The sequence below is a fragment of the Klebsiella sp. KE9456 genome (assembly GCF_043832615.1).
GTDB classification, from domain to species: domain Bacteria; phylum Pseudomonadota; class Gammaproteobacteria; order Enterobacterales; family Enterobacteriaceae; genus Klebsiella; species Klebsiella indica.
The window spans coordinates 115343-230685 of the sequence record NZ_JBDYQK010000006.1; the positions used below are offsets into that span (position 1 = coordinate 115343).

General features: G+C 51.3%; 92 protein-coding genes, 3 tRNA genes and 5 pseudogenes (2 of these 100 running past the window's edge). 63 read left to right on the forward strand and 37 right to left on the reverse strand.

All coding sequences use genetic code 11. From position 1 onward, the window contains the following. From rlmKL to rmf, 6 genes are all read left to right on the forward strand, one after another. Positions 1-666, forward strand: partial view of a bifunctional 23S rRNA (guanine(2069)-N(7))-methyltransferase RlmK/23S rRNA (guanine(2445)-N(2))-methyltransferase RlmL gene (gene rlmKL / locus ABK821_RS08005; RefSeq protein ID WP_343178265.1) — the 3' end only. 1440 nt of this gene lie to the left of the window's left edge; 666 of the gene's 2106 nt are visible here — the last part of the coding sequence; its start codon lies beyond the left edge, outside the window; the stop codon is at positions 664-666. Positions 667-677: 11 nt separating this feature from the next. Next, positions 678-2582 (forward strand): ABC transporter ATP-binding protein, encoded by a 1905-nt coding sequence (locus ABK821_RS08010; protein WP_138360494.1) that lies wholly within the window; start codon positions 678-680, stop codon positions 2580-2582. A gap of 14 nt (positions 2583-2596) precedes the next feature. Next, positions 2597-3865, forward strand: coding sequence for a membrane integrity-associated transporter subunit PqiA (gene pqiA, locus ABK821_RS08015; RefSeq protein WP_308564295.1), 1269 nt, complete (start codon positions 2597-2599; stop codon positions 3863-3865). Further along, positions 3855-5492, forward strand: coding sequence for an intermembrane transport protein PqiB (gene pqiB, locus ABK821_RS08020; protein WP_138360496.1), 1638 nt, complete (start codon positions 3855-3857; stop codon positions 5490-5492). Before pqiA ends, pqiB begins: the two co-directional genes overlap by 11 nt. Then, positions 5492-6055, forward strand: coding sequence for a membrane integrity-associated transporter subunit PqiC (gene pqiC / locus ABK821_RS08025; RefSeq protein WP_138360497.1), 564 nt, complete (start codon positions 5492-5494; stop codon positions 6053-6055). Before pqiB ends, pqiC begins: the two co-directional genes overlap by 1 nt. Positions 6056-6311: 256 nt before the next feature. Continuing rightward, on the forward strand, positions 6312-6479 hold the full coding sequence (gene rmf / locus ABK821_RS08030; RefSeq protein ID WP_138360498.1) for a ribosome modulation factor: 168 nt from the start codon (positions 6312-6314) through the stop codon (positions 6477-6479). A 67-nt stretch (positions 6480-6546) separates the two neighbouring features. On the opposite strand, the gene fabA is transcribed toward rmf, so the two are convergent. Beyond that, positions 6547-7065: a bifunctional 3-hydroxydecanoyl-ACP dehydratase/trans-2-decenoyl-ACP isomerase gene (gene fabA / locus ABK821_RS08035; RefSeq protein ID WP_138360499.1), complete on the reverse strand. Its 519-nt coding sequence runs from the start codon at positions 7063-7065 to the stop codon at positions 6547-6549. Positions 7066-7134: 69 nt separating this feature from the next. Next, positions 7135-8892, reverse strand: a complete 1758-nt coding sequence (locus ABK821_RS08040) for an AAA family ATPase (protein WP_395033913.1) — start codon at positions 8890-8892, stop codon at positions 7135-7137. 184 nt (positions 8893-9076) lie between these two features. On the opposite strand from ABK821_RS08040, the gene matP reads away from it, so the two are divergent. Further along, positions 9077-9529: a macrodomain Ter protein MatP gene (gene matP / locus ABK821_RS08045; RefSeq protein ID WP_138360501.1), complete on the forward strand. Its 453-nt coding sequence runs from the start codon at positions 9077-9079 to the stop codon at positions 9527-9529. Positions 9530-9627: 98 nt separating this feature from the next. Here the strand turns inward: matP and ompA are convergent, their stop codons facing one another. Together ompA and sulA are read right to left on the reverse strand one after the other, a co-directional pair. Beyond that, a complete protein-coding gene (gene ompA / locus ABK821_RS08050) occupies positions 9628-10698 on the reverse strand; it encodes a porin OmpA (RefSeq protein ID WP_138360502.1) in 1071 nt (356 codons plus the stop codon). 362 nt (positions 10699-11060) lie between these two features. After that, positions 11061-11570 (reverse strand): SOS-induced cell division inhibitor SulA, encoded by a 510-nt coding sequence (sulA, locus tag ABK821_RS08055; protein ID WP_138360503.1) that lies wholly within the window; start codon positions 11568-11570, stop codon positions 11061-11063. A 554-nt stretch (positions 11571-12124) separates the two neighbouring features. Here sulA and ABK821_RS08060 point away from each other — a divergent pair. Beyond that, a complete protein-coding gene (locus tag ABK821_RS08060; protein WP_138360504.1) occupies positions 12125-12760 on the forward strand; it encodes a TfoX/Sxy family DNA transformation protein in 636 nt (211 codons plus the stop codon). On the opposite strand, the gene yccS is transcribed toward ABK821_RS08060, so the two are convergent. Together yccS and ABK821_RS08070 are read right to left on the reverse strand one after the other, a co-directional pair. Continuing rightward, entirely contained in the window at positions 12736-14871 is a 2136-nt protein-coding gene (gene yccS / locus ABK821_RS08065; RefSeq protein ID WP_395033914.1) for a YccS family putative transporter, read from the reverse strand. The genes ABK821_RS08060 and yccS overlap by 25 nt on opposite strands. 17 nt (positions 14872-14888) lie before the next feature. After that, positions 14889-15335 carry a YccF domain-containing protein gene (locus ABK821_RS08070; RefSeq protein WP_138360506.1) on the reverse strand — a complete coding sequence of 149 codons (447 nt, stop codon included), beginning with the start codon at positions 15333-15335 and terminating at the stop codon, positions 14889-14891. Between the two features lie 122 nt (positions 15336-15457). Between ABK821_RS08070 and helD the strand changes: the two genes are divergently transcribed. Next, positions 15458-17512 (forward strand): DNA helicase IV, encoded by a 2055-nt coding sequence (helD, locus tag ABK821_RS08075; protein ID WP_138360507.1) that lies wholly within the window; start codon positions 15458-15460, stop codon positions 17510-17512. Positions 17513-17540: 28 nt separating this feature from the next. On the opposite strand, the gene mgsA is transcribed toward helD, so the two are convergent. Then, positions 17541-17999, reverse strand: a complete 459-nt coding sequence (gene mgsA, locus ABK821_RS08080) for a methylglyoxal synthase (RefSeq protein WP_138360508.1) — start codon at positions 17997-17999, stop codon at positions 17541-17543. 154 nt (positions 18000-18153) lie between these two features. On the opposite strand from mgsA, the gene ABK821_RS08085 reads away from it, so the two are divergent. After that, on the forward strand, positions 18154-18567 hold the full coding sequence (locus tag ABK821_RS08085) for a CoA-binding protein (protein ID WP_138360509.1): 414 nt from the start codon (positions 18154-18156) through the stop codon (positions 18565-18567). A gap of 293 nt (positions 18568-18860) precedes the next feature. Here the strand turns inward: ABK821_RS08085 and hspQ are convergent, their stop codons facing one another. Together hspQ and rlmI are read right to left on the reverse strand one after the other, a co-directional pair. Then, positions 18861-19178 (reverse strand): heat shock protein HspQ, encoded by a 318-nt coding sequence (hspQ, locus tag ABK821_RS08090; protein WP_138360510.1) that lies wholly within the window; start codon positions 19176-19178, stop codon positions 18861-18863. A 176-nt stretch (positions 19179-19354) separates the two neighbouring features. Beyond that, positions 19355-20557 (reverse strand): 23S rRNA (cytosine(1962)-C(5))-methyltransferase RlmI, encoded by a 1203-nt coding sequence (rlmI, locus tag ABK821_RS08095; RefSeq protein WP_138360511.1) that lies wholly within the window; start codon positions 20555-20557, stop codon positions 19355-19357. Positions 20558-20745: 188 nt separating this feature from the next. Here rlmI and ABK821_RS08100 point away from each other — a divergent pair, with 188 nt between their 5' ends. The 3 genes from ABK821_RS08100 to yccX are packed head-to-tail and all read left to right on the forward strand — an operon-like array spanning position 20746 to position 22439. After that, positions 20746-21300: a YbhB/YbcL family Raf kinase inhibitor-like protein gene (locus tag ABK821_RS08100; protein ID WP_138360532.1), complete on the forward strand. Its 555-nt coding sequence runs from the start codon at positions 20746-20748 to the stop codon at positions 21298-21300. A gap of 17 nt (positions 21301-21317) precedes the next feature. After that, a complete protein-coding gene (locus ABK821_RS08105; RefSeq protein WP_138360512.1) occupies positions 21318-22106 on the forward strand; it encodes a helix-turn-helix transcriptional regulator in 789 nt (262 codons plus the stop codon). 51 nt (positions 22107-22157) lie between these two features. Next, positions 22158-22439 carry an acylphosphatase gene (gene yccX / locus ABK821_RS08110; protein WP_138360513.1) on the forward strand — a complete coding sequence of 94 codons (282 nt, stop codon included), beginning with the start codon at positions 22158-22160 and terminating at the stop codon, positions 22437-22439. Here yccX and tusE read toward each other — a convergent pair. Next, positions 22436-22765 (reverse strand): sulfurtransferase TusE, encoded by a 330-nt coding sequence (gene tusE / locus ABK821_RS08115; RefSeq protein ID WP_343178276.1) that lies wholly within the window; start codon positions 22763-22765, stop codon positions 22436-22438. The genes yccX and tusE overlap by 4 nt on opposite strands. A gap of 90 nt (positions 22766-22855) precedes the next feature. Next, entirely contained in the window at positions 22856-23515 is a 660-nt protein-coding gene (gene yccA, locus ABK821_RS08120) for an FtsH protease modulator YccA (RefSeq protein WP_138360515.1), read from the reverse strand. A gap of 267 nt (positions 23516-23782) precedes the next feature. Here yccA and ABK821_RS08125 point away from each other — a divergent pair, with 267 nt between their 5' ends. Further along, the gene (locus ABK821_RS08125; RefSeq protein WP_138360516.1) at positions 23783-25411 is read left to right on the forward strand and encodes an ABC transporter substrate-binding protein; all 1629 of its coding nucleotides are present in this window, start codon (positions 23783-23785) and stop codon (positions 25409-25411) included. Between the two features lie 143 nt (positions 25412-25554). Then, a tRNA-Ser gene (locus ABK821_RS08130) sits at positions 25555-25642 on the forward strand. A 270-nt stretch (positions 25643-25912) separates the two neighbouring features. Here the strand turns inward: ABK821_RS08130 and ABK821_RS08135 are convergent. After that, positions 25913-27061: a Gfo/Idh/MocA family oxidoreductase gene (locus ABK821_RS08135; RefSeq protein ID WP_343178267.1), complete on the reverse strand. Its 1149-nt coding sequence runs from the start codon at positions 27059-27061 to the stop codon at positions 25913-25915. A 430-nt stretch (positions 27062-27491) separates the two neighbouring features. Here ABK821_RS08135 and ABK821_RS08140 point away from each other — a divergent pair, with 430 nt between their 5' ends. Together ABK821_RS08140 and ABK821_RS08145 are read left to right on the forward strand one after the other, a co-directional pair. Then, positions 27492-28361: a BadF/BadG/BcrA/BcrD ATPase family protein gene (locus ABK821_RS08140; RefSeq protein ID WP_142501556.1), complete on the forward strand. Its 870-nt coding sequence runs from the start codon at positions 27492-27494 to the stop codon at positions 28359-28361. Positions 28362-28420: 59 nt separating this feature from the next. Next, positions 28421-29551 (forward strand): ROK family transcriptional regulator, encoded by a 1131-nt coding sequence (locus ABK821_RS08145; protein WP_138360533.1) that lies wholly within the window; start codon positions 28421-28423, stop codon positions 29549-29551. Positions 29552-29596: 45 nt separating this feature from the next. Here the strand turns inward: ABK821_RS08145 and ABK821_RS08150 are convergent, their stop codons facing one another. Beyond that, a complete protein-coding gene (locus tag ABK821_RS08150) occupies positions 29597-30688 on the reverse strand; it encodes an ABC transporter ATP-binding protein (protein WP_138360519.1) in 1092 nt (363 codons plus the stop codon). Between the two features lie 16 nt (positions 30689-30704). Further along, positions 30705-31310 carry a GNAT family N-acetyltransferase gene (locus ABK821_RS08155; RefSeq protein ID WP_138360520.1) on the reverse strand — a complete coding sequence of 202 codons (606 nt, stop codon included), beginning with the start codon at positions 31308-31310 and terminating at the stop codon, positions 30705-30707. Between the two features lie 591 nt (positions 31311-31901). Between ABK821_RS08155 and ABK821_RS08160 the strand changes: the two genes are divergently transcribed. The 5 genes from ABK821_RS08160 to ABK821_RS08180 all read left to right on the forward strand — a co-directional run bounded on the left by ABK821_RS08160 (position 31902) and on the right by ABK821_RS08180 (position 37134). After that, on the forward strand, positions 31902-33200 hold the full coding sequence (locus ABK821_RS08160; RefSeq protein ID WP_241675622.1) for an extracellular solute-binding protein: 1299 nt from the start codon (positions 31902-31904) through the stop codon (positions 33198-33200). 24 nt (positions 33201-33224) lie between these two features. Beyond that, positions 33225-34097: a carbohydrate ABC transporter permease gene (locus tag ABK821_RS08165; protein WP_142501554.1), complete on the forward strand. Its 873-nt coding sequence runs from the start codon at positions 33225-33227 to the stop codon at positions 34095-34097. Continuing rightward, positions 34097-34915 carry a carbohydrate ABC transporter permease gene (locus ABK821_RS08170; RefSeq protein ID WP_138360523.1) on the forward strand — a complete coding sequence of 273 codons (819 nt, stop codon included), beginning with the start codon at positions 34097-34099 and terminating at the stop codon, positions 34913-34915. Before ABK821_RS08165 ends, ABK821_RS08170 begins: the two co-directional genes overlap by 1 nt. Before the next feature lies 1 nt (position 34916). Then, positions 34917-36287, forward strand: coding sequence for a glycosyl hydrolase family 28 protein (locus tag ABK821_RS08175; protein ID WP_343178268.1), 1371 nt, complete (start codon positions 34917-34919; stop codon positions 36285-36287). Between the two features lie 127 nt (positions 36288-36414). Continuing rightward, entirely contained in the window at positions 36415-37134 is a 720-nt protein-coding gene (locus ABK821_RS08180) for an alpha/beta hydrolase (RefSeq protein ID WP_343178269.1), read from the forward strand. Positions 37135-37232: 98 nt separating this feature from the next. On the opposite strand, the gene ABK821_RS08185 is transcribed toward ABK821_RS08180, so the two are convergent. Continuing rightward, the gene (locus tag ABK821_RS08185; RefSeq protein WP_343178270.1) at positions 37233-38096 is read right to left on the reverse strand and encodes a hypothetical protein; all 864 of its coding nucleotides are present in this window, start codon (positions 38094-38096) and stop codon (positions 37233-37235) included. 95 nt (positions 38097-38191) lie between these two features. On the opposite strand from ABK821_RS08185, the gene ABK821_RS08190 reads away from it, so the two are divergent. The 3 genes from ABK821_RS08190 to ABK821_RS08200 all read left to right on the forward strand — a co-directional run bounded on the left by ABK821_RS08190 (position 38192) and on the right by ABK821_RS08200 (position 42145). After that, on the forward strand, positions 38192-39988 hold the full coding sequence (locus ABK821_RS08190; protein ID WP_343178271.1) for a CocE/NonD family hydrolase: 1797 nt from the start codon (positions 38192-38194) through the stop codon (positions 39986-39988). Next, positions 39985-40302 (forward strand): NIPSNAP family protein, encoded by a 318-nt coding sequence (locus ABK821_RS08195; protein WP_343178272.1) that lies wholly within the window; start codon positions 39985-39987, stop codon positions 40300-40302. Before ABK821_RS08190 ends, ABK821_RS08195 begins: the two co-directional genes overlap by 4 nt. 676 nt (positions 40303-40978) lie before the next feature. Continuing rightward, on the forward strand, positions 40979-42145 hold the full coding sequence (locus ABK821_RS08200; RefSeq protein WP_138360534.1) for an iron-containing alcohol dehydrogenase: 1167 nt from the start codon (positions 40979-40981) through the stop codon (positions 42143-42145). Between the two features lie 405 nt (positions 42146-42550). On the opposite strand, the pseudogene ABK821_RS08205 reads toward ABK821_RS08200, so the two are convergent. Further along, a pseudogene (locus tag ABK821_RS08205) lies at positions 42551-42912 on the reverse strand (transposase); the annotation flags it as partial. A 432-nt stretch (positions 42913-43344) separates the two neighbouring features. On the opposite strand from ABK821_RS08205, the gene zigA reads away from it, so the two are divergent. Next, the gene (gene zigA, locus ABK821_RS08210) at positions 43345-44568 is read left to right on the forward strand and encodes a zinc metallochaperone GTPase ZigA (RefSeq protein ID WP_343178273.1); all 1224 of its coding nucleotides are present in this window, start codon (positions 43345-43347) and stop codon (positions 44566-44568) included. A 171-nt stretch (positions 44569-44739) separates the two neighbouring features. On the opposite strand, the pseudogene ABK821_RS08215 reads toward zigA, so the two are convergent. Together ABK821_RS08215 and ABK821_RS08220 are read right to left on the reverse strand one after the other, a co-directional pair. Further along, a pseudogene (locus ABK821_RS08215) lies at positions 44740-44982 on the reverse strand (Arm DNA-binding domain-containing protein); the annotation flags it as partial. 161 nt (positions 44983-45143) lie between these two features. Next, positions 45144-45219 (reverse strand) — tRNA-Asn (locus ABK821_RS08220). A 6-nt stretch (positions 45220-45225) separates the two neighbouring features. On the opposite strand from ABK821_RS08220, the gene ABK821_RS08225 reads away from it, so the two are divergent. From ABK821_RS08225 to ABK821_RS08240, 4 genes are all read left to right on the forward strand, one after another. Then, on the forward strand, positions 45226-45405 hold the full coding sequence (locus ABK821_RS08225; protein WP_395033915.1) for a DUF5951 family protein: 180 nt from the start codon (positions 45226-45228) through the stop codon (positions 45403-45405). Between the two features lie 8 nt (positions 45406-45413). Further along, entirely contained in the window at positions 45414-46856 is a 1443-nt protein-coding gene (locus tag ABK821_RS08230) for an EmmdR/YeeO family multidrug/toxin efflux MATE transporter (RefSeq protein ID WP_138363240.1), read from the forward strand. A 141-nt stretch (positions 46857-46997) separates the two neighbouring features. Continuing rightward, a tRNA-Asn gene (locus ABK821_RS08235) sits at positions 46998-47073 on the forward strand. 161 nt (positions 47074-47234) lie between these two features. Then, positions 47235-48497 (forward strand): integrase arm-type DNA-binding domain-containing protein, encoded by a 1263-nt coding sequence (locus ABK821_RS08240; protein WP_343178274.1) that lies wholly within the window; start codon positions 47235-47237, stop codon positions 48495-48497. A gap of 565 nt (positions 48498-49062) precedes the next feature. Here ABK821_RS08240 and ABK821_RS08245 read toward each other — a convergent pair. The 10 genes and pseudogenes from ABK821_RS08245 to ABK821_RS08290 all read right to left on the reverse strand — a co-directional run bounded on the left by ABK821_RS08245 (position 49063) and on the right by ABK821_RS08290 (position 61403). Further along, on the reverse strand, positions 49063-49944 hold the full coding sequence (locus tag ABK821_RS08245) for an integrase domain-containing protein (protein ID WP_343178275.1): 882 nt from the start codon (positions 49942-49944) through the stop codon (positions 49063-49065). A gap of 847 nt (positions 49945-50791) precedes the next feature. Continuing rightward, complete coding sequence (locus ABK821_RS08250) at positions 50792-51124, reverse strand: type II toxin-antitoxin system PemK/MazF family toxin (protein WP_098142490.1); 333 nt, start codon at positions 51122-51124, stop codon at positions 50792-50794. After that, complete coding sequence (locus ABK821_RS08255; RefSeq protein ID WP_138363237.1) at positions 51125-51382, reverse strand: AbrB/MazE/SpoVT family DNA-binding domain-containing protein; 258 nt, start codon at positions 51380-51382, stop codon at positions 51125-51127. Positions 51383-51730: 348 nt separating this feature from the next. Next, positions 51731-51937, reverse strand: a complete 207-nt coding sequence (locus ABK821_RS08260) for a helix-turn-helix transcriptional regulator (protein WP_138363236.1) — start codon at positions 51935-51937, stop codon at positions 51731-51733. Continuing rightward, a pseudogene (locus ABK821_RS08265) lies at positions 51934-52368 on the reverse strand (hypothetical protein); the annotation flags it as partial. The gene ABK821_RS08260 and the pseudogene ABK821_RS08265, both read right to left, overlap by 4 nt. A gap of 146 nt (positions 52369-52514) precedes the next feature. Beyond that, complete coding sequence (locus tag ABK821_RS08270) at positions 52515-53522, reverse strand: Wadjet anti-phage system protein JetD domain-containing protein (protein WP_138361576.1); 1008 nt, start codon at positions 53520-53522, stop codon at positions 52515-52517. Further along, positions 53522-58105 (reverse strand): chromosome partition protein MukB, encoded by a 4584-nt coding sequence (mukB, locus tag ABK821_RS08275; protein WP_138361575.1) that lies wholly within the window; start codon positions 58103-58105, stop codon positions 53522-53524. Before mukB ends, ABK821_RS08270 begins: the two co-directional genes overlap by 1 nt. Further along, positions 58102-58875: a chromosome partition protein MukE gene (locus ABK821_RS08280; protein ID WP_138361574.1), complete on the reverse strand. Its 774-nt coding sequence runs from the start codon at positions 58873-58875 to the stop codon at positions 58102-58104. Before ABK821_RS08280 ends, mukB begins: the two co-directional genes overlap by 4 nt. Then, the gene (locus tag ABK821_RS08285; protein WP_138361573.1) at positions 58868-60268 is read right to left on the reverse strand and encodes a hypothetical protein; all 1401 of its coding nucleotides are present in this window, start codon (positions 60266-60268) and stop codon (positions 58868-58870) included. Before ABK821_RS08285 ends, ABK821_RS08280 begins: the two co-directional genes overlap by 8 nt. 139 nt (positions 60269-60407) lie before the next feature. Next, positions 60408-61403: a hypothetical protein gene (locus ABK821_RS08290; RefSeq protein ID WP_142501871.1), complete on the reverse strand. Its 996-nt coding sequence runs from the start codon at positions 61401-61403 to the stop codon at positions 60408-60410. Positions 61404-62171: 768 nt separating this feature from the next. Between ABK821_RS08290 and ABK821_RS08295 the strand changes: the two genes are divergently transcribed. From ABK821_RS08295 to ABK821_RS08375, 17 genes are all read left to right on the forward strand, one after another. Then, positions 62172-63629, forward strand: coding sequence for an NAD-dependent succinate-semialdehyde dehydrogenase (locus ABK821_RS08295; RefSeq protein WP_138361572.1), 1458 nt, complete (start codon positions 62172-62174; stop codon positions 63627-63629). A gap of 631 nt (positions 63630-64260) precedes the next feature. Further along, on the forward strand, positions 64261-65730 hold the full coding sequence (locus tag ABK821_RS08300) for an aldehyde dehydrogenase (RefSeq protein WP_138361571.1): 1470 nt from the start codon (positions 64261-64263) through the stop codon (positions 65728-65730). Between the two features lie 31 nt (positions 65731-65761). After that, entirely contained in the window at positions 65762-66430 is a 669-nt protein-coding gene (locus tag ABK821_RS08305) for a haloacid dehalogenase type II (protein ID WP_142501546.1), read from the forward strand. 17 nt (positions 66431-66447) lie between these two features. Then, the gene (locus tag ABK821_RS08310; RefSeq protein WP_142501545.1) at positions 66448-67725 is read left to right on the forward strand and encodes an FAD-binding oxidoreductase; all 1278 of its coding nucleotides are present in this window, start codon (positions 66448-66450) and stop codon (positions 67723-67725) included. Between the two features lie 153 nt (positions 67726-67878). After that, on the forward strand, positions 67879-69483 hold the full coding sequence (locus ABK821_RS08315) for an ABC transporter substrate-binding protein (protein ID WP_138361568.1): 1605 nt from the start codon (positions 67879-67881) through the stop codon (positions 69481-69483). A gap of 28 nt (positions 69484-69511) precedes the next feature. After that, positions 69512-70465, forward strand: a complete 954-nt coding sequence (locus tag ABK821_RS08320; RefSeq protein ID WP_138361567.1) for an ABC transporter permease — start codon at positions 69512-69514, stop codon at positions 70463-70465. Then, on the forward strand, positions 70465-71316 hold the full coding sequence (locus ABK821_RS08325) for an ABC transporter permease (protein WP_138361566.1): 852 nt from the start codon (positions 70465-70467) through the stop codon (positions 71314-71316). The genes ABK821_RS08320 and ABK821_RS08325 overlap by 1 nt, the downstream gene beginning before the upstream one ends. Beyond that, positions 71313-72977: an ABC transporter ATP-binding protein gene (locus ABK821_RS08330; protein ID WP_343178781.1), complete on the forward strand. Its 1665-nt coding sequence runs from the start codon at positions 71313-71315 to the stop codon at positions 72975-72977. Before ABK821_RS08325 ends, ABK821_RS08330 begins: the two co-directional genes overlap by 4 nt. 72 nt (positions 72978-73049) lie before the next feature. Further along, complete coding sequence (locus ABK821_RS08335) at positions 73050-74381, forward strand: FAD-binding oxidoreductase (RefSeq protein WP_343178780.1); 1332 nt, start codon at positions 73050-73052, stop codon at positions 74379-74381. A gap of 9 nt (positions 74382-74390) precedes the next feature. Then, a complete protein-coding gene (locus ABK821_RS08340; protein WP_343178779.1) occupies positions 74391-75239 on the forward strand; it encodes a GNAT family N-acetyltransferase in 849 nt (282 codons plus the stop codon). Continuing rightward, positions 75239-76165, forward strand: coding sequence for a glyoxylate/hydroxypyruvate reductase A (locus tag ABK821_RS08345; protein WP_138361581.1), 927 nt, complete (start codon positions 75239-75241; stop codon positions 76163-76165). The genes ABK821_RS08340 and ABK821_RS08345 overlap by 1 nt, the downstream gene beginning before the upstream one ends. 1 nt (position 76166) lies before the next feature. Continuing rightward, the gene (locus tag ABK821_RS08350; RefSeq protein ID WP_138361562.1) at positions 76167-77306 is read left to right on the forward strand and encodes a M20 aminoacylase family protein; all 1140 of its coding nucleotides are present in this window, start codon (positions 76167-76169) and stop codon (positions 77304-77306) included. 112 nt (positions 77307-77418) lie between these two features. Further along, a complete protein-coding gene (gabT, locus tag ABK821_RS08355; RefSeq protein ID WP_138361561.1) occupies positions 77419-78735 on the forward strand; it encodes a 4-aminobutyrate--2-oxoglutarate transaminase in 1317 nt (438 codons plus the stop codon). Positions 78736-78877: 142 nt separating this feature from the next. Continuing rightward, positions 78878-79390 (forward strand): Lrp/AsnC family transcriptional regulator, encoded by a 513-nt coding sequence (locus ABK821_RS08360; RefSeq protein ID WP_138361560.1) that lies wholly within the window; start codon positions 78878-78880, stop codon positions 79388-79390. A gap of 274 nt (positions 79391-79664) precedes the next feature. Then, positions 79665-80111, forward strand: coding sequence for a GNAT family N-acetyltransferase (locus ABK821_RS08365; protein ID WP_343178778.1), 447 nt, complete (start codon positions 79665-79667; stop codon positions 80109-80111). 14 nt (positions 80112-80125) lie between these two features. Next, positions 80126-82171, forward strand: coding sequence for a hydantoinase/oxoprolinase family protein (locus ABK821_RS08370; RefSeq protein WP_343178777.1), 2046 nt, complete (start codon positions 80126-80128; stop codon positions 82169-82171). Position 82172: 1 nt separating this feature from the next. Continuing rightward, positions 82173-84146: a hydantoinase B/oxoprolinase family protein gene (locus ABK821_RS08375; RefSeq protein WP_343178776.1), complete on the forward strand. Its 1974-nt coding sequence runs from the start codon at positions 82173-82175 to the stop codon at positions 84144-84146. 113 nt (positions 84147-84259) lie between these two features. Here ABK821_RS08375 and ABK821_RS08380 read toward each other — a convergent pair whose 3' ends face one another. Then, the gene (locus tag ABK821_RS08380; RefSeq protein ID WP_138361580.1) at positions 84260-85048 is read right to left on the reverse strand and encodes a MipA/OmpV family protein; all 789 of its coding nucleotides are present in this window, start codon (positions 85046-85048) and stop codon (positions 84260-84262) included. A 128-nt stretch (positions 85049-85176) separates the two neighbouring features. Between ABK821_RS08380 and ABK821_RS08385 the strand changes: the two genes are divergently transcribed. From ABK821_RS08385 to ABK821_RS08400, 4 genes are all read left to right on the forward strand, one after another. After that, the gene (locus ABK821_RS08385) at positions 85177-85869 is read left to right on the forward strand and encodes a response regulator (protein WP_138361556.1); all 693 of its coding nucleotides are present in this window, start codon (positions 85177-85179) and stop codon (positions 85867-85869) included. Further along, entirely contained in the window at positions 85866-87047 is a 1182-nt protein-coding gene (locus ABK821_RS08390) for a cell wall metabolism sensor histidine kinase WalK (protein WP_138361555.1), read from the forward strand. Before ABK821_RS08385 ends, ABK821_RS08390 begins: the two co-directional genes overlap by 4 nt. A gap of 93 nt (positions 87048-87140) precedes the next feature. Then, complete coding sequence (locus tag ABK821_RS08395; RefSeq protein WP_343178775.1) at positions 87141-88289, forward strand: efflux RND transporter periplasmic adaptor subunit; 1149 nt, start codon at positions 87141-87143, stop codon at positions 88287-88289. Further along, positions 88286-91357 (forward strand): efflux RND transporter permease subunit, encoded by a 3072-nt coding sequence (locus ABK821_RS08400; protein ID WP_142501537.1) that lies wholly within the window; start codon positions 88286-88288, stop codon positions 91355-91357. Before ABK821_RS08395 ends, ABK821_RS08400 begins: the two co-directional genes overlap by 4 nt. Positions 91358-91457: 100 nt before the next feature. Here ABK821_RS08400 and ABK821_RS08405 read toward each other — a convergent pair whose 3' ends face one another. Beyond that, positions 91458-91844: a GFA family protein gene (locus ABK821_RS08405; RefSeq protein ID WP_138361552.1), complete on the reverse strand. Its 387-nt coding sequence runs from the start codon at positions 91842-91844 to the stop codon at positions 91458-91460. Positions 91845-91896: 52 nt separating this feature from the next. Beyond that, positions 91897-92985, reverse strand: coding sequence for a porin OmpC (gene ompC / locus ABK821_RS08410; RefSeq protein WP_138361551.1), 1089 nt, complete (start codon positions 92983-92985; stop codon positions 91897-91899). An 856-nt stretch (positions 92986-93841) separates the two neighbouring features. Here ompC and ABK821_RS08415 point away from each other — a divergent pair. The 7 genes and pseudogenes from ABK821_RS08415 (at position 93842) to ABK821_RS08445 (ending at position 102044) form a co-directional block, all read left to right on the forward strand. Then, positions 93842-94799 (forward strand): annotated as a pseudogene (locus ABK821_RS08415) (DDE-type integrase/transposase/recombinase). A gap of 253 nt (positions 94800-95052) precedes the next feature. Next, positions 95053-95991, forward strand: coding sequence for an ornithine carbamoyltransferase (gene argF / locus ABK821_RS08420; protein ID WP_343178774.1), 939 nt, complete (start codon positions 95053-95055; stop codon positions 95989-95991). 152 nt (positions 95992-96143) lie between these two features. Continuing rightward, the gene (locus ABK821_RS08425) at positions 96144-97652 is read left to right on the forward strand and encodes a YfcC family protein (protein WP_138361550.1); all 1509 of its coding nucleotides are present in this window, start codon (positions 96144-96146) and stop codon (positions 97650-97652) included. A 23-nt stretch (positions 97653-97675) separates the two neighbouring features. After that, positions 97676-98530 carry a dimethylarginine dimethylaminohydrolase family protein gene (locus ABK821_RS08430; RefSeq protein WP_171034893.1) on the forward strand — a complete coding sequence of 285 codons (855 nt, stop codon included), beginning with the start codon at positions 97676-97678 and terminating at the stop codon, positions 98528-98530. A gap of 2 nt (positions 98531-98532) precedes the next feature. Next, positions 98533-99519, forward strand: a complete 987-nt coding sequence (locus ABK821_RS08435) for an NAD(P)-dependent oxidoreductase (protein WP_343178773.1) — start codon at positions 98533-98535, stop codon at positions 99517-99519. 8 nt (positions 99520-99527) lie between these two features. Next, positions 99528-100478: a carbamate kinase gene (gene arcC, locus ABK821_RS08440; protein ID WP_343178772.1), complete on the forward strand. Its 951-nt coding sequence runs from the start codon at positions 99528-99530 to the stop codon at positions 100476-100478. A gap of 123 nt (positions 100479-100601) precedes the next feature. After that, positions 100602-102044 (forward strand): sodium:solute symporter, encoded by a 1443-nt coding sequence (locus ABK821_RS08445; protein WP_343178771.1) that lies wholly within the window; start codon positions 100602-100604, stop codon positions 102042-102044. Here the strand turns inward: ABK821_RS08445 and ABK821_RS08450 are convergent. Both ABK821_RS08450 and ABK821_RS08455 read right to left on the reverse strand, forming a co-directional pair. Further along, a complete protein-coding gene (locus ABK821_RS08450; protein ID WP_343178770.1) occupies positions 101974-103632 on the reverse strand; it encodes a PucR family transcriptional regulator in 1659 nt (552 codons plus the stop codon). The two genes, ABK821_RS08445 and ABK821_RS08450, sit on opposite strands and share 71 nt — an antisense overlap. A 296-nt stretch (positions 103633-103928) precedes the next feature. After that, entirely contained in the window at positions 103929-105383 is a 1455-nt protein-coding gene (locus ABK821_RS08455) for an AMP nucleosidase (RefSeq protein ID WP_343178769.1), read from the reverse strand. A 372-nt stretch (positions 105384-105755) separates the two neighbouring features. Between ABK821_RS08455 and ABK821_RS08460 the strand changes: the two genes are divergently transcribed. Then, complete coding sequence (locus ABK821_RS08460; protein ID WP_395033916.1) at positions 105756-107297, forward strand: alpha/beta hydrolase; 1542 nt, start codon at positions 105756-105758, stop codon at positions 107295-107297. Here ABK821_RS08460 and ABK821_RS08465 read toward each other — a convergent pair. Next, complete coding sequence (locus tag ABK821_RS08465) at positions 107289-108221, reverse strand: nucleoside recognition domain-containing protein (protein ID WP_138361542.1); 933 nt, start codon at positions 108219-108221, stop codon at positions 107289-107291. The genes ABK821_RS08460 and ABK821_RS08465 overlap by 9 nt on opposite strands. 265 nt (positions 108222-108486) lie before the next feature. Between ABK821_RS08465 and ABK821_RS08470 the strand changes: the two are divergent. Beyond that, positions 108487-108597: pseudogene (locus tag ABK821_RS08470) on the forward strand (hypothetical protein); the annotation flags it as partial. Positions 108598-108788: 191 nt separating this feature from the next. Here the strand turns inward: ABK821_RS08470 and ABK821_RS08475 are convergent. Beyond that, a complete protein-coding gene (locus ABK821_RS08475; protein WP_142501535.1) occupies positions 108789-109757 on the reverse strand; it encodes a threonine/serine dehydratase in 969 nt (322 codons plus the stop codon). Between the two features lie 111 nt (positions 109758-109868). Next, complete coding sequence (locus ABK821_RS08480) at positions 109869-110897, reverse strand: NAD(P)-dependent alcohol dehydrogenase (RefSeq protein ID WP_138361539.1); 1029 nt, start codon at positions 110895-110897, stop codon at positions 109869-109871. 102 nt (positions 110898-110999) lie between these two features. Here ABK821_RS08480 and ABK821_RS08485 point away from each other — a divergent pair, with 102 nt between their 5' ends. Then, positions 111000-111926 carry a LysR family transcriptional regulator gene (locus ABK821_RS08485; protein ID WP_138361538.1) on the forward strand — a complete coding sequence of 309 codons (927 nt, stop codon included), beginning with the start codon at positions 111000-111002 and terminating at the stop codon, positions 111924-111926. 656 nt (positions 111927-112582) lie between these two features. Continuing rightward, on the forward strand, positions 112583-112804 hold the full coding sequence (locus ABK821_RS08490) for an STN domain-containing protein (RefSeq protein ID WP_241675631.1): 222 nt from the start codon (positions 112583-112585) through the stop codon (positions 112802-112804). 404 nt (positions 112805-113208) lie between these two features. On the opposite strand, the gene ABK821_RS08495 is transcribed toward ABK821_RS08490, so the two are convergent. Then, positions 113209-114294 (reverse strand): porin, encoded by a 1086-nt coding sequence (locus ABK821_RS08495; RefSeq protein ID WP_142501533.1) that lies wholly within the window; start codon positions 114292-114294, stop codon positions 113209-113211. A gap of 422 nt (positions 114295-114716) precedes the next feature. Between ABK821_RS08495 and ABK821_RS08500 the strand changes: the two genes are divergently transcribed. Next, positions 114717-115343, forward strand: the 5' portion of a protein-coding gene (locus ABK821_RS08500; RefSeq protein WP_138361535.1) for a helix-turn-helix domain-containing protein. The gene runs 186 nt beyond the window's last position; only the first 627 of its 813 coding nucleotides appear in the window; the start codon lies at positions 114717-114719; its stop codon lies beyond the right edge, outside the window.

Sequence of the window (115343 nt, forward strand, 5' to 3'; positions counted from 1 at the left end):
CGCGAACGACAGAAAGGGAAAAACCAGTATCAGAAAATGGCTGAGAAGGGAGAATTCATTACCGTACGGGAGTACGACGCCCGCCTGTGGGTGAACCTGACAGACTATCTGGATACCGGACTGTTTCTCGATCACCGCATTGCCCGTCGTACGCTGGGACAGATGAGTAAAGGCAAAGACTTCCTCAATCTTTTCTCCTACACCGGCAGCGCCAGCGTTCACGCGGGTCTTGGCGGCGCACGTTCCACGACCACGGTTGATATGTCACGCACTTACCTTGAGTGGGCTGAGCGCAATCTGCGGCTTAACGGTTTAACCGGACGCGCGCATCGTTTGATGCAGGCTGATGTGCTGGGCTGGCTGCGGGAGACGACCGAGCAGTTTGATCTGATTTTTATCGATCCACCGACTTTTTCCAACTCCAAACGTATGGACGACGCGTTTGATGTGCAACGGGATCATTTGCGTCTGATGACCGATTTAAAACGTCTGCTGCGTAAAGGCGGCACGATTATGTTCTCGAATAACAAACGCGGTTTCCGTATGGATCATGACGGGCTGGCGCAACTGGGCCTGAAGGCGCAGGAGATCACGCAAAAAACCCTGTCTCTGGATTTTGCCCGCAATCGTCAGATCCACAACTGCTGGCTGATTACCGCAGCCTGAAGGAATAAATAATGTCATTAATTAGTATGCACGGCGCCTGGCTCTCTTTCAGCGATGCGCCGCTGCTGGATAATGCAGAACTGCATATCGAAGATAACGAACGGGTGTGCCTGGTCGGGCGTAACGGCGCGGGCAAATCAACCTTGATGAAGATCCTTAACCGTGAGCAGGGTCTTGATGATGGTCGCATCATCTATGAACAGGATCTGGTGGTTGCGCGTTTGCAGCAGGATCCGCCGCGTGATGTCACCGGAACCGTTTATGATTTTGTCGCGGAAGGTATTGCCGAACAGGCGGCCTTGCTCAAAGACTATCACGATGTTTCGCAACTGGTGATGACTGATCCGAGCGACAAAAACCTGAACGAACTGGCGCGTTTGCAAGAGCAACTCGACAATTTAGGACTGTGGCAACTGGATAGCCGAATTAATGAGGTGCTGGAGCAGCTAAGCCTGGATCCCAACGCCGAACTCTCCTCGCTTTCCGGCGGCTGGCTGCGTAAAGCGGCGCTTGGCCGCGCGTTGGTTAGCGGGCCGCGCGTGCTACTGCTTGATGAACCGACCAACCACCTTGATATTGAAACTATCGACTGGCTGGAAGGGTTCCTGAAGATGTTCAAAGGCACCATTATTTTCATCTCACATGACCGTTCCTTTATTCGCAATATGGCGACGCGGATTGTCGATCTCGATCGCGGTAAGCTGGTGACTTATCCGGGGAACTACGATCAGTATCTGCTGGATAAAGAAGAAGCGCTGCGCGTAGAAGAGTTACAGAATGCGGAGTTCGATCGCAAACTGGCGCAGGAGGAAGTGTGGATCCGTCAGGGGATCAAAGCCCGCCGTACCCGTAATGAAGGCCGTGTGCGCGCCCTTAAAGCGATGCGTCGCGAGCGCAACGAACGCCGTGAAGTGATGGGCAGCGCGAAGATGCAGGTCGAAGAGGCGGCGCGTTCGGGCAAAATTGTCTTCGAGCTGGAGAACGTTAACTACCAGGTTGATGGTAAGGTGCTGGTGAAAGATTTTACCGCTCAGATCCAGCGTGGCGACAAGATTGCGCTGATTGGCCCGAATGGCTGCGGTAAAACCACGCTGCTGAAGCTGATGCTTGGGCAACTAAAGGCGGATAGCGGGCGGATCCACGTGGGCACGAAGCTGGAAGTCGCCTATTTCGACCAGCACCGCGCGGAGCTTGACCCGGATAAAACGGTGATGGACAACCTTGCTGAAGGGAAGCAGGAAGTGATGGTGAACGGCAAGCCGCGCCACGTTCTGGGTTACCTGCAGGATTTTATGTTCCATCCGAAACGCGCGATGACGCCGGTACGGGCGCTCTCCGGCGGTGAACGTAACCGTCTGCTGCTGGCGCGTCTGTTCCTTAAACCCAGCAACCTGTTGATTCTCGATGAACCGACAAACGATCTGGATGTTGAAACCCTGGAACTGCTGGAAGAGCTCGTTGATGGTTATCAGGGTACAGTGATGCTGGTTAGCCACGACCGTCAGTTTGTTGATAACACCGTCACTGAATGCTGGATCTTCGAGGGCGCCGGGCAAATTGGCCAATATATCGGCGGCTATCATGATGCCCGCGGTCAGCAAGCGCAGTATCTGGCGCAAAAGCAGCCGGTTGCCAAAAAGGCCGTTGAAGCGCAACCGAAAGCAGAAAGTGTCAAGCGTACCGCTAACAAATTAAGCTATAACCTGCAGCGCGAACTGGAGCAGTTGCCGCAAAAGCTGGAAGCGCTGGAAGCCAGTTTGCAGAATTTGCAGGAACAGGTGGCCGATCCTTCTTTCTTTGGTCAGCCGCATGACCATACGCAACAGGTGCTGACTCAGTTAAGTGACGCGGAGCAGGCGCTGGAAGCCGCCTTCGAACGCTGGGAATACCTCGAAGGTTTAAAAAACGGCGCTTAAGCAGAGGAGTTTTCATGTGCGATCATCATCATGCTGCACGGCATATCCTGTGTCGACAATGTGATTTGCTGGTGGCCCTGCCGCTGCTGGAGCATCGCCAGAAAGCTGCATGTCCGCGCTGCGGAACAACATTAACGACTTCCTGGGATGCGCCCCGGCAGCGTCCCACGGCCTATGCGTTGGTTGCGTTGTTTATGCTGCTGCTGGCAAATCTGTTTCCCTTTATTTACATGAAGGTTGGCGGGATCAGTAGCGAAATAGAGATGCTGGAAATTCCCAATGTGTTGTTTTCCGAGGATTACGCCAGTCTGGGGACCTTCTTTTTACTCTTTGTGCAGTTGGTGCCGGCTTTTTGTCTGATCACCATACTGCTGCTGGTAAACCGGGTGCGCATGCATTCCGGGCTGAAAGCGTTTCTGGCGCGGATCCTGTTTCATCTTAAAACCTGGGGAATGGCGGAAATCTTTCTCGCCGGGGTGCTGGTCAGCTTCGTTAAACTGATGGCCTACGGCGATATCGGTATCGGCCTGAGTTTTGTTCCCTGGTGTATGTTCTGCATACTACAACTGAGAACATTTCAGTGTGTGGACCGCCGTTGGCTCTGGGATGACATTGCACCAATGCCGCCGATTAAGCAGCCGCTGAAAGTTGGCGTTTCTGGCTTACGACAGGGGTTACGTTCATGTTCGTGCTGTACGGCGGTGTTGCCCGTGGATGAAGCCGTATGCCCGCGTTGTCATACAAAGGGAACGGCCCGGCGTAAAAACAGCCTGCAGTGGACGCTGGCGCTGTTGGTGACTTCGCTGATCCTCTATATGCCCGCCAATATTCTGCCGATCATGATTACCGATCTGCTGGGCGATAAGATGCCTTCCACCATTATGGCTGGGGTGATCCTGCTGTGGAGTGAAGGATCGTATCCGGTGGCGATGGTGATATTTATCGCCAGTATTATGGTGCCAACGTTAAAAATGATCGCGATCGGCTGGCTGTGCTGGAACGCCAGCGGCAAAGGTGAGCGCGATTCAGAGCGCATGCATCTGATTTATGAAGTTGTCGAATTTGTTGGCCGGTGGTCAATGATTGATGTTTTTGTCATCGCAGTACTCTCAGCTCTGGTGCGGATAGGCGGTTTAATGAATATCTATCCGGCGATAGGGGCGGTGATGTTTGCGCTGGTCGTTGTTATGACAATGTTTTCGGCCATGACGTTTGACCCTCGTTTATTGTGGGATCGTGAGCCAGATTCAAGCCATGAGGAAAGACTACAGCATGGAAAATAAGAGCGGAGAAGCGAAAGTGCAAAAGGTGAAGAACTGGTCACCGGTGTGGATCTTCCCGATAGTCACTGCGCTTATTGGCGCATGGATCCTTTTTTATCACTACAGCCATCAGGGGCCGGAAGTGACCCTGATTACCACCAATGCTGAAGGTATTGAAGGGGGAAAAACCCGGATTAAGAGTCGCAGCGTTGACGTTGGTGTGATTGAAAGCGCCACGCTGACCGACGATCTGACCCACGTAGAAATAAAAGCCCGGCTGAATTCAGGCATGGAAAAATTGTTGCATCAGGATTCAGTATTTTGGGTGGTTAAGCCGCAGGTTGGCCGTGAAGGGATCAGCGGTCTGGGAACATTATTATCCGGTGCCTATATTGAACTGCAACCAGGAACGAAGGGAGCCGCGCCCGCGCAATATCCGCTGCTGGATTCGCCGCCGCTGGCTTCGCCGGATGCAAAAGGTATTCGTATCTTGCTGGAAAGCAGTAAAGCCGGTCAGCTGTCACCTGGCGATCCGGTGCTTTTCCGCGGTTATCGCGTAGGTTCCGTTGAAACCAGTACCTTTGATGCGCAAAAACGCAAAATTACCTATCAGCTGTTTATCAGCGCGCCAAACGATCGTCTGGTGACCAACAACGTGCGCTTCTGGAAAGACAGCGGCATCGCCGTGGATCTGACCGCTGCGGGAATGCGCGTTGAAATGGGGTCCTTGTCGACGCTATTTGGCGGTGGGGTCAGCTTTGATGTGCCGGAAGGATTACCTCTGGGTGAGCCGGTGGCCAATAAAACCGAATATCATCTGTTTGACGATCAGCGAAGTATCCAGGATTCTGTCTTTACTCAACACATTGATTATGTGATGTTCTTTAAAGATTCGATTCGTGGTCTGCAGCCCGGCGCGCCGGTTGAGTTTCGCGGCATTCGTCTCGGGACGGTAGGTAAAGTGCCATTCTTTATTCCGGGGCTGAAGCAGAGCTTAAATGATGATTACCGTATCCCGGTTGAAGTGCGTATTGAGCCACAGCGGCTGATCAATCAATTAGGCAGCGATCCGGATGTTCCAGGGCATATCGACGATCTGATCAATCGTGGTCTGCGTGGTTCCCTTAAAACCGGCAACCTGGTGACCGGTGCGCTGTATATCGATCTCGACTTCTACCAGAATGCGCCTCCACGTGGCAAGATTCAGAAGTTCGGCGACTATCCGATTATCCCGACCGTAAGTGGGGGGCTGGCACAGATCCAGCAGCGTCTGATGGAGGCGCTGGATAAGATTAACAACCTGCCCATTAACCCGCTGCTGGAGCAGGCGACCAGTACGCTGGCGCAAAGTGAAAAAACTATGCAACACGTGCAAACGACGCTGGATAGTCTGAACAAGATAACCTCAAGTCAGTCGATGCAGCAGTTGCCGGGCGACATGCAGAATACGTTGCGTGAACTTAACCGCAGTATGCAGGGCTTCCAGCCTGGTTCGGCGGCATACAATAAGATGGTTGCGGATATGCAGCGCCTCGATCAGGTTCTTCGTGAACTGCAGCCGGTATTGAAAACGCTTAATGATAAGAGCAATGCGCTGGTTTTCGAGGCCAGGGATAAAAAAGATCCACAGCCGAAGGGAGCGAAATAATGAAGAAGTGGTTAATAGCGGCGGCGGTGTGTGCGCTGACGGCATGCAGCAGCGGTGGTGAGAGCAAAACCTACTACCAGCTTCCGGTGGTGCAGGGGGGGGCGCAAAGCGCGGCTCACCAGAGTAAAAAATTGCTATGGGTTGAGCAGGTGAGCATTCCGGACTATCTGGCCGGCAACGGCGTGGTCTATCAAACCACCGATGTGCAGTACGTGATCGCGAATAACAACCTGTGGGCAAGCCCGCTCGATCAGCAACTGCTTACTACGCTAGTGGCGAATCTTAGCCAGCAGCTACCTGGCTGGGTCATTGCCTCGCAACCGCTGGGTAGCGAGCAGGATACGCTGAATGTATCCGTCAGCGGTTTTCATGGTCGTTACGATGGCCGGGTGATTGTCAGCGGTGAGTGGCTGCTGAAGCATCAGGGGCAACTGATTAAGCGTCCGTTCAATATTGAGCTTAAGCAGCAGCAGGATGGCTACGATGCGATGGTGAAGACCTTGGCTCAGGCCTGGCGCCAGGAAGCGATCGCAATCGCCAGCGAGCTGAATCGCCTGCCATAAGTAGAATTAATAATGCTCAATTGCCGCCGCGAGAACGAAAATCGCGGCGGCATTTTTGTTTGTACCGTCAGATTGTTACTTGTGCTGGTTCACATTTTTTGTACAAATGAACTTTCATGTAGCTCACAAATATGACAATGGCGTGAATTTTGCGCATTGACGCTCTCTCTGATTCGCGGTATTCGTTAATCGTGGTTGCGCATTTAGTGACCATTGTTTTCTTTTCCACCAGATCAAAGAATGAGGGAAACGAGGCATGAAGAGACAAAAACGAGATCGCCTGGTACGGGCACATCAACGTGGATATCAAGCCGGTATTGCCGGAAGGTCGAAAGAAATGTGTCCTTATCAGACCTTGAACCAAAGGTCCTGGTGGCTAGGAGGCTGGCGAGAAGCCATGGAGGACAGGGTACAGATTGCCTGACTGTCTCTTTAAAAATGAAGCCTCCGCCAGGCGGGGGCTTCGCCTTTTATAACGCATTGCTGCTTAATCAGAACGCAGAAGTATCCTGGAACAGACCCACTTTCAGATCGGTTGCCGTGTAGATCAGACGATCGTCAACCAGCACTTCACCATCCGCCAGACCCATAATCAGACGGCGGTTTACCACCCGTTTGAAGTGAATACGATAGGTCACTTTTTTCGCGGTCGGCAGTACCTGGCCGGTAAATTTCACTTCTCCCACGCCTAATGCGCGCCCTTTACCTTCGCCGCCTAACCAGCCAAGGTAGAAGCCAACCAGTTGCCACATGGCATCCAGACCCAGACAACCAGGCATTACCGGGTCGCCAATGAAGTGGCAACCGAAGAACCACAGATCCGGGTTAATATCGAGTTCTGCTTCGACATAACCTTTGTTGTAGTTGCCGCCGGTTTCGGTCATTTTGATGACGCGGTCCATCATCAGCATATTTGGCGCTGGCAACTGCGGGCCTTTTGCCCCAAACAGTTCGCCACGACCAGAGGCAAGAAGGTCTTCTTTTGTATAGGATTCGCGTTTATCTACCATGTTTTGAGTAAGCCTTATTTTGAGTTCGGGACGCAGGATAGCTAACACGTGTACGCTGAACAAGTCCGATCAGTTCGAACCTGAACCGCATAACCAGCGTAGCGGCCACGGAAAGCGATGACGATTCTCTTGCTGGGTCGCCTGCGCAATACGTTCCTGAATGGTTTGCCGTAAAGTTTGTCCTTCACCGTCCCAGAGCAACTGGGTCAGGATGGGTAATGCTTCAGTCACATCATCAACTGCCCAGATGAAGAATTGTTCATCTTCTACGGCTTGCTGCAGCTCCTGCGCCAGGCTGAGATGACGCACATTGGCAGAAGGAATAATGACGCCCTGTTTACCTGTCAGCCCACGTTGCTGGCAAATAGCAAAGAAGCCTTCAATTTTTTCATTGAGCCCGCCCACTGGCTGTACGCGACCAAACTGGTCGACTGAGCCGGTAATGGCGATACTCTGGTTAATCGGCACACTGGCCAGGGCGCTGATTAATGCACACAGTTCCGCCATGGAGGCGCTATCGCCGTCCACCTCGCTGTAGGATTGCTCGAAGGTCAATGAGGCGGTGAACGGAATCTGTTGCTCCAGTTCCAGTTCGGACATCAGAAACGCCTGCATGATCATCATACCTTTAGCGTGGATGTTGCCGCCCAGCTCGGCCTTACGCTCAACGTCAATAAATTCGCCGTCACCGATATGCACGACGCAGCTAATACGCGAAGGCTCGCCAAATGCACGTGGATGGCCAGGGAATTCAATAACGGACAGCGCGTTGATTTGTCCTATGCGTTCACCTTCGGTCTCGATCAATATTTGCTCTTGCAGGATCTCGTCCAGGATCCGCTGTGCGAGATAGCCTTCGCGCCACAAACGACGTTCCAGCATGGTTTGCATCTCTTCGGCGGTGATCGTTTTACCTTCACAGAAGGCGGCTGCCTCCCGAAGCTGGCGAGCCACCCAGAGCAGACACAGGGGCAGGCTTTCCTGATCCCCTGTATAGCGGGCGCCTTCCTGAATCAGTAACGGCCAGGCGTCGGCCTCAAGGCCCGGGAGTTCGAGATGTCGGGCGTTTTGCCAGACCCATTGGCACCACTGCTTCAGGATCGCTTCATCGTCGATTTGCAGGTTGTCTTCATACTCGCTGTAGATAGCCTGGGCAGAAAGTTCGGGTTCCATCTCCTGGAAGTCAGCAAGTGATTCCCGCTCGCCAACCAGAATAACTTTCAGATTAAGCGGCATGGAGGGAATGCTCGCCGGAAGGGGGCGGGATTCATTGTTTGACAGCCAGTCAAAGCGTTGACGGGCAATCATATTTTTTAGCCGCATCCATAACAGCGGCTGTGCCAGCAGTGCACGCAGGGAGAGAATCAATACACCGCCATTGGCACGATGAACCAGACCGGGTTGTAGCGTGATTTCACCGTTAAACTGGCGTACGCAGCCAAAGAGCTGCTCCGATTCAATCCAGTCTGCGGATTCGACCGTTCCGCTGCTTGCAAAGTTATCTTCCGCCGTTTGCGGCGGAGTAAGTGTTATTCTGCCGCCGTCAACCTGATAGCGCACACCATAAAGTGCGTCTGACGGATGATGTAAAGTTCGGGTTTCGTCCACTAACCACTGCAGATATTCTGGCTCTTCCGGGGCTTTAACCAACATAAACGATGAAATGGCTGGAGTGACCAGAAGTTGCTCCAGGGCATAGAATAAACGAGGTTGCAGTTCACCGCTGAGGGATGTCTCCGCTTGCGCCAGGTCGGTTTGTGCAAACAGCGCCTGATAACTTTCCGTATCAGGTGCAAGGTCTTTTCGGGTAAGTTTCGTAATGGTCAAAATCGCTGTTTTTAGTCAGATGTAAAACCGGCGATTATACATTATGCAGCGCCTGAGCACACGGGGGATCGCGATTGTCACGGTGATAACGAACCTACCCACTTCACGAAAGATGATTTATTCTCAGCACATCAAGAAAAAGCTGATATCCTGAAACGAGTTACACGGTCACATTGAGATCGCAATGAAATATCAACAACTGGAAAATCTTGAAAGCGGCTGGAAATGGGCATATCTGGTAAAAAAACACCGGGAAGGTGAACTTATTACCCGTTACATTGAAGCCAGCGCTGCACAAGCTGCGGTCGATGTATTACTGACGCTCGAAAATGAACCCGTGCAGGTGAATACCTGGATTGAGCAGCATATGAGTCCTGCGTTAGTCAACCGCATGAAGCAGACCATTCGCGCCCGACGCAAGCGTCATTTTAATGCGGAGCATCAGCATACGCGTAAAAAATCTATAGACCTGGAGTTTATGGTCTGGCAGCGTCTTGCTGGCCTTGCGCAAAGGCGGGGTAAGACTTTGTCGGAAACAATTGTGCAACTGATTGAAGATGCTGAACATAAAGAGAAGTATGCCAGCACAATGTCCAGTCTGAAGCATGATCTGCAACGGCTGTTAGGCAAAGAGTGATGTTATAGAGCGGGCGCCGGGCTCATTGTTCTTTGGCGCTGATACTTGTATTAACGTAAAAAAAACCCCGCATCAGCGGGGTTTTTTGACAGTATAACTTAAGCCTGCGGCTGAGTTACGACTTCTTTATAACCTTTAACTTCGATCTCTACACGACGATCCGGAGCCAGGCAGTCAATCAGCGCTGCACGTGCTTTCACGTTGTCACAGGTGTTGCCAGTAACTGGATTGGCTTCACCCATACCGCGGGCGGAGATTTTGCTAGCCGGGATACCTTTAGAAACCAGGTAATCAACAACGGACTGAGCACGTTTCTCAGACAGTTTCTGGTTGTAGGCATCAGAACCGATACGGTCGGTATAACCCAGAACCACTGCAGCACCGTCTTTCGGATCCATGTTGCTCAGCTGGGTGTACAGCTGATCCAGAGCCTGCTGGCCTTCTGGTTTCAGCGTTGCTTTGTTGAAGTTGAACAGTACGTCAGACTTCAGGGTGAAGTGCTTGGTGGTTACTTCAGGCGCTGGAGCCGGAGCCGGAGCTACGACCGGAGCAACATCATCCTGACCGAAGCGGTAGGAAACGCCAAGGCTCAGCATGCCGTTATCAGGACGGGCACCAACGGTACCAGCGTCGCCGATGTTGTTAACCCACTGGTATTCCAGACGCGTTGCGATATCACGGGTAACGGCCCACTCTAAGCCGCCAGCGAATACCGGGGAAACGCCAGTATCATGTTCGTTACGAGAAACACCGGTAGACGCGTAGTTGCCTTTGGCGTCAGCGCGCCAGACCATACCACCCAGACGGGTGTAGATATCCAGATCGTCAGTGATCGGGTAACCCAGTTTAGCGGTCAGTTGAACGCCCTGAGCTTTGAAAGCACCGTTATCAACGCTGCCTTTGTATTCCATGCGGCCCAGCCAGTCATAACCCATTTCGAAACCGAGGTACGGGTTAACCTGGTAACCACCAAACGCACCAGCACCCAGCTGGCTGTTATGGGTCGGGCCGTTATTGCCCTGGAAACCGTTACCGTAAAAACCGGTGTCGTGATACTGGGACCAGCCCAGCTTAGCACCTGCATACCAGGTGTTATCTTTCGGAGCGGCCTGCGCTACGGTAGCGAAGCCAGCCAGTGCCACTGCAATCGCGATAGCTGTCTTTTTCATTTTTTGCGCCTCATTATCATCCAAAATTCGCCATGAAAGTACAAAAGACCTCACGGTTAAATCCTTCACCCGGGGCATGACTTGTTGTTAACTATGCTGATACATGCCAATACATGCAGCGTCAGCCGATCACCCCTGGCGATGTAAAGTCTACAACTTAGTTAGAAACTTACAAGTGTGAACTCCGTCAGGCATATGAAAAAAAAGGGTTGTGTAGGTAATGTTTAATAAATAAGGTTGAATTTAATCAAACAAAAAGTGTCGCGAGACCGCATCAGACAGGCATTTTAACAAAAACGTAAATCAAAAAAGCAAGCCTCGTGCCAGGATAAAAAAAGTTCCAGGATTAATCCTAAATTAACTTAATGATATAGATTTGAGTGAATTTTTAACCCAGAAAATTGTCTCTCCGGCTGGCTGTTATTACTGACTGGACGCATGATGAACCCCATGGCGTGCCCTTCTTCTGCAGCGGCAACCAGTTGCTCGTGCTCTTCAATGCTAAGTTCGTCTGACAGCCAGCCAATGACCACACTGTAATTCCCGGTACGCAGTGCCCGAATCATGGATTCAAGTGCGTTATGAGGCGATAGTTGGCTGATCTGCATAACCTTTGATAGCGGCAAACCGGAGGACTGTACCCATTCACGGCTTAGCTTTTGCCGGGGCGTTAGCCAGAGTTGCCAGCGCGATTGTTGCCCAAGCTGCTGTAATAAAGGAAGCAAGAGTAGTTGCGTCATCATGGGTTGATCTTCGCGATAGACTATTTCACTGATCAGCCCGTTAGCGGGTTGTTCGACAGCGTCATGAGAACGACGACATACGGTAGTAGAAGTCAGTGGTAAACGATTTGCGTGCGCTGAAGTAAACATAGTCTATCCCGCCTGTGGGTTACTGTATGCATATACAGTATATGCGGATGGTGAAAAGATCAACCTTATTTTTGTTCTGCTGTGCAAAATTTGCGCTTCATGTCGTGACGACTGAGTGCCCGTTACAATGTGATGTCCACAGTTGTTGAATGTGAATTCATCGTTGCTAATATTGTACGTTGAGTGATGTTATTCTCGATTCTGCTGCTGAATATCCTGCTCATTTTTGTTATTTATATTAATAAAAGAGCGACGTTTGCCTGAGAGAGGCATCATCAGCAGGAAATTTCCTGAAAGCATCTCGCAAAAAAGTAATCTGGTTAAGATGAATACAGGATTCCTGTTGCTGCACAGAGAAAAGTCACTTATTTTCTTGATTAATGGATTCGTTAATCAAATTTTACTGCTATACGCAGAATCATTCGGGATGCATCGTGACCGCGAGCAACACACTCTTCGGAAGCACAGATAAGGATGTGATCGGGTAACGTGCAAACAACAAAGAAACGATTTGAAGGGATATATATATTTACATGATTAATAAGGGAATAATCATGAAGAAAACTTCGTCTCAAAGGATACATCAGTTCAGGGAGTGCTTATCCCCTCTTGGGATAATAAGTTGTCGGCCTTTATTTGGCGGCTATAGTTTGTCGATAGATAATACGGTTTTTGCCATGATGACGGAGGGCGAAATCTATCTTCGGGTCTGTGAGCAGAGCGTTGAGTACCGTGTTGAACATAAGAGCCCGCTTTTGGTCATCCGGAAGAATGGTCGGCTAACTGCGCTAAAATATTATCATATAAACGAAGCGCTTTGGGATGATAAAGAAATGCTGTACCAACTGTCGGCTTTTTCATTGCAGACAGCGCGGAATGAAAAGCAACAATTGCGCAATTCAGGAAGATTAAAAAACTTGCCAAATATTAGTTTCCATATGGAACTACAGTTGATTAATGTCGGTATAACGGATGAGCAAACGCTACGTGAGATTGGCGCGAAAGAAGCCTGGCTGAAACTGCTAAAAACGAATAAAGCGCTGACGGTTAAAGTGCTTTATTCGTTAGAAGGCGCGGTTGCGGGCGTGCATGTCGCCGCACTCCCTGTACAGCGTCGACAGGAGCTTAAGGAGTGGGCGACCAAACATCAGCGCAAGCGGGATATTTACTCAGTTTGTACTTTGACCTGATGCCGTAGCCGACAGATTTCAGGCAGTAATGCCAGAAGTAAACCGATCTGCTGAAGTACTAAAGATTCTTTGCTGTCGGCGCGAGGTTCGATATGTTGGATCCGAGTCTGCAGGTTTGCCAAAGCTTGCTGGACTCGGTACTCATCGGCGGGAGTGTGATGCAAAGCATCATCAACATAACAAACGGCATCATCCAGTAGCGCCAGCATATCTGGCGTTGTCAGTTTTTCTCGATGGGCGCCGAGAGCCGAAATATAACTGGTAAATGTATGATTCAGGCACAATAAACGAAAGGCGATTTCTCGCATTGCGGCGTCCGCTCTCGGTTCGGTGGATAAATTTGATATTACCGATGCCAGCTCACCATCCCGGTTGTGCGCAGCTCGTCGCGCGATACGATAGGCAAGGCGATTATCCCGTCCCTGGTGATATTGCTCAAGAATAGCATCCAGATACCGGCAGTTGGCGTTAATTGCCTGCTCAAGCACGCGTGGCAAATTGCGGAATTTCCAGTCGGGCCAAATGAAGCTGACGGCCGCCCAGGCGATGGCGCAGCCGATAAGCGTGTCCACTATACGCGGTAGGGCAACTTCAAAGCCTTCCCCCAGTAGGTTAAAGCACAGCAGGACCAGCAGCGTGATGAACATTGTCGCGTGGGCGTATTGTACATTACGGAAAGCAAAGAACAGCACGCCGGTCAAAACAATCAACAGCAACTGGCCTTCAATGGACGGGACAAGCAGAAGTACTGGCAGGCCTATCGCCACGCCAATCAGGGTACCGATTATCCTGAGCGCCAGCCGGTGGCGAGTGGCGTTATAGTTTGGCTGGCAAACAAACAAACTGGTCAATAATATCCAGTAGCCATGGTTCAGGCCGGTAAGCTGGATAAAAGCGTAACCCGTGCACAGCACGAATGACATCCGAACCGCATGACGAAACAGGGCAGACTCCGGGGACATATTACTGCGTAACCGCAGCCAGATATCACTAAACCCATTAGGTTGATCGTCTGCCAGCAGATTTTCTGTACTGGCGCCGGGCTGAACGATCGTTTGGGAGGACTCAATGGTTGCCAGTTGTGCATCAATAGCCCGCAGATTATTGAGCAAAAAGCCCAGAGCCTTGACTTGTTCTTCTGGTGCTCCGCTAGCCCGGACGCGATCGAGAGCGGCATCAAGATGCATAAATGCGCGTTCAAAGTGAGCATCATGCTGATAAGGTTCACGTAAGAGAATAGCGCGTGATAGCTTCTGGCACGCCTGCGCTTGCATGGATAACATCCGCTGGAAACGGAACATGACATCGCTATAGCGGAAGTGATCGCGCAGGGTCTGGTATTGAATATGCGATGAGCTGGCACGCTCATGAATATCCTGCGCCACGAAGTAGTACTGTAAGGTACGGCGAGTTCCTCGTTGACCGCGATCGCCGCGCAGGCGCGTCAGTAGCGAGGTTTTCGTCATATTTAGCGTGGTGACTAACTGCCCGTTGGCTATCGCCAGATCATATAGCGGAGCCTGGCTTTCATCTTCAATATCGGGATCGAACAGGCGTGACTTGAGTTCCAGATAGTGGGCCAGTTGCTCATAACTACGGGCGAGGTTGTCCTGCAAGGGACGGATGGGGAAGATAAGATGTCCGGCGAGTGTGAGTAAATTATACCAGACTGCGCCCGCCAGCAAAAACAACGGCTGAAGGTACCACTGACTGTAGAGGGTCACTCCCAACATGGTATAGATGGCGATTAACAAAGCGCCAAAGGCGATCGTTGCGTAGCGCTGCCCCAGTCCGCCAAGCAAAATAAAGCCGATCGTTGAAGCCGTTAACCCTGGTGCAAATAGCCAGGGCCAGGGAAAGAGAAGCTCCACGGACGCTGAAGCAATAAAGAAGCACACGAGGGTAATAGCCAGATTCCGCAGGCGTCCTGTCAGTCGGTCATCAAGGTCGGTCAGCGCAGCAGCAACCACGCCGAGGGTTAAAGGGATGGTCAGTTTTACTTCGCCAAGCCACCATGGGAATGCGGTCGTACCGCAGAGTGCAATAAAGATCCTGATGTTATATAACCAGGCGCTGTTCCAGGTGTAGCGGCGTAGCAGGGGGCTAAGCATTTCGGAGTTCCATTCAATTACTTAAATCGACGACGGGCATTGGCTTCACGTGCGGCACGGGCGGTTTCAACAGAGACCACGCGGCGACCCACAGGCCACAGAGCAATCGCTGCGATTTTAAAATTCGCGATCCCGACAGGGATACCGATGATCGTCAGGCACTGCGTGATGCCACAGAAAATATGCATCAGGCATAGCCACCAGCCAAAGAAAATAAACCATACAATATTCAGCAGCGTCCCTCCCGCGTTTAGCAGGTTATTTTTCCCCTGGGGATCAAGTTCATCAACATGAATGGCTTCATTCCCGTAAGGAATCAGGGAAAGTTTGGTTATTTCCCAGCATGAGCGAGTGAGCGGCAGCGTAAAGATGAGCACGATGCTGACCAGCGTTGCCAGTAGCCAGCCGAGGGTGGTGGCGAAACCGCCAAGGATAAAGTTTAAAATATTCAGAACGGTACGCATAAACCCTCTGTTTCATTCCGTGGATAATAAGACCCGACCATTGTAGCGTTTTTTGCGCTGGAGCACCCGGTCGCTGGCGGTTAAACTTAAAAACATCCAATCTGATTGAAATTCGACATTATATGGAACTTAAAGCGACAACATTGGGCAAACGCATGGCGCAGCATCCTTATGACCGGGTGCAACTGCTTAATGCCGGGGTAAAGATTTCCGGTGATAACCATGAGTATCTTATACCTTTCAATCAGTTATTGTCTGTCAATTGTAAACGCGGGCTGGTATGGGGCGAGCTGGAATTTGTCCTTCCCGACGATAAAGTTGTGCGTTTGCATGGCACCGAATGGAACGAAACCCAACGATTTTATCACCACATGAATACGCTCTGGCAGCAGTGGAGCAAGGAAATGAGCGAAATTGCCGCTGATGTACTTCGCCAGCAACTGGCGGAGGTGGCGCGTTCCAGCGCTGATGGTAAATGGCTGACGCGTGAGCAGGTTTCAGGTATTCAGAGTAAAATACGCCATGCTATCAGTGGATTACCGGTGCCGACACGCCGCCTTGATACTTTTGATAACTGTCGGGAGCTGTGGCGGCAATGCCAGAGTTGGTTGAGCGATACGGAAAAGGCCAGACTCATTCATAACCAGTCATTTACCGAATCAATGCTGGAACAATATCGAGGTTTTTTTGCCGGTGTGGAGTCATCGCCGCTGAATCCTGCTCAGGCGCGTGCAGTAGTGAATGGCGAACCTTCAGTGTTAGTCCTTGCCGGTGCCGGAAGTGGTAAAACCTCGGTTTTAGTTGCGCGCGCGGGCTGGCTATTGATGCGGGGAGAAGCGGCTCCTGAGCAGATCATGCTACTGGCATTTGGTCGCCAGGCGGCGCAGGAGATGGATGAACGTATCCGCGAACGCCTGGGGACAGACGAAATTTCCGCGCGGACGTTTCATGCTCTGGCTCTGCAGATTATTCAGCAAGGGAGTAAAAAGGTTCCGACAATTAGCAAGCTGGAGAGCGACAGCGGCGCGCGACAGAAACTGTTAGTACAGAGCTGGCAGCAGCAATGCCAGGAGAAGAAAGCACAGGCTAAAGGGTGGCGTCTGTGGCTGGAAGAAGAAATGAACTGGCAAATCCCGGAAGGCGCTTTCTGGCAGGATCAAAAGCTACAGCGCAGGATCGCCAGTCGTCTTGATCGTTGGGTTAGCCTGATGCGTATGCATGGCGGCTCGCAGGCGGAGATGATCGCGGGCGCCCCGGAGGAGGTGCGCGACCTTTTTAGCAAGCGCGTGAAGCTGATGGCGCCATTGCTTAAAACGTGGAAAACGGCGTTAAAGGATGAAAATGCCGTCGATTTTTCCGGCCTGATTCATCAGGCGATTAATATTCTTGATAAAGGGCGGTTTGTCAGTCCGTGGAAGCATATTCTGGTTGACGAGTTCCAGGACATCTCTCCCCTGCGGGCCGCCTTACTTGCTGCGTTACGCCGACAAAATAGTCAGACCACGTTATTTGCCGTTGGCGATGACTGGCAGGCTATCTATCGTTTTAGTGGGGCTCAGCTCTCCCTGACTACTGCTTTTAATCACTATTTTGGCGAAGGGGATTGCTGTGCGCTGGATACCACCTACCGATTTAACCGTCGGATAGGCGAGGTAGCGAACGGATTTATCCAGCAAAATCCCCATCAGTTGACGAAACCGCTAAACAGTCTGGTTGCCGGGGATAAAAAAGCGGTAACGCTGCTGGCGGAAAACAAGCTTGATGACCTGCTTGATAAGATGAGTGGTTATGTAAAACAGGAACAGAGGATTTTACTGCTGGCTCGTTACCATCATTTGAAACCGGCGGCGTTGGATAAAGCCGCCACGCGCTGGCCGCACCTGCAGCTCGATTTTATGACGATCCATGCCAGTAAAGGGCAGCAGGCAGATTACGTCATCATTTTGGGGCTTCAGGATGGGGATGATGGGTTTCCGGCACCGGCACGGGAGTCAATTATGGAGCAGGCATTATTACCGCAACCAGAGGATTTTCCCGATGCTGAAGAGCGACGTTTGTTATATGTTGCTCTCACTCGTGCTCGCTTACGCGTGTGGCTATTGTTTAACAAAGAACAACCGTCACCGTTTGTTGACATGTTAGCGGCGCTCGATGTGCCTGTGGCGAGAAAACCATAATGACTGGCGGCTTTGCCGCCAGCGTGGGTTATTTCAGACGCTCGGCGAGGTAGCGCTGATAATCAGGGATCAAAATATCAACAGAATCGTTGAAGCCCGGAGACTGGATAATAAAGTCGGCTGTAGAAGCATTCGTGGCAACCGGAATATTCCATACCGTTGCCAGACGCAATAGAGCTTTAACATCCGGGTCGTGAGGGACCGCATTTAACGGATCCCAGAAGAAAATCAATACATCGATCTTTCCTTCTGATATCAGCGCGCCTACCTGCTGGTCGCCGCCCATTGGGCCGCTCAGCATGGCGCGAACTTCCAGCCCGGTAGCACGTGAAACCAGATTACCAGTCGTTCCCGTTGCTGATAGGGTATGTTGAGCCAGCAGTTGCTGGTGGCGCTCAACCCATTTCATCAGCATCTCTTTGCAGTGATCGTGAGCAACCAGCGCAATATGTTTGCGCGCTGGCAAGGTACGTGTTGTGAGTTCCATTATTTCTTTCCACATTTTAGCCTGTAGACAGATTACTGGAAGTGACTGCTGCTGCAAGTGTCGGGATGAAAAAATTTGACGCATCTGCCGGGCAGGACCCATGCTGGTTTATCCGGATTAGCATACACTTGGGCTAAATAGCTGGAGGATGAAGATGAAAGAGAACGATATTGCAGGCATTCTGACCTCAACGAAAACTATCGCCCTGGTCGGAGCGAGTGACAAACCCGATCGCCCAAGCTATCGGGTGATGAAGTATCTTCTGGAACAAGGATATCACGTTATTCCCGTCTCCCCGAAGGTGGCGGGAACCTCGTTGCTGGGGCAAAAGGGTTACGCCACGCTGGCAGAGGTGGAGGAAAAAGTCGACATGGTGGATGTTTTTCGTCATTCAGAAGCCGCATGGGGCGTCGCGCAGGAGGCGGTGGCTATCGGCGCGAAAACGCTATGGTTACAACTGGGGGTGATCAATGAACAGGCTGCTGTCCTGGCCCGGGATGCGGGACTTAACGTGGTAATGGATCGTTGTCCGGCAATTGAGATCCCGCGTTTGGGGCTGGCTAAATAGACTAAATCCCGTCATATAGGGCGGTTCAGGAACCGTTGATCGCATCTTAAACTGCGGCGCTATAACTTTATGGCGTCGTCTGCTTGTTCAGAGAAAATCAGCCCGGGCCTGGGGGCAACGCTTTTACCCAGAACCGATATGTCTGGAGACTGTCGCGGAGTCGACCAATAAAACTCCGTCGGGCAAGCTAATATGTCGAAGGTCGGTTGTTTCATCCGGCATTATTTCATCATGGATGCAGGGTTGGGAGATTTTTTTATCAGCCAGATATGGCTATTCGCGCGGTGTTAAAATTAATTACGCAGCGCTGGCGCCAGAAGCTGCTGGCGAATCGTTCTTGCCAGTTCATCCATTGAGGGTTGTTCCGGATGTTCATCGCGGGATTCGCTGCTTAGCTGTGCTTCCGCGAGGTATGTGTGAACCGGCCGACCGAGATCATCTTCCATCACCACATGATACCAGGGTGCCATGCGCAGTTTATCATTAGCGGCGATTTCATCTTCTTCCGGCTCCGTGAGCGAGTACTCTGGATCAACATCAACTACCACGCCCAGGTAGCCCAGAAGCGTGTGGCGAACTTGTTGGCCGATACCGAATTTGCTGGCTATCATAAGCGCCTCCCGGGAGATATTATTCCCTGCTATACCTGTCATACTTCAAGCAGTACGTGTATTGGTCAGGATTACCTGGCTCATCCCTGAGCGCTCCCCTTCAGGGCCAACAACGTTTTGTCCTGCGGCTTGAATCAGTTGGGGTATATATGCGGGCCGATTCTCCACTTTTCAAGTTACATGATGCGACAGGCAAATCCTTTCAGATACAGCCCTTCCGGGTAGGTTGCAATCACCGGATGATCGGCGGCCTGGCGGAACTGTTCTATAAATTGTACATCACGTCCGGCATCAATTGCGGCATCGGCAATGATTTTCTGAAATAAATCACTGGTCATCAGGCCGGAGCAGGAAAACGTCAGCAACACGCCGCCAGGGTTCAAAAGCTGGATCGCCAGCATATTGATATCTTTATAGCCGCGACAGGCCCCCATCAGTTGGCTTTTGTTTTCAACGAATTTTGGTGGGTCCATCACAATAACGTCGAATTTCTCGCCGGAATCGCGATATTTACGCAGTAGCTTGAATACATCGTCGCGGACGAACTCTGCTTTTGCCAGATCGAGTTTATTCAGCATAACATTCTGTTTTGCGACGTCCAGGGCTTCCTGAGACGTATCGACACTCACAACCTGGCGGCAGCCGCCCATCAGTGCGGAGATGGCAAAACCGCCGGTATAGGAGAAGCAGTTCAGCACGCGTTTATCCGCAACGTAGCGGCGAGTTGCCAGGCGGCTGTCCCGCTGGTCGAGGTAGTAGCCGGTTTTGTGCCCGCCCTGAATATCTACCAGCAGTTGCATTCCGTGTTCGGTAATCGGCAGCAAAGCTGGCGGCAGTTCGCCGACTATCGGTCCCTGCGTCAGCGCCAGCCCCTCTTTTTTACGCACGGCGACATCGCTGCGATCGTAGATTGAGCCGTTCGGGAACAGCTTTTGTAGTGCGCTGATAATCGGCGCACGCTGGTATTCCGCACCGGCGCTCAGTAACTGCAAAACAAAAAAGTCACCAAAACGGTCGATGGTGACGCCTGGAAGACCATCGGATTCACCGGCGATCAGACGATAGCTGTCAAGGCCGTCACGGGTCGCCAGCCACTGGCGCCAGATTTGCGCCTGCTGCAGGCGTCGCTCAAAAAAGGCGTTATCAATGTCTTCGCTGCGGTCAAAACTCCAGACGCGGGCGCGGATCTGCGAGGAAGGGGAGTACGCGCCGCGGGCCAGCCATTTCCCTTGAGAATCAACGATATCGATAGTTTCTCCGGCATGGGCTTTGCCTTCCATCCGCGCGACGGCGCCGGAGAAAATCCACGGATGGCGACGCAGCAGGGATTTCTCGCGTCCTTTAGTTAACACTAAGCGGGGGAATATGGAATCTGTCATGGAGCTACCTTTAAGTAACGGATGTCGGCACCGAAAAAATGGCGCGTAGGTTAGCACAAGTGGCTGAGGCAAGCACTATTCCATCGGCATTGACAGGTGAGCGTTTCGGCACAAAATGCAGGCGCTTTGGCATAATAAAAATCACGCCGGGATCTTACCGTATTTTCTCACCCAACGGAGGAAATATGATGAAAACAGGATTGAAATTAGCTGTCGCGATGATGGCGATCATAAGCAGTACGGCGACTGCTGCGCCATTTAGCATCAGCAGCACGGATATGCGCGATGGCGAGCCTCTGGCCCTGACGCACTGGTTTAGCGGATTCGGCTGTAGCGGTGGTAATATTTCACCGCAAATTGCATGGAAAAATGCGCCCGCTGATACTCGCAGCTTTGCGGTAACCGTTTATGATCCGGACGCGCCGACCGGCAGCGGCTGGTGGCACTGGACGGTGGTGAATATTGCCAGGCAGGTAACCCGTTTAGCCGCTGGCGCCGGGGACAAAGATAACGCTAAACTGCCTGCCGGGGCGGTACAAGGGCGTAATGACTTTGGCTATGCGGGTTTTGGCGGCCCTTGTCCGCCTGCTGGAGATAAACCTCATCGTTACCGCTTTACAGTGTGGGCGCTTGATACGGCAACATTGCCCATTGATACCGGGTCCGGCGGGGCGTTAGTCGGTTTTATGTTGCATAGCCATGCAATCGCCAGCGCGCAGTTAACCGCCATTGCTGGACGATAAATTAACAAGGCGGTCTGATGCGGAACATTCATTTTCACCATAAGGCTTTAACGGCGACGGAAATTACCTCCCGGCGTTTATATAAGCTGCACCGTGTTACGCTTTTTTCTCCTGCGCTATGTCGGGTAACTCGCGGCAGTAAGGTGATTGTGCAGGGAGTCAGTCAGATGCTGGCTACGCCGCAGCAGCTAATAATTTTGCCGTCAGGGGTTGAACTTGACGTTATTAACCAGCCGGAGAATGGACTATTTTGCTCCGAGCTGTTGTTATTAACCCCGGAATTGTTAGCTGATTTTAAGGCTCGCTATATGAACGAGCCGCAGGGCGGGCGTCTGACCTCGCTCTGCGCACCACTGGCTTCTGAACTGGCGTTTATGTGGCAGAGTGTTTTGCAGGCCGTGCGTGAAGAGGTTTCCGCAGAGTTACAGCATCATCAGGCGATGGGATTGCTATTGGCGCTGTACCAGGCGGGTTACGCATGGCCGCTTCTCAAAGAACGGCATGAAGATTTAACCGGTCAGGTAAGGCAAATTATTATGCTGTCACCCGGCGAGTCGTGGAGTGTTGCGAAAGTGGCTAAGATGCTGTTTGTTGGCGAATCAACCCTTCGCCGCCGTTTACGGCAGGAATCCCGCAGTTTCCGCCAGATAGTGGAAGAGGTGCGTATGGCCTATGCTTTGGGACAACTGCAGTCGACGTCAAGGCCGATCGGCGAAATTGCGCAAAACAGCGGCTATCTCTCCGGATCGCGCTTTAGTGCACGTTTTCGTCAGCATTATGGATTATTGCCAAAACATGTACGCTGAAAGTATTTGCTATCCTCAGCATTATGTCATTAGCCGGAAAGGAGAGTGAGAATGACGACTGTCTGTACTATGGCGTGGGTATACGGTTCTGTTCAGGGCGTCGGGTTTCGTTACTCAACTCAGCGTGAGGCGCTACAGCTCGGGCTAACGGGGTACGCGCGCAATCTTGACGACGGTGGTGTGGAGGTTCTTGCCTGTGGCGAGGCGGAGAAAGTGGCACAGCTGATTGCCTGGTTGAAAGCAGGCGGGCCCCGTAGCGCGCGGGTTGACAAGGTTCTCACTGAACCCCATCAGCCCACCAGAGAGTGGCAAAAATTCGCCATTCTGTATTAGATGCACTTGACCGGTTTAGGCAGGCCGGCGATTTTTGTCGCCTGCTTAGCCGGGCCTTTCGGGAACAGGCGGTAGAGATAACGGCTGTTGCCTTTCTCTTCGCCGAACGTGTTCGCCATGGCCTTCACCAGCATGCGAATGGCCGGCGACGTATTGAATTCCAGATAAAAGTTACGCACAAAGCGCACCACTTCCCAGTGCTCAACGGACAGAGTGATGCCCTCCTGTTCAGCGATAACTGCCGCCATCGCTTCACTCCACTGGGTCGTATCCTTCAGATAACCTTCGTTATCGGTCTCGATTTCATTGCCTTCAAAGATAAACATAATTTTCATATACCGCTGAAACTACTCGCGGCAGTGTAGCAAAAAATAAGGCCCTGCATAAGCAGGGCCTCGGAACAGTCGGGAAGTACGTTAATCTCTGCTGGCGAAGCCAAGAATGCTCAGCAAGCTGACGAAGATGTTGTACAGCGAGACGTACAGGCTAACGGTCGCGCGGATGTAGTTAGTTTCACCGCCGTGGATGATGTTGCTGGTTTCAAACAGGATCGCGCCTGAAGAAATCAGGATAAATACCGCGCTGATTGCCAGGTGCAGAGCCGGGAGCTGCAGGAAAATGTTCGCCACCATCCCGATCAGCACTACCACTACGCCCGCCATCAGCATACCGCCGAGGAAGGACATATCTTTACGGGTGGTCAGCACGTAGGCTGAGCAGCAGAAGAACACCAGCGCGGTGCCACCCAGCGCCAGGCCGATCACATCGCCCATGCCTGCAGACAGGTAGGCATTCAGCATCGGCCCCAGGATATAGCCCAGAAAACCGGTAAAGGCGAACGCAGAAATGATACCCGTTGGTTTATCCGCCGTTTTATAGGTCAGGAACATCAGGCCGTACATACCGACCAGCGTCAGAATCAGACCCGGAGAGGGCAGCATCAGCACCGTGCTGGCTGTGGCAGTAATAGCGGAAAATGCCAGCGTCAGGCTAAGCAGGAAATAGGTGTTACGCAGAACTTTGTGCGTGCTGAGCAGCGATGAACGGTCACGCGACGATGTAATTATACGATCCATGAGTCACTCTCTTATGACAGATGTAATTAATAATGAAGCATAAAAAAAACATGGCTGCCGCCATAGTGCTTTTACCCATCTTTACTCAAAACCTGGCGATTGTATTCAGCATATTATTTCAGATTATATGGCGTAAGTAGCATGCTTATACATTCATCTTCTTAAATTCAGATCTAAATCTGATAACTTACTGAAAAATATTGCTTTATATCCATTGTATGATTAAGTCTGGATAGGGTACAAACGAAACATAATCAAGGCAAGGACATGAAATCACAAAAATATAATCACATCACACGCGTATTGCTGGCAGTCGGCCTGTTCTCAATGGCCACGCCGGCACTAACCGCTCAGGTGCCACCGGGAACGGTACTGGCAGAGAAGCAGGAGTTAGTCAGAAATAACGGTAGCGAGCCATCGTCGCTGGATCCGCAGAAAGTGGAAAGCGATGTTGAATTCAATATTGTCAGCGATCTCTTCGAAGGACTGGTCAGCGTTTCACCGACTGGGGAGATTCAGCCCCGGCTGGCGGAGAAGTGGGAGAATAAAGATAACACCGTCTGGACGTTCCATCTGCGCCCTGGGATAACCTGGTCAGATGGCACGGCGATTACGGCGCAGGATATTGTCTGGAGCTGGCAGCGTCTGGTATCGCCGCTTACGGCGTCTCCTTATGCAAGCTATCCCGGCAATATGCATATTGTTAACGCGGCAGATATCGCGCAGGGTAAAAAAGCGCCTGAGACACTGGGGGTAAAAGCAATTGACGACGCGACCCTTGAAGTGACGTTAAACCAGCCAAATGCGGCGTTTCTCTCGATGCTGGCGCACCCGTCTTTGGTTCCGCTCGATAAAGTGTTGATATCCCGTTACGGCGATAAGTGGACCAAACCGGAGCATATGGTGACCAGCGGGCCTTATAAGCTGTCTCAGTGGGTGGTGAATGAACGCATTGTCGCTGAGCGTAATCCGCGTTACTGGGACAATGCACATACCGTGATCAACAAGGTGACATATCTGCCGATAAGCTCTGAATCCGCTGACGTCAACCGCTATAAAGCCGGGGAGATCGACATAGTTTATACCGTGCCGATTAATCAGTTCGCTCAGTTAAAAAAAACCATGGGCGATCAACTGAATGTTTCACCGCAACTGGCGACCTATTATTACGAATTTAATACCACCAGGCCGCCGTTTAACGATCCGCGCGTACGGCAGGCGCTGAATATGGCCCTCGATAAAGACATTATCGCCGATAAGGTGCTGGGGCAGGGGCAGCGCCCGGCCTGGCTTATCAGTCAGCCTGATATCGGCGGCGTGAAACTGCACAATCCGGATTATGCCAGTTGGCCGCGCGATAAACGTATCGCCGAGGCGAAAAAACTGCTGAACGCGGCGGGATATAACGATACTCATCCGTTGGTGTTTAATCTGCTTTATAACACTTCGGAATCGCACCAGCGGATTGCCATAGCCGCCAGTTCGATGTGGAAAAAGAACCTTGGCGTTGAGGCAAAGCTGCAAAATCAGGAGTGGAAGACCATGCTGGACACGATGCATACGCATAATTTTGATGCCGTGCGCTACGCGTGGATTGCCGATTATGATGATGCTTCTACCTTCCTGAATAACTTCCGTACCGGTGATAGCGAGAACACCAGTCAGTACAGCAACCCTGCCTATGATGACGCGTTGCGTAATGCGGCGAAAGCGCCTGATACGGCGACGCGCGGCAAGTTTTATCAGCAGGCGGAGGATATATTGGGCAAAGATGTGCCAGCCATTCCAGTTTATCACTATGTGCGTACGCACCTGGTGAAGCCGTGGGTCGGGGGATTCACGCCTGACAGGCTGGGGTATTACTACACCAAAGATATGTACATCAAAAAACACTAATGCGGAGAGGACGGTTTGCGTCGAAATTTTGCGCGAACCGCATGAATTTCAGACGAATAGCGCATTTTTGTTTATTTTTAAGGCGGTTGAACAAAATCGTACTTTACAGGCTGAACAGAGGTGTTTATAGTGCGCCCCATACCGGAAGCGTGGCCGAGCGGTTGAAGGCACCGGTCTTGAAAACCGGCGACCCGAAAGGGTTCTAGAGTTCGAATCTCTACGCTTCCGCCAAATAAAACAAGGGGTTACCGAAAGGTAGCCCCTTGTTGCTTTTGTCGTTTAACCCATAAGTTGATATGGTCTACATTTGTTGTAAAGTAAAACCTCTACATATAGAGAGGATTAGCAAGAGAACACGAAAAGGGGTTCATTTGCCGCTCCTTCAGCAAAATGTGGCAATCCGGCTTATCACTGGTGGCTATTTGCAGCGGTTCTTTATATGTGGCGATAGATAATCACCACATCAGAAATGTTACTGGCTCCCTCAGATCGAACAAATAACTATCGTCCGAGTGCTTTATCGAACTCTGCCCAGCAGTTGCTCATATCGATAACGCTATGGGTTTTCCGGGCTTCATCGATTTTAATCGCGGTCAGACCGGCCTCCAGCGCATCAATGACGGAAACCTTCAGCGGAGTGCCCTGCTTCAGATGTTTGACGATCTCTTCCGCCATCAAAGCATCCGCGCCATAGTGGCCATCGTAGGCATTTCCGGCATAGGTTTTATCTTCAAGCCGGGCACGCGTACGCGCGTCGTGAACCCGGAAGTAGTTACGCACAAAATCCCCTTCTGCCTGGCCATTGGTGCCGATCACGCAAAAGCGGCGAAATTCGTCAGGTACGTTGAGATTGGCATGAAACGCCATCGTTCCGCCGTTGGCATATTCCACGATGGCCGTCTGATAATCGACAATATCCGCATCGCTGTCAAAGACGTGGTCGGTACTGGACCAGCCGCTGGGCTTTTCATGATAAACCGGCGATTGCGCCGTGATCTCACCGTCAGGCGTGTGGCCCGGGGTGAATGACTTCTTGCCGCCGAAGCTGGCGACACGGCGTGGACGCTCGCCGACCAGCCCCTGATAGAGATCGATATCATGGCAACATTTTTCCAGAATATAAGGCCCGGCGTAACGCTCCAGGCGCCGCCAGTCGCGCATGAAAAACGCGCCATGATAAGGGGGGATATGTTCAGTCGCTTCAATAGACGTGATTTCTCCCAACTGGCCGCTGGATTTTGCGGCGACCAGATCCTGATAGAGCGGTGAATAGCGCAACACCAGGCCGACAATCACTTTATCTTCGCCGTAGCGCGCGATCAACCGTGCCAGCGCCATGCTCTGGGCTTCATCAATCACCACCGGTTTTTCGGTGAAGATGGTGTAACCCGCCTGCAGGCCGGCCTCAATATGTTGTAGATGCATAAAATTCGGCGAACCGATCATCAGCAAATCAAAGCCGCCGCTTGCCAGCATCTGTTCCAGTGAAGAAAAGGCTTTGCCCGGCTTAATACCAAATGTGCTTAGGTTCGGCAAACCTGCCGGCGCAGGATCGACATACCCCACAATAGTGAAATCCGGATCGGCTTTCTTAAACTCTTTCACGACGTGGGACATACGGAACCCTAACCCAACAATGCCTACTTTCATGTTCAACCCTGCCTGCTTAGAAATATGCCCGATGAAAAAGCGAGTGGGTTAACGATATCCCACGGCGCATTGTTCAATTTAACACCATCAACTTATTACGCCAAAAAAACTAAAGTCAATATTAAAAGTTGGTAAAAAAATTAATAACTTTTAATTTATTGATTTTATTGGTTTTAAGTTTTAAATCTTTTCCATATTTATTTGTTATTGCGATTTAAGTTTTTTTACCCTATCTTTTCGCTCAGAATTAGAGCGGGATTTGACGGTAACACCCCAATCATTCGAGTTGCAGGGCAACAGCCCCCGGGGCGTGATTGAACAGCGCTTGCGCCAGCCCCGGGGTAAGGCCGCATGCCGGCTCATACAGCTAACGCACCTGCAATTTGAAGTATGACGACGGGTATGATGACCCACGACCGGGAGGACAGCCTTGCGTTCTGAGTACTTCATCAGCGTTGACGGCGGCGGCACGCAATGCCGTACGCAATTAATCAATAAAGAGGGCCAGACCCTGGCAAGTCTGACCGGCGGTTCCGCGAACATCTGGAGTGATTTTACCGGCGCGATGACGCAGGCGACGCAACTGATCGCCGAGACTCTGCGGCTGGCGGGGCTGGGGAAAGAGCACTATTCCGCCATCACGGCGATCCTCGGGCTCGCTGGCGCGAATGTGCTTTCCGCGCGGCAGCGGGCGCAGTTATGGCCCCACGATTTTGGCGGCTGGCACGTTTTCTCCGACGTGGAAACCGCCTGTCTGGGGGCCCATTCCGGCCAGCCTGGCGCGGTGTTGATCATCGGTACCGGGAGCCAGGGGGCGGTCTGGGATGGCTCAGGGTTTCACTGCGTCGGGGGATGGGGGCTGCTGCTGTCTGACCACGGTTCCGGCTCGCTGCTGGGCCACCAGGCGTTGCGTCTGGCGCTGCAGGCGCATGAAGGGCTACAACCCATGACGCCGCTTACCCACGCACTGATGGCGCAGTTTGACCATTCTCCGCAATCATTGCTGAGCTGGTCGGCGAGTGCGTCGCCGGCGCAGTGGGGGCAGTTCTCGCCGCTAATCTTCGCCCACGCTGCTGAAAACGACTCCAATGGTGTCGCACTGGTCAAAGCGCGTGCCGATGAGACGACACTGTTGATTAACCATCTGACTCATCAGGGGGATTATCCTGTGGCATTGATGGGCGGCCTGGCGGAACCGTTATTACCCTGGCTTGCGCCAGAGGTGCAGCGGCAGATTGTCCCGCCGGCGCAAAATGCGCTGGCGGGAGCGTTGCAATGGGCCCTGGCCCGTAATTATTAGTCATTCTGTCCGGTGGAGCATGGGGCTGCGTCGGTCTTTTTTTGGTTAAAACTGTCATGATAAATGCGCCTTCCATAACCACCCGCATCCTCCGGCTGATTGTTGAATTATCGCCAGTGAGCCAGTCAGACCTGAAAGTTCGCAGCGGATTAAGTATGTCTACGGTATCCCAGGCAACTAACAGGCTGTTAACGAAAGGGATTATTCAGGAACTTGGGTTGCGTCGCGAATCGATGGGGCGGCCGAAAACGCTGCTCGGGCTGAATCCCGATTATGCCAATGTGATTGGCGTGCAACTGAATGCGGAACGCAACCTGATCGTAATGACCGATCTGGCGGGCAACCTGGTGGGCGAGCAGCAAATGCCGGCCGGAGAATTGACGCCACAGCAGCTGGTGCAGTCGCTGGCCAAATTCCTGAAAACGCCGGGCGACCGTCATGTCGGGGCGATTGGCCTCGCGCTGTCCGGCCTGGTGGATCCGCAAAGCGGCTACTGCATTCGTTCTACCGTGCTGAACTGGGATAATGTACCTGTCGTACAGCAGTTAGCCGCGCGTTTTCAAATTCCCGTGTTTATCGAAAATGACGCTAACGCGCTGGCGCTGGCGACACAGGTTTTCGGTCAACTGGGGCAGGCGAAATCGGCGGTCGTGGCCACCTATGGTAAAGGCATCGGTGCAGGTATTATCCTCGATCGGCAGCTGTATAGAGGGCGCCACGGTACTGCCGGAGAGATTGGCAACGTATTGCTGAGCGACGGTTCCGGAGAGACCCTGGAAAGCGTGGCCTCGTCGAAAGCTATCTTACGCGCGCTGAAAGGCCAGACTGCTGCGAAGACGCTGCTGGCACTGGATGAGCGTCCATCGCCAGAAACGCTCGCGGTGCTGAAAAATGCCGCGCAGCATCTTGGCGTTTCCCTCGCTAATCTGGCCGCCGCCTTTGATCCCGATGTCGTTTATCTGGCGATGGAGCCGCATATGGCGTCGCGTATACTGCTGGATGAAGTTACACAGGTTTTTCAGACCTACCGACTTAAACTCTCCCCCCAACTGACGCCGCTGCAGTTTTTAACCGATTCCAGCCGTATGTGGGCGCAGGGCGCAGCGGGGCTGGCCGTCGATCGTCTGATTGATTTGCTGTCAATGGAAGAGGAAAATGATAACGAACAGAACAGCCGAAAACGGGGCTGATTAATTGATATAAAATAGATGCGCCCGTTACGGGCGCATTTTGCGTTAGCGAATACGGATGCCCTGCTGATCAAAAATACGGACCTGCGCTGGCGGGATCCCTAGCTCCACCGTCTGGCTGGTTTCGATATTTTCGCCATGGCGCTGTTCGACGACCAACATCTCCTCGCGGCCAATATCCAGATAAATATAGTTAGTGTGGCCCAGTTTCTCGATAAAAGAGACCCGTGCGTGAAAACGGTTCTGTGGCTCCAGTAGATGGCCTGGCAGAACGTGTTCAGGGCGAATACCTACCCATAGCGTACTTCCTTCCGCTGGCTGAGAGCCAAGTGGGCAGACTAATGCCGCCATATTCAGTGCCGGAATTTCCAGTTGCACTTCGCCTTCGCGGGCCGCTCTCACCGTCGCCGGTAGAAAGTTCATTTTAGGCGAGCCGATAAAGCCGGCGACAAACATGTTATCCGGATCGTGATAAATCGCCAGCGGCGAGCCGGTCTGTTCAATACGCCCCTGACGTAACACCACAATTTTATCCGCCAGCGTCATCGCTTCCAACTGATCGTGGGTGACATAAATCATTGTGCTGCCGAGTGTTTCATGTAAACGGGCAATCTCAATGCGCATCTTAAGACGCAGCTCGGCATCAAGGTTGGAAAGCGGTTCGTCGAACAGAAATATATTAGGCTGACGGATGATAGCGCGCCCGATAGCCACACGTTGACGCTGGCCACCGGAAAGCGCGCGCGGCAGACGGGAGAGATATTCCTTCAGGTGTAATTTTTGTGCGATGTCATCCACTTTTTGGTTGATTTCCTCCCTGGGCCGCCTGGCCATCATCAGCGGGTAGGCCAGGTTATCGCGCACGCTCATATTGGGATACAGAGCGTATGACTGGAAGACCATCGCGATACCGCGTTCAGATGCCGGCTGTCTGGTCATGTCGGCACCGGCGATGAGCAATTGCCCCTCACTAATCTCTTCCAGACCGGCAATCATGCGTAAAAGGGTTGATTTACCGCACCCTGAAGGCCCAACGAAGACCACAAATTCACCGCTATTGATGGTCAGATCAAGACCGTGGATCACGGTCAACTGATCCCAGCGTTTTTTTACATTACTCAGAACCAGATTGGTCATTTCGCTTCCCCCTCAACTACAGCAACTGCCCCATATAGATGGCATTGCGGCGGAAAATATGCCGGAAGCCCATTTTTTCGTAAAACGCGCACACCGTCTCATTTTGCAAACTCACGCCGAGGTGAACGCCGCTAACTCCTCGCGCGCGCAGCGCGGCGAGCTGATGCGCAATCAGCCGCCGTCCCCATCCGCCAGACTGGGCGACGGGCAGCAGGTTTATATGCAGATGCGCGGGCCAGGATTGCGAAAGTTCCTCGCTTGCGCGGGCAGGATGACGAATCTGTCCGAGGACTTTCATATCCAGATCCGCCAGAGGTTCCCGCTGAGCATATTTTTTTTGCAGCACCGGCCACCATTCGCTGGCCAGCTTGTTTTCGAACGCCTCCGTATCCGGTGCTGCCACGACATATCCCACCACCGCGCCGTCCAGTTCGAGGACAAACGCAAAATCAGGCTCGTATAAGGCGTAGGGCACAACATATAGCAGGCCGGGATAGTCTGGGTCGCTGTATAAACCGGTGGCATTTTTACCCGCATTGGCCGTTTCCAGGCAAATAAGGCTCAGGGCTTCGCGATCTTCGGGTCGCACCGGGCGAATAACGCCACGCAGATCTGGCTTCATGGATGCTCGCTCATTGTTGAACAGATTTACGCCAACTTAATTAAAGCGCACTTTTTTTTCAAGAAATAATAATTAGGCATTTGACGTTAAATGACCGTAGAACATTTTTTCCGTTTCACCAGCGAGAAGTCGCACTTATGACGCGAATTGTGATCGGGGTAAAATCTGTCTGAATTTATTGCTTTTCCCACTGCCGCTGCCGTTTGCAGGAACATTATCCGAGAGTGAGTATACGATTTTCATATGCCATCTATTTGAGATTAATGAATATTATTTTGTGTAGCATGAAAAACCACTATTCAATCAACTATGATTATCAGGAATGGTAAGACGTAATTTTAACCAGTTTATTATTCTGATTATCAGCGGATAAGGTACGGCTTCACCAGATTATGACCGCGATCTAACCGTGGCAAATGGAGTTTGACTTTGTTTTTTATATAAAGTAAGTGTATTCGTGATGTTGAATTGTGCATCGCCAGTTGCCGAGTGCGGGAAGTACTCAAGGCAGATTCGCAGGGAGGTTTGTCCTGTTTGTGTCCATGAGAGTCCAGTCCTATGTGTGATTCATATAAGGTTTGCCGTTCCCGTATGACAGGTATTACCGCGCTCGCGACGCTGGTTTTCGCTGCGCTCTCGTCCCCGGCTATCGCCGCGACGGTGACGCTCTCTGCGTGGGATATTTATAACTATCCTGAACAGAGCGCGGTCATTGATAATGCGATTAAAACGTTCACCGCTGCCCATCCCGGTATTCAGATCGATCGTTCCGTACATGCGTTTGAAGATACCCGCATCCCGCTAAAACTGGCGCTCTCCTCCGGCGACGGGCCGCAGGTGGCGCAAGTCAATCAGGGCGGTGGCGATATGGGCGCGCTGGTGAAAGAGCACCTGCTGGCTCCGCTTGATGAGTATGCGACCAAGTACCAGTGGACCACGCGTTTTCCTGATTCCATTCTCAAACGTAACCGCTGGTCGGAGAAACAGGACTTTGGCAGCGGCCATCTTTACGGCGTCGCGAGTCTGGGGGAGATGGTGGGGCTGTATTACAACAAAGCCTTGCTGGATAAAGCTGGGATCCCGGTGCCGAAGACCATGGCTGAATTTAATCAGGCGCTGGAAAAACTGAAGCAGGCCGGCACGCCTGGGCTGATGCTGGGATTACTCGATGGTAACGCCGGGCAGCAGATGCTCAGCACCTTATGGGAGGTGCAGATCGATAGCAGTAAACGTCAGGCTCTGGATAAGCTTATCTATGATGTCGGTGGTAGCTTTAAAGATCCGGCGCTGGCTAAGGCGGCGGGAATGATGCAGGAGTGGAACCATAAGGGGTATTTCTTCCAGGGGTTCCAGGGGATTGGTCATGACGATGCGGCGACGCTGTTCCAGAGTGGCCAGGCCGCCTTCTTTATCAGCGGGACCTGGTATATGGGGCAATTTAAGGCCAATAAAGATATCCATTTTGCCGCGCTGCCGACGGTGCCGGGGGTCAATAAACCGCTGATGGTCGGCGGGACCGACCTGCCATTCTCCATCACCAGTACGGCAAAAACCGCGGAGCAAAAAGCGGCTGCTGCACAATACATTGATTATATTGTTTCCGATAGCGTCGCCAATGAGTGGCTGAAAGCCGGTTTCCTGCCAGCAACCTCCTCAGCCAGCGCTACGCTGCCGAAGGACAATCCGCTGCTTGCCGATGTCTACCAGACGTGGGTGACCGTCAACAAAAACGATGCGCTAGGGCATTATCTGGACTGGGCGACCCCGACGATGTTAACCACCCTGAACCAGAACGTACAGTTGCTGATGGCTGACAAAATCACGCCAAAACAGCTGACTGAAAATGCCGATCAGGACTACCAAAAATATCTGGCTTCATTAAAACACTAATTACGGTGAGGTGAAAACTGCGCCATGCTCAATCGCTCACGTTTGAGTAATACGGTCTATATTCTGCCGGCATTACTGGTTTATACCATTTTTCTGCTTTTCCCACTGCTCGCCTCGCTGGCGATTGCTTTTACCGACTGGGATGGCAGTACCCGACCGCTGTTTATCGGGTTGAGTAATTTCGTGCAGATTTTCAAAGACGGTCAATTCTGGACGGCGGTTGGCAACAACGTCATCTTCATGTTGTTCTACACGTTGTTGCCCGTGAGCCTGGGCCTGGCACTGTGCAGTTTTCTGAGCCAGTTACGCAACAATAAAGAGCTTACCGTACTCCGCGTACTCTTTTTCCTTCCCTATATCATGCCGATGGCAGTGCTTGGGGTGGTGTGGCGCTGGTTGTATAACCCCGCGATGGGGCCAATTAACCAGTTTTTGCGTGCTGTCGGTTTACCCCATCTGGCTCTCGCCTGGCTGGGGGATTTCGACTGGGCTCTGCCGGCCACCGGGATGGTGGCGGTCTGGTACTTCTTTGGCTTTTGTCTGATCTTATTCATGGCAGGCATTCAACGTATGGATCCCTCGATTCATGAAGCGGCGGAGCTGGACGGCTCATCGCACTGGCAGAAATTCCGCCGCATTACCTTGCCTGCGCTGTTGCCTGAGATTCGTATCGCGCTGATTATTACGATTATCGCCAGCCTGAAAGCGTTCGATCTGGTTTATGTCATGACCCAGGGTGGTCCAGGAACCTCCACACTGGTGACAAATATGTATATGTATCAACAAGGGTTCGATTTACGCCATTTTGGCTATGCGTCGGCGGTGGCTATCGTCAGCCTGATCATTGTGCTCGGTATTAACGGCATATTGCATATCGTTATGCGGGAGAAAAAATAATGCCTCAGCGATCGCCCATTTTCTCGCGTGCCTTTCTCTGGCTGCTGGCGTTACTGACTATCGCCCCTTTCCTGATGGCGCTGCTGACCTCTTTTAAAACCCAGATGGAGCTGTTTCAGGGGGTCTTTAGCCTTCCTCAGTCGTTTAGTTTTAAAAATTATGTATCCGCCTGGGAAGATGGTCACTTCCGCATTTATTTTGTTAACTCGGTGCTGGTGGTGTTCCCGGTTGTGATAATGAGTATCCTGCTCGGCGTGCTTTCGGGCTTTGGCTTTGCATTTCTACGCATCCCCGGGAAAACGCTCTTTGCCTTACTCATGGCGCTGGGAATGATCCTGCCCTCCGAGTCGTTCATTATCCCGCTGTATCATGAATTGCGCTGGATGGGGCTGACCAATACCTACCTTGCGTTAATTTTACCGCAGGTCGCGCTGTCGATCCCGTTTACCACCCTGATGGTGGCGACGGCGCTGCAGCAGGTGCCGAAGGAGCTGATTGAAGCGGCGATTATGGATAACACCCCGCGTAAGCGTATTTTGTGGAAAATTTTGCTGCCGGCTATCTGGCCGACCCTGTCAACGCTGGCGCTGCTGCTGTTTATCTGGACGTGGAACGAATTTCTTATTCCACTGATTCTGGTCAATCAGGAAGAGCTGCGGACGCTGCCGATTGGTATGATGTTCTTTCAAAATAAAAACACCATTAACATTCCTGTGCTGATGGCGGGCGCGATGATCGTTATTTTACCGCTGGTGGTCATTTTCCTGATTTTTCAGCGTAAATTTATCAGCGGCGTTACTGAAGGGGCGGTGAAATAATATGCATATTACGCTCAGCGAGCGGCCGGATGTTCCCGATGACGCGCCGGTCACGGCATGGATTCAGCAGGCGATAGATCATATTGCCGCAGCAGGAGGCGGGATGCTGACCCTTCCCGCAGGCCGCTATGTGACGGGGGCGCTGGTTCTGCCCTCGCATTTTCATCTGTACCTGCAGCGCGGGGCCGAACTGATCGCCAGCCCGAATTATGCCGATTATCAGGCCGGGGAAACGCTGACTGTAGCGGAGCAGTCGCAACGGGGGCTGATTTATGCTTACGATCAGTGCAATATCACGCTTAGCGGCGCCGGTTCGATCAACGGTAACGCTGATTTCTGGTTCTCTCCGGTGCGCGACGAGCAGGGGTACCGGATGCCGGCCAGGGAGCGCCCGAGGATGATCGTGCTGGAGTCCTGCCAGCATGTTTGTCTGCGCGGGATACGCCTGTTTAACGCCCCGATGTGGACTGTGCATCTGGTCAGTTGCCAGCATGTTGTAGTCAGCCAGTTGACTATTGACAATGATATGACCATGGCTAACACCGATGCGCTGGATATTGACAGCTGTCAGTTTGTGCACATTAGCGATTCGCTGTTTAGCGCCGCTGATGATGGCATTTGCCTGAAAACCACCAACAAACCTGGCAACCTGCGCGGCCCGACCCGCCATGTCACCATAACGAACTGCACGCTGCGCTCTTACAGCTCGGCGTTTAAAATTGGTACTGAGACCGTTGACGATATTGAAGATATCACCCTGCGCGATTGCACGATTATCGACAGCAACCGGGCGATTGGCATTATCAGCCGCGATGGCGGGCGGTTCCGGCGCCTGCATTTTCACAATATCTCTTTTGTCTGCCGCTACGTTAACGCCTGTCACTGGGGACGCGCCGACCCTGTTTTTATCTCCAGCCGACGTCGCGACCCCGTTGTGGCGCCGGGCGCGATAAGCCAGGTGCGTTTCAGCGCGTTGCGCGGACATGCCCAGGGGGCGATTAACCTGCATGCAGAAACGGCAGGGGAAATCGACGATATTCATTTCAGCGAGATCCAACTGCAGCAGCGATTTAGTGAAAACGCGCAACAGGGCAGTTACGATATCCGGCCTCCCTGTAACCCGGCACAACCGACGGGTAGCGGTCTGGATAACGCCTTTTTACTCAATCCGCTAACGGGTGAGCCTTACGGCGTCGAACGCTACCCTGGCGGTATGCCGGCGCTGTTTGCCAGCGGCGTGACCGGGCTGCGGCTGGACAACTGCCTGTTTGAGCGTCCGACACCGATTCCTGAAGGCTGGAATCATGAGGCTGTAGTGGTGGAACGGATAAGCGCCGTCGAAGACTTGTCGCGCAACGGTAACGGGAGTTAACGCCCTTAAAAGGCGAGGGTCACGACTTCGCAGTTCCGCTAGCTTGTATGCCTTGGGTTCCTGGCATTGCATGGGGCTACCTGGTCTGTCAGAACAAAGAAACTATTAATTCAAAGATGCTACTCTTATGATTTTAATCCAGTCTTTTCAGGTGCCTTTTAATGGTGAAACTATCTATGCTGAAAGTACATTTGGCCGCAATGGACATATCTTGATGCTTCATGGCGGCGGTAAAGATCGAAAGGTTTTCTACAAGTACCGCGTTCTTATGGATGAGTTAGGCGTTGGAACGACTGTGTTTGATTTTTTAGGTCATGGTGAGACTGGTGGTGACATGCATGAGTCCTCTCTTTTTAGTCGTACGATGCAAGCAAAGGCGGTGATTGCTTATCAGGGGCTGGCGCTGACAGGCTGTATGGGCGTAAGTATGGGGGCGTATAATGCACTTCAACTGAGTAAAGAGGTTCGACTACAATCTCTAATCCTCATGGTGCCCGGTGTCTATTCAATGCCTGCTTATAAGGTTAAGTTTGGTCCTGATTTTTCTGCAATCATACGCCAGTTCCGAAATTGGGAAGAGACGGATGCCTGGGATATAGCCGCTGAATTCACGGGGAATTTACTTGTTATTGCCGCCGAAAATGACACAATAATTCCATCTGAAATACCGAAAAGACTAGTTTCTTCAGCGTCCCGCACCTCACAGAAAAAACTTCTGACTATTCCTGATGCTGGCCATAATAATATATGGCAGAATTTAATGTTCTCACCAGACTTATATGAAAAGGTATGCTCTGCTTTTGATGAATGCCTGGTAAATCAAATTGACAGGCTCCCAGTTGATTAATGAGTTTTAACGCTGCATTAAAGCTGACAGAATGACAATGATCGCGTCATGGTGAATATCAACCGCTATTTTTTCTGTAACGATAGTTCCTTTATTGATTAACCGTCATGCTGGCCAGGCGTGCTTATCACCGACTCAACCCTGCATTCGGAGGCAAGTGCTGCAAACTGCCGGTCCGCCACTGGGCGAAGCAGGGAATAACATTGCCAGAATATTATTCTGGAACGGTCTGAGTCCCGGTCCGGCCCTGCAGGGTACGCAGGCAGACCTGGATCGTTTCGCAGCAGCAGCGTCCAGTCATTGACCAGTTCAATCAGCCGAAATAGTGCCGTATCGCTTTGCTGCGGTGCCTTATCCCAGCGTGTCTGGAAATCCAGATGTGCTGCCCGGATACTTTCAATGTCCCATGTCTGCCGGACCAGCGCGAAAAAGCGGCCGGCATCAGGCGCTTTGCCATGAAAGAACTGAATATCGTCCAGTATTTCCACAGGAAGTATATCGGTCAGCAAACGAACGGCGTCAATCCGTCCCGGCGCCAGCCATAAACGAGGATCAATCTTACTAAACCCGGCCCAGTCAAGTCGTGTGTGAAACTGATAGCGGGACGTCTCCTTGTAGGATGCGTCCATGAAGAACAAAAAGGTCCAGATGTCTTCGCCACAACCGAAGGGAGTGGTCGAGAAGATCCGATCCCGTCCCTGGGTCAACTGCATTCTGCACATGTCGGTTAGGGAATAATGGGCAGTGCGGCCATGTTTAACACGGTTTAACAGCCCGCGTTCGACCATGCGGGTCAGCGTCATGCGCACGGTGATTTCCGGTAGCTTGGCTGGAGACAGTGCGTCAAGAAAAAAGCGGGTCGGAAGAAAAATCGGCGCCGGTTGTTCGAGCAAATAAAGTCCCAGCAGGCCGAGGATGAGACTTTGAGTCGATCCCGAAATAGAGGTGGTTATGGTTGTCATCGATCCCCTTAAACTTTACATTTTTTTCTTAAAGTCTATTATCAGTATAATATTAAATGGCCCTTGATGAAAACCAGACACTTCAGGATGGTTCTATGAGCACAATATTGCCCGATCATCGTTTTGGTCTTGATGTTATCTACCGCCCGGCAAATCCGCCGGAAACGCCCGATTCTCATGCTGAACCGTTGCATCGGGATTCGCGAATCCTGCCGCAAGGGTATGTTCATCAACCGGATGCTATGCCGTTGCCATGCGCCATTCGTCAGGATCGGGATGCGGTGGTCAAACTGACAAGCGGCGCTGATATTTATGTCGACATCTATCGACCTGTTGATAGCAGACCGGTTCCCGCTATTCTGGTGTGGTCTCCGTATGGTAAGACAGGAGGCTGGTGGACGGTTAATCTGCCCCCAGCCAAATTTGGCGTACCTGCGAACGCGGTGTCAGGATTGCAGTGTTTTGAAGCGCCCGATCCCGCTTTCTGGGTAAACCGTGGATATGCGGTCGTTATTGCTGATGCGCCAGGCTCCATGCAATCGGGCGGTGATATGTTGTGGTGGGGCGCAGCCGGTGCGGCCGACTCTCAAGATATGGTTGAATGGATTGCCGTACAGGACTGGTGCACGGGCAAAGTTGGTATGTCGGGTAATTCGCAACTGGCGATTATGCAATGGTTTACGGCCGCTGTCCGGCCACCACATCTGACTGCGATTGCCCCGTGGGAAGGATTGATTGACATGTACAGGGATAATCTCGCGCAAGGCGGCATTCCTGATCCGCTGTTTCAGCGTGATGAAATCTACCCCCGGCTTTACGGACTCAATCGTATGGAAGACCCCTCGGCGATGATCGAACGCTATCCGCTGATGAATGATTACTGGGCAGACAAACGCGTGCAGCTTAGCGCTATCGATATACCCGCCTATGTTGTCGCGAGCTACACTAATCCCCTGCATGCGCGCGGTACGCTGGAGGCCTTCAACGGCATTGCCTCTCAGGAAAAATGGTTACGTATTCATAACAGTATGGAATGGCCCGATCTCTACGACCCACGCAATGTTGAGGATCTGGCACATTTTTTCGATCATTTCCTTAAAGGCGAAGAGAACGGCTGGGAAGAAACGCCGAAAGTGCGGATGTCGGTTCTCGATCCGGGCGGTACAGATGAAATCGGGCGGATCGAAACCGCCTGGCCACCGGAAAGGGCAGTCGCGCAAACTTTCTTCCTCGATGCTGCGCAAAGAACATTTACCACTACACCTGCGGCAGAATCGGCAAGTGCCGACTACCTCAGCAGCGATATTCAGCAGTCGCTGGTTTTTGAATTTTCGGTCGATGAGGAGATGGAGTTACTGGGATCTTCCCGACTCCGTCTCTGGGTTGAGTCGGACGGGGCTGATGATATGGATCTCTTTGTTCAGCTTTACAAAACCAGCGCTGATGGACATAAGCGCTATCATATCTGCGTCCCTGGCGAAGAAGCGCAGACCGGCATTCGACATCTGGAACGGGATGGGCGTTTGCCAGCCATGCTGAGCTATGCCGGGCCAGAGGGGCGTCTGCGTGTTTCCCATCGCGCACTCGATGAGACGATTTCCGGGCCATTACAACCCCATCACCGCCATGATCGTGAGGAACGCCTTGTTCCCGGTGACATTGTGCCTGTGGATATCGCGATTTGGCCGACGGCACTGAAGATCCATTGTGGAGAAACGTTACGGCTGGAGATCGCCGGACTGCCGCTTGGTGGTTACGCGCTGCCCGGTATGCCTGGGGGTTTTAACATTCCGACCCGTAATACAGGGCGGCATATTATCCATACAGGTGGGCAATATCCGAGTTGCCTTGTGATGGCACTTGTTCCTGCCAATAGAGGAGCCGATGCATGAGCACATTCGAAATACGTACTTATACCTTGAAGTCTGCTGCCGCAGCGATGGCTTATCAGACGATCTGGCTCAAACATATAGAAAGTCTTCACCACTTTGGCGTTACCACTCATGGCGTCTTCTCTGCGCCCGACGATCCGCGACGGGTTATTGCCCTGGTGAGCTATGAGGAAGGGGCGTCACCGGGTGACGTTACCGAGCGCTATATGGCAAGTGAACTCTTTCAGGCCGACATGGCCGGTTTTGACTTTTCAGATTTCGTTTCTGTAGAGGCAACGGCATTGCTTCCCGCACCGTTTTCACCCCTGAAATAGCGTTTCCCATCGCTCAATACGGCGGTATGGCGCTCTTCTCTGCTGGAAAGGGGCGTGTCAAGCATTCCGCCGCGTTATTCTGCTGCAGGCGCTACAGGTCTGGAATAAATTCTACCTGTATATTGCGTCAGTTATTCGTAACTATGACCAACATTCGGAAAGGAAATTAACCGGGAATTATCATGATGATTAATAATTTGGAAATGAAATATTCATTGAACGGTATTATTACACGTTGCGTGTGATCCAGTAAACGTCAACAATAGCTGGAGCGTGGTTAACGTGTTACTGCCTGTAACAAGCTGTTTTTTTGGTTCTTTTTGCCACTGTTGATCTGATTTGTAAAAAAATAGGATGTATAGCAAAAAAAATGTGATGTAAAACGCAAATATTTTTCTATATGTTCGATAATATTTAACACGAATTCAGCAATCCTGTGGCTGTTCCATACTCATAATATTTAACACCTGCCGCTTATCGCCTCTCGTAGCATAAGAGACGTCTTGCGATTACATAAAAAGTATCGGAAAGCGTACAGAATTATCCATTCCACATCATCCAAATTGCGGGTGTCTGCAAGCGCGCAAGTCAGCAGAGGCATAACTGGTGCTTGCTTACTGCTGGCAAGAGGATGATCTGGCGCAGCAGGTCGTTACTTAAATCAGGTGAGGGGAAAATGCCTACATATTATTTTTTACCCACGAGAAACGTTTTCGGTGAAGGCAGCGTAAAAGAAGCTGGCCAATTGGCAGCGACGTTAAATGTTAAAAAGATATTGATTGTGACCGATAAATTCCTCGCGCAAAACGGTATGGCGGAAAGGGTTGCGGGGATCTACCATGACGCTGGTATAGAGACCCATATTTTTGGTGAGGCAGAACCCAACCCCACGGACAGAAACGTTGAGGCCGGTATCATTTCTTATCGGGAGAACGGCTGTAATGCCATTGTTTCACTTGGTGGCGGATCTTCTCACGACTGTGCCAAAGGTATCGGTCTGGTGGCCGCTAACGGCGGCAATATCAAAGACTATGAAGGTGTTGATAAATCCAGCAATGATATGATCCCGCTAATGGCGATCAATACCACCGCCGGGACGGCTTCTGAAATTACGCGTTTTTGTATTATCACCGACACTGAGCGCAAAGTGAAAATGGCCATTGTTGACTGGCGCGTGACACCGCAGATTTCCATTAACGACCCGGAACTGATGGTAGGAATGCCGCCTTCGCTGACCGCCGCAACCGGTATGGATGCGCTGACGCATGCTATTGAAGCTTATGTGTCGACTATGGCTAATCCGCTTACCGATGCGGCGGCATTAAAAGCCATCAGGATGATCACGCAATATCTCCCTAAAGCGGTGGCCAACGGCGAGTATATGAAAGCAAGGGACAACATGGCCTACGCGCAATATCTGGCCGGCATTGCGTTTAATAATGCCTCTCTGGGGTATGTTCACGCGATGGCGCACCAGCTCGGTGGTTTCTATAATCTTCCTCATGGCGTTTGTAATGCCATATTGCTTCCCTATGTACAGTCGTTCAATTTAATGAGTAATCTCAATCGGTTCAGGGATATTGCCGAAGCAATGGGGGAACATGTCAACGGCATTTCCACGGATGAGGCCGCGGTTAAAGCTATTGTGGCTATCCAACGATTAAGCAAACAAGTGGGTATTCCGCGTGATTTGAAGAGCCTTGGTGTGCGGCCGGAAGATTTCGCCATCATGGCCGATAACGCTAAAAAGGATGTTTGCCAGTTGACTAATCCCCGTAAAGCCTCCAAAGAGGAAGTCATTGAATTGTATCGGCGGGCATATGAAGGTGAACCCGCTCTGTAACGCTTGCCATGAGGTGCGATACGACACCAGCCGAGGTGTTTGTCCACATCCCGCTGCAGGGATTGTCCGGCGAGGCGGAACTTCTTTCCTGAGCGGCGGCGATTAAAACACCGTCATTTCACTGTTTTTGACAAGAATAAAGGCGCCGGATATGTTGCTGGCGCCTTGTGTTGGTCATTCAGTGTGCGCTTTTCCCGTTTCAGCCACTCAGACTTATTGGAATACACTCGCTGCTGTTATCCGTCTGAATCCGTGCCGGCACGCGGTTATCCAGCACCTGAGAGCTTCCATTATGCTGACCACATCCTTGCCTTTCAGCGATTTTCCGTTATGTGAGAGGCTGGATTTGACCCTATATATCCAGATGTCTTTTCTCTCTTACGGTTTCGTTTTCTGCTGACGTTAAGCAAGGCGCTGCTCCATAAGCATTTCTCTTACATTCGCCTCAATGGTGTACAGTCCGCCGCTCCATTCCCGTACTTCTTCTGTCAGGGGGGACTGGCCGCGAATGTGCGCATCATGTATCTCACGGCGGGCATGTGCCCGGCAGGCCGCCTCTGTTATCTGGCCACTGCGGCATAGCTCATTAACCCCGGCATATGCATCCATCTGTAGCCCAGCGGTGAAACCGGTAGATGGGGCTGCCGGGGATACCTCTTCTGTCTGGTGGGAGAGTCGGGGAACCACATTGCCGCTGGCAGTGCTGGCCCGGCGTCACGAACATACGTCCATAGCCGCCTGGCCCTCATTTTCTTATTGCCTGGCAGTTAGACCCGTATCTTCTCTCGTCCTGAAACGAGGAAAATTTACTGATGTTTTGAGCGTACCGCGTAAGAAAGAAGAACTGGCAAATCAGTGTTGTTATGTTATAACATAACAATAAAAATGAAGGGTCATGTTTTCGTACTGGAAAAGCATATGCAGGTGCAGTGTTTAAACTTGAAGATATCCTGGCATCAATCTACGGGGATTCTCATGGATTGATCGCTGCAATTTCACAGCAATATGACAGACATTAGAGAAGTGTGAATGCTTGCCTGGATGGATCAACAGACCCTTGATGAAACCTTATTGACTGCAGAGAGTGGCGCACCAGTCAGCAGAGTTGTTTTGATAACGCCATTAAAGAAGAAGAACTCATCGTGCGCAACGATTCAGGTTAATCCGGACACAACGAATATTTGAGGAGATGTAAGGTAATGTCTGAAGTCAGTGCAAGTTTTCATGGAGATAAACGCCTGCCGGTTACTGTACTTTCGGGATTTTTGGGAGCAGGGAAAACGACCCTGCTTAACCATATTCTGAACAACCGGGAGGGCCGTCGCGTTGCCGTCATTGTGAATGATATGTCTGAGGTAAATATTGATGCAGCCCTGGTGAGGGAAGGTGGTGCGGAACTCTCCCGTACGGATGAAAAATTAGTGGAAATGAGCAACGGTTGCATTTGTTGCACATTGCGTGAAGATCTTCTTCTCGAAGTTAATCGTCTGGCAAAAGAAGGGCGTTTTGATCAGCTAGTCATTGAGTCTACAGGTATTTCTGAGCCCCTTCCTGTTGCTGAAACGTTTACCTTTGCGGGGGATGACGGTGAGAGTCTTTCGACGGTGGCTCGCCTTGATACCATGGTTACCGTGGTGGATGCGTACAATTTTCTGAAAGACTACGGTTCGAAAGACAGCATTCAGTCACGCGGGGAATCGTTAGGTGAAGGTGATGGAAGGCGCGTTGTTGACCTGCTGATCGATCAGATTGAATTCTGTGATGTGCTGGTCCTTAATAAAGTTGATCTTATCAGTGAAGCGCAAAAAGAAAAACTGATGGCGGTTTTACGTTCGCTTAATCCACGGTCAAGAATCGTTGTTTCACAGTTTGGACAGGTTCCGCTGGGCAATATACTTAATACCGGGCTATTTGATTTCGAGCAAGCCGCTCAGGCGCCTGGCTGGCTTAAAGAACTCCGGGGCGAACATACGCCGGAGACAGAAGAATATGGGATTACCAGCTTTGTCTTTCGCGCCCGCCGACCTTTTCATCCAGCCCGTTTCTGCCGGGTGATGGAAAATAAGCTGGATGGAGTTATCAGGTCAAAAGGTTACTTCTGGCTGGCCAGTCGTCCGGAATTCGCTGGTTCATGGTCGCAGGCTGGCGGCATCGCTCGGCAGGGACTGGGGGGAATGTGGTGGGCAAGTGTGCCGAAAGAACGTTGGCCAGAGGACGCTGAGTCATTGAAGTTTATCATGTCTAACTGGATAGATGGCATTGGTGATGCCCGTCAGGAACTCGTTTTTATTGGGATGGATATGAATGAATCAGAACTGCGCAACAAACTGGCTTCCGCCCTGTTAACGGATGCTGAAATGGCGGAAGGGCCTCAAAAGTGGCAGCATTATCCCGACCCTATGGAACCCTGGTTCGAGGAATGAATCGAAGACCCCGCTTTTTAGCTCATATCTGATATTAGCGACAATGTCCTTCGACACTTTTTAAAATGAACGGTGTTGAGCACCGTTTTTAATCACCTCACCAGAACCTACCGAAATATGGTGCAGGTTTATTAGCGCTGATTTATGGGGATCCCGCAGCGCTGTTGCGGGGGGATTAATATTCAGCGCCAGCATTTTACAGATACCTTCACGCTGCTGGCGGGCGTCAGAAAGGGAGACGGCAGGCCAGGCACCCAGCGCAATACGGGTCTTTTTGCCGTTTATACGGTACTTGAGATCCCAGAGACGGGAACCACCAGGCTTGACCAGCAGATACAGACCGTGGGAATCGGAGACTTTAAAAGGTTTTGCGGATGGTTTTAAGTTGCGGATTCTCGCGTCGGACAGGGACATATGGTGGTCACTCCATTATCGAACTAACCTGACCCCAGATTTGACCACCAATTTTTCCCGATGCGGAGGGTAAAATCAAAATGCATCGGGAAGATTTTTCACGCTAACTTATTGAATCTAAATCACATAAGGATTCGCAAAGCGGCATGAAAACAAGAATTTGGCTCCTCTGACTGGACTCGAACCAGTGACATACGGATTAACAGTCCGCCGTTCTACCGACTGAACTACAGAGGAATCGTTGTGGAGTCGTATCTTAGCGGCGAAAAAACTTTTGTCAAACATCAATTCACTGTCCGGTGTTTGACTGGCGTATCCATCAACAATTTGTCGTTATTACCAACAATTTATCGGGAAAAACGCTTTGCAGGATTGCCTGTTCTCTATCATCATTTGAAATGTAGTTTCAACTTTTCTCACTAAGGTCTCCCTTGAACGTCACTTCCACATTACGCCAGTCCGTCGAACGTACGTCCTGGTTCAAAAAACGTAAGAGCTACAGCGTCCTCTACTGGCGTGAAATCAGCCCTCTTGCGGTCCCTATTTTGCTGGAAAACGCCTGTGTGTTGCTGATGGGCGTATTGAGTACATTTTTGGTCAGTTGGTTGGGGAAGGAGGCAATGGCGGGGGCAGGTCTGGCCGATAGCTTCAACATGGTGATCATGTCCTTTTTTGCTGCCATCGATCTTGGAACCACGGTGGTGGTGGCCTTTAGCCTCGGTAAACGAGACCGCCGTCGGGCAAGGGCGGCAGCCCGACAGTCGCTGGCAATAATGACGCTGTTTTCTGTTGTTCTGACGGCAATAATTCACGCTTTTGGTGAAGAGATCATTGATTTTGTTGCCGGAGATGCCACCACACAAGTAAAAGATCTGGCATTAACCTATCTGGAACTGACGGCTCTAAGTTACCCGGCTGCGGCAATCGCCCTTATTGGTAGCGGTGCGTTGCGTGGGGCAGGAACCACTAAAATTCCGTTGTTGATTAATGGTGGAATGAACATTCTGAATATCATTATCAGCAGTATTCTTATTTATGGCATTTTTTCCTGGCCTGGATTGGGATTTGTCGGGGCAGGACTTGGCTTAACGATTGCCCGCTATATTGGCGCACTGGCAACCATCTGGGTGTTAATGATCGGTTTTAACCCGGCGTTGCGGATTTCGCTAAAGAGCTATTTCAGGCCGTTTAATTTCGCCATTATCTGGGAAGTCATGGGGATTGGTATTCCCGCCAGTATTGAATCTGTCTTGTTCAATGGCGGTAAATTGTTGACGCAGATGTTTGTTGCCGGAATGGGGACGAACGTGATTGCGGGTAACTTTATTGCCTTCTCAGTGGCGGCGCTGATCAACCTGCCGGGGAACGCGCTCGGATCGGCGTCGACAATTATTACCGGCAAACGACTGGGTAAAGGGCAAATTGGTCAGGCGGAACGTCAGGCATGGCACGTTTTCTGGCTATCAACAATCGTTTTGACGATCATTGCCTGGGGAACCGCACCATTTGCCGGCCTGATAGCCTCGTTCTATACCAGCGAAAATGATGTCAAAGTCGTGGTGAAGGAACTGTTATGGCTAAATGCCTTTTTTATGCCAATTTGGGCGATGGCCTGGACACTGCCTTGCGCTTTTAAAGGCGCGCGTGATGTGCGTTATACCATGTGGGTGTCGATGCTGGGCATGTGGGGCTGTCGCGTGGTCGCGGGCTACACTCTGGGGATTGTGCTCGGTATGGGGGTAATTGGCGTCTGGCTGGGGATGGTACTCGACTGGGCTGTGCGTGGTGTACTGTTTTATTGTCGGATGGTCAGCGGGCGCTGGTTGTGGAAGTATCCGCGAAACAAGATACGCACAGAGGATGCTGCGACCTAAAGCAGTAAAACCAGGTTCTGACGGGTGGCGAATGCGACTTTTTGTCCAATATGGAGAAAAAGTCGGCAAACGGTTTGAAATGTGAAATCAGCCTTTGACAAGGTGGGGCGTCATCGTTAATATGCGCCCCGTTCACACGATTCCTCTGTAGTTCAGTCGGTAGAACGGCGGACTGTTAATCCGTATGTCACTGGTTCGAGTCCAGTCAGAGGAGCCATATTCCTGTTTTCATGCGTGCTTATAAGTCCCTATTCGATTAGGTTTCAATAAGTTAGCGTGAAAATTTTTCCCGATGCGTATCTGGTTCTCCCTGCGCATCCGGCGAAATTGGTGGTCTGATTTGGGGTCATTTCAGTTCGATAATGGAGTGACCACCATATGTCCCTGTCCGACGCGAAAATCCGTAGTATCAAGCCTTCTGATAAACCCTTTAAACTGACCGATTCTCATGGTCTGTATCTGCTTGTCAATCCGGGCGGTTCACGCCTCTGGTATCTTAAATATCGCTTCAACCGAAAAGAATCCCGCATTGCCTTAGGTGCCTATCCGCAGGTTTCACTTTCCGACGCCCGCCGGCAGCGCGACGGTATCCGTAAACTGCTGGCGCAGAATATCAATCCTGCACAACAACGCATAACTGAAACAGCCGCCGCGTCACCGGAAAAATGCTTTGAGGCCGTTGCGGTGGCATGGCACAAAACCAACAAGAAATGGTCGGCTGACTATGCAGAGCGCATCCTCGCCAGTATGAAAAATCATATCTTCCCGGCAATTGGTCATGTGCCTGCCACAATGCTGAAAACGCAGCATTTCACGGCGTTACTGAAAGTTATCGAGGATAAAGGCTTTCTGGAAGTCGCGTCCCGAACCCGGCAACAGCTTTGCAACATCATGCGTTACGCCGTACAGCAGGGACTGACTGAAAACAATCCGGCGATGCATCTGGAAGGCGTCACCGCGCCGCCGGTTAAAAATCACTATCCCGCCCTGCCGCTGGAGCGGTTGCCCGAGCTGCTGGAACGTATCGGTGACTATCAGCAGGGACGGCAGTTAACAAGGCTGGCGGTAGCGCTGACCCTGCATCTGTTTATCCGTTCCAGCGAACTGCGCTTTGCCCGCTGGAGCGAGATTGATTTCAGAAACAAAATCTGGACCATTCCCGCCACTCGCGAGACCATAGAGAAAGTCCGTTTCTCTGGTCGTGGCGCAAAAATGCGTACCCCGCATATTGTGCCGCTTTCTCATCAAGCTATCGCCATTCTGAAGAAGATAAATGAAATCTCCGGTCATCTGGAACTGGTGTTCCCCGGTGATCACAATCCTTACAAACCGATGAGTGAAAACACCATCAACCGGGCGTTACGTCTGATGGGCTACGATACCAAAACCGACATCTGCGGGCATGGCGTCCGGGCAATGGCCTGTAGCGCACTGGTGGAATCTGAACTCTGGTCGCGGGATGCGGTGGAGCGTCAGATGAGCCATCAGGAGCGTAACAGCGTGCGGGCGGCATATATTCACCGCGCCGAACACCTCGACGCCCGCAAGGCTATGATGCAATGGTGGTCGGATTATCTGGATGTCAGCCGCGAGGGATACGTTGCGCCCTATATTTATGCCCGGCGGCATGAGGCAGCCTGAGCCAGTAGCAGTATGATTTGTTAAAAATGAAAAAGCAGATCCTGATTGAATCCGGATCTGCTTTTTGCATCGAGAGGATTTGACTTCAATTTTATAGTTACTAATCAGAAAGCGTACAAAATTATTCCACGTCGAATAATTTCAGGCGATAACTGCCAGATAATCTGTACCAGAAACCGATTTACCGATACGCCATAACTGCACCAGTTCAATGTCACCGTTTACCTGCACCAGTCTACCGTAGCCTGTTAATATCAGGACTGCACCAGTTAAAGCCCTTTCAGTCCCTGGCCCTTTCCGGTCTGGCGCTGTTACCCTTCGTCACCCTTTACCGGGCCTTTTCCTTTTGCTGGCGCAATCATCAGCAAGAGTACTGTGATGCTGCACCAGAGACGAATAATAGGCTATACCGTTCAGAATCATCGTTATTGAGAGGAAAACGTACAAAAAATTTCTGGGTGGAAATTTTTTGTACGAAAACCGATTAATCACCCAATTTTTTAAGACAACGACTATCAATCGCTCTTGTCTGCATATTTTACAAGTTAAAAACTATTATTGTTTGTCAGTCAACTTCCCGCCCGTAAACCTGCGCCACATACCGCCCACGTCCGTCGCCGTGACCCAAATCCATCGCCGTCATTGCCAGCGCTTCCTTCTCACAAAATCCCTGCGCCAGATAATGACGAATGGCATCCTGCGCCCACGCATAGCGCAGTGAATGTGGGGAATATGCGCCCGTTAACCCGAGACGTGACGCCTGACTGTGCCAGTATTTCATAGCGCTTTTCAGGTCCGGCTTATCGATCAGCCTGCCGTGACGATCTTCTGCCACGGTCAGCGCATTATCCAGCGCTTTTCTGACAGCATCAGCATCAAGAATAATCGTCTCGCGGGGTCGTCCGCCTTTGGTGCCGAACACCACGGTTAACCGGGTATCACAGCGCTCCAGCGCCTGCCGCCACGTTTTCAGCGACTGTACGCTCTGCACCGCCTCCTGCGAACGCAGCCCCATCAGTCTTGAAAGTTCCAGCGCTGCCGCCATCCCCGGATCTTTTACGCGGGCGTTTTCCAGTGCATACCGGTAATGATCCGGCGTGATCGCCAGCTTCGTGCCGTTACGGGATGCGCCGGACAATCCCAGAGAGCGGTTGTTCAGCCGCTCACTCTGCGCCAGCCTGTCGCGCCCGGCCTGTTTCAGAATGCAGCGCACCGCCGCCATCTCGTTTTGCAGGGAACGCTTCGTGATGCCCTGCGCCAGTCGCTCGCGGACATAGCCTTCAATATGCCGCGCCTTAAGCTGCTCCACCCGGCGAATCTGCACATTCTGCGCCAGCACCAGACGCTCACAAAACCGCTGCGCCAGCTTAATGCGGTCGTGAACGGTTTTATGGCTGCCGCCAGCCTGCTGTGCAAGACGCTTCATTTCCTGCTCCAGAATCCCCATATTTTCCCCTTTTCATGATTGCCGCAAACTCATCCCAAAAACCCAACACTGATACAGCTTTCCCCGGTGCGTAGGCCAATAGCCCCTGTTTTTTGTCGGGGCTGCGAACGATACCTGAGCGCCGGGGCGGCAGCCGTTGAGGTGTGGTGGGGCTTCGGTTGTGCTCTCTGAGCAGCCGCCCGCCTTAGCGGGTTATCCCCCGGATCGTCCTGATCCCCCTCCGGTATCGGTTCATGTTCTCCTTATTGGTTAAATGGCCTGAAAAGGCAGTGTCAGAATCCAGCGATAAGCTGGCGCAGTTGAGTTTTCTGGTGCAGGTAAAAAGGGTTCGTGCGTCACTTTCCCGCTCTGCGCGGTTAAAGTGACGCACTGGCACTGGTGTAGTGTCTGAAAATTTATCGTCTGGTGCAGTTTTGCGGTCACGCGGCAGCAAAGCCTTCCGGCAATGCAGGCCACAGCCCGTAAGGTAAAAGGCGCTGAGGGTGTCAGCAGATACAGGTTAGTCGGGAGAATTCCGGCGCGGTGCAGATTCAGACCAGCAGGCTGGCGCAGTAAAAGGACGTATCGTGTTAAAACTCGGGCCTCCGTTGCGATGCTCTGCGACCCGGTGTTTGCAGAGGTCTGCACCGGTAAACGGATCAACCTTCCTGATAACAGGCGCTTCTTTCAGGTTGTGAAGCGTGGCGCTGTCAACGACAGCATAGAGCAAGGGGGAGGCTACGCCAGTACCGCTGGCGCGGAAAGGAGAAACTGTTTTTACCTGCAAAAAATTTTTTAATCACTTGTCGTTATAAAAAATGAGGGCGCGGTATGTGACAGCGCCCTCGTTCAGGTTACATAAAAAGCATCAGCTCAGAATGGCTTCCAGTCGGGCCAGTACTTCATTCACGACAGCATCGGGTATACGTTCCAGCCGCTTACCGTTACGGGCTCCCATATCAATGGTTCTGGGCTGGTCGCAGCGAATAACGCCCGTTGTTTTTGTTCCCGCGCCGTCCAGTGAGACGGTAAAACCGGCTGCGCGGGCGAAGTTTCCACCGCTGGTGACGGGAACAACAACGGGCAGCCGGGTCAGCTTGTTAAACGATGCCTTCGATACGATAAGCACCGGACGTTTTCCGCTTTGCTCGTGACCAGCAATCGGATCCAGTGAAACGAGCCAGATTTCCCCTCTGTCCATTTACAGGATCTCCTTGCCCACCGCAGGCGCATCAATCCATTCCCGATCCTCTTCACTCATTTCGGCGTGCGGATCGCACTGCGCCAGCAGTTCTTCGAGCGAATAGCGGGGACGTTTTTGAGGTTCAATAATCAAGCAGCCATTATCAATGATCATGCCCACTTCGCTGTCCGTCGACAGCCCCAGCGTTTTTAGCACGGCGGGAGGAACCGCCAGCATGACGGATCCGCCAACCTTTTTCAGACGAGTGGTATACATAGCGCACCTCCGGATATTATATTTTAATATAACATCTACGGCAGGCGATGCACAATTATTCATCAGATTCATTGTGATTTCCTTAGCGTAATAAAGCGTGAAGAAAGCCTTAATCCATCAGAGGACAGATCCGGCAGTTTTCAAAGGCGACATTGCCGGTAAAAGGGCAACCATCCTGATACCTCAGGCGCTTCTTTCAGGTCATGAAGCATTTCGTGCAGGCGGGAGCTTAGTGGGTAACAAAGAAGGCTGATAATAGGAAACTGTTTTTGCGATTCAAAGGATTATGACGGATCGGATAAACAAAATGCGGCGCAGCTTCCGTATCCGGGCTGCGCCGGGGGGATATCAGCGGTAGCGCGAAAGCCAGTTTTGTTCCGGCGTGACACCCAGCGCGTCGGCAATCAGTTTTTCACCTTTGGGCCAGTGGCGGTAGAGTGCATTTTCCAGCGTGGAAGAGGCCAGACCCGCCTGACGAGAAAGTGCCGCCAGTGAGGTTCCCTTTTTTCTTACGGCCGCGATAATGTCGGCAGGATGCCAGTCAGACTGCATCATGCTTTGGCCTCCACCCCGTCAATAAACTTCACGCCGTCGGCGGTACGTAACCAGCGTGGAGCAGTGATTTCATCAGAGAAATAGTGGATCAGGTCGTACAGCAGGCAGCCAAGGTAATTTCGGGTTTCCGGTAATAGCCCCTGTCCCGTCAGCACCTGCGTCAGGGCAAGGCAGTAGTGGCAAAGTTCGGTACATTCGGGATCGAAACGCGGTGAGCTGGCAGGGAGTGTATCAACGGTCAGACTGTCCATCATGTGATCCGGGATCGGATCGAGCAGCGAGGGCTGGAGCAGCCTCAGACAGGCGTTAAGCCTGCCGCAGAGCGCCATTTTCAGCGTGGGATCGTCGTGTTCGATCAGGATTTCGGCGAACTGTTTGCAGTGTTCTGCCAGTACGGTGAAATCCGTGGCAGCGTTGAAGGGAACGGAAAGTTGCTCAGAGTTTCGTTATTTGTGATTTGTCTCTCCTCATTATCGAGAGGAATTTTAAGGTCATAGAACTGGACATTTTTTGTAAGCTCTAATCTGTCAATCATTAAATTATCCCTTATGAATTTTACAAGTCTAATTTCTTTTTTCTACACATCTTGTTCAATTGAGCTTTCCGTCGATTCGATAAGTACTATTTCATCACCAGAATGATTAACCAACCTCTGCATCGCTGCATTAAAACGATAGTCCACAACCAGCACCTCCTGTTCAATCCAGCGCTGTTCCTGCCTTAATTGCGTAAGTTGAGGACAATCCGGCGCGGTATCCCAGGCATGTTTTCCGGCCCCAATCACCTCATTAACCTGGTGTGCTGACGGCCAAAAGTCCGGTAACCAGATCCGGCAGGCTCGGGCCAATGAGTGGGATAGTTGTCGGGCAATCGTCAATCCATTCGGATCGAGATCGGGAAAATGTACCCAAGGTATATCCTGCCCGTATTGCGAAATCCACCGGCAGGCGGGTTGATAATTCAGACCGGGAGCAAAAATCAGTATCAAACCATCAACAAGCGGCATATCAACATAAGCACCTAAATTTTCAACGGTCATGATCAGTTGTGCCGATGACATGTCCACAGAGAGTAAATCAAGTAGCATTCGTTCTGGCAAACAACACTCCGAACGCCATCGACTTTCATCATCGGCAAACAAAACGTTTTCCCTATTATTGCCGGTAAACGTTAGCCGCAGCGCCGTCCCCTGGCTACGAAGTCGTAAGATATCATCATAGGTAACGGTCTGCCCTTTGACTAAGGGTTGGCTCAGACTTGCTTTACTGTTACCTCGCCATGCCGACGCTGATTTATGATGGATCCTCTGCATTCGCCGTGGGATAGCCGGACGATGCTCTTTTCTGCCAATGATCTGTTGTTGTATCTGTTGCTGCACCTGCACCAGCAGGATTTCCAGGCGTTCACTTTCCACCAGCCGCCAGCGATTGCGCGTGAAAGGGATGATAATACCCAGTTCAGCCAGATAATTTCGTAGCAACTTTTCCTTATCATTTTCGAACATCATTTGCCGTTCTTTCAGTTGCTGAAGAATATCGCCAAGTTCACTGACCGGGAAACCTAACTGAAACAGTTGCTTATGCATTAAATTGCTTTCACCTCGTCACTTTCAGCATTCTCTGCTGTAGCCAGATAGCTATCAACGTCAAATGGCAACTGCTGGGCGTCGCGGACACCGGTAATTTTCACCTGATGGTGCGTAACACTTTGCCCGTTGGCTCCCGTGTCCTCTGTCCTGACTATGCGCACCAACTGGTAGCCGGTTCCGGTAATTTTTCCTAACGTTTCCGGGGCCGCAACCAACATCTGGCACCCGGTTCTTACCGCCAGTTCATGGACTGTCGCCTGAGAGGCGGCATCCAGACGGGAAACCTCGTCCATCACCAGCGGCAAAGTGAAAGGCTCTTTGTTACCGTGAGAGCTACGTCCCCAGTGCCTGAGCACGGCAATCAGCACCGCCAGCCCGGAGCCGATTCGTTCCCCGGTTGACAGGCTGGAAGCGTTCAGTGGTTCAAACTGCTCTGCGCCACGACGCTGTATTAGCGTTTTTACATCCAGATAATTACGGTGATCCAGCAAATGTGAACCATCAATTTCATGTTGATTGATTTTTTTATACAGGCCAGCCAGCGCTTCGGTAACGGTTCCTGCCGTGGAAAAGAGATCGTCCATACCATATCCGCCTGATTTCAGGGCGTTCAGGGTATCCTGAAAATGCTTAACCGTCCTGGCTTCCAGACGCACACTGGCAACCTGCCCAAAGCCAATTCCGGTAAGTTCAGCGCTTAACCGGCTTATCGCCCTTTTTTCATCGTTAATCCGGCGCGATAGAGCGTCGGCCAGTTCATCCCGGCGCATCTGGAACGCAGCCTCGGTTTCAACCAACATGATCTGTGCGTCTTTCGCCGCCTTAGATAACGCCTGCAACATTTCTCTTGGCTGTGTAGTGCGCTGGATATCCTGCCGTGCACGGCGGCGAAACAGCGCCACTGCGCGGCTGTAAAGCGTGGCACAGACTTCAGCGATGTCAGATGTATCCTGACCGCAGGACGCTAATTGCCGCATAAAGGGGTCGGCTGAAGAAATAGAATATTCAATAGTTAACCGGGTCAGTTGAGTCAGCAATGATTGATCAACTAGCAAAAGCGCTCCCGGTGATGGTACTTTGCCATTGATCAGCATTTCGCGCATTACAGGTTCCAGCTCACCATAAGAGCCATCGGCTTTTAATGCACTTATAATTCCGTTGCGCTGCTTAGTTATCTGTTCAATTTTTTCTGTCAGGGCAGTAAGTTTGTTATTTTGATTTGTCAGGTTTAATTCTTCTTTTGAGCGTTGCTGATGCAACGCAGCCGTTTTTGTATAGCACTCTCTTAAATTGTTATTCAGTTTTTCAAGTTGGCTCTGTAAATGCGCGAGCTGTGAGGCAAGTTTAATTTCCAGACCGAATGTGTAGGGAAATGGCAAATTATCCAGATCATTTTTAGCCTCATCACGATTCTGGCGGTAGCGAGTAATCGCGGATATCATATCTGAATAAAACTTATTTTTTTCAGCTAACTCATTTTTTGCATTTCTGAGTTCCTGTTTAATCCGTTCGCCATCCTGTTCCAGTCGTTTTTGATCGTCTGATAAGAGGATTTGCGCTTGGGCTTCATCTTCCAGTATTTTCTGAGCATTAGCATATTCCTGGTTAAGGTGAGCACGAACACTGTCTAACTCTTTCACCAGTCGAACTCGCATTGCAGAGGTTTGCCAGACTTTCTCGTTCTGCTCAACCTGCTGACGTACTTGCGCTATATTCTCCGGGTATTCTTCCCGTAGTAACGGATACTCTTTTTCTATCTGATTAATTAACGGCTGATAGCGTTTAATATCACGCCCGGCAGCTTCAGCCCGCTTTATCTGATCACCAATCTCGGTCAGTTCCTGTGGAAAATCCCGAAACAGGATTTTACTCTCTGGTTCACATTCCTGTAGCGCCAGTAAGAGATTCCGGCTTTTTTTCCACTGACTGGACACGCTTCTCTGTTTTTCTTCAATATCTGTCAGAGCGGTATGACGATGACTTCGCTGTCGGCGAGTATCCTCCAGCGGTGGTTCGTCATCCCAGATAAATGGGGGGGCCGCGCTAACGGCCTTGAGATGTTCGTTGTGGCGTTCAACGTCTTCAATCTCACGTTCCAGCGTCTCGCTCTTTTCTTCCGCCAGTTGAATCTGTTGGTCCAACTGAAGGATAAGCGCCTCGCGGGCTTTATCACCTAATACGGGCTCTGAACGTATCTGACTGATACGGCGGTAACGCGATTCATCTATAACACACCAGGGCGGGAGGATACTCTCCTCCGTGTTATATTGGTCGGTGATATCTTTAAAAAGTAATTCCGACTCGAACGGTTCGTTGCGCAAAACGTCTATAGGCTGGGTGACACTGATCAACAAAATATCGGGAAGCGGCCATTGCTCATCGTATTGTGTAAGCAATTGTCTGGCGGCATCATCGACATCACCATTGACAAGTATAGCGAACATTAACGGCCCTAATGCCGCCTCAAAATACCCGGCGTCCTGTACTTCGATATCTGCGTACAGTTCAGCAACCGATATTCCCGATACGTCAGCGGCAAGAGTCCGTAAATACTCAAGACTCCCAGCTTCTCTTCCACTCAGTTTGTCACGACGCCCCTGGCATTGTTTTATTTCCGTTTCGTAGCCAATGACTATCTGCCGAAGTGATTTAATGCGTAACGCATGGTCAAGAATAAGTTGTTCGCAGCGTTGCGGTGTCAAATCATCATCAGGAAAAATAGTACGTAAATAGCTAACTGATGGCTGATATTGGTGCCACTGCTGACTCTGTTGCTCATAGCGTGCAATATCGATATCAAGCTGCTTAATTTGTTCCTGTACTTCGGTCTGACGTTGCGCTAATTGTTCCTTTTGTTCATTTAAGCGCAATTCGTGCTCTTGTTGCATCACCAGTTGCTGCGCAAAATCCTCATCGCTCAATGGCAGCGATAGCATGCCTGCATCGCGAAGCCGCTGCTGGAGACGCCGCTGTTTTTGATGATCGCTCAATAACGTTTTATGATGCTGTTGTCGCCCACTAAGTTGAGCGTCTTCGATACGCCATTTTTCCAGTTGAGCACATTTTTCCCTAAACCAGCGCTGAGCGTCTGGAGGAGAGATATTATCCCCCAATTTTCGCGCGCTGTTTGCGGCGAAAGTATAAGCATTCAGGATTTCCTGATGAGATCGTAATTGGCGCTCTGCATGGTTGAGGGCATTCCCCGCCTCTTTTTCCTGATTCGCTAACTGTTCAATGAATGTGGTTAATTCAGACAGCGTAAAAGCCATATTCCATTGGTTAATCTCATCATAGAGCTGTTTTGCGTGGTTATATTGCGATGCCATTTTCTGAGCAACGTCATAACGCGACACGACATTAGACAGCTGTTTGGCTGTGCGTAGCTGGCTTTCTTCATTCTCACTTTTTTTTCTTTCCAGCTCATCAACAATGCCTTGCTGGAGTTTGCTTGTTTCTTCCGCACTCTCTAACTGAGGTTCAAGTTTATTCAGTTCACCAATTGCTCTTTGCTCGTGATCAAAGTAAATCCTACCATCACGAGCACATAACAGCCGGGGCTCAATATCACTCATCTGTTGTTGCGCTATTGACTGTTCCGATTTTATGGCGTCTTCCTTACGCCTTAGGGAACTCAGGCTTTCCTCAATTTTTTCCAGCTCACGTTCAATCCGATATTTTTCTTTCTGAATAATAGTGCGCTCTTCATCATTCATCGCCAGCGTTTTCTCAATAACTGACCACGTATTGGCTGAAAATGATAAGCTCAACGTAAGTAATGAATTAAAAAATTGATAATCCTTTTGATAACTTTGCAGGTCTTGCTGCGTAAGCCTGACTTTGATCATGGACTCATGCACCATATTCACTACGGAATGTATATTCCCGCGAGTATGAGCCATTAAATAAGCGCTGAGATGTTTTTCTATCGATTTATCCAGACGCCCGGCCATTGCCGAATGAAGGATCTGGGCCAGACGGTATTTATCATCGGGTGACTGACAGGCTCGGGGTAAAATGCCATGCTGAAACAGTGCCAACATGTAGGCATTTGGGTCTTTAAATGACTGAATAGCGCATCCTAATAGTGCTGCTTTATCGCGTAACTGATCTGTTGTTACCGGGTGAGCCACTTGTCCCTTACGATCAAGTAAACAATCCAGTGGGTTAACGCTATCGGGAAGTTTCAAACAAAATAGCTGGGTTTCTAGTGTTGTTCCTGTCTTTTTTTCAGCCCTAACGACGTACAGATGCCGGTGGCCTGTCCCTCGGGCCTCAATCTCCAGAGCAACAATACTGGGCTGCCCTAAGCGTGGAAACATTTCGCTGTCTTTTATTGATGTTGAAACTTTGAAATCATCCTTAGTCCCTAAACTAATGTAGCGAATATCAGGGATCTGGCTGAACATAAACGCGCCCAACAAAGACGTTTTTCCCGCACCATTATTGCCCAACAATGAAACGGTGCCACCATACTGTCGCGATGTACGCAGTGCGTGAGGATTCACCAGATTTAACGTTCGGGCCATAATGCCATTAATGTTGACAATACTAAGGCTACGTATCAGAGGGTAATGGTTCACAATTGTTCCCCTTCATGAGTCCCGGAAGCAAATAAATCACCCGTTGCATCCATTTCTTCTTCGGCAGAGAAACGATCGCTCTCTGCCAAATCTTCATCTACACTATCCCGCGCTGCCTCATCAATATTGACCAGATAACCCTCTTGAATCAGTTCAGCCAGGCGTTGTGGAATTTCTGACTCTTGCTGTAATCCTCGCAGCGGTTCAATAAAACGATAAATAGCGGGTGTTGTCTGGAAGGATTGCCGATCCTTAGAGAGTTGAATAAAAGCATAGCGATCGAATACTATAAGCGCCTTTCTGATTTCATCCTGGATTTTAGATAAATCGTATTGGGTCTGTTGCCCAGGACGACGGCGGAATAACTCCAGCATTCTGGTTTCAGATAATTGATTACTCATTCGCTCCAGTAGTTGATTCGTTGTGAACCACTCTTTTTGGCTAAGCTGTTTTTCGAGTTCCATTGCAACAATAATCAAACCAGTGACCATCTGCAACTCATTAAATCGCTCTAATGGTATTTTCCCACGGCGCTGAGGCAGTAAGTAATAAACAGATTCATTGGAAAAGCATAGAGATAAAGACAAGCAGTCGTAATATTCACAAAGCGGATTAAATGCCTGATTAACAAATGAATACAGCATATAATCCGCAGGTAATATATTAACCCCTCTACGTAATTTATAATCTACAACGGGGAATAGAGGTGATTTCATCACATCCAGAAATGTATTAAATTGATCACCCTGTGTGGATTCAAGCTCAGTCATTGAGATCACCTTGTGAAATTAGCCATTGCTCTTCGATTTCGTAATTTGCTGACTCATCCATTAAAACCCATTCCGGGGAAATATCATCCTGGATATTGTCACTCTGTTTCATCAGTTCTTTTATTGTACACTGTGCCAAGCGAAAGCGAACCGTTTCATTGAATGGGAATTTACTTAAAATATTTCTGATAACAGAAACGTTACTCACCGGTTTATTATCACTTAATGCCTTTTCAACAAACTCCCTTGCGAAACTCTCTAACTGAAACGCAGGCATCTCCCGCACCAATTCTTCATCATCATTATCATCGAGGAACAACGCATTATCCGCCGGAGGCGGCGGTGTGTCCCATTCACGTAATTGCATTAGCTTAACGGTCGAAGGTAATGCTAACGACCATGATGACCGACCAAACAACTCGATAGTACGATCGATTAAATACCCCAGATTAGCATTGGGATCTAACGCGATACGGATGCGTATACGGTCCAGTACGCTGCTAAAGAATCCGGATAAATCCCTTAAGGAATGATTAGCGAATTCTCGGACATCCATTAATGAACCAAACAAAGAGGATAATGTATTTTTTAATCGCTGAGCCCCACCTTTTTTTACGACTGTATTTTGCAAAATTTCCAGTTGTATTAATACCGCATCGGCACGGTTCATTACTAACATTCTCAAATCGTTGATCTGACCAGCCAGCGTACGTATTATTTCCAGAAGTTGCTGAATTTCCATTTCCAGAGAAACACCAATTTCATTTTGTATCTCGGAGCGCATTGAATGAAATTTAGAGATAAGGAATTCCTGATTTTTAAAAACGCCCGTCAGCAGATCCTTCAAGCTCGGTAAAAAAAGGTCTACCTTCACCAACCATTCACTATCAGTAATTTTTTCTCCATCGCTGGCAGCATTTAAACTGGACAGTTCCTGATCAATTCTCAGATAACGTTGGCTTAATGTTTCTTTATCCTCTAATTCATCAGATTGTTGGAAAGGTTTTAACAAATCATGCGCTAACTGAGTCAGACGATATGTTCCACCCACATCAGCGACAGACATTCCGGCCAGTGACAACAATCCCTGCTCCAGCGCTCGTTTCAGAAAGTTATTAACCCGAACATCGGAGGTATTAGGATCCTCATTTATTCTTTCATCAACGTAACGGATGATGCTGTGACATGTGGCCTCATCGTAGCCGGATTGTACAAAGTAATGCTCACTATTTGATTCGACACCTGACTCCTCCATACCCCACATCGCCATCGCCGCCAGATAACTAAACTCATTAGGGGTAAGATGCAAATTCGGCTGGTATTTACTGATTTTTAACAATATGCAGCTTAGTGGGCTAGTAAACTGCTGCGGTGTAGGTGTGACATTGTCCATGATAAAGCTCACCTCGGCTTTTCTCGTTCAGTATCCATGCTGTTATATCAGATTAATAGCTGGAGATCCTTTTTTCTCGCTGAAACAGTGACATAAATTCAACCTCTGCCTCAAGATCATTACAGAAATCGATAACAACTTAAACGCCGCTGCTATCCCGGCAAATCACTCCACATAAGCGCAACTCCGGCGGCTCTGCCAGTGTAATAACCCCAATCCTGAGTGGCAAAGAACTCTCATTTTGGCATCGTTTTTTGATAAGTTGCCAGTTTTCGGTTTCAGACTCCATGTGGGTAATCAGGGAATCAAAGGCCCCATCGGCAACTTCTATTTTTAGCTGTTTATCTTCTCCACCGTCAGTGAGATTAGATTCAGTCTCCTTCGATACCTCGCTTTCCAGTCCATTGAGACTATTTTTTAATCCGTCAAAGCAGCTCGTAGCAGCACTTGGGGTATAGAAGAACAAACCGCTAATGAAAATGGCTTCCATCACTTCATAGAAGGAAAAAGAGGTATCCCCATAAACGAAACGGCTACGATCGGTACTATTCACCCCAGAGACACTTTCTCTTAGCAACTCATCCTTCTGCAAGGTCATCAGCGTTTGCTTGTTGTAGAGGATTACAGGTAGGTTTTTAATTTCGTGGACATTTTCGCTAAGGCTCCAGCGTTCTTTATCACCTTTGATAAAACCGGAAGCATCGCAGCTACTTTCTATATCAAACTCGTCGGTGGGGATCCGCTCACGATTGAACCAAGCTGTAAAATCCTCACCGTCTCCCATATCCTGATGCTGATATGCGCGGTAAACAGAGCTTCGGCGATCAATGCCAATCCACTCCAGATTCCATGTGGTGGGTTTGGATGGTTTTCTTACTTCGTCAATATAGGCCCCAACATCCCGATCCAAATAAGCAGTTAGCAGTTCCTTCCAAGGCTCAATGGCAAAAAAGATATTCGCCAGTGTTGTTCCTTCTTCAATCATCACGGTATGACGAAAGAACCTGAGAAGAAAAAAGGGATCGGTATCTGAAATAGTTTTCTGGATTGATAGCAACGGAAGTGCTGTTGTTTCATCATAGTCAGAGCGAAAGCGCAGGATCGAATCCGAACAGAAAATTAGTTGACCTTCCATCATTTATCTGGCTCCTGATGTTATGTAGCAATCCTTGGCTTATCTACCGCAGCTTTTTTGCGCTTTATCTGAGTTTGAAGGAAAGCATAGATAAGGTGGTGTACAAACCATAGTACTCGACTTAAATACAGAAAGGAAAAACCAGAAAAAATAGGTGGTCATTCTGGTGGTCTTGACAACCCATAATTTTTACTTTAGCTTACTAAACAGCCAGTTACTGGCAAAGGCGATCCCAGTCAGAGGAGCCAATTTAAAGAAACCAGATGTCTACTGACGTCTGGTTTTTTGCCTTTTATTAAAGGGTTATTCCCTTTCCCACGCTTACTCACATCTGTTAAACAGCCTCATGACTCTTTCAGTGACCGGCAATCTCCAGTGTGGACTGAAAATAAATCAGGCGGGTATTTGCATTGTTCGCTGTTTCCAGCCGGTGATTATTCGGTTTAATCAAACTGGACTGCTGGCGGAGCAGTGACGGTGTAAATTGTCATTTACCTGATCTTCCATTCCGATACTGTAAGTTCGGCCCTCAGTACAGCATACAGATTGATGTGCAGATCCCGCGTCCGCCTCCCTGACTCATCGACATGAGAACCTTCTCGTGTAAATCCTGTTCTGGCGTCTGTTTGATGCCAGCATATCTCCCCACAGCATAAAATTTCTTTTCCTGCCGCAAAACACCTGGCTATGTTATTTCGTTATCGCAGAAAAACATCCTGCGCTGTGTCATCGCGTTAAAGTAAAGTGACACAGATACAGGGGCAGAGCATGTCACGAATTCAACTGAAAGATCCGGAGTTATTGCGCCAACAGGCGCTATTTGGTGGCCGTTGGCAGGATGCACGAGATGGCTCGACGTTAACGGTAATTGATCCTGCAACTAAAGAGATGCTGGCGTCCATTCCGGCATTGGGCACTGATGAAACGGAACAGGCGATAGAGTATGCCGAATCGGTACGTATCCGTTGGGGTAAAACCCCGAATGCCACCCGCGCCGCGCTGCTGGAGAAATGGCATCAGTTGATCCTCGATAATGCAGATGACCTGTCGATCATTATGACCGCCGAGCAGGGTAAGCCACTCCAGGAGGCCAAAGGCGAAGTGCTGTACGGGGCCAGTTTTGTGAAATGGTTTGCCGAAGAAGCTCGCCGTATCTATGGCGACACCATTCCGGCACCAGCTGAAGGCAGCCGTATTATCGTACTGAAGCAACCTGTGGGGGTGTCAGCGGCGATAACGCCATGGAATTTCCCGATTGCCATGATCACCCGCAAAGTGGCTCCGGCGCTGGCTGCGGGTTGTCCGATTATTGTTAAGCCCTCTGAGCTGACACCGCTCTCTGCACTGGCGCTGGCGGTGCTGGCGGAACGGGCGGGATTCCCGAGTGGTGTGCTGCAGATATTGACCGGACTGCCTACCGAGATTGGTAAGACATTGACGGCTAGCCGCACGGTGCGCAAAATTTCCTTTACGGGGTCTACGCGGGTCGGACAATTACTGATGCAACAAAGTGCCGACAGCGTAAAGCGTTTGAGCCTGGAACTGGGCGGCAACGCGCCGTTAATCATCTTTGACGACGCTGATTTAGATATTGCCGTCGCCGGCGTCATGGCGAGTAAATTCCGTAATGCCGGTCAGACCTGTGTCTGCGCCAACCGCATTCTGGTGCAGCGTGGTATTTATGAACGTTTCAGCCAGCGTTTGCTGGAGGCGGTGGATGCCCTGAAAGTGGGGGACGGCTTTGAGGCGCAAACCACCATCGGGCCACTGATCAATGACCGCGCGGTCGAAAAAGTCAATAGCCATATTGACGATGCGTTGAGTCAGGGCGCAATTTTGCTGAAAGGGGGTATCAGCCAGTCAAATGGCACTTTCGTCCAGCCAACTGTGCTTGGTAATGTCACCAGTAAAATGCGTATCGCCCATGAAGAAACTTTTGGCCCTGTGGCGCCGCTATTTATTTTTGATGAAGAAGACGAGGCGCTGGCAATGGCCAATGATACACCTTACGGTCTTGGCGCTTATTTCTTCACCGAAAATATTCGTCGGGCCTGGCGTGTAGCTGAAGCGCTGGAATTTGGTATGGTTGGATTTAATACTGGCGCCATTTCATTGGATGCCGCGCCATTTGGAGGGATTAAATTATCCGGATTAGGACGTGAGGGATCACGTTATGGAATTGAAGAGTACCTGGAGCAAAAAACTTTCCATATTGGCAATCTCTGATTAAATTCTCAACAGCCATCCGAACGCCTGTTACTTTTAGTAACAGGCGTTTTTATATCTGCATAAATATCTCCTGTCGAGCTGGCCAGTAACAGTGCTTTATTTTTGCGGATTTAGATCTTTAAAAACAGGCGGAGACCTATTGTCAGGGCATTTAGTACGCACCAGTGAGGCGGACTCAATACCACCTGTAACCCCGATTTTTTACTTTGTACTTAACCTTAAACATTTTTGCTAATTCTCCATTCTGGTGCAAAATTCCGGTAAATCGCACCAAAGTAATGCGTCATGTTTGTTAATAAAATCATCTATTTAATTGCTCGGCAATTCCGTGAGATTTCCCTTGTCAATTCGGCAGAAAATTTTTTTTGCGCTGTTTTTATGCATTAATATTTTTTTCTGTGCTGGCATGCTTTCTGCATTAGAACACTAGCAGCATACATCCTGCGTAATCATACCCAAATAATTCGCTTTACAGGACGATAGTAAGAAAGTGAATCCCGGAAGCCCGGAGAGTTATATGAAGGGAGTGAGAAAAGAGTGCGGCTAATACTTATGCAACTTGAAGTGTGACGGTTATGAGCATTTTAATTAACACACTAATGATGGGTGTGAAAAATAAGGATTTTTCATGTTAAGTTTCGACCCTGAAAAAGTTTCTTTACCCGCCGGGCATTATATCGATGGTCAACACCAGTATAGCCAGGGCGTACAGTTTGCGGTTAAGCGTCCGTCGGATGGCAAAGTCTACGCCACGCTGAGCGAAGCCTCTGCGGCAGATGTCGATCGTGCCGTCAGTATCGCTCATCGTGCGCTCACCGTCAGTGGCTGGCGCAGTTGTCCACCGCGTGAGCGCGGCAAGGTATTGCGTCGCTGGGCAGATTTGATTGAGAGCGATCGGCAACTGGCGCAACTCGAAGCACTCGGTTCAACCCGCCCCATCAGCGACGTGGTGCAGCATGAAATTCCGTTCACTGCAGAGGCTATTCGTTTCTACGCCGAGTGTGCGGATAAATACAGTGGTGATCTGTTCCCCACCCAGCAGAGCAGTCTTGGCATGCTGATCTCCGAGCCCTATGGCGTGATTGGCGCTATTACGCCGTGGAATTTCCCGTTGTCGATGGCGTCGTGGAAATGTGGCCCGGCGCTGGCGGCAGGTAATGCGGTGGTGCTGAAACCCTCTGAGCTGACACCTTTCTCCACCGTGCGTATGGCGGAACTGGCGGTACAGGCCGGTTTACCCGCAGGCATTCTGAATATTGTACAGGGTAGTGGTGCCGTCACCGGTAGCGCGCTGGTGAAGCACCCGCTGGTGCGTAAAGTCTCGTTCACGGGTTCTACTGTCACGGGTTCGCGCATTATGAGCGACGCGGCACAACATGGTATGAAACCGGTGACTCTTGAGCTGGGCGGTAAAAGTCCGCAGGTCGTGTTTGATGATGCAGGGGATGTCGAGGTGGTGGCGCAACGCATTCTGCGTGGTTTTACCGCTAACGGCGGCCAGGCCTGCGTGGCCGGGACGCGCCTGATCGTACAGCGTGGCATCGCCCGACCATTACTCGACAGACTGGTGGCGCTGTGCCAGCAGCCGCGGCCAGGCCTCACCTGGCGGGCTGACAGCCGCTATTCACCACTGATCGATGAGCGTCAGGGTCATAAAGTGGCGTCCGTGGTTGCCGCGGCGCAAGCCGAGGGCGCGGAGGTGCTGGTGGGCGGCGAGCGTTTTGCCGACACCGACGAAGGCTGGTTCTGGCAGCCAACGCTGTTATGCCGTGTTGCGCCGGACAACCCGGCAGTGCAGCAGGAGATCTTTGGTCCAGTGCTCACCGTGCAGGAGTTCGATGATGAAGATGAAGGGCTCCACCTTGCCGCACATGAAACTTATGGCCTGTGCGCCGGGGTGCACACCCTGAGTCTTCCACGAGCGATGCGCGCCATGCGGGCCATTGAATCGGGCACCGTCTGGATCAACCGCTATGGTCGCTCCGGCGATTTTATCATCCCTACCGGCGGTTTTCTCGGTTCCGGTGTCGGCAAAGACCTGGGGCGCCAGGCATTTCAGGCCTGCCAGCGCCAGAAAAGCGTATTAATCGATTTTTAATTTACGTATCAGACAACGACGAGGTCGAGTCATGGCATTGTGTAAACCAAAATACATCACCTTTGATTGCTACGGCACCTTAATCAACTTTGACATGGCGGGTGCAGCTGAGCGTTGCTTCAAAGAGCGTGTGACGCCGGATGTTATGCCGTCTTTTATCATCGATTTTGCCCGCTACCGCCTCGATGAAGTGCTGGGCGCATGGAAGCCATATTACGAGGTGGTGAGCAATGCGCTACAGCGTACCTGCAAAAAGTGGGGAGTCCACTGGGACAAGGCAGACAGCGATTTTATCTACACCGACTGCGCCACCTGGGGCCCCCACCCGGATGTGCCCGCAGGGCTGGCAAAGGTGGCGCAGGCGTTTCCTTTGGTACTGCTTTCCAACTCAATGACTGACCTGCTGTCGCATCACATTCCTCGTCTGGGCGCGCCGATCCATATGGCGATCACCGCCGAAGAAGTTGGGGCATACAAACCGCAAATGAAGGGCTTCGAGTACATGCTGGAAAAACTCGACTGCGGCCCGGAAGAGATCCTGCATGTCTCATCCAGTCTGCGTTACGACTTGATGACCTGTCATGACATGGGGATTACCCACAAAGTGTGGGTTAATCGCGGTCACGATCCGGCCAACCCCGCTTACGGTTACACCGAGATTAAAGATATTGGCGGATTGCCCGCAGTGGTTGGTCTCTGAGCCGGGAGGGCAGCCCAATGAAACTCGAATCCTTCTGGCAGGCAACTGCACCGCAATTTCACGGTGCGGCAAGAGAGACGCTGCCCGGAACCGCCTCCGTGGTGGTCATTGGTGGCGGTTTTACTGGCATCTCGGCTGCGCTTAATCTGGCGCGTGCTGGCATTGATGTGGTGCTGCTGGAGAGTGGCGACATAATGAGTCAGGCGTCGGCACGCAACGGTGGCCACTGCAACACCGGCGTGGCGCAAAACTTCGCCTCGCTGGTCGCCAGCCAGGGGCTGGAGCAGGCCAGCCGCTTTTATCGCGCGTACGATGATGCGGTGAGCTACGTTGAGCAACTGGTCCGTGAAGAACAGATCGATTGTGATTTTCGTCTGTGCGGCAAGCTGAAGCTCGCCAGCAAAGCCACGCATTTTTCTGGGCTACGCAGCGCCTGGCAATTGATGCGCGACACCGTCGATCCGGAGATCGAGCTTATCAGCAAAGACGAGATTCGTCGTGAAGTCGGTAGCGATGCTTTTCACGGCGGCCTGCTGCAAAAACGTGGTGGTCAGATGCATATGGGAAAATTTGGCATCGGTCTGGCGGAGGCTGCCGCGCGTAGTGGCGCAAAGATCTTCCCCCACCATAAAGTCAGCGATATGACTCGCCTTGATGGATATCGTCATCGTATCACCACCCGCAAAGGCGAGATTATTGCTGACAAAGTATTGATGGCGACAGGCGTCTCTAACGAAGGGCCATTCCGGTGGTTTCAGCGTCGTATTGTGCCGGTGGGCAGCTTCATTGTAGTGACCGAACCGTTGGACGATGGCCTGCTGAATCAGATACTGCCTCGGGATCGCACCTATGTCACCTCGCTGAATATCGGCAACTATTTCCGCACGACCGCCGATCGTCGCCTGGTATTTGGCGGACGTGCCCGTTTTGCTGTGAGCAATCCAACCTCAGATACCCGTAGCGGCCAGGTGTTACGGGCCGCGATGACGGCACTGTTTCCACAACTGGGCAATGTGGACATTGATTACTGCTGGGGAGGCATGGTGGATATGACTGCCGATCGACTGCCGCATGCCGGTGAGCACGACGGCGTGTTCTATTCCCTTGGCTACAGCGGGCATGGCACGCAGATGTCAACATGGATGGGCAGGGTAATGGCCGATGTGATAGCAGAAAAACGAAATGAAAATCCCTGGCTGCGCGAGGCATGGCCCGCGTTGCCCGGTTACCACGGGAAACCCTGGTTTTTACCTCTCGCGGGTTTGTACTACAAAGCGAAGGATCGGATCTCCTGATTATTTCTGCGCTCTGGTTACGCGATAAATCGTGTCGTGACAAACCGTTACGCGACATTGTCGCAAGGCGATTGATTGAACCATGATGATGGCCGCGCCAGGGCGTCAGTAACGACTATCTAAATAGCAGCAGTTCATATTGAGGGTGTGCAGATGAGTAAATTCAAGAAACAATCTGACGCTGTAAATCCGGCTCTGACGCAAGTGCTGACCGAAGGTTCGCTGTCCCGTCGTAGCCTGATGAAGTTGTTGTGCGCTGGAGCAGTAATGAGTACCGGAGTAATCGGTTTCCCGGAAATGGGCTTTGCGGCCGAAACGCCGGTTAAGGGAGGTAAGTTGCGTGCGGCGATGTCCAATGCCTCGGCAACCGATACTCTCGATCCCGCCAAAGGCAACAACAGTGCCGATTACACTCGTCAGTTTATGTTTTACAGTGGCCTGACTGAACTGGATAAAAACATGCAGGTACATCCGGCGCTGGCCGAATCCGTTGAATCAAATGACGGTATCACCTGGCAGATTAAGCTGCGTAAAGACGTCACTTTCCACGATGGTAAACCGCTCAGCGCGAAAGATGTGATTTATTCTCTGAGCCGTCACAAAGATCCGGCGGTAGCCTCCAATGCGTTTAAACTGGCGGAACAGTTCTCCAACTTAAGTGCAATCAATGATAACGAAGTACAACTGGTGCTGAGCCAGGCTAACTTCGACATCCCCTATATGCTGGCGACAGCGCCTTTCCTGATCGTGCAGGATAACACCAAAGATTTCAGTAAAGGTATCGGCACCGGGCCATTTAAACTGAAAGAATTCACGCCGGGTGTGCGTTCCGTGGGGGTGAAGAACCCTGGCTACTTCAAACCCGGATTACCGCACCTCGACGAAGTGGAACTGCTGGGCGTGACCGATCAGGCCGCGCGCGTCAATGCACTGATGTCGGGCGATCTGCACATGGTCTCCACGCTGGGCGCGGCTGATTGCAAACGTATCAAAGCCACCTCTGATTTTGGCGTTCTGGAGAGCAAGTCCGGAATGTACACCAATCTGATAGTGCGTACCGACATGAAACCGGGCAGCAGCGAAGATTTCGTCCTGGGTATGAAATATCTGCAACCGCGAGAGATGCTGGTGAAAACCGTGCTCCAGGGCTATGGAGACGTAGCGAACGATACTCCAGTTCCGCCATGGCATCCGCTGTACAACGCCGATCTGAAACCACGTCCGCTGGATGTGGAAAAAGCCAAATTTCACTTCAAGAAAGCGGGGATGGTCGGCGCTAACGTCGAAATTATCACCACGCCGAATATCGAAGGCGCGGTGGAGGGCGGTCAATTGATTCAGCAGGTCGCGCGCAATACTGGCGTCAATTTTAAGGTACGCCGTGTCCCTTACGATGGCTACTGGTCAACTCACTGGACCAAAGATCCGGTTGGTTACGGCTCTATCAACCCGCGTCCTACTCTGGATATGTTGTTCTCGCAGTTCTATCTCTCCAATGGCGCCAATAACGAGTCGGGTTGGAAGAATAAACAGTTTGACCAACTGGTGGTGGCAGCCCGGGGCGAACGCGATCAGGCGAAACGTAAGCAGATGTACGGCGATATGCAGACTCTGATTTACGACCACTGTGGCACCATTATCCCGACATTCATCAGCTCAACCGATGGTTACAGTAAGAAGGTCAAAGGAGTGGAAGCCTGGCCGACAGGCATGATGATGGGATACCGCTTCCATGAATTTGCCTGGCTTTCCGCCTGATATCTGAACCTCATAGAGGAGTACGCCGATGAACCGATACATGATGTTTCTGATTGCCCGTCGCGTCGGCGCGGGCATTCTAACTTTGCTTATCGTCTCGGCGGTGGTGTTTTTTATCACCAGCCTGCTGCCCGGAGATGCGGCGCAAATGATTTTGGGGCAAAACGCCACAGCGGAAACGGTGGCGGCGTTACGTCAGCAGCTCGGCCTCGATCAGTCGCTGCCGGTGCGATATTTCAGTTGGCTTAGCGGAATGTTGCATGGCGATTTTGGGATATCGTTTGCCAGCCATTTACCGGTCGTGCAGTTGGTCGCCCGACGCATTCCGGCCACATTCGAACTTGCGGCGATAACCACGCTGATCTGCGTACCGCTGGCGCTGGTGAGCGGTATTGCGGCCGCCATGAACCGGGGCTCGCTGATCGACAGATTTCTGGTGGTTAGCACTATGGCGACGGTGGCTGTTCCGGAATTTCTTGTCGCGACGGTGGCGGTGCTGATTTTTGCCGTGAAGCTGCATTGGGTATCGGCCATGTCGTTCGGTAGCTCGGATATGGATTTGCTTAGCTATCTGAAATCTTACGCCTTGCCGGTGCTGACGTTATGCTGCGTGCTGGCTGCGCAGATGGCGCGCATGACGCGCGCTGCCATCATCAATCAGCTCGATAGCCCGTACCTGGAAATGGCGCGGTTGAAAGGCGTGTCGCCATTGCGTGCGGTACTGCGTCACGCGCTGCCGAATGCCGTCGGGCCGATTGCTAACTCCATTTCACTTAGCCTCTCGTATCTGTTTGGCGGCGTGATCATCATCGAAACGATTTTCAGTTATCCCGGCCTCGCCAGTGCCATGGTGGATGCGGTGAGCAACCGTGACCTGCCCGTGGTGCAGTTCTGCGTGATGCTGTTTGCCGCAAGCTATCTGCTGTTGCTGTTGGCGGCCGACATTCTCACCATCGCTTTTAACCCGAAATGGAGGAACTGATGAATAGCTTGCTTCTTCCCTGGCGCTTTTTCCAGGCGCTATCGGTCTCAGGACGCATCGGCCTGCTGATCTCGCTGTTCTGGATTGCGATGGCGCTATTCGGTACGCAACTGGCACCGCACCGCATCGATGATATTGGCGGTGGTCCGATGCTCGGCGGCATGACTGCGGATAACATCCTCGGTACCGACTATCTCGGGCGCGATATCCTCAGCCGAATTCTGTACGGCGCCAGGTTCTCCATCGGCCTGGCGTTAACCGCCGCACTAGGAGCCAGCCTGATTGGCACCGTGCTGGCTCTGCTGGCAGCCGTTGCCGGCCGTTGGCTGGAGGAAGTGCTGGGGCGTGTTAACGATGCGCTGCTGGTGCTGCCGGGCAAAGTGTTGTCGCTGATGATCGTAGCGGTATTTGGTTCTTCGTTGCCGATTCTGATCCTCACCGCGGTTTTCACCTACTGGCCGGGGGCATTTCGAATCGCCTTTGCTATGGCCAGCAGCTTGCGAAATATGGATTACGTGCGGGCATCGAAATTACGTGGCGAGAGCCGTTGGTATATCGCGGTCCACGATATCCTGCCGAACATGGTGCATCCGATGCTGACTGACTTTGGTCTGCGTTTTGTCTATATCGTGCTGCTGCTCAGTGGCCTGAGTTTTCTCGGCCTGGGTGTGCAGCCACCTTATGCTGACTGGGGAACGCTGGTGCGAGAAAACATTCAGGGGTTGTTTGATGGCTCGCCAGCGGTACTGATGCCTGCGGTGGCAATTGCCAGCCTGACCGTTGGTGCCAATCTGTTTATTGATAGCCTGCAGATGATGCGACCGCTGACCCTTGCGAAGGAGGGGGCATGAACGTGACTCTACACACCGCGTTGCCAGTGATCGCCGTCGAGAATCTGCGCGTTACGGCGCATACGGACAAAGGCGAAGAGATCGATCTGGTTTCCGATATACGTTTTACCGTGCAAAAAGGGGAAGTGTTGGCGCTGATTGGCGAATCCGGCTCTGGCAAAACCACCATCGCGATGGCACTGATGGGCTATGCTCGCCATGGCTGTCGTATCGCTGATGGCATTATCCATGTTGCCGGCACCGATGTGCACCGTCTCTCTCCGGGCCAATTGCGCGAATTTCGCGGTAATAAGGTGGCTTATATCGCGCAGAGCGCAGCGGCTTCGTTTAACCCTGGCATGCGTATTCTCGATCAGGTTATTGAGCCTGCGGTGATCCACGGCACCATGAGGCGTAAGGAAGCGAAAAAGAAAGCGATAGCCCTGTTTCGTGAACTGGCGTTGCCTGATCCGGAAAGCATCGGCGACCGTTTCCCGCATCAGGTGTCCGGAGGACAACTGCAACGTTTGATGACGGCGATGGCATTGATTGGCGATCCTGACGTTGTGATCCTCGACGAACCAACTACCGCACTGGATGTGACCACGCAGGTGGAAGTGTTGAAAGCTTTCCGGCGGGTGGTGGCGCAGCGTGGGGTAACCGCCATTTACGTCAGCCACGATTTGGCTGTGGTGGCGCAAATGGCCGATCGCATTCTGGTACTGCTACGTGGCCAAATAGCTGAATACGGCACGACTGAACGGTTGATTGGTTCGCCGCAGGCGGAATACACCCGGTTGTTGATGGATGCCGCGCGCCAGAGTGAACGCCTGAGTAACTGGTGCCCCGCCACAGCTGAGCGGCAGCCGCTGCTGGAAGTGCGCGATATGTGTGCCGGTTATGGTCCACGTGACAGAGAAGGACAACCGAAAATCCGCATCCTTGAAGACATCAACCTGAAGCTGTGGAAAGGGCAGGCGATTGGCATTATCGGAGAATCCGGTTCCGGAAAAACGACGCTTGCACATGCCATTGCCGGGCTGAACGCGCCGAGTCAGGGCCATATATTGTTTAACGGTCACTACATTGACGGTGATATGCATAAGCGGCCTGACGATGAGCTGCGTCGTATTCAGTATGTTTTCCAGATGGCAGACACCGCGCTTAACCCGGCACACAGCATTGAGCGCATTCTGTCTCGTCCACTGGCACTGTTCCACGGGGTGCAGGGGGCGGCGCTCACGCAGCGCCTGCACCGGTTGCTCGATCTGGTCAAACTGCCGCACAGCGTATTGTGGCGGCGTCCTGGGGCGCTGTCTGGTGGTCAGAAACAACGCGTCAATCTGGCTCGCGCGCTGGCCGCAGAACCGGATTTGATATTGTGTGATGAGGTCACTTCCGCGCTCGATACCGTGGTGGCGGCGGCGGTTTTGGATCTGATAAGCGAACTACGTCGTGAACTTGGCCTGTCGGTGTTGTTTATCAGCCATGACATGCATGCGGTGCGTTCGGTATGTGATGATATCGTGGTGATGAAGAACGGTCGCATCATGACGCAAATCGCGCGTGCGGACTATGACAAACCCGGCAGCGATCTCTATTTTGAGCGGCTGAAGCGTGCGGTGCCAGAGCTACGCCAGGGCTGGCTTGATGAGCATGAAGAAATCCTGAAAGCAGAATAAAAATTGTACACGCCGCTGCGGTGCGATTTGCCGCGCGGTATTTAATGTTTACAACATCGAGGTAGTAACGTTATGCCTGCACCGATTCGTTATGTACAGGACAGTGCTGATTTCCCGGCGTCTGCTGATGTGGTGGTGATTGGCGCCGGTATTGCCGGTTCCGCCGCCATCTGGGAACTGGCGAAACAGGGGTTAAAGGTGGTGCTGGTAGAGAAAGGGTTAGTGGGTGCCGAACAGTCCAGCCGCAACTGGGGGTGGTGCCGTCAACAAAACCGTGACGAACGCGAGTTGCCGCTGATCATTCATGCCCTGCAACGCTGGGGCGAACTTAACGCTGAAACCGGTGAAGAGCTGGGATTTCGTCGTAGCGGGCTGGTGTACGCCACACGCAATCTGGACGATCTCGCCGCCTGGGAGGCGTGGGGGAAGATGGCGAAAAACTATGGCGTGCGCAGCGATATGCTCAGTGCTGAACAGGCAAAAGCGATGACGCCGGGCAGCACGACTCAGTGGCTGGGGGGCGTCTCATCGCCCACCGACGGTCATGCCGAGCCGCGGCTGGCGTCTGCCGGTCTGGTGATCGGAGCACAACGTCTGGGCGCGCTGGTGTTCCAGCAGTGCGCTGTACGTGGTCTGGATATCGCCGCCGGGCGGGTCAGCGGCGTCTGGACGGAACGCGGCTTAATCAAAACCAGCCGGGTAATTTGCGCCGCAGGCGCCTGGACGTCGATGTTCTGCCGCCGCCACGGCATCGATCTGCCGCTCGGCAATGTAATTGGTACAGCCTTCCGTACTCAGCCAATTGAGCAGGCGATTGCAATACCCTTATACACCCCTGGCTTTGCCTGTCGGCCGCAGCTTGACGGTAGCTATACCGTCTCGGTTTCAGGCCGTGGCCGTCTGGAGCCTGGGGCACAGGGCCTTCGTTATGCGCGCCAGTTCTATCCGACTTTCAAAAGTCGACGTAAGAACCTGAAACTCAATATTGGTATCAAGCCTTTCCTGTCTGGCCCGGAGGCGCTGGGAAGCTGGGAGTTTGATCGCCAGTCGCCGTTTGAGCGGGTGCGCATTCTCGATCCCGTAGCGGATCGCAGCACCATCGAAGATGGCCTGGCAGCGATGCGTAAAGAGTATCCGGCGTTGGCGAATCTGAAACTGGCGCAGGCGTGGGGAGGGATGATTGACAGTACGCCGGATGCGATCCCGGTGATATCAACGGTGGAAAAAATGCCGGGACTGGTGTTGTCCGCAGGCTTTAGCGCGCACGGCTTTGGTATCGGACCGGGCGCCGGTCGCCTGGCGGCGGATCTTGCCACCGACAGTACGCCAGTTGTGGATCCCACACCTTATCGCTATTCCCGTCTGGTTGATGGCAGCGGCCTTGACGCGCCAGGCATGATGTGAGGAGCACGCATGAGCATTACATTACGCGCGATGACCGCGGATGATATCGAACCGGCGTTTGCCATGACACAGCATCTGAAATGGCCACATCGCCGTGAAGACTGGGCCCAGGCGCTATCTTTAGGAGAAGGCGTGGTGGCGGAAGAAGAGGGCGCTTTCCTCGGGTGCGCTATTGGCTGGCGTTGGGGTGAGCAGGCTGCCACTATTGGGCTGGTGATGGTTAACGACCAGTATCAGGGGCGTGGCATCGGTAGACAACTGATGTTGGCGCAACTGGAAAAATTTCCCGGCTACAACGTGCGGCTGCATGCTACGGAAATGGGGAAAGGTCTGTATGCCAAATTGGGGTTTAACGTGACCGGGCATATCCAGCAGCACCAGACCCGCGCGCTGGCGACCGTGCCCGCTGTGACTCTGCCAACCGAATTGACGCTGGGTAAAGCCGACGTCAGCGATGCCAGCCTGCTGACCGAGCTCGATCATCAGGCACATGGGATGTGGCGTCCACACTTGATAAATCAACTAATTAGCGAGCATCAGACCGTGATAGCGCGAGATGCGCAGCAGCGCATCCACGGTTTCGCGAGTTTGCGTCGTTTCGGTCACGGTTGGGCGATTGGACCGTTGATTGCCGAAACCTTGTCGGTGGCGCAACCTCTGGTTGCGGTGCTGATGCAAGGGTTGGGCGGCGAGTTTGTGCGTATTGATACCGATGGCGCATTGCCGCTGGCGGAATGGCTGGAAACGTTGGGAATGGCGCAGGTTGACGCACCGGTAACGATGATTCGGGGAACGGTCTGGTCGCCGCTGGACGGTGGTATGCAGGCGTTTGGGTTAATGACCCAGGCGATGGCGTGATGCATATTGTTTATAAATCTGATCCGCTACGCGGCGCACACTGGCAACGCTGGCTGGCCGAGCATGCGCCGGATATCCAGTTGCATATCTGGCCGGAAACCGGCCCGACAGAACAGGTGGAGATGCTGATTGCCTGGCAACTGCCGGAAAATCTGCTGGCAACCTTTCCCAACCTGAAAGCATTGATGTCGGTTGGCGCGGGTGCCGATCAGTTCGATCTCAGCGAGATACCGCCGGACTTGCCGGTGGTGCGCATGATTGAGCCGGGTCTGACGCAGGGTATGGTGGAATACGTCACCTTCGCGGTGCTTGGCTTGCATCGTGATATACCGCGTTACTTGCGTCAACAGCGTGAGCAGCAGTGGCACCCCCACAAAATTCATACCGCCGGGGAGCGTCGTATTGGGGTAATGGGCCTCGGTGAACTGGGGCAAGCCTGTCTGAAACAACTGGTGGCGCTTGGTTTTGATTGTGCGGGCTGGAGCCGAACGCAACATAAGATCGACGGCGTACGTTGCTGGCATGGTGACGAACAACTGGCGGTATTTCTCGCTCGCAGCGATATCCTGGTGTGTCTGCTGCCGCTGACCGACGATACGCGTGGATTGTTGAATGCCGAACTTTTTGCTCAACTGCCTTCTGGCGCTGCGCTGGTACAGGTTGGACGCGGGCCACAGCTTAATGACGATCATCTCCTGGCGGCGCTGGATAGCGGGCAGCTCAGTGCCGCAGTAATCGATGTCACCGCTCCCGAACCGCTGCCAGTCGGGCATCCGTTCTGGCGCCATCCGGCCATCTGGCTGACACCCCATATCGCCAGTGAAACACACACCGGCAGCGCTGTGGTTGCGCTGCTTGATAACCTGCGCCGCTATCAGCGTGGTGAACCGATGATCGGTATGATCGATCGTAACCGGGGATACTGAAATGCAACTGGAACAATTAGTCGCTCTGCGACGGGATCTGCATGCCCATCCTGAGCTGGGGTATAAGGAAACACGCACCAGCGACATCGTGGCGCGCGTGTTGGAGGAACAGGGCATTGAGGTGCACCGCGGTCTGGGAGGAACGGGGGTGGTCGGTGTACTGAAACGCGGAAGCAGCACCCGGATGATAGGGCTGCGCGCTGATATGGATGCGCTGCCAATGGCAGATAACGGTACACAGGCATGGAAAAGCACCATAAAGGGCATTTGCCACGGCTGTGGGCATGACGGGCACACGGTAATGCTGCTTGGGGCGGCGATGACGCTGGCACAGCAGGGTGATTTTGATGGCACGCTGGTGTTTATCTTTCAGCCTGCGGAAGAAGGTCTGGCGGGAGCAAAAGCGATGATCGATGACGGCCTGTTTGTTCGCTTTCCCTGTGATGCCGTTTACGCGTTGCATAACTGGCCGGATCTGCCATTGGGCGAAGTACAGACGCGCCCTGGGGCCATTATGGCAGCGGCAGATCGTTTCGATATCACTATTCGCGGCGGCGGTGGTCATGCCGCGCAGCCGCATTTGACGCGCGACACCTTACTGGCAACCAGCGAGCTGGTGGTGGCGCTCAACGCTCTGGTGGCACGAGCGCTTGATCCTTGCGAACCCGCGTTACTCAGCGTCACCCGTATGCAGGGAGGCTTCTCGCACAATATGATCCCGGCGGAAGCCAGCATTACCGGCACGGTACGCACCTTCAGCCCGGCGGCGCAGGATATTATCGAATCACGGATGCGTGAAATGGCGCAACACATCAGCGCTGCGCACGGTCTGCATGCCGAGGTCAACTACCTGCGTTATTACCCGGCGACGATCAACAGCGGCCCGGAAGCCTTGCTGGCGCTGGAGGCGTTACAACAGGCGGGGATGACAGCGAATCAGGCCGGACAACCGGCGCTGACCTCGGAAGACTTCGCCTTTATGTTACAGGCAAAACCGGGGGCGTATTTGTGGATTGGGTCGGCGCCTGGCCAGCCGCTGCACCATTCAGCGTATGACTTTAATGATGCCGTGATCCCATATGGTATCCAGGCGTTGACGGCCATCGCTCGTCATACTCTGCGTACAGAATTTCCCCGCTGAAAGACAGCCGATTTTAACAGGAAATGCTGCTGTCCCGGCAATTACGGCAGCGTGAGAAACCAACAGGTTGCGATACTTTAGTCAACCTAACGTTATGTGGATGAGGGCAAAAATGCAGAATGCCATGGTAGGACAGTACACATTTTCCGATAACAGTATGTTACTGGATGCGCGCGAGCAGCAGGTGCCTCGTGGCGTGGTCACTGCGCATCCGCTGGTGATCGAACGGGCTAAAGGCAGCGAGGTGTGGGATGTTGAGGGCAATCGCTACCTCGATTTTGTCGGCGGAATTGGTGTACTTAATGTCGGCCATAATCACCCGGCGGTGGTTAATGCCGTCACGCAGCAGCTTGGTCTGGTGTCGCATGCCTGCTTCCAGGTCGTGGCCTATCCGGGCTACATTGAACTGGCGCAGCGCCTGAATAAACTGGTGGGTAACGGCCAGCCGTTTAAGAGTGTATTTTTCACCAGCGGTGCGGAAGCGGTAGAAAATGCGGTGAAAATTGCCCGTGCGCATACCCAGCGATCCGGCATCATTGCGTTTGACGGGGCATTTCATGGCCGCACCTTACTCGGCTGCGCTCTGACCGGGATGAGCCAGCCTTATAAACAGAATTTCGGCCCCTTCCCCGGGGAAATCTATCGCCTGCCGTTTCCGAATACCTTTTATGGCATCAGCGATAATGACTGTCTGCAAGCCCTGGAACAACTGTTTGCGGTACAAATTGTGCCGGAACGCGTCGCGGCGATTATCATCGAACCGGTTCAGGGCGATGGTGGTTTCCTGCCTGCGAGCGCTGACTTTTTGCAGGCGTTGCGCCGTATCACGGAGGAACACGGGATTCTGCTGATTTGTGATGAAGTACAAACCGGGTTTGGTCGTACCGGGAAAATGTTTGGTTTCCAACATGCGGACATTACTCCGGATCTGATCACCGTGGCAAAAAGTCTCGGCGGCGGATTGCCGATTTCCGGTGTCGTGGGGAAAGCGGACATTATGGATACGCCATTACCGGGTGGGCTTGGCGGGACCTATGGCGGTAATGCGCTGGGGTGTGCGGCAGCACTGGCCGTGCTCGACCTGTTTGAAAACGAAAATCTGCTGATACGCAGTAACCAGTTAGGTGAGAAACTTAATGCCCATCTGCATCAACTGGCGGACAAGTACGCGTGTATCGGCGATGTGCGCGGCATCGGCTTTATGCAGGCGGTGGAGATCATTGATTTTGAGACCAGGCGTTCTGATGCGGCGATGACGCAGAAAATTCTCGACTGCGCCTGCCAGGAAGGGTTATTGCTGATTAAATGTGGTTTGCACCGCAGTACAATCCGCTTCCTGGCGCCGCTGATCACCACTGACGCGCAGCTGGAAGAAGCATTGCATATCTTTGATATTGCGCTGGCTCGTGCAAGCGGTCGTCTCGAATAATCACAGCTTCCTCATTGATATTGCAGCAAATTATTTTCAGGTATTCCGAAAAATGTGGCCTGCGTCAGGACTGGCGCTGTCACATTAAAGCGTGCTATACCATCGGGATAACCTGCACACCTGGTCAATAATGAGGGGGGCCATGAACGGCTTAATGAAACTAGATCGCATCGATATCAATATTCTGGTGCAACTACAAAAAGATGGCCGTATCAGCAACGTTAACCTGGCCGATGCCGTCGGACTTTCTCCCAGCCCTTGCCTGCAACGGGTAAAACGCCTGGAGCAGGCGGGTTTTATCTCCGGGTATGAAGCCCATATCAATTTGACCAAAATCACCAACTCTGTGACGGTTTTCACCGAAGTCACGCTTTCCGGCCACCGGCGAGAAGATTTTATGAAATTCGAAAACGCGATGCGCGATGTGGATGAGTTGATGGAGTGTCATTTGATTACCGGGGGCTACGACTATTTGCTGCGCTTTATTACCCGTAGCATTGAGCATTACCAGGATGTGATCGAGACGTTGCTGGATGCGCAAATCGGTATTGATAAGTATTTCAGTTATATCGTGATCAAGTCGCCGATCATGAAAAGTAGCGTGCCGTTGAGATCGCTGATCATGAAGCAGAATTCGGCTGATTTTGGCGGGTGATTCTGCGTTAATCGGGTTGCCAGCCCGGATCTCATTTCGTTCATAAAGGCAGATGGATATATTCCGGTGCGGCATTCGCGCAAAAAGAGCGAGGTCGCCGCCTTCTGCCTACGCGGATAAACCGTGCCACCCCGATCTGTCCCTCCATCTGGACAGCATAAAATTTCTCCGTCGTCCAAAATTCCCTTTATCTTCGCTGTTCAGACCGTGGATTCAACGGCGACGTTTGTGCTGAAGCCGTTACACTCATTCTATTACTTTACAAGGAGTTGCTATGACAGCCTTCACCATTCCCGACCAGCTGTGGCAGCGCAATGGCTTCATTGTCTCCACCCAACGTCAGCGCCTTGATATCGACTGGATTCATTATCAACTGGCGGAGTGTTCCTACTGGGCGAAAGGCCAGACCCGGGAAAAAACAGAACGCGCAATCGCCGGGTCACTGCCCTTTGGTCTGTACCAGCAGCAGCGGCAGATCGGTTTTGCCCGGCTGGTGACCGATTACACGCGTTTTGGCTGGTTATGTGACGTCATCATTGATGAGGACTGGCGCGGCCACGGTCTTGGTCGTTGGCTGGCGACTTGTGTGCGTGCGCATCAGGAATTACAAACGGTGCACCGCTGGATGCTTTCTACCAATGATGCCCACCAGCTGTATCAGCGACTCGGCTGGCGCGTGGTGCAGGATCCCCACAAGTTGATGGAATTTCCTTCCTCCTGACAACGGAAAAAACTATGTATCGTGTTGGCGTAGATATTGGTGGCTCTTTTACCGATTTTGCCGTCCTTGATGAGCAAACGAACCAGATCCACACTTTGAAAGTGTTATCGCGGCCGGACCAGCCAGGGCGTGAAATCCTTACCGGGTTGGCACAACTGGAGCAGCGTGCCGGCATCGCCCCACAGCAGGTCAGCTACTTCACGCATGGCACCACGGTAGGTATCAACGCCGTGATCCAGCGACGAGGTGTCAAACTGGCGCTATTTGCGACGAAAGGATTCTGCGATGTGCTGGAACTGGCGCGTCTGAAAATACCGCATATTCACGATCTGTTTTCACGCCGACCCACCCCGCTGATATCTCGTGACCGGGTTTTTGCCATCAAAGAACGGACCGATCGCCACGGCAACGTGCTGCAAGCGGTCGATCATCAGAGTGTGCTGGATGCCATTGCCGGCGCAAGAGCGGCGGGGTGTCAGGGAATTGTGGTGGCGTTGCTGCACAGCTATCGCAATCGCCACAATGAAGCCCGGGTCAAGGCGATCATTAATGCACAGGCGCCTGAGCTACTGACCTCGTGCTCGGCGGATATCTGGCCAATCATCCGCGAGTATGAACGCACTATCACCGCCACCATCAACGCCTATGTGCAGCCGATGGTTATCCATTATCTCGAATCGTTTGAACGCGCCTTAAAAACCATGGGTGTTGCGCCACCGCCGAGGATAACCAAATCCAATGGGGGAGTCATGGGGGTTGAGCAGGCGAAAAGCGAATGCGTGCAGATGGTGCTGTCGGGGACGGCATCCGGAGTGATCGGCGCCAGTTTTTTCGCCAGTACCTGCGGTTTTGACAAAATTCTCAGCCTCGATATCGGTGGCACCAGCGCCGATGTGGCGGTGATCATTGACGGTAAGGTGGCGCAGGGGAACGGTGAAATCATCGGTGATTTCCCTATCTATATTCCTTCGGTGGCGGTGACCTCCGTCGGGCAAGGCGGCGGAACGCTGGCCTGGATCGATAACCAGGGCGTATTGCAGATGGGGCCGGACAGCGCGGGGTCTTTGCCGGGACCGGTTTGCTTCCAGCGCGGCGGCACGCAGCCAACTGCCACCGATGCTTTTGCCGTCTGCGGAATGATTGGTCACGGCGATCTCGGTTACAACGCCGTGCAGGTAGACGTTGGCGCGGCTCGCGCCGCCTGGCAGCCGCTGGCGGATGCCCTCAATATCACTGTAGAAGAGACGGCGGAAACCGCCATTGAGCTGGCGATCTCCAGCATGTACGGCGATACCAACGGATTGCTGTCGCGCTTTGGTCTCGATCCGCGTGAATTCTGGTTCCTTGCATTTGGTGGCGCGGGGCCGATGATGGGGTGTTTCCTGGCGCGCGAACTGAATATGAAAGGGGTGATTGTCCCGCCGACGCCAGGCGTGCTGTCAGCACTGGGCGGATTAGTGGCGGATATCCGCAATGACTTTATCCGCACTCTCTACGGCGAACTGGATGCTAACCTGGCGGACTCGCTGGCGACCGAAGCTGAAGCCCTGAATCAGCAAGCCCGGCGCTGGCTGCATGAGCAGCACGGGGTGGAGATGCCGTTCACTTTGCACTATAGCGCGGATATGCGTTATCGCGGGCAGTCCTTTGAAATTGAGGTTGCGCTTGAAGAAGCATGGTTGACACAAGCCAACGTCAATGCCCTGCACGCCGCTTTTGATCGTCAGCATCAACAAATGTTCGGTCACAGTGACGTCAGCGCACCGGTGCAGATTATCAACCTGCGTCTGGTTATCGTCTCGCCCACACCGAAGCCCGCATTGAATCGTGTGCCCGCGGCCAGCGGACCGGTAGTGGCGGCGAAACAGACCCACGTCTGGATCGACGGTGCGCAGCATCAGGTCGATGTGGTCGCCCGCGCGACTCTTGGGGCCGGGCATCAACTGACCGGCCCGGTGATTATTGCCCAGGACGACTGCACCACCTGTGTGCCGCCGCAGATGCAGGTAAGGGTCGATGAATTTGGCAATTTACTGATTACTCCGCTGGAGGTGAGCTAAGATGGCGATTGACGGACGTAACCTGCAAATTCTCGCTAACTATTGCGCGGCTGCCGCCGATGCGATGGCGTTTACCCTGATGCGAACCGCACACTCGACGTTTGTTAAAGAAACCGAAGACTTCTCATGCCAGATTGTCAGCCCGGACGGGCTGGCCTTCGCTTCACCGCGTCGCTTTGGGGCGCCCTGGTACAGCGGTATTGATTACGGCCCGGTGCTGGCGCTGATCGACCAGTATGATGAAGGGGATATCTGTATCACCAACGACTCGTATGCCGGTAATGTGGCGACCCATACGCCTGATATTCATATCTGGAAACCGGTGTTTCATCAGGGAGAGATCGTCTGCTTCGTTGTTGGTCATATTCATAACACTGACGTTGGCGGGGCGGTACCGGCATCGCTCTCGCGTTCCCTTACCGATATCGTGCAGGAAGGCATACGCATTCCGCCGCTGAAAATTGTGCGCAATGGCGAGCTGAACGACGAAGTGGCGCGCATTATACGGCTTAACGTACGCGTTCCGGATCAGAACTGGGGCGATTTCAAAGCGCAACTGGCCTCAGTGAATGTCGGGGAACGTAAAATTCATGACATTCTTGCCCGCTTTGGCGTGGAGGATTTTCGCCAGGGGATCGACGGTATCCTTGATTATGCCGAACGTCAGGCGCGTAGCATTATTGCCACCATTCCCGACGGCGAATATTTTTATGCCGACTTTGCGGATGAAGATGGCGAAGGAGGCTTCCCCTGCCGGGTAGCCATCACGCTGCGGGTGCAGGGCGAAACGCTGGAGCTGGATTACACCGGAAGCGATCCGCAACTGGCCTCTTCGCTGAACATGCCGACAGGCGGACGTGAACGGCACCCGCTGGCGCTGGTAGGGGTCACTTATGTCCTGTCGACGTTGGATCGAAACCTGCTGCTGAATGCCGGTACGCTACGGCCTACGCGCGCTATCCTGCCTCCTGGTACGGTCATGAACTGCGAAGCGCCAGCCGCAGTAGGGATGCGTTCCCTGACCTGCGCGCTGTCGCAGATAGCCACTATCGGCGTGTTTTCGCAGGCGATACCTGAACGTCTGCCCGCGAATTCGCCAGGGGGAAACTCCATTATGAACATTCGTACCAGCGATGCGGCAAACCGCAGCGTGGTGGCGTCTCTGGGGCCAGTAGGCGGTGGTGCGGGCGGTACGCCGCGCCATGATGGCCCGGACGGTTCCGGCGGCTTATCCGCGTTCCTGAAAAACACGCCGATTGAAATCAACGAAGCCGAAGTCCCTATTCAGTTTCATCGCTATGGTCTGGTGCCTGACAGCGCCGGCGCCGGGCGCTATCGCGGCGGCCTGGCCACGGAAATGGTTTTCGAGATTTTTGCGCCGGATACGCTGGTTACCGCCCGCAACCGCAATCGCTCGGTATTTGCTTCACCGGGCGTGCTGGGGGGCGCGGCGGGGGGCTTGTCACACTTCCGTACCTGGCGTGATGGTGAGGTGATCGAACACGGTAACACCGATGTCATTCGCTGCCAGCCAGGCGATATTGTTGAGGTTCGGGGGCCTGGCGCGGGGGGATATGGCCTGCCCGTTGAGCGTAGTGATCAGGCGGTGCTGCAAGATGTGCGCTGTGGATTTGTCAGCGTTGATGCTGCCCGCACACAGTACGGTGTGGTTATCAATGGCGAGGATATCGATGATGTCGGGACAGCATGCTTACGCAAAGCGATGAGACAGCGAGCGGACAGTCACTTTGACTTTGGCGTGGCGCGAACGGCATTTGAAGCGGTATGGACCCCGGAACGCTACCAATTGCTGACACGATTTCTGGCTGAGGCACCCACAGGATGGCGTCATTTTCTTAAACATCAGGTGTTTAAAGCTGTGGCGGCGGAAGTAAACCAAAATCAGGTGCCCGGCGAGCAAATGTCGAGAATCTTCGCCGCGTTACGCCAACGCTATCCGGCAATGAGATCGTAACTCATTATTTTGCGAAAGGAAAATGCGGCGCAGATCAGGTATCCGGGCTGCGCCGGGGGGAAATCAGCATATTTGCGGCGTGGAAGAGGCCAGCCGCTGACTAACAAACGGGATCAAAAAGTATAGAGCACGCCGAGGGTCGCTGACGTGTTGTTACGACGAAACACAATCGGGCTGTTTTCTGCATGTTTATCCAGCCAGACATAATCAGCGCTGACCAGGGCGCTCCAGTGAGGAGTGAACTGGTGGTTCCAGGTCAGACTGGTGTCTGTCCCGTAAAACCCTCCGGCGGCATGATATTGCGCATAGCCTGTGCCGCGACTTTGCCGGGCGCTGACGCCGTAGAAGGTGTTCATATAGCGATTGTCGCCAAACAGCGCCGCAGCGCTCAGGGCGACAGTATCGGTATCACTCTGTAGGGGAATCAGCGTGGCGGAAGCCTGATAGTTCACGCCCTGACTGTCGCTCAGGGGGAGCGTCGCTTTGCCTTCCACCGTCAACCAGGGGGCGATCGTCCAGCCCAGAGCGAAGGCGGTATTGATCGTCGCTTTTATGTTTCCCATGCCTTTAAGTTTGTTGCTCCCGTCGCGCCAGTCCGAATTCCGATCCGCACGCCCAAGGCTATAACCCAGCGTATGTTCCAGGTAAAAGCCATTTTCACTCTGCAGGTCGTAACCCAGCCCCTTTTGGCTATCGACAAAAAATGCGCCGTCACGCCCCTGGATCAGAGGAACCACCTGCCAGTGGCGCTGATCGGAACCGCTATAACGGGGCAGGCTTTGTCCGGCCAGCCCCAGTGAAAAAGTGGGCTGCGCGGGATCGCTCTCATCAGCCTGGACGACAGTGGCTGTGCCGGTCAGGGTAAAACACACCATGTACAACACTATTTTTCTGGTTATCATCATCATTCCTCCACACCTGAATCGTTAACGGACCGTGAGCCGCGGTGGCCGTAAATGCCAGGTGAGTATAGAGAGGCAGTGTCAGTAAACTGTCAGGGCTTTATGAAGAAACGGTCAGGGTGCCAGCAATGTCAGGAAAACGAATACTGATTATTGAAGATGATGCGGATGCGGCGGATGTACTCGACGCCTATCTGCGACGTGAAAACTATGAAGTGTGGGTGGCGGGCGACGGTCCTTCAGGCCTGGAAATGAGCCAGCGACTCACTCCGGATCTTATTCTTCTTGACGTCATGCTGCCGGGGATGAATGGCACCGAAGTTCTGGCAGCCATACGGCGCAAAGGCAATATCCCCGTTATTATGGTGACAGCGATGGGAGATGCGCCGGATAAAATCGGCGCCCTGCGCTACGGCGCCGATGATTATGTGGTCAAACCCTATAACCCGGGCGAAGTCGTGGCAAGGGTGCAGGCGGTGCTGAGAAGGGCGACCCAGGAGCCTGAGGTTCGTGCTTTACGCTGGCAGGGCCTGGAGGTCAACACGGCGATGATGACGGCGATGATCCGTTCAGCAGACGGAGAAGGGCAGGCGCTGGAACTCACCCCGACAGAGTTCAGCCTGCTTTCGACGCTGATGGCGGCGCCAGTGCGCCCATTTTCACGTCAGGAGCTACTGGAGCGCTGCCTGCCCGAAAGCGATGCGCTGGAAAGAGCGGTCGACACTCACGTCTATAACCTGCGTAAAAAACTGGAAACGGCCGGTATTCATCATGTGCTGGTGAACGTCCGGGGCGTAGGCTACCGGTTCCGTCAGCCATGAAGACATTACAGCAGCAGACCCTGTGGCGCTGGATTTGCGTGCGAATTCTGGCGCTGGCTGTCGGTTCCGTGGTGGTGATTGCGCTGTGCATGTGGCTGCGTTTCGCCGTGGAGAGCCTGTGGATACAGCACCATATGCCACCGGCCTTGCGCGCCGAGTTTGCGCTGTTACGCCTGCATCCGGAAACCAATCCGGCCCGCTTTCATGAAATTGTCGATGCGTGGTGGGGGATCAGTTATTCCGATCCCTCAATCGCTTCCGCGGACTGGCTGACGGTGGGCATCCTGGTGGTGGTCATCATTCCTTTCATTGTGGTGCTGGGGCTGCGCGCCGCCAGGCCGCTGTCCGTCCAGTTCAGCCACCTGGCTACGGCTGCCGGGTCGGTCTCCAAAGGCGATTTTACCGCCCGGGCGGCGCCGGTGGATAACACGCCGCTGGAAATGGCGCGGTTTACCCAGGATTTCAATGCCATGATGATGCAACTGGCCCGCTACGAGCGGGAACTGCGGGCTTCCCACGTGGCGATGGCCCACGAGCTTCGCTCGCCGTTGACGGCGGCCATCGGTCGTCTGCAGGGGATGATGGACGGTGTGTTCCTTCCGGAACCGAAGCAACTGGCGATGGTGATGAAGCAACTGCAGCTCCTTCGCCAGTTAACGGATGAACTGCACTTGTTGTCGCTGGCCGACGCCGGTCAACTTAGCCTGCATAAATCGGTAACCGACCTTACCGCGCTGCTGCGTGAACGGGCTATCTGGCTGAGTCCACAGGCGCAGAGCGTGGGTATGGTTATCACCGTTGCCTCGCAGGCTCCGTGCCTGTGCGAGGTTGATCCGGTTCGGCTGGGACAGGTGGTCACGATTGTGATGGAAAACGCCCTGCGCTATGCGGCAGAGGGGGGCGTGCTGACGGCCGTGGCCCGCAAGACGTCGGCAGGATGCGAGATGATTTTCCGTGACCACGGGCCGGGCGTACCGGCAGAGTTTCTGCCGGCGATGTTTGAGCGCTTCACCCGGGGAGAGTCTTCGCGGGCGCGGCACTCTGGCGGCAGCGGCCTGGGGTTGTCCATAGCCAGAGGGATCTGCGCGGCACACGGCGGCGGTATTCAAGCCAGACAGGGAGAAAGCGGCGGGCTGGTTATTATTATTACGCTGCCCGGTGGAAAGGCGCGGGAATAAACCTGGCGTCCTGACAGTTTCCTGACAGAATGCAGGGATCAATCCTGACACTGTTTCGGTTTAATGACCGTGACTTTGTTAAGGAGCGCCGTCATGACGAAAAATTTTCCCGGTCTGTCCGACTGCCTGCGACAGATATTTCGCCTCCTCTCTACACCGCACCTTCCGGCATCGCTCTGTTACGGTATGTTGGCGCTGCCGGTTATCCTGGTTTTAACCGCCTGCGGCGATAAGCCACAAAAGACGCCACCTGCGCCGCGGCCGGTCAGAACTATTCTGGCGCCGCCACCCTCACGGAGCAGCATTTTCACTCAGACCGGTGAAATCCGTCCGCACGATGAGGTAACGCTCGGGTTTCGCCTTGACGGACGTTTGCTGACGCGCCCGGTTGATGTGGGTGACCCGGTGACGGCTGGCGAGACGCTCGGCACGCTGGAGAGTGGCACTTTTCAGAATCAGCTCGACAGCGCTCGCGCCGATCTGGACAGCACCCGGGCCGCAGAGCGCCTGGCTGCGCTTAATCTACGGCGAATGAGTGCGCTGATGCCTTCCGGGGCCATTGCCCGCGTGCAGCTGGATTCGGCCCGCTCGGACTGGCAGACGGCAGTCTCACGGCGTCAGAGCGCCGAAGCCGCATTGAATACGGCCAGGGAAAATCTGAACTGGACGCATCTGATTGCGCCGTCAGCCGGCATCGTGACCGGGGTGAGCGCGGAACCGGGACAGGTGGTCAGCGCCGGGCAGACGGTAGTGACGCTGGCGGCCAGCAACGGACGAGATGCCATTATAGACGTGGCGGATCCGCAGGTGTTTTCCCACAATAGCGGTACATTCAGCGTAGCGTTAATCGCCGATCCGGCGATCCGCGCCAGCGGCCGCCTCCGCGATATCAGCCCGCAGGCGGATCCGCAGACGCGGACGTGGCGCGTTCGCATCACCCTTGATAATCCTCCTCCGGCGATGGCGCTGGGCGCCAGCGTCAACGTCGAATTACCCGGCAGCGGACCGGCCATGATGTTGCTTCCGGCCTCGGCCCTGACCAGGGAGAATGGCAAGCCCGCGGTGTTCGTGGTCGACAGGACCAGTCAGCAATTGCAGCTGCGACCGGTGACGCTCGGCGGCTATACCGCAACCGGCATTCTGGTGACGTCAGGTGTCCATCCGGGAGAGGCGGTGGTCACGGCTGGCGTCAGCAAACTTCGTCAGGGTGAAAAAGTGATCTTCGGGGAGGGGCGTGAATGAGCCAGGGATCCCTGAAGCACGCCTTCAATCTGTCGGCCTGGGCGCTGAACCATCAGCAGCTTATGACTTTCTTTATGCTGCTGGTGATGGCCACCGGCATCATGAGTTATGAACAATTACCGCGTAATGAAGACCCGGCCTTTACCATTAAAACCGCGGTGGTATCGGCGCAATGGCCCGGCGCTAACATCCAGGATACGGTTAATCTGGTAACCGATACGCTGGAGAAAAAACTGCAGGAAATCCCCTATCTGGATTATGTGGAGAGTGACACGCACGCCGGTCAGTCGGTAATTTTTGTCAATCTGCGTGACGATACCCCGCCCGGTCAGGTGGCCGGGATCTGGTATCAGGTGCGTAAAAAAATGCAGGATATTGCATCCTCGCTGCCCTCTGGCGTGCAGGGGCCTGCCGTGAATGATGAATTTGATGATACCTACGGTACCATTTACGGTTTCACCGCTGAGGGGTTTACTTCCCGTGAACTGCGCGACCATGTGGAGGATATCCGCCGTAGCCTGATGTCGTTGCCGGATATCGGCAAAATCACGCTTATCGGTGTGCAGGAAGAGCAGATGGTCATTGCCTTTTCTCCGCGCAAACTTGCCGGTATGGGACTTGATCTTCAGCAGGTCAGTGACGCGCTGAAGGAACAAAACGATGTTGTGCCGTCGGGTATTCTGCGTACCGACAGAGAGAATGTGGCTCTGCGGGTCAGCGGCGCGCTGACTTCGGAGGAGAGCCTGCGCGCGGTGACGCTGCATATCAATGGGCGCTATATTCCGCTAACCGACATTGCCACTATCCGGCGCGAACCGGCGGAGCCGCCGACGCCGCTCTTCCGGGTAAACGGCGAGCCAGCTATCGGGCTGGCGATCTCCATGGCCGCGACCGGTAATATGACCGACTTTGGCCGCGCCCTCAATGAGCGTATGGGCGCGATCGGCCAGCAGTTGCCGCACGGTATTGAGATGGTGAAAGTGGCGGACCAGTCCGCCGTGGTCGCGCAGGCGGTCAGCGGATTCGTCAGGGTGCTGATTGAGGCGATCATTATTGTGCTGGCCGTGTCGTTTGTCTCACTGGGTATGCGGGCGGGTCTGGTGGTGGCCGCCGCCATACCACTGGTGCTGGCCATGACCTTTACCTGCATGATGTTCGCGGGTATTGGCCTGCAGCGTATTTCACTGGGGGCACTGATTATCGCGCTGGGATTACTGGTCGATGATGCGATGATTACCGTGGAAACGATGGTTTCTCGCCTGGAAGCCGGAGACTCCCGGTGGAAGGCGGCGACGTACGCTTTTGAAACCACCGCTTTTCCGATGCTCACCGGCACGCTGGTGATGATCGCCGGATTTATTCCGGTCGGCTTTGCGGCTTCGAGCGCCGGTGAATACTGTTTTACCCTCTTCGCGGTGATGCTGATCGCACTGCTCTGTTCATGGGGAGTCGCCATCCTGTTCTCCCCGCTGACCGGGGTCTGGATCTTGCCGGAAAAACTGAACAACCGCCATGTAAACGGCAGCCCGGGCAGGCTGCGGCGCGGATATCATCGCCTGCTGCTTGCCGTGCTGCGTCACCGACTATTGACGCTCGGAACGGCGATTGGCCTGCTGGCGCTGTCCGCCTATGGCACCACTTTTATGCAGGGGGAATTCTTCCCCACGTCTGACAGGCCGGAACTGCTGGTCAGCCTGACATTGCCGGCAAACGCTTCGCAAACGGAAACCGGGCGACAGACCGCACGTCTGGAACAGGCATTAATCCATAACCCGAATGTGGACCATTTTTCCAGCTACATCGGCTCCGGAGCAATACGTTTCTATCTGCCGATGGATGTTCTGCTGGATAATGAAAATACGGCCCAACTGGTGGTGGTGGCGAAAAATCTCCGGGCCCGCGATCGTCTCCGTAAGCAGCTCGAAGATCTGCTGGCCCGGCAGTTTAGCGACATCACTAGCCGCGTTTCGCCGCTGGAACTGGGCCCGCCGGTTGGCTGGCCGGTGAAATACCGCATCACCGGACCGGATTACGGGCGCGTTCAGGCGATAGCCCATTCCCTGGCATCGGCCCTGGGCGACAGTCCGCTCACGCGCGAGGTAAACCTCACGGCGGGTGAGCCGGAGCGGGTTATCACCCTCAAGGTTAACCAGACGGCTGCCCGGGCAGCCGGTGTTTCGTCGCAGAGTATTTCGCAGATGCTCAATACTGTCTGGTCGGGCACCACCGTAACCACGGTACGTGACCGTAACCGTCTGATCGATGTCGTGCTGCGAGGGAATAACAAGGCGCGTCAGGATATCTCGACGCTGTCAGATATGTTGCTGACCAATGACCGGGGAGAGAAAATTCCGCTCAGCCAGGTGGCGACGCTGGTATGGGGAGTGGATGACCCGGTTATCTGGCGGCGTCAACGGCTGCCCTATATTACCGTGCAGACCGATCTGGCGCCGGGGATGCGGGCGGAGTCGGTGTCACAACAGCTGAAGCCGGTCGTCGACCGGATACGCGCCTCGCTGCCGCCAGGTTATCAGATAGAGGAGGGGGGTACGGTCGCGGAATCAAATAAAGGCAACAATTCGGTGTACGCCGTGCTGCCGGTGACGCTGCTTGTCATGCTGGTATTGTTGATGATACAGCTGCAGCGTTTCTCACGCATGCTGCTGGCCCTGCTGATGGCACCCTTTGGGCTCATCGGCATTGTGCTGGCGATGCTGCCGACCGGTACGCCGATGGGATTTGTGGCATTACTGGGTATTATTGCGCTGGCAGGCATAATCATTCGTAACGCAGTCATTCTGATCAGCGAAGTGGACAGCAATATTCTCAAAGGTATGGACTACGAGGCGGCGATTATCGTTGCGGCAGAACACCGGGCCAGGCCAATCTTGCTCACGGCCTGTGCCGCGATACTGGGTATGATCCCGATTTCAACGGAAGTTTTCTGGGGGCCGATGGCGTATGCCATTATCGGCGGGTTGCTGGTGGCGACGCTGGTCACGCTGACGGTTCTGCCTGCGGCGATGAGCCTGGTGATGCAGCCGATGAGCGGAACCCGCAAGGGATGAGTCCGTTGGCCGAATCACGCGGCGACCCGTCAGGGCAAGGCTTATGGATGAGCCTGGTAACAAAGTCCGCGCAGATACAACTTGAAGTATGACGGGGATATCACAAAAATCTGCCATACAAACGGAAGAATGTTGGTCTTAAATGATGCTGCAGCTCATCGATCAACATCATGCGGCATTTTTGTTCGGCGGTGAAATCCAGAACAGAGACAGGAATTAAAAAATCAGCTTCGTTATTCCCTTGAATGAATAGTAATCCGCCACATTCGGCGCAGAAAAATCTATATCCATGAGACGCTGTGTAAAATGATTTCAGACTTTCCGTACCGGGATACACATCAGGGCGTTTTTTTGCCTTAACAAACATAAATACCCCGCCGGTATGTTTCTGGCACTCATGGCAGTAGCAGGAGTATATGTTCAGATAACCGAGTTTGATTGAGATATGAACGCTCCCGCAAAAACATTCTCCTCTGTAATTTTCCATTATGCCTCCAAAATTGCCAGTTCACGGGAACTGGCAATCCGATTAGCTTAGTTTAAAACAGATATGTTAAGCCTACGCCAACAATATTATCGGTGCTGATGTTGGCTGTTCTGGTGAAGTTGTTATCGTCAAGCAGGTTGATTTTATAATCAACATATGCCGACATATTTTTGTTGAAGTAATAATAGGTGCCAACATCCACATATTCAACTAAGTCCTGGTCGCCATAACTCCTGAAATCTTTGCCTTTAGATTTCAAATACGCAATTGACGGACGGAGGCCAAAATCGAACTGATATTGTGCGACGACTTCATAGTTTTGTGTCTTCTCAGCAATATAATCATCACCAAAACTGGTCATGTTCCTGGTTTCAGCATAGGTGGCAGCCAGGTAAATATTATTAGCATCATATTTCAAACCGACGTTCCACAACTCCGCTTTATCCCCGGAAGCGTATAAGGCGGACGTTTTCCCTTTTTCGACCTGTTCATTACTTCTGTCTGAAGCGGTATAAGATGCACCGGCACTAATCCCGGCATACTCATACGAAGCAGAAATACCAAAACCATCGCCATGTTGTTTCTGGACAGAACGATCGCTGTCGTCCGCTTTGCCCTGATATTGTAAAGCGAAGTTAAGCCCATCCACCAGGCCAAAAAAGTCCCTGTTTCGATAGGTGGCAACCCCGGTAGCACGGCCAGTCATAAAGACGTCTGTCTGCGTCGAGGTATCAGCGCCGAACTCCGGCAGCATATCCGTCCAGCTGCTAATATCATACGCGACACCATAATTACGACCATAGTCCACAGAACCAAACTCAGAGAAATTCAACCCGGCAAAAGCCATACGGGTTTTATCCCCGCCGGTTGCCCCGGTCCCTTCATCATTGTTACCCTGGAACTGGTATTCCCATTGGGCATACCCGGTCATGAGATCGTTGATCTGGGTTTCACCTTTAATGCCGATACGAACATAGGTCTGATCACCATCCTGGTTTTTATCATCCGAGAAATAGTGCTGCGCTTTTACCTTTCCGTAAAAGTCCAGTTTATTTCCGTTTTGGTTATATACTTCAGCAGAGACGGCGGAACCAGACATAATAAGCCCAGTAATAACTACGGCTATTTTTTTAATATCCATTGTTTGTACCTTTTATTGATTTAGATAACCACTACTTTCTGCTTATGGATTCACGGCATGCTTACAGAATCCTGTGTGTCAAGATATTGCAATTGTGACAATTATTTTTACCAGAAAAAGTCGTTCATCAATTTGTCAATTTATCAATCATCTGGACAATATACGATAAAAAAAGCCCGGCAGTGGCTACCGGGCAAACAAGGAATGCTTGCATAATATTAGGGTTATATGTACTGCAAAAAAAACATAGCAACTTTCTGGGTTTATTTTTATCAAAAAAAGCAATTTCGCGGAGGGAGAGGGCAAAATGATCATTCTGGTCGTTGGTGTTCACCGGTCACGTTTCTGATGTCTGAAGCGAAAGCTCATGCGGTAATGGTCAATACTGCTCGTATCTCAATTAGCAGAGTATTTGATTAATTGGCATAAAATACATCAACTTTCCGCTGGCGGAATTTTTCTTATTCATTTTCTGGAGGGGAAAGCAACGGGGCCTATTGCGTGGTATCGACATCCGTATCATTTCTTCGCCTCAGACGGAAAGGTGATACAAAGTCATATTTCAGGGAAGAGTGATTAATGTGACCCAAATCACTTTTTCTTCTTCGGCATCAAAATTTGTATTGCACTATTGGTTAATGATGATGACCAGTCGATACTGGCGTTATAGGGGTGCGAGGCGAAATGATAATACGGTTCGTGTTTCGGTAAATTCTTATTCGTATTGCGATCTTTCTATGCGTTCCCTCACTTTCTTGTCATGTCGATAAGGATAACCAGCTTTGGTCATCCCTCCAGAAAACCCAATGCAGGTATAAGTAGAATTCTCTCCTAACCTGAATACAGGGGAATTTCGATGAAGCGTTCACGCTTCACTGACAGTCAGAGCATTACTGTCCTTAAACAGACTGAAGCTGGAATAGATGTTCCGGAGATGTGCCATCAACATGGTATAAGTAGCGCCTATTTTGCAAATAGCGATCAGTCAGGAAGCGGATGCACAGCATACGATAGTGTACCGGGGAGCCGTATCAGTTTGGGCAGTCAGATTTTTATCGTCAGCGACCGGTATAGATGTTTACTGAGCCAGGAAAATTAGCTGATTGCTAACTGGCTGATACGCGTCACAGACAGTCATCGTAACTGGGGCTTGGTCAGTGTTATCTGTATCTCGTAATGTGAAAGGCTTTATCTGGAACTATAAAAGAATTTACCATATTTACAGCAAACTATCGCTGAATATGCAGATAAAACTCCAAAAACGGCTGAAATATGAAAAGCCTGAACCAACGGAGTGTCCTTGATGGTAGTAACAAGAGCTGGTCAATGGACTTTATGCACCACCAGTTATCAGATGGCCACTCAGTTCGGCTGCTGAGTATTATAGACGATTTCAATCGGGAAGCACTGGCAACAGATGTTGATTTTCTCTTTCATTCAGCCGGATAGCCAGAATTATGATGCAACTGATTGAATAAAAAATAAAACTTACATCAATTCGTTGCGACAACGGATCGGAATACTCAGATAACACACTGATAATGTGGACTGAACGACAAAATGTTATCCTCAATTTTATTCAGTTTATTCAGTCGGGAAAGCCATAGTAAAATGCTTATATTGAACGCTATAACCGCACAGCCTGTTATAACTGGTTGAGGCGCCATCTGTTTTATTCACTGAATAAGCTACAGGAATGCGATACTCAGTGAAAATGGCTCCCTAATCATGAATGGCAGAATATGGATCTGAATAAATTCAGACCGATACAGTATATTCTGGGTTTATATTATTTTACTTATTTTTCCATGTGAAAATGGAGATCTACTCGTTGATAATCTGAATTTACTGGAAACCTAATAATCTATTATAAATTATATCCAGGCTGAAGGGTATAATATTACCGTGATACGTCTGGTTGATAAATTGTATATAAGTCTGATTTATCTCCGCCAAAAACGTACTTATTGCCAATTGCTAATCCAGCTGGGGATCACCTATGGTAGCCCTGAAGGCGCTTATACGGTAATGCAATAACCCAAAACTGACATATAGGCAGGATAGATGATGAGAAATAAATTAAGAGGTAAAGATTATTTGGCATTTAAGGATATGCAGCGTGAGGAAATTGAATTTGTAGTAGATCTGTCGCTTGAGTTTAAGCGCAAATGGGTAGCTCGTGAGCCGCATGAGTATCTAAAAGGGCAGGTGTGGGCTGCATTATTTGAGAAGAACTCAACGCGAACGCGGAATGCCTTTCAGCGGGCGGCAGCAGACTTGGGAATAACGGCAGTTTATTTACGTCCAGATGAACTTCAAAGCGGACGTGGTGAACCGCTGAAAGATACAGCACGCATGTTTGACCGTTACTATGATGGCTTGTTCATTCGTACTTTCGGTCATGAAATTGTAGAACAATATGCTCAATGGATGGATACCCCTGTTATCAATGGCCTGACAACGATGGCCCATCCGACACAGGGTATTGCCGATCTGATGACGATTAAAGAGAAAAAGCGCGATTACCCTGGATTGAAACTTTGTTATGCCGGTAATCTCTATAACGTTTGTTACACTACGATGATAGCCTGTGCCACGCTGGGAATTGACATGTCTATCGCCTGTCCGGCGAGTTTACACCCAGACGCAAATATCCTCGAAGAGACCCGCAGACGTGCAGCGGTAAGCGGGGCCAATATTGTCTTTACAGATGATTTTGACGCTGCGTTGAAGGATGCAGATATTGTCTACGGCATGTCACATTACAGTATGGGACAAGCACCTGATGAGATTGAAGCGTTGAAGAAAGCATTCCAGCCGTATCAGGTCACCATGGAGGCGATGAGAAAAGCAAAATCGGATGCTATTTTTATGCACTGCCTGCCGGCATATCGAGGTATCGATGTTACCGACGAAGTTATGGAGTGCGAACAATCCGTCGTGTGGGATCAGGGTGAGAATCGTATGCATTCCATCAAAGGTATCCTCGCAGCTGTTGCGTTGTAGTTACACGATTATTGTTCGGGAATTTTCTTCGCAATCTGAATGATTTTCCGTGTATGACTTTTTTATAAATAATGTTCACGGTAACCTTACAGCCAGCGATTATTCATGCTATGAAAGCAAAATTGCTGGCTATAATAATAAGGAATCATTGTATGTCTGCAATAGATGAAACCGAAAAAAAATTAAAATCGCCCAATGCTTATGTCATCATTTTCTTTATTATTGCTATTGTTGCCATATTAACCTGGTTTATCCCAGGCGGAAAATATCAGTTAGATGAGGCTGGTCGTGCAATATCCGGAACTTATACACAATCGGTCGCAAATCCTCAGGGGTTATGGAATATTTTTATGGCACCGATTATTGGTATGATCGGCAACCAATCAGTGACAGGTGCTATAGCTATTTCATTAAATATCATGCTGTTCGGCAGTTTTCTTGAAATGATGGATGAATCAGGGGCAATAAAAATAGCCCTTAAACGAATCGCAATTAAGAACCAGCAGAATTACCACGTTTTGATTTCACTACTCGTGCTGGTAATGGGGATCTTTGGTACCGTTCAGGGGGCGTATGAAGAAGGTTTTGTATACTTAATGATGTTCCTTCCCATTGTGCTGGCTTTAGGATTGGATACGATGGTTGCTGTAATGATTGTTGTCCTGGGAACCCAGGCTGGCTGTCTGGCATCGATTGTCAATCCATTTGCTGTGGGAATTGCTTCCAGTATCGCTGGAATTAGTCCAGGTAATGGCATTATCATGCGAATGTTAATGTTTATTGTTTTTATTGGCGTGGTTTCTATATATATTTGCCGCTATGCGGACAAGGTCAAAAAGGAGCCGCATAAATCTCCACAGCATTTTCGTCGGGAACAGGATCTGAAAGAGTTTCCTTTGGCAGAGAATACTGAGACATCTTTGACGAATGCACAAAAAAAAGTTCTGACAATCTTTTGCGCGACCTTCAGTATTATGATTGTTTCTTTGATTCCATGGTCCTCTTTAAACCCGAACTGGACGTTTTTTGAAACCTTTACCGCGTGGTTAGTGAATATTCCCTGGTTGGGAACTCTTCTTGGCAAAGATATGGTGCCTCTTGGTCAATGGTTTTTTAATGAAATTAATGCGATGTTAATCATATCTACGATTATCTCCGGGTATATAATGAGGATGAATATCGATAAGATTATTGATGTGATCATTAAAGGTGCAGCGACTCTGGTATCCACGGCCTTTATCGTACCTCTGGCGCGGGGTATTCAGGTTATTATGAATGATGGATCTATTACACCGACGATTTTGCACTTTGGTGAAGTTACGCTCAGTAGCCTGCACCCAATTGTCTTTGTTGTGGTATGTCTGCTTTTTTACCTGGTCATCGCTTCATTCATTCCTAGCTCCACGGGATTAGCCGCTGCTACGATGCCAATTATGGTGCCTCTGGCCGTATTTGCAGGCGTGAAAGAAGAAATTATGGTTGATATTTATCTTATCGCTCTCGGATTAGTGAAAATGATTATGCCAACGTCGATTGTGGTGATGACCTGCACTCAGGCTGCACATATTGGCTACGGACAATGGGTAAAAAGCAACTGGAAATTTATGATATTGTTGCTCATGATTTCCTGTACATTTTTGATTGGTGGAGTTTCATTCTGATTATTTAAAAAGGAGTTAATATTATGTCTCAGGTATTTGTATCTAATGCAACTGATACATTAAAAAAAGTGCTAGTGTGTTCCCCTCAATATTATGTATTTAATGCGATCAATGAAATTACCAAGACCTGGATGGAAAAAGGGGAAACGGAGCAAAACGATCTGATGGTCCGGGAGTGGCGAGAACTGGTTAGCGCCTATAGAGACAATGGTGTTGAAGTGGTGGAAATGACCCCCGACAAAAGCATGGAAGTGCAAACCTTTGCCCGTGATTTTGGCGCTTGCGTCAAAGAAGGCGCGATTATTGGTCGTTTTCGTCACCCAGCCCGTCAGCCGGAAACTGTTGTGTATGAAGCCAAATTAAAAGAGCAGGGCGTTCCGGTCATTGCGCGTTGCAATGCCGGTTGTTTTGAAGGCGGTGATTTCTGGATGATTGACGAGCACACATTAGCGTTTGGTCTGGTGGATCGTACTGATGAAGCAGGCGTCGCTAATTTACGCGAGCAACTCGAAAAGTTTGGTTATACGGTCGTTGGTGTACCTTGCCCGCCTGCTAACCTGCATCTGGACATGGTATTTAATATCGTTGCTGAAAAAGTGTGTCTGGCTGCGGTGCATGAACTTCCCTATAACTTCTTGCAAATGTTAAGGCGCCGTAATTTCACGGTGATTCCGGTAGAGAGCGAACAGGTTTTCAGGCACGGTTGTAACGTTCAGGCATTGGGACAGGGAAAAGTAATGGCAATTAGAAATAACGTCACTGTTAACTCCAGAATGAAGGCGTTGGGGATTGATGTGATTGAAGTTGACCTCTGCCAGATTCTGAAGGCAGGTGGCGGGCCGCATTGCATGACTTTTCCGGTAATAAGAGAGGCCTAAGCATGAAGATAGTAATAAGTGACTATAAAGATTCCATGATGCCTCTGCATGACAACGAAATCACTATATTGACGGCGGGATTACCTGATGCGGAAATTATCATCTACGAATATACAGATGAAAAACGTGATGAATTTATTAGCCTGCTTTCTGATGCTGATGCTCTTCTGACAGCTTTTATTCGCCTTGATGCTCAGTTTTTTTCAAGAGCGAAAAATTTGCGTGTGGTGTCTATTAACGCTACAGGTTATGACAATGTCGATCTTAGCGCCGCGACCGCTCATGGTGTGGGGATATGTCCGGTGGCAGAGTACTGTACCAGGGACGTCGCCGAGCACACCATTGCGTTGATGCTTGCATTGAACAAGAATCTCAAATCCTACACTTATGATATTGAGCAAAACTACTGCTGGCGGTATGACTTTCCACGCAGACCGGAGCGTATTGAGATGCAAACCCTTGGTATTTTCGGTTTGGGCAAAATCGGTAGTCAGGTAGCCCGTCTCGCTAAAGCATTGGGTATGCGGATAATTGCTGTCGATCCTGCGGTCACCCCAGAACGAGCGTGTTCTATTGGGGTAGAAATGGTTACTCCAGAGGATATCTGGCAGAAAGCTGATGTGATTACTAACCATATGAATCTGGGAAATACCAATGTTGCCTACTTCACAATCAAAGAGTTTGCGCAAATGCGGCGTAACCCTATTTTCCTGAATCTGGGGCGGGGGTTAAGCGTCGATGAAGCCGCGCTGGCAGAGGCCCTGGATAGGGGGTTAGTTCGTGGAGCAGGGCTGGATGTGTTAAATGATGAAACGCCGCAGCTTGCCGGGCATCCGTTAGCCCGACGGGCTAACGTGATTATCACTCCGCATTCAGCATTTTATTCAACCCAATCAATGACCGAGCTTCAGCGAATTTCCTGTGACAACATCGTTAATTTTTTGACAGGGCACTGCATGGATGTGTTTCGGCTGGTTAATGAGGTTTAGGGGGAAGCATGCTGGAGAAACTAAAAATAGTTATTGCGCTGGGGGGGAATGCTTTGCAGTCTAAGGATAGCGCGCCTACTGCCGAGGCCCAATTATCCGTGATTAAACAGACCTGTGAGCGTATCGCTGATATCAGGCTGCAGGGTTATGATATAATCCTCGTGCATGGTAATGGCCCGCAAATAGGGCGAATTATTCTTGCCTGTGAAGCTGCGAAAGACGTTGTACCGCCAATGCCATTCGATGTATGCGGTGCTATGTCGCAGGGGTATATTGGCTACCATTTACAGCAATCGCTTAGGTATGCACTCAACCAACGGGGTTGTAAAACGGAAGTTGTCACTCTGGCGACACAAGTTTTAGTTGCTCGGAACGACCCGGCATTTCTTGTGCCATCCAAACCTATTGGACCATTTTATAGCCAGCATGAGGCTGAAGTTCTCACTCGTGAGAAAGGTTATATTATGCGCGAGGATGCCGGACGGGGTTGTCGCAGAGTCGTGGGTTCTCCGCTACCGCAACGAATCGTCGAAATTGATGCGATAAAAAAAATGGCAGAAACCGCCATAGTAATAACATGCGGTGGCGGTGGTATCCCGGTTATTGAAAATACTGATGGCTCTCTGGAAGGGGTGGCTGCTGTTATAGATAAAGATTTTGCTGCAGAACTATTGGCTGAAGAGCTTAATGCAGACATATTACTCATACTCACCGAAGTTGAGAGAGTTGCAATAAATTTCAATACGCCACAGCAGCGGGATCTTTCCCGATTAACATTAGTACGAGCAAATCGATATATCAAGGAAGGTCATTTTTCTCCGGGGAGCATGTTGCCAAAGATACAGGCAGCACTAAAGTTTGTACATAGATATCCGAAACGACGGGCAATTATTACATCACTCGACAAGGCATTACAGGCATTAGAGGGAAAAACAGGTACCACAGTCGAGTTTTCCTGATAAAACATCGAGTGATCTCACTGCTGAATAATAAAAGTGTTTTGTGCTTCACTTTTTTTAATTATGAGTTATAGGAAAATAGATTAAGGGATTTACTGAGGCCAGAGATAAAGGGAAACAGTTATGCTAACAATGGTTGATTATCTGTTTATTATTGTCTATCTGCTCGGAATTGCCATCGTGGGATTATTGTCGCTAAAATTTGCTCGTTCTAAAGAAGATTTTCTTGTTGCCGGCAGACGACTTTCTTTGCCGATATTTTTTAGTTGTATGGCTGCTCTGGCATTAGGCGGTGGTTCAACGGTGGGCAGCGTGCGCCTCGGTTATGAGTTTGGTGTCGGAGGCATCTGGTTGAATCTGAGTATTGGCATTGGGCTTATTGTTACAGGATTACTGGTTTCGTCGAAGCTGGCAAAACTAAAAGCGCTGAGTATTAACGAAATCGTTGAGGAAAACTATGGTTATGTGGCTAAATTATTCAGTACTCTGCTAACGTTAATTTATACTATTACGCTAAGTGTAGTGCAGGTAATCGCTATTGGTGAAATTATTAGTGGTACACTGCAAACAAATTTTACATTATCAATGGTTGCAGGCGGAGGGATTGTTATTATCTATACGTTTATCGGTGGAATGTGGTCTGTGACCCTAACAGATGTCATTCAATTTGCAATAAAAACCGTTGGTTTTATTATTCTTGCACCGGTTTTCAGTATTTCGGCGGTGGGAGGGTGGAATGTGTTTGTCAATAACTTGCCGCCGTCCCACTTTTCAATTACCAGTATTGGCATAGAAGATATTGTGCTCTATCTAGTTCTATATGTTCCCGGAATTATTATTGGTCAGGATATCTGGCAGCGAATTTTTACGGCTAAAAACAATTACGTTGCCAAGACTGGGACCCTCTGTGCAGGGATTTATAGTATTGTTTATGCTTTTGCAACAGTGATTATCGGCATGTGTGTTTGCATTATGCAACCCTCACTTAGCGATCCACAAAACGCGTTTGTGCAGGGAGTTATAGACTTTCTTCCTTCGGGTATAAAGGGAATTGTACTCGCAGCGGCAATGGCTGCAACAATGTCTGTTGCCAGCGGCACTATTCTGGCATCATCAACTATTCTCTATAATGATATCTACCATAGCTATTTGGATAAAGAACCAACTGAAAAAAAGGCCATTTGGGCAACAAGGTTGTTTGCTGCCATTATCGGAATTGTCGTTATGATTTGCGCACTATGGATCCGCGATGTACTGGTGGGAATTAAAATTTGCTATGGCTATCTATCTGGCTGTGTATTTATTCCGTTGTTGGCCAGTTTTATTCTTACGCGTTTTAGTCCCAAGGCCGGTCTTTGGTCACTGGGAGGTAGCTTCGTAGTTGTGACTTTTCTCTTTATCCATTTAGGAACCTCTTCAGTTTTCCCTATTCTGTATGGAATGCTGTCGGGATTAATTATCTATGTTGCCATTCATATAGCGAGTAAACATAAAATTAAATCACGCTTTTATCAAAGTGACCAAGCTGTAGAGCCAAATGAATCTTCATCGCCAGTTGAACATTGAAGAGATCTTCTGCCTTGTTGATATTGCAGTTAAGAATTTTATTGATGGTATTAAACCGAGCAATCAGGGTGTTTTTATGAATGAAGAGTTGTTTTTCGGTTTTGGTTTTTGAACAATCGTTATTAATCCATGTTGTTAATGTATCAAATAGATGGCTGTGATGTTCTTTATCATAGTCAAGTAGCGGTTTGATGTAGGTCTCATACATTTCCTTGAGAAAATAACCAGAAATATACTCTTGTCTGTCGATAAAGAAACGAAGCACTCCGAGGTCCTGATACTTGTAATAAGGTACGATGCTGGCTGTTGATGACAAAAATTGTGCGGTTCGTTGTGCTTGAGTAAACCCCATGCGAATATTTTTCAGGGCTACAGGTTCACTGATGCCAATATAAATTTTTGTATAGCCGGTGGTAAGAATGAACAGTTTGCGAATATCGGCTATCAGAGATTCAAGAGCATCATTCGGCCAGGGGATTAAGACTATTTGTGAGTTGAACTTTTCGAATGTAATAATGTGATCGCTGTTACTAATTTGTTTTTTCAGAATGTCATGAAACTGATTTAATCGATTGTTCTGTAATTCAATAGATCTAATACCATCAGGATTACTATACAATAGATTGGCAACAATATACTGACGGTGAATTTTCTTACCTGTTGGAGCCAACATGGTTTCAATGCTGTGTTGAGATAATTTATCTTCCGAAAGTAATCGGTCCATAATAAGCTGATTAAAGCGTCGGGTAGCGTTACTTATTTCACTCATTTTTGTTACATGTAACGCGACAAATAAACCATATTGTTGGATGCGGACAGTTTCGTCGGCCGGTATTTCGACAACGTTATCATCGAGCAAGATAATAATATAGCCATATTTTATATGATTCAGGATGACAGGGTAGAATAATAGTTGTTTCCCTGGGATGGACAATATTTTACCCCAATAACAAAAAGTTTGTATTCTGGTATTATCCATAGTCTGCATATGCAACGCTGACGGTTTGAGCTGATTAATACTTAGCTCTCTGGTATGGTTTTTCCAGTTAATATCGTCGGATGCACCGATCAAATAAAGGTCACTATCGGTAATTGCGTGGCTCAGGCCAGTAGCAGAGCGGAAGCGGCAGCACATTTCCGGTAGCGAAACACCATCGATCATGGCATTCATCAGCAGAGAGTGAACTTTTTGACTTTCCTCAATGATATGATAAGGCTTACGAATAATGGCATTGAGTATAGGATTCATTACTTCTTCCCAACTATAATTTGCCGGAATTAACATGATCGGGAATCCAACCTCATCGCACCACGAGAAAATGTCTGGTGAAATTCTTAGTGTGAATTTCTCTTTGGTAATAATACCAGCAACATTTTTTGCCAGTAGTGTATCAACCATTTCTTTGGAAAAACACTGTTCAAATAGCACGCCAGAAATAACTACTTCGCCACCTTTAAGCCAATCTGCAATCTCCGGTATATCCATTATTGTCACCGTGGTTACTGCACGCTGAAAGCCGCTAGCCCCGGCTCTGATTTGTATTCCGTTTAAACTACCAATCATGAGTACATCCTGAATAACAAACATAATGAACTCCTGTTGAATCACTGATGCCAGACGCAGATATTCCTTAGTGTTAAAATATTGTAATAAAATTTAGATAATACAATAGGAACATATTATACAAGAGTCTTGTATGTATTTTTGTGGAATATGTTGGTTATTAGCCATTGGGTATTTTTCTGATGCAAACACGAAAGAACGCAATAGCCCATCGGCAGCGGCCAAAGCCGCATGCAAGGCCAGAGTGACGAAACATGCGATGCTGAGTTCGGGTACCGGATGGCACCCGATGTTTTATCTGCCGCGAAATGGGTCGGAGATTAGCGAAATGGCGGCTCGTTGAAGGTTCTCAGTTTGCGCGAGTGCATATGGTCGCCTTCGGCGCGCAGCAGGTCAATCGCCCGGATACCAATCTGTAAATGCTCGGAAATGGCCCCTTCATAGAACCGGTTGGCCTGGCCCGGCAGTTTAATTTCTCCGTGCAGCGGTTTATCGGATACGCACAGCAGAGTGCCGTAGGGGACGCGGAAGCGATAACCCTGAGCGGCAATGGTGGCGCTCTCCATATCGATGGCCACCGCGCGGCTGAGATTAAAACGCAGCGCTGAGGCGGAATAGCGCAGTTCCCAGTTACGATCGTCGGTGGTGACCACTGTCCCGGTGCGTAGCCGTTGTTTAACTTCTTCACCCGGCATGCCGCTGACCTGTTTCGTGGCGTCATAAAGCGCACGCTGGACTTCGGCGATGCTCGGAATCGGGATATCCGGCGGCAGCACCGCGTCCAGCACATGGTCGTCGCGCAGATAGGCGTGAGCCAGCACATAGTCGCCGATGGTCTGGCTTTCTCGCAGACCGCCGCAGTGGCCAATCATCAGCCAGACGTCCGGGCGCAACACCGCCAGATGATCGCAGATATTTTTGGCGTTCGCAGGCCCTACGCCGATATTAATCAATGTGATCCCCTGACCATCTTTGGTGATCAGGTGCCAGGCCGGCATCTGATGCTTCTTCCATGCGAGATCGGAAATGGCTTCTTCCGGGGCTTCTGTATCCGCAGTGATCCAGATCCCGCCCGCGCAGGATAAGGCAATATAAGGGCTATCGGGATCGAGAATTTGGCTACAGCCCCAGCGTACGAACTCATCGACGTAACGGGTGTAATTGGTAAACAGCACGTACGGCTGGAAATGGTCAACCGGGGTGCCGGTATAGTGGCGCAACCGGGCCAGAGAGAAATCCACACGGCGGGCGTCGAAGTGCGAAAGCGGATAGAACGCGGTCGAATGGAACAGGCCGTCGGCGGTTTCATCGCCAATTTGCGAAAGCTCTGTGGTCGGGAAAAAACGGGTCAACCCGGCACTCATGGAACGATCAAGTGTTAATTCAGAACCATCAATGACATACGGATAGGGAATTTCATGCTGCGATAATCCGACGGTGATGCAGGCGTCATAATCCTGATACAACAGGGTGAGCTGCTCCAGCAAATAGGCGCGAAAAAGTGTGGGATTAGTGATAGTGGTGGTGTAGCAACCGGTGTGGGTAAAGCGACCCCAGGCGCGGGTTTTTGACGCTTTATGTTCAGCGCCATCCCATGTGACTGACAGTTGCGGATACACGAACAAGCCTTCCGCGCGTGCGCTATCCTCGGGGAGCGTATTATGAGTAATATATTCGCCGATGGCTTTACGCAGCGCATTGACCGATTTTTCATACAGCGTTTCAAGTTGCGTAAGGGCTTGTTCTGGGGTCAGCCTGGCGGCATTTTGGTTCATGACTTACTCCTTGTTTTGCTCTGCCGACGTTGTGCTTAGTATGTCACAGACTGGAAAAGACGGTGGAGAATTTCACCGTTTCAACAGGAAAAGTACTGAAATTAGAATCAGTTGACGCAGGGGAGGGCGATGACTGCGCCTCAGCGACGCCCATGGCGGCCGTGTTTGTCGCGGATGGTCTCTTTTTAACCCCGCCGCGCGGTTTGTTTAGCGCAGATCCGTTACACCCGAGAGAATGAATGTTGGTTCCCTTTTCTGACCGTCACAACGGGCGGTTGGTTTATTCTATGTTTAAAAAGTGAATTGCAGGATCGGTGTCGGGCGGCGTAATTTGCCAATCGGGTGTGCAAAAGAGAGAGTTCGGACAAAAATATGGCAATGATGCGCTTTACCCGGATTCTCAATAAGTCGGGCGTGAGAATGGTCTCTTTGGCGAAAAAATGTTTCATGGGCCTGCTGGTCGTGGTGGTGGTCTTTTTTATTGGGCGTATTTACGAGTCACAGCGTGGCCCCGCGCTACACCGTTGGCATACCTGGACCGCAGATGAAATGACGGCCAGCGAGATAGATCATGCCACCTTTGCGCAATATCTGGCGCGGGAGGGGGCGATTTTCCGCGATCTGAAAAGCACGATCACCGATGCGCTGAATGATGATGAAAAAACGACGATTAACCGTTTTTATGCGCAAAGCCTGGTCTATCCGGATAAGTTTCATCCCAACTGGAATCGTTCTTTTATTCTGTTGCCGCAGGGCAAGCCGCGCGGCGCGGCGGTGCTGCTCCATGGCCTGACGGATTCGCCTTACAGCGTACGGTACCTGGCGCAGCGTTATCAGCAGCAGGGATTTGTTGCCGTGGTGCCGAGGTTGCCGGGGCACGGTACCGCACCTGGCGCGCTGACCGCCGTTGACCGGAATGAGTGGATAGCGACTACCCGTCTGGCGGTACGGGAAGCGACGCGACTGACGGGGCCCGATGTGCCATTGCACATAATTGGTTACTCTAACGGCGGGGCGCTGGCGCTGAAATACGCGCTTGATAGTCTGGATGATAAATCGTTGCGCCGACCTCAGCAGATAATTTTGCTGTCGCCGATGATTGGCGTCACCGCGTTTGCCCGTTTTGCCGGGATTGCGGGCCTGCCCTCGATTTTTCCGGCCTTTGCCCGCGCCGCATGGCTTAATATTGTCCCGGAATTCAATCCCTATAAATACAATTCGTTTCCGGTCAAAGCGGCGAGGCAGTCGTGGCTGTTGTCTCAGGCGTTGCAGCAGCAGATCGTGAAAGCGTCGCAGAACAAACGGCTGGCTGAATTAGCGCCGGTGTTAACTTTTCAGTCGGTGATGGATTCAACGGTAAGCACCCGCGCGGTGGTGGATTCGCTTTATCGCTATTTGCCGGATAACGGCAGCGAACTGGTGATTTTTGATATTAATCAGGCGGCGAACCTTCGTGCGCTATTCCGTCCCTCGCTTTATTCGGCGGTGAGCAGCTTACTACCGTCGGCGCCACGGCCCTATGCAACGACGATTATCACCAATGCCGCGGCTGACACCGATGATACGGTGGCCCGCACAACGCTTGCCGGCACGCGGACGGAAACCGTGACGCCGCTGCATATTACCTGGCCGCAGGATATGTATTCATTGTCGCACGTCGCGGTGCCGTTCCCGCTGAGCGATTCGCTCTATGGCCGGGAACCGGTGGAGAAAAATCGCTACGGGATCAGCATTGGCACGATTTCTTTGCGCGGGGAAACGTCGACCCTGAGTATCGGGCTGGATACGCTGATGCGCGTCACCTCCAATCCGTTTTTCCCGTGGATGATGGCCCGGGTTGACCATCACATTGCCTGTAGCTTTCAGGCTGACGTCGCGGCCTGCCTCCGTGCGCAGGCGGCAGGATCAGAATAGCGTGAGGTGCATAATCGTGCGGATGATAATTCCGGCGATGGCGCCGGTTGCGGCGAAACGGAACAGGCGTACGAAACGCGAGCTGACGCCCAGGAAGATGCCGATGCCAGGGAGATCGAACGTCTGAACTAACAGCCCGGCGGAGGCGTTAATCTGGCTCACGGTCACCTTACCCTGCTGAATGAGTTCAGAAATCACGCCAAAATAAGCCGTTCCCCCGGCAACACACTTGACCAGCGCCGGTAGCACGAAGTTAACGGGAATATTCAGCCACAACAGCAGCGGCAGCAGGAGGTGCTGGAGCATCTCAATCACGCCTGCGGCTTGCATAACGCCCACGATAGCCAGCGACAAAATCAGCATTGGCACCGCACCAAGCGCCAGTCGAATGGCGTCGGAACCGGCACTGTTGATCACGGCGATAATCCCCCGATTATTTTGCTCGGCGTTGGGGAGCGCTTCTGACCGGGGATTCTCAATCGTAGACAGCTTGCGACCGGTAATATGCCAGGTTACCGCGGCGGCACACAGCCCGCCAGCGATCGAAATGACAATAGAGGCCAGCCAGTGCAGGCCAAATGGCGTTAACGGATAGAAAACGTTACCTTGCCCCATGGCGAAAAGCATCGCCAGCGTAGCCGCCATCTGTCGATCCGACGCACCGCGTTTATCCATAATGGCCAGCGTCGCCAGCGGGGCGGCAAAGCTGACGAAATTCATCTGGATCAGAGCAAACGCGCTCATCCCGGTTAAGCCGAACGGCTTCAGCAGCGGCGCGAGCCAGCGTACGATGACGTCCAGCACCCCGCGTACTTCCAGATATTTCATTACGATGAGCATGACAACCATGATTGGCAGCAGCGTGTAAAGCGCCACATCGACGGAGCTTTTTCCCGCCGACATAATAATGCTGATGAAGTCCATCTATTTCTCAATCACTGCGAACAGAAAGGATAATTACCGCCATCATAATCCCGGAGGAGAGGAAATGAAATCGTTACAGGGGATCTCTCTGTCCTGGAAGGGGGCACTAACTGTACTGGCAATAAGCTGAATCTGATGGGGAAATTTTACCTGCGGATATTTGCAAAGCCTGTTTTTGCTTCCAGAAAGAATGACAGAGGGTGATTTTCTTTGAGGATAAAACGATGCGAGGGTGTCTGCGGATAGTGTGGGTAACGCTGTTTATTTACGAATGGTGGCGGCGTGGAAACCGGCCGCTGACGGGCAAACGGAACTCACCCATCAGGATTTGCAGCAGGGCGTTATTTTGCTGGGGATTGCCGGGATGATGGATCCGCATTATCGGTTTTATGATGTTCCTGATTGTGGAAGTTGAAAAGCCGTTGACCCGGAGATGGCGCACGGTCTGAGATATGCCTGGTGGTATGGCACGGACAAAATCCAGAGCCGACGTTCGGGACGTCGGCTCTGATTGCTGACAATTCGTGCCCCGGGAAAATCACCGATGACATTTTTATATCTTTATTGTTACTTGATACCTGCGTGTTTTGTCCATACCTGCATCTCCGGGTATGTCACGTTCCCCCCGCATACGATAAGTCCAATAACCGCGTTCCGGGGAAGTGTGGGGATAACGGCGCGCGCGGCCGGAATAAGTGTCCCGGTTGCAGGTTCAACCCATTGTCTGGCTTTCTCGCCAAAAGAAATCATGCCTTGTATAGCATCGCTATCCGACACTAGGATGACCTTTTCAAGGTAGCGTTGAGCGTGTTCCAGCATCAGAGGATCGATCCGAGGAACGCCCAGAGTTGAAATGGTGGAGGTGATGTCCACGTTTACTGGCCTTCCTGCCGTTAACGCGTGGTACATCGAACTGGCCCCCTCGGTTTCCACTCCCCATATGCGGATGTCAGGATTACGGGATTTCAGTACCGTTGCGATGCCAGCCAGCATGGCTCCACCGCCCACCGCAACAAATACATCGGTTAATGAAGGGCAGTCAGCAATAAGTTCGAGTGCAAGGGTTCCATATCCTTCTGCGACCAGAGTGTCGCTACAGTCATCGATAACATGATATCCCTGTTCTGCAAGTTTCCTGGCCCGTTCAAACGCGGAACTGACATCTGCCTCAATAAGCACTGTGCTACCCGAATGGCGTATTTTTTCAACTGATGAGGCCGGGGCCGTTTTGGGCATAATGACGGTCACATTTACATCAAGCGCTTTTGCGGCTTCTGCTACTGCGATACCAAAGTTGCCGCCACTGACGGTAGCGAAACAGCCCTCTTTCAGGTTGCCAGTGAAAGCGGAAAGCAGGTTCAGCACGCCCCGGGGTTTAAAAGAGCCGCCAGTTTGCAAATTTTCCAGTTTGAGAAACACCTTTCTTCCCAGCATATCGGATAATCCCGGTGACAAAACCGTAGGGGTACGAATGACGGCATTTTTAATCCTTTCAGCCGCGGTAATAATTGAAGACAGGGTAAGGTAAGTGGTCATCAGTATGTCTCTTATTGAATGCGAACGGGTTAAAAGAGCATCAGGAAATGAGGGGGCAATGTCCCCCCCAGGCCAGATGAGAGTCGCCTTTTCTATTTATATGCTAAATCATCAACTGATGCGGATGACGATTTTCCCGAACGGTCCTCTCTCCAGATGCGTGAAGGCGGCTCTCGCATCGAAGAAATCGTAGATTTTATCAATCACCGGTTTGATTTGATGGTGGTCAACAGCCTGACATAGCTCTTCAAGGGCGCGTCGGTGGCCCACGGTAATCCCCTGAATATTTGCTCTTTTAAGCATCAATGGCACGGCAGGAAGAATCATCTCACCGCCTTTAAGAAAACCAATCTGAGCAATCCGCCCTCCCGGTGCAAGGGCTTCTGCAGACTGGCGCAGGTTGTCACCGCCGATAAGTTCCAGGATATGGTCAAATCCGCGTCCCCCGGACAACTCAGTAGCCCGCAATGCCCATTCTGGCGTCAGGCGGGTATTAACCAGACCTGATGCCCCGAGCGCCTTTGCGCGCTGTAGTTTTTCTTCACTACGCGAAATGACGGTGACTTCCGCACCCAGAGCCTGAGCCAACTGGAGCCCTGCCAGTGCCACGCCGCCGGTTCCCTGGACCAGCACTCGCTGCCCCTGTTTGAGTTTTCCTGTTTCTACAAGCGCGAACCAGGCCGTCAGGGCTGCAACCGGGAGAGTGGAGACCTCCTCGTCACTCAGTGAGTCAGGAGAAGCGACAGCAATATCTTCGTCGAGTATGACATATTCAGCCAGCATTCCGGGGAGCGGACCACCCAGCGATCGGCCGTGCCTGACCATATCATCCGGTGCATCACCATCCAGCCACTGCGTCCAGAAATTTCCGGTGACCCGGTCCCCGGTACGGAAACGGGTCACGCCGGGGCCTGTTGCGACAATCCTACCCGCCATATCTGAAACGGGCGTGAAAGGCATTTCCGGCAGGTCTGGCAACAGTTTCCCCTCCAGCACCAGTTTATCCCGGTAGTTAAGGGAGACCGCAGAGATTTTAACCAACAACTCGTTATATCCCGGTTTCGGTAAAGGGACTTCAGTCAGGTGAAGGTTTTCAGTGCCGAACGACGACAACTGCCAGCGTTTCATCATTTGAGCCATAGTGATTTCTCCAGTAAGTGGTGAAAATCATCTTATTGACAACAATACGGCGTGTATTGCGATATAAATGAATCATATTTCCTCTCAAATGGAGACAATCGAATGGCATTCATCCTGCATTCTCAGTTACTCAGCATGGCTGCTTTTGTGCATACGGTGGAGACAGGTAGCTTTACCGCTGCCGCAGTCCGGATGGGGGTATCAAAATCGGCAACCGGTAAACATGTTGCCCGACTTGAACAACGGCTCGGTGTTAAACTGCTGAACCGGACCACCCGCAGCATCAGCCTGACCGAAGAGGGAGAATTGTATTACCGGAGCTGCCTCAGGGTTATGGATGAGCTTGATGAAACAGAATCTCTTCTGGCGTCGCGCAAAAAGGTGGTTTCAGGTACGCTGCGCATCAGTCTCCCCGTCTCATATGGCCGGATTTGTGTCATGCCTGTCCTTGCTACACTGTGTGCTGAGTATCCGGCGCTCAGACTGGATATCACTTTTACCGATCGCCGGGTCGACCTTATCGAGGAAAATATCGATCTTGCTGTACGGCTCGGTGATACAGGTAACTCTGCCAGTCTTGCCGGGCGAAAAATCGCCACTCAGCGCTCTGTCATTTGTGCTTCGCCGGCATACATTAATCGCTATGGATTGCCTGGCTGCGCAGAAGAGTTGCTTTCACATGCTTGTCTTGGCTTTTCAAGGGACGGCAGAGTCTTGCCCTGGAAAGTGCTGGATGAAAATGGTCACATGGTCCTGCTTGAACCCACTATCCGTTACATTGTCAGCCACGGGGAGGCATTGAGGGATGCGGCGGTCAGGGGGATGGGGATTGCCTTTCTGTCAACTTGGTTGGCCGGAGACGAAATCGCTAAAGGAGAACTGAGGATAATACCGGTTAAGACTCCCGAACATGATGCCCCAGTTACGGCGCTATGGCCCGTTTCCAGAAATCTCTCCCCCCGGATCCGGGTGGTAGTGGATAGATTGTATGCGGATCTTGGTAAGGCGTTCTCCCGGAACCATTTGTGATGGACGCTGGAATATGATCAAGCGCGAAGCGCTCTTGTCAGAACACGCTGGATGGGGGCAGAGAGCGTGAATGTTAATTTTTACCGTTGCACCATTGCCAAAAAATTGGGGGGTAGAAAAATGCGGGGGTATTTACTCAGGTCCGGAAGGCGACTTTCCAGCTTATGGTGATAGAACGTTATCCACTGAGAACAACCTGATTGCGTATCGACATCTTGAGGGGGAACCCTCTTCCTTTGATTATGGGACAAGAATGGGGGAAAAGGTGCCAGATTTCCTGATGCATTTTCGTCATAGGCCAATGCTTAACATAATTAATTGTTAAATAAGATAAAATGTTACCTGTTGTTTCCCCAGTCTTATCGGCTTGCATGGGCCAGGACCCGCTTGTCGTCAGTACGATGGATGATTTATGGCCTGACAACTTTTCTGTTTCAGGTAAATTTCAAATAAAAATGGTTCGCTGAAATAGTAGATTAACGATTTTGTCATCGCTATCTTTACGTGACGTTGCTGAAGGAGTCAACAGAGTGAATGTAATAGAATCAACCTTGCGGTCCGTTTATTGGAAGATTTTAAGTACCAGCATGGCTTTTTTCATTATTGCATGCAGCACTTCACCGAACGTTCATTTTCCACAGGGAAAATGCGACGCTATGGCGGATTACGATATCCATTTTTATCGCTTTGATGAAACCGCCCAGGCGCTGGCGCACGGAACCGGGTGTTTTATCCGGACGGATCTCAGCCGGACGGCGTCGGTGAGGGTAAACCCGGTTAAAGGTCGGATGACAATCCGTGAGGCGCTCCATGAGGCAATCGCCGGAACGGCGTTGAAAGTGACTGAACAGCAGGCTGATTCCATGACCGTCAGGTAAACGGCGCGGCAGAGGTTAAGGTATGGGCAACGCAGTAAATTTTATTCTGTTGTCTGTCCTGGTATGCTCAGTATTGAGCTACTCTGGTGAGAGGGGCATGAGTAGCGCAAACAGACTGTGGCGCTCAGATGATGCTAACGGTGGGGCCGGACTCTCCGGAAAAAATGGCCAGCCGGGCATGAACGGTTGCCCGGGAGGGACGAGGCCATTCTCTGATGGCAAATACTACCTGCCCGGGACGCATGAAGAATGTCACCCGGCCCGCCGAACGGCCTCCCATCAAAGCGGGCATTTGGTGCGGGAGAGAATCTGATAAGGTTCATCACGCCGCAGCGAATATTCCCTCCTTTTCGTACAATACGGTGAAAAAAGCCGAAGATCCTTCTCAGCTTTTAATGGGGCAATCAGAAGTGATACGTTAAACCAAAACCAATCACATCATCATTGGTGATACCAAATTGTTGGTTATTGTCGAGCATGTTTATTTTGTAGTCGACATAAGTGACCATGTTGTCATTAAAGTAATACATCATGGCTAAATCAAGATAGCGAATTAAATCTACATTTCCTGTGTTTTCAATGTCAAACGCACGTGACCAAAAATAACCTACCTGAGGCCTGATTCCGTTATTAAATTGATATCCGGCTACCGCTTCCCAGTCGCGGGTTTTATTGGCAAAACCCAGTGATTTTATTGGCGTCAGATTATGGGTTTCCGCATAAATGGTCGCCAGATAGAGTTGTTTACCGGCATATTTAATACCGCCCCCCCACATATCAGCATACTCGCCTTTACCCAGTGATAGCGCCTGTTGAGCCGCCGTACGCCGAGATGATGAGCCAGCACCAACGATACTGATTTCATCTGTGGCATGCCATGTCAGCGACATTCCGTACCCTTCTCCGTTCTGTTTTATGGCTGAACGACTACTGCCTGTTGTTTCTGAACTGTCGTTAGCGCCCTGGTACTGGACAGCAAAATCAAGACCGTCAATCAGACCAAATGTATCGTGATTACGCCATGTCAATAATCCTGTCCCCCTGCCGGTCATAAAATTATCGCCCGCACTAAAGGTCAGATTGTTAAAAATCGGCGCATAGTCTGTATAGGATGCCAGATCATAATCAACGCCCCAGTTACGACCATAATCGAGGGAACCGAATGTCCCCGCATTCAGCCCCGCGTATGCCAGACGCGTGGCATTCCCGGTTTGAGCATCGCTGCCAGATTCAGTATGGTTAGCCTGAACGTTAACTTCCCACTGGGCATAACCTGATAACCATTCATTAATTCGTGTTTGCCCTTTAAATCCGAAACGAATAAACGTGTTGTCTCCGTTCAACGACGTATCATCACTAAAATAATGTCGCGCATGCACAGCGCCCGTAAGTTGTAGCTGATTACCGTCTTTATTGTATATTTCAGCTGCAAACAACGGAAAGGAAATGCTGAATATCATGCCCGCCAGGGTTAATTTTCTGATTATCATTTCTATTATTCCAGAATTAATGTTATGGGGTGTTTTAAATTCACCATGACACAACGTTGTTGCGTTTAAGCCAACATTGGATGGACTGTCAGAACTAATTTTACAAAATGTGTTAATACTACCTGTTGCTGTCGAAGTGTGATTTTATCGAAGGGTAAAATAGTGGAAAGGCCCTGGCGATGTGACTGTGAAACATATCAATACCATTTGTACTATTATGACAGGAAATGCATGAGGATGGCATTTATGTACACTGTCAATTGTACTATCAATAATGTTATAGAAACGCATTATCCCATGAAATAAAATGATGTTTCATATTCGTGATGCAAATCAATTTATCCTGCCTCATAAGGTCATAGATTATAAAATGTACTTCTTATCTGTTAGGCCCGGGACGCGGGGACTAAAGAGGGTTTGTTATGACACTTGTTCTTCCAAGGGATACTCATTTCCACCATCCTATGGAAAAGGTGGTATTCCATTTCTGGCAGCCAGAGAAAAGTATCAGTCGTGAACATACCCATGAATATTGTGAGCTTTTTTTGGTGGAGAGTGGGAGCGGCGTACATGTTATCAATGAAAAGCCGTATTTGTTGACCGCCGGGACACTTTGCTATCTAAATCGACAGGACTACCATCTCTTTGAGAATATGAATAATTTAAACCAGGTAAATCTCCTGTATCTGGGGCGCGATCAGTTTAATATTATCAAAGGGATAGACCATTTACTTCCCGCAGAGGATGAGACAAATATCTGGCAAATAGATATGCGGATAATGAAACATGTCATTAGCCGTCTTTCAGCTCATCAAGAGGGGGCGTTTATGGATAAATTTTTTGCCGAGAGTCATAAAGAGATGGTTTTTCTTGAGGCGCTGCATATTCTCAGCGAATGGCGATACAAAACACACGATTTTAGCTCCAGTGATGATCGTATTAGCCAGATAATCATCTGGTTAAATAACCACTGGGATCGACCACTGAATATTGATGGATTATGTCAGATGTTTGCGATATCCCGTCGTACTCTGCAACGTGGTTTTGCC

Bases quoted from the DNA above. Each gene is read 5' to 3' on its own strand.
- ABK821_RS08325 (WP_138361566.1), top strand. From the start codon at position 70,465: ATGAATAGCTTGCTTCTTCCCTGGCGCTTTTTCCAGGCGCTATCGGTC.
- ABK821_RS08165 (WP_142501554.1), top strand. From the start codon at position 33,225: ATGCTCAATCGCTCACGTTTGAGTAATACGGTCTATATTCTGCCGGCA.
- rmf (WP_138360498.1), top strand. From the start codon at position 6,312: ATGAAGAGACAAAAACGAGATCGCCTGGTACGGGCACATCAACGTGGA.
- yccA (WP_138360515.1), bottom strand. From the start codon at position 23,515: ATGGATCGTATAATTACATCGTCGCGTGACCGTTCATCGCTGCTCAGC.
- ABK821_RS08335 (WP_343178780.1), top strand. From the start codon at position 73,050: ATGCCTGCACCGATTCGTTATGTACAGGACAGTGCTGATTTCCCGGCG.
- argF (WP_343178774.1), top strand. From the start codon at position 95,053: ATGAGAAATAAATTAAGAGGTAAAGATTATTTGGCATTTAAGGATATG.
- ABK821_RS08390 (WP_138361555.1), top strand. From the start codon at position 85,866: ATGAAGACATTACAGCAGCAGACCCTGTGGCGCTGGATTTGCGTGCGA.
- hspQ (WP_138360510.1), bottom strand. From the start codon at position 19,178: ATGATAGCCAGCAAATTCGGTATCGGCCAACAAGTTCGCCACACGCTT.
- ABK821_RS08450 (WP_343178770.1), bottom strand. From the start codon at position 103,632: ATGTTTGTTATTCAGGATGTACTCATGATTGGTAGTTTAAACGGAATA.
- ABK821_RS08475 (WP_142501535.1), bottom strand. From the start codon at position 109,757: ATGACCACTTACCTTACCCTGTCTTCAATTATTACCGCGGCTGAAAGG.
- ABK821_RS08255 (WP_138363237.1), bottom strand. From the start codon at position 51,382: ATGTATACCACTCGTCTGAAAAAGGTTGGCGGATCCGTCATGCTGGCG.
- ABK821_RS08340 (WP_343178779.1), top strand. From the start codon at position 74,391: ATGAGCATTACATTACGCGCGATGACCGCGGATGATATCGAACCGGCG.
- ABK821_RS08105 (WP_138360512.1), top strand. From the start codon at position 21,318: ATGCGGAACATTCATTTTCACCATAAGGCTTTAACGGCGACGGAAATT.
- ABK821_RS08405 (WP_138361552.1), bottom strand. From the start codon at position 91,844: ATGGAAAATTACAGAGGAGAATGTTTTTGCGGGAGCGTTCATATCTCA.
- ompC (WP_138361551.1), bottom strand. From the start codon at position 92,985: ATGGATATTAAAAAAATAGCCGTAGTTATTACTGGGCTTATTATGTCT.
- ABK821_RS08400 (WP_142501537.1), top strand. From the start codon at position 88,286: ATGAGCCAGGGATCCCTGAAGCACGCCTTCAATCTGTCGGCCTGGGCG.
- ABK821_RS08380 (WP_138361580.1), bottom strand. From the start codon at position 85,048: ATGATAACCAGAAAAATAGTGTTGTACATGGTGTGTTTTACCCTGACC.
- ABK821_RS08170 (WP_138360523.1), top strand. From the start codon at position 34,097: ATGCCTCAGCGATCGCCCATTTTCTCGCGTGCCTTTCTCTGGCTGCTG.
- ABK821_RS08150 (WP_138360519.1), bottom strand. From the start codon at position 30,688: ATGACCAATCTGGTTCTGAGTAATGTAAAAAAACGCTGGGATCAGTTG.
- ABK821_RS08100 (WP_138360532.1), top strand. From the start codon at position 20,746: ATGAAAACAGGATTGAAATTAGCTGTCGCGATGATGGCGATCATAAGC.
- ABK821_RS08360 (WP_138361560.1), top strand. From the start codon at position 78,878: ATGAACGGCTTAATGAAACTAGATCGCATCGATATCAATATTCTGGTG.
- ompA (WP_138360502.1), bottom strand. From the start codon at position 10,698: ATGAAAAAGACAGCTATCGCGATTGCAGTGGCACTGGCTGGCTTCGCT.
- ABK821_RS08445 (WP_343178771.1), top strand. From the start codon at position 100,602: ATGCTAACAATGGTTGATTATCTGTTTATTATTGTCTATCTGCTCGGA.
- ABK821_RS08305 (WP_142501546.1), top strand. From the start codon at position 65,762: ATGGCATTGTGTAAACCAAAATACATCACCTTTGATTGCTACGGCACC.
- ABK821_RS08485 (WP_138361538.1), top strand. From the start codon at position 111,000: ATGGCATTCATCCTGCATTCTCAGTTACTCAGCATGGCTGCTTTTGTG.
- ABK821_RS08430 (WP_171034893.1), top strand. From the start codon at position 97,676: ATGTCTCAGGTATTTGTATCTAATGCAACTGATACATTAAAAAAAGTG.
- matP (WP_138360501.1), top strand. From the start codon at position 9,077: ATGAAATATCAACAACTGGAAAATCTTGAAAGCGGCTGGAAATGGGCA.
- ABK821_RS08345 (WP_138361581.1), top strand. From the start codon at position 75,239: ATGCATATTGTTTATAAATCTGATCCGCTACGCGGCGCACACTGGCAA.
- ABK821_RS08280 (WP_138361574.1), bottom strand. From the start codon at position 58,875: ATGACTGAGCTTGAATCCACACAGGGTGATCAATTTAATACATTTCTG.
- ABK821_RS08460 (WP_395033916.1), top strand. From the start codon at position 105,756: ATGGCAATGATGCGCTTTACCCGGATTCTCAATAAGTCGGGCGTGAGA.
- tusE (WP_343178276.1), bottom strand. From the start codon at position 22,765: ATGTTTATCTTTGAAGGCAATGAAATCGAGACCGATAACGAAGGTTAT.
- ABK821_RS08425 (WP_138361550.1), top strand. From the start codon at position 96,144: ATGTCTGCAATAGATGAAACCGAAAAAAAATTAAAATCGCCCAATGCT.
- ABK821_RS08365 (WP_343178778.1), top strand. From the start codon at position 79,665: ATGACAGCCTTCACCATTCCCGACCAGCTGTGGCAGCGCAATGGCTTC.
- ABK821_RS08260 (WP_138363236.1), bottom strand. From the start codon at position 51,937: ATGATGCAGTCTGACTGGCATCCTGCCGACATTATCGCGGCCGTAAGA.
- ABK821_RS08155 (WP_138360520.1), bottom strand. From the start codon at position 31,310: ATGAAGCCAGATCTGCGTGGCGTTATTCGCCCGGTGCGACCCGAAGAT.
- ABK821_RS08435 (WP_343178773.1), top strand. From the start codon at position 98,533: ATGAAGATAGTAATAAGTGACTATAAAGATTCCATGATGCCTCTGCAT.
- sulA (WP_138360503.1), bottom strand. From the start codon at position 11,570: ATGTTTACTTCAGCGCACGCAAATCGTTTACCACTGACTTCTACTACC.
- rlmI (WP_138360511.1), bottom strand. From the start codon at position 20,557: ATGACAGATTCCATATTCCCCCGCTTAGTGTTAACTAAAGGACGCGAG.
- ABK821_RS08085 (WP_138360509.1), top strand. From the start codon at position 18,154: ATGAAAGAGAACGATATTGCAGGCATTCTGACCTCAACGAAAACTATC.
- yccX (WP_138360513.1), top strand. From the start codon at position 22,158: ATGACGACTGTCTGTACTATGGCGTGGGTATACGGTTCTGTTCAGGGC.
- gabT (WP_138361561.1), top strand. From the start codon at position 77,419: ATGCAGAATGCCATGGTAGGACAGTACACATTTTCCGATAACAGTATG.
- ABK821_RS08185 (WP_343178270.1), bottom strand. From the start codon at position 38,096: ATGACAACCATAACCACCTCTATTTCGGGATCGACTCAAAGTCTCATC.
- ABK821_RS08290 (WP_142501871.1), bottom strand. From the start codon at position 61,403: ATGGAAGGTCAACTAATTTTCTGTTCGGATTCGATCCTGCGCTTTCGC.
- mgsA (WP_138360508.1), bottom strand. From the start codon at position 17,999: ATGGAACTCACAACACGTACCTTGCCAGCGCGCAAACATATTGCGCTG.
- ABK821_RS08190 (WP_343178271.1), top strand. From the start codon at position 38,192: ATGAGCACAATATTGCCCGATCATCGTTTTGGTCTTGATGTTATCTAC.
- ABK821_RS08270 (WP_138361576.1), bottom strand. From the start codon at position 53,522: ATGCATAAGCAACTGTTTCAGTTAGGTTTCCCGGTCAGTGAACTTGGC.
- ABK821_RS08495 (WP_142501533.1), bottom strand. From the start codon at position 114,294: ATGATAATCAGAAAATTAACCCTGGCGGGCATGATATTCAGCATTTCC.
- ABK821_RS08330 (WP_343178781.1), top strand. From the start codon at position 71,313: ATGAACGTGACTCTACACACCGCGTTGCCAGTGATCGCCGTCGAGAAT.
- ABK821_RS08180 (WP_343178269.1), top strand. From the start codon at position 36,415: ATGATTTTAATCCAGTCTTTTCAGGTGCCTTTTAATGGTGAAACTATC.
- ABK821_RS08285 (WP_138361573.1), bottom strand. From the start codon at position 60,268: ATGGACAATGTCACACCTACACCGCAGCAGTTTACTAGCCCACTAAGC.
- ABK821_RS08385 (WP_138361556.1), top strand. From the start codon at position 85,177: ATGTCAGGAAAACGAATACTGATTATTGAAGATGATGCGGATGCGGCG.
- ABK821_RS08310 (WP_142501545.1), top strand. From the start codon at position 66,448: ATGAAACTCGAATCCTTCTGGCAGGCAACTGCACCGCAATTTCACGGT.
- ABK821_RS08295 (WP_138361572.1), top strand. From the start codon at position 62,172: ATGTCACGAATTCAACTGAAAGATCCGGAGTTATTGCGCCAACAGGCG.
- pqiA (WP_308564295.1), top strand. From the start codon at position 2,597: ATGTGCGATCATCATCATGCTGCACGGCATATCCTGTGTCGACAATGT.
- yccS (WP_395033914.1), bottom strand. From the start codon at position 14,871: ATGCTTAGCCCCCTGCTACGCCGCTACACCTGGAACAGCGCCTGGTTA.
- ABK821_RS08315 (WP_138361568.1), top strand. From the start codon at position 67,879: ATGAGTAAATTCAAGAAACAATCTGACGCTGTAAATCCGGCTCTGACG.
- ABK821_RS08455 (WP_343178769.1), bottom strand. From the start codon at position 105,383: ATGAACCAAAATGCCGCCAGGCTGACCCCAGAACAAGCCCTTACGCAA.
- ABK821_RS08060 (WP_138360504.1), top strand. From the start codon at position 12,125: ATGAAGAAAACTTCGTCTCAAAGGATACATCAGTTCAGGGAGTGCTTA.
- ABK821_RS08375 (WP_343178776.1), top strand. From the start codon at position 82,173: ATGGCGATTGACGGACGTAACCTGCAAATTCTCGCTAACTATTGCGCG.
- ABK821_RS08395 (WP_343178775.1), top strand. From the start codon at position 87,141: ATGACGAAAAATTTTCCCGGTCTGTCCGACTGCCTGCGACAGATATTT.
- ABK821_RS08240 (WP_343178274.1), top strand. From the start codon at position 47,235: ATGTCCCTGTCCGACGCGAAAATCCGTAGTATCAAGCCTTCTGATAAA.
- ABK821_RS08175 (WP_343178268.1), top strand. From the start codon at position 34,917: ATGCATATTACGCTCAGCGAGCGGCCGGATGTTCCCGATGACGCGCCG.
- ABK821_RS08465 (WP_138361542.1), bottom strand. From the start codon at position 108,221: ATGGACTTCATCAGCATTATTATGTCGGCGGGAAAAAGCTCCGTCGAT.
- helD (WP_138360507.1), top strand. From the start codon at position 15,458: ATGGAACTTAAAGCGACAACATTGGGCAAACGCATGGCGCAGCATCCT.
- ABK821_RS08370 (WP_343178777.1), top strand. From the start codon at position 80,126: ATGTATCGTGTTGGCGTAGATATTGGTGGCTCTTTTACCGATTTTGCC.
- ABK821_RS08195 (WP_343178272.1), top strand. From the start codon at position 39,985: ATGAGCACATTCGAAATACGTACTTATACCTTGAAGTCTGCTGCCGCA.
- ABK821_RS08010 (WP_138360494.1), top strand. From the start codon at position 678: ATGTCATTAATTAGTATGCACGGCGCCTGGCTCTCTTTCAGCGATGCG.
- ABK821_RS08300 (WP_138361571.1), top strand. From the start codon at position 64,261: ATGTTAAGTTTCGACCCTGAAAAAGTTTCTTTACCCGCCGGGCATTAT.
- ABK821_RS08480 (WP_138361539.1), bottom strand. From the start codon at position 110,897: ATGGCTCAAATGATGAAACGCTGGCAGTTGTCGTCGTTCGGCACTGAA.
- pqiB (WP_138360496.1), top strand. From the start codon at position 3,855: ATGGAAAATAAGAGCGGAGAAGCGAAAGTGCAAAAGGTGAAGAACTGG.
- pqiC (WP_138360497.1), top strand. From the start codon at position 5,492: ATGAAGAAGTGGTTAATAGCGGCGGCGGTGTGTGCGCTGACGGCATGC.
- ABK821_RS08250 (WP_098142490.1), bottom strand. From the start codon at position 51,124: ATGGACAGAGGGGAAATCTGGCTCGTTTCACTGGATCCGATTGCTGGT.
- ABK821_RS08490 (WP_241675631.1), top strand. From the start codon at position 112,583: ATGGCGGATTACGATATCCATTTTTATCGCTTTGATGAAACCGCCCAG.
- ABK821_RS08200 (WP_138360534.1), top strand. From the start codon at position 40,979: ATGCCTACATATTATTTTTTACCCACGAGAAACGTTTTCGGTGAAGGC.
- ABK821_RS08135 (WP_343178267.1), bottom strand. From the start codon at position 27,061: ATGAAAGTAGGCATTGTTGGGTTAGGGTTCCGTATGTCCCACGTCGTG.
- ABK821_RS08350 (WP_138361562.1), top strand. From the start codon at position 76,167: ATGCAACTGGAACAATTAGTCGCTCTGCGACGGGATCTGCATGCCCAT.
- arcC (WP_343178772.1), top strand. From the start codon at position 99,528: ATGCTGGAGAAACTAAAAATAGTTATTGCGCTGGGGGGGAATGCTTTG.
- ABK821_RS08320 (WP_138361567.1), top strand. From the start codon at position 69,512: ATGAACCGATACATGATGTTTCTGATTGCCCGTCGCGTCGGCGCGGGC.
- ABK821_RS08125 (WP_138360516.1), top strand. From the start codon at position 23,783: ATGAAATCACAAAAATATAATCACATCACACGCGTATTGCTGGCAGTC.
- ABK821_RS08245 (WP_343178275.1), bottom strand. From the start codon at position 49,944: ATGGGGATTCTGGAGCAGGAAATGAAGCGTCTTGCACAGCAGGCTGGC.
- zigA (WP_343178273.1), top strand. From the start codon at position 43,345: ATGTCTGAAGTCAGTGCAAGTTTTCATGGAGATAAACGCCTGCCGGTT.
- ABK821_RS08070 (WP_138360506.1), bottom strand. From the start codon at position 15,335: ATGCGTACCGTTCTGAATATTTTAAACTTTATCCTTGGCGGTTTCGCC.
- fabA (WP_138360499.1), bottom strand. From the start codon at position 7,065: ATGGTAGATAAACGCGAATCCTATACAAAAGAAGACCTTCTTGCCTCT.
- ABK821_RS08160 (WP_241675622.1), top strand. From the start codon at position 31,902: ATGACAGGTATTACCGCGCTCGCGACGCTGGTTTTCGCTGCGCTCTCG.